This is a genomic window from uncultured Amphritea sp., from assembly GCF_937127095.1.
In the GTDB taxonomy this organism is placed as follows: domain Bacteria; phylum Pseudomonadota; class Gammaproteobacteria; order Pseudomonadales; family Balneatricaceae; genus Amphritea.
The window spans coordinates 57,672-149,376 of sequence record NZ_CAKZLP010000084.1 but is presented as its reverse complement, the minus strand read 5'-3'; the positions used below and the strand labels follow the sequence as shown (position 1 = coordinate 149,376).

The following is a 91,705-nucleotide window of genomic DNA, read 5'->3' as shown; positions in this document are numbered from 1 at the left end:
TTCCTCGATAGCTCAGTTGGTAGAGCAGTAGACTGTTAATCTATTGGTCGCTGGTTCGAGTCCAGCTCGAGGAGCCATCTTTCAGAACGGGGCATAGCGCAGTCTGGTAGCGCATCTGGTTTGGGACCAGAGGGTCGTAGGTTCGAATCCTGCTGCCCCGACCACTTTGAAGACGTTGTAAAAAGCGCATCTGGTTTGGGAACTCTCCAGGTTAGGGTCATAGATCCGAATCCTGCTGCCCCGACCACTTTCTGAAAGGCCCTACACCATTTTATGTGTTAATTGCTTATAGCAACTAATCGGACCTGTTTTTCAGCAAATCCCCTTCGCTGAACCTTAACGAAGTTCTTTCGTTATTCACCGGGGTATACACTAATTTCTGTTTTATCTTGTATACAGCTACCCCGGATTTTTCTTATCAATATACGATACATTTGCAATCAGCGCTGAATTAGCGAGACCGTCTGCAAAAAAATCTAATAGACATCTTCTTGGTTATCTCATCAATCCCATAGCCTGGTTTGATAAAAATGGGAGCTCTTCCTATTGCCAGACCACTTATTCAACAGTATTAACAGACCATTCATACCTGCCGGTAGCACTACATGTCCAGGCCCCTTGCGTTTCTTCATCAACATCAAATTGACTTACCCGACCACACACCCATTTGCCATTAGCTCGCTCCAGGCAATACTTCAGCTCAACAGTGATAGAGCATTGATTACGAAACACTATTTTAAGGGAATCAGGATTTCCGCAGTTTTCGCCCCATTTCGCCTCTCGGGTTATACAGTGTTTCATCTGCCAATCATCGGAACGATCACCTCTATTCTTGAATAGAGGACTCTCTTGGGAAGGAAAACCGGTATCAGAATCCCAATCAGAAAAAGACTGGTCCGCTCTGGGTTTAGCGGGATTGCCAAGGTTGCCCGGTGAGGGCTTGATACTCCCCCCTGGAGTAGGTGAGCCCGGACGACGGATTAACGGCCAGTGCTCAGGCGAAGTGGGATATTTCATGCAGACATTACCCCGCCAGGCACACTGCTTTCCAGCAGGACAAGGAGGGATAAAGTAGTAACCCTTAGGACAGCTCTTGGAACCACCAAAAGTGCCAGGCCGGGTTTCAGCCTGGGCACTATGGTGTATGAAGGTTATCCAGAACAGTAAAGCAAAAAGTACTTTAATCAGCCTAAACATTTAGTCATCAAAGCTATTCCAGTCATTTACTAATTCGCTACAAACCCAGTCCGAAGAACCTTTTCTCGCACCGATAGCACGCTCTTCATGATGAGTGGTAGCTTCGTACGCATCAAACCTACCCTGCCGGCCTCCAAGAATCCCAAAAGCACCACAGGAGTTTGATCCATCTTTTTTCTCGATACATGATTTAACGTAGAGACGATCCTGGCATGTGTTTTTATAAGTAACAAAAAACTGTCCGGACTTCTTCATCTCCGTATTGATAACGACAAGACAAGAGCGTTTGTTTTGTGTCAGACCGTCCCAACAACCGTGGGTTCTTTCCAGCTTTTGCAACTCAGACTCCTGCGCAACAGGCTTCGGAGCTGTCGATACAGTTACATCCGATGCTGGCTTTTCAGCAAAACTCAAACTCCCCCCGGCGGTTATATTAATACCGCTCTTCCCAGAATCAGGTTTACTGACCACCGTTGGCGTTTTTGTTTGCGTTTTAGCACTGGATACTGCTTTTGCAGCACGTTCACGGTAAGAATCGTTATTTGGACTGCCAGCAGTTTGCTTAGGTAATCTGGCAGAAGAAGCCGTATTGGTCGGCGCAGAATAACTTCGGTTGGCAGAAGTCGTGCCATCCGACGAGCTACTGCGTACAGGATCACGGCGATAACCATCAAGACGATTTACACCGGGTGCTGCGGTGGTCCGGATTTTGCCGGACTCATCCCAGAGAATCGCTGGATTATTTGTGCGGGCTGCTTCCCTTGCATTAGCGATCGTACCGGCCAGATCGAATTTTGGCATCTCATATAGATTGGTTGTGTAGCCTGATGAACTGGAAGCACCGCTGTTAGTACCTGCCCCCTGTGATCCCATCATCGCAGCGTTGTATCCGCTTATGCCTTTTTTAGCCAGAGTTTCACAGTAGCCATCGGAATACAGAGTCAAAGCGTTCCTGGCTGCAAGTCCCATCAGGCACTTCTTTTTCTCTTCTGCTATGCGACGCTTCTTAGCCGCTTCAGCTCGCCTTTCAGCCTCACGACGGGCAAACTCCTGCTCATCCCTGACCTGTCGTTTCCATTCCGATTCAAACTTGGCCTGATTACTTTCAAAACGTTTTTGCAGCTCACGCATATAGGCATCTTCACCATCAAGCATCGCTTCCAGTGTTACAATTTCAGCCCGCTTTTGCTGCCCCTTTTTGAAATTTGCCGCCTGCCAGAGTAACGGCTCATCAAGGGTGTCCTGTTCAACCTGCAAAGCATAACTTTCATAGTCAGCGTTCTGGAGGAAGTCTGAAACACACTGAACATGCTTACCGAAACTCTGTACGTTCTCATTGATCCTCTGCTCAAATTCAGATGACTTCGGGTACTGGCCGACCCGGCGATTTCTTGGCAGGCTTGGCGGAGATTTCAGGCTGAGTTTGCCACACGCCTGTCTTCTATCAGCAGTCATCGGAGGTGAAGAAATATAGCGTGAAGCTAACGCTTTGTACTGTCTACGGAACTCACCATAAAGACGCTCCTCACGCTCCCTCTCGGCAATCCTGGCTAGTTGTTCTTGCCTGGCCTGCTCAATACGCTTATCCAGCTCCCGTTGTGCTAAAACAGAAGCTTCAGTGTTTCGATATGTCGCCACGACCGATTCAAGCGCTTTCGTACCTTCCTGCTTTAAGGCACTTTCTAACGCCTTTTCCGCGGCAGCAACCTGCAGCCCAGTAAACGAGGAGAGCTGCTCAAGAAGAGGTTTAGCGATCTGTAATCCATGATTGCGACTTTCGTTCTGATAGGCAGTGGAATTGCCCCCTTCCATGCATGCACCGCTCTCCAGTAGTCTGGTGAATGCCTTCTGTTCACCAAAAGCGGTAACGGTACATTCATGCATCATCTCAGCGCAGTTTGTCCAGCCGTTTCTGACCCGTTTACACTGAAAAGTAACCAGCGCCTCCCCTGCATCAACGATTTTCCAGTTCTTCAGGTAACGCCGGGTGTAATCTCTGACACCAGAAACAAAGCTTTCCTGTTCCCCGTGATACTCGTACGCAGTTTCACCATCCAGATCCAGGGGTTGATATGAGACTTTTATCGAGCCCCCTTCAAAACTGACAGTCTGTGTTGGAGGAGGTATCTCACTAACATGTTTGACGGGAGCTGGACCGGCACAACCGACAAGAAAGATAATGGAAAACAGGAAGGGCGCTACTCTGTTAATAGGCATTCTTAATCACCGCTGAAGGCTAATCTCCTGAACAAGACTATATTCAAAATCAACCCTAGTAAATGTTGTAGCACATAAATATTCAAATCAGATATCACTCATATAAATGACTTAAAACACAATATCCGAAGGCGCATTGTCGGTTTGATACCATAAATTCAGTTCGAGGCGTCATTCATTCCATAGCATAGCCTGATAGCAGATCTGCTTTGAAAGCCCACCAGGCAAGGATCACAGAAATTAATTTTGTTAAACTGAGGACTTCCTGCAAGACCATAGTCATTAAACTCTGTTACTTGCTCACAGTAACTCATCAGGCCTGTTTTATCCTGTATTCAGCCACCCCGGTTTTTCCTCTCAGAATCAAACACTCCCCGGTAAAATAAACTCTGCAGCATAGCTTCAGGCTATAGAGCTTTATACGTTCCATGATAAAATAGTTTTCCTATTAAGGGTGTCTAAGGACTTGAAAGTCATAGATCTTTTAAGTTAATCACCAAGTTAGACGATATTCGAGAGCGAAACGGACCTTAAATGCTTGATTTAGACGTCCGCACTTTACTTATCCTAAGTGCACTTATTTCACTTGGCTCAACGGTTGCGCTGGTTTATCTATGGCGGTCACAAAGTCATGCAAATGGCTCAGGCTTCTGGCAAAAAGTAATGCTAGTGACAGAGGCATAAGCGTTCGGTCAGAGCTCTATTTAACGGGGTATAGATGACCGTCGGTTTTATCTGTATACAGGTACCCCGGATTTTTATCTTTACAACATCAAACAACACTACTGTCAATAAAACACTCTTGAACTAAACCCTTTTAGGCCTATTGCCTATACTTGTCGATGCATGACTCAGTTAAAATAACACCAGAGCAAACTACACCAGAATGGATTCGGTCGCTGATGAAACACCTCACTTACAACGATTTAGCTAAACTAAACCAGTCAACCGGATCGTTAAGCGCACATTACGATATCCCACCCCCCGTTTCCGGGCACCCAAAACTCCTGCCCTCTATGCTTCATCAACCTGTGGCCAGCGAAAGCGCTCTTTCAGAGAAGATATATGTCCACTGAGCAGGCGTACTTCTTTACCGCTGCATTAATCAACCTGGTATTAGCCTTTTCAGGCACCAGAATCAAAGACCCGGAAGGAAAGCAGAGATCCGTACTCTTTTTTATCATCGCCTTCTCAGCAAATTTCCTAAGCTGGTTTTTATATGTATTTGATATAGGCACCACTTTAAAAATTGCATCCGCAGTTTTATCGTCGGCATTCATCTGGGGCATGGTTGTGTTCAGTTACAAACGATGCGAATGCCCATTACCACGAACACTCTTATCAATTATTTTTCTGATTAATTGTTTTGCCTTAGGTTACTTTACCTATGCTGACCAGCTATATAACGCTTTGCATGTTAGCGCACTGTTTGTCCCTTTAGCCTTTTGCATCATGAGCTATCTGTTTCTAAACGTTAAAACACACAGAAACCCCTCTGATGTAATTCTGGCTTACACATGCCTCTTCATGGCCATAGTCGTTGCCAGTCGTTCTCTGCTATTAACATTTACACCCGAACTCTTTAGCGCCACCATCATTTCGTCACAAATTATATGGCCCGCCTTCAGTGTTGTTAGCGGGGTATTTGCTTTATTAAGCTTTACCGAAGAAGCCCAATCAAAGCTGCAACAAGAGTCCAATACTGATCAGCTCACGGGCCTGGCGAATCGAAGGAGCATGGACAACATTCTCGAAAAGGAATGGGCAAGAGCTAATCGTCATCAAAGACCTCTGGCAGTGGTAATGCTGGACGTCGATTTTTTCAAGGACTATAACGATCATTATGGCCATCAGGCAGGTGATAATTGCCTGCAAAGAGTGGCGGATGTTCTTCTAAAATCAGTCCAGCGCGCTGGAGAGGTTGCAGCACGATATGGTGGCGAAGAGTTCCTGCTTATTCTTCCCGACACCGACGAAAGTACTGCCCGGCAAACAGCCGAAAAGATATGCGCGTCTATTGCTGAGTTCCAAATACCACATCAGTACTCCCCCCTGGAAATAATTACTCTGAGTGCAGGTGTTGCTGCGCTATCAAACCAAAACTATAAGAATATCGAAGAATTACTCCTGGCCGCTGATTCAGCGCTTTATCAAGCCAAACGCAATGGCCGGAATCAGACTCAGGTAGCCTCAAACAATACAGAATAAAGTGAGGACATCGCCGTCACTACAAACCAAAATAATAGTGCACTCGCTCTTGAAGCAGCGCTTTAGCCTCATCTTCCTGTATGCAATCAAGCCTCTTATACACACCCAATGCGATTTTTTCGAAGGCTTTGATAATACGAGGGTCAAAATGGCTTCCGCTATCGTTGATAAGGATCGACATGCTTTGCTCAAAAGACATTGGCTCCTTGTACGGGCGCTTTGAGCAAAGAGCATCAAACACATCCGCTACCGCAAATATCCTCGCAGCCAGCGGAATACTCTCTGCTTTAAGCCCTCGGGGGTAACCTGTTCCGTTCCATTTTTCATGGTGACAGGCAACCACCGTGCTGGCGTCATCCAGCCAACCGATGCCCTTTAAAATAGATTCGCCCTGGTCAACATGGGTACGCATCAGCTCCATTTCATCATCCGTCAGCTTGCCAGGCTTCAGCAAAATAGAGTCTGGAATAGCTATTTTGCCTACATCGTGAAGAAAACTTCCGATGATCAGCGGTTGCATATTGTCTTTAGGTATATCAATGGCTTCTGCAATCTTAGTCGCAATCCATGCAACTCTGTAATTATGAACACCGGTATCAGAATCACGTTTAGCGATCGACCTGCCCAATGCTTCCATCATAGAAATATGAGAATCAAGCACCTCTTTTGCTCTGCGACGGTTTTCTTTAGATAGATAGACAACAATCGGATAGACAACTGCACCACAGATTAATGATGCTAACGCCACCATCAGGGCAGCCGTAAAAGCCGTCGTAGTTATCTGTCTACTCTGCCAATCAGGAACAATACGTACCCCTTCAAAATAACCTGCTAATGATTCAGAGCCAGACTTAACAAAATGCAGTGGCACAAACACTCTGAGAACCCAGTCACCGTTTGCCAACTTCATACTTTCGTAGGAACTTTTCATGTAGACAGGCATGACGTGTTTAGTTAACTGGTCTTCAACCTTAGCCCCCGATGGAGTCATTGCCTCAGCCAACTTTTCACCCGATGAGCCATACAGCTCCGCAATATCAAAGAAACCGCCCGCTAAAATATCTGCGGCCTGCTGAGCCCCCTCCCTGGATATCTCATTCGAAAAATCCAGCACATGGTAGTAAGCCAATAGGCGCTCCGTCTCCTCATTTGCAAGCGAGACTATCGCACTCTCAGCTTCCTCTGTTGCGACATACCAGGCAATCGGGCTGGTGATAGAAACAAGAATAAAGCTAACAAGACTGATGAGAACGGCTGTTCGTCGTTCGAAGTTGGTTGTCATTAAATTTTCCGTCTTTAGGCTTATACTTTAACAATCCCAGAGAGATTAGCGCATCCATATAAACCCCAGTCAACCAAAGAGACGGTAAAAACAACATTTCAGTACTCAAAATAACAGATCAACAATCGTGCTCCAGAATGAGGGATGTGTCACCTTGACAGCCGCTTAACAATTGAACGGTTCGCCCAGCCAAGCGCTAAGTTTTTCAACGAACCGAAGTACGCGCCTATGCTGTCCACCAGTAGTTGGAAGTATCGGCGGCCTGGAACGGGATCATTTAAACACTTGTCTGCCTGTCAAAACTGAACTCTGACCGCTGTTCATTTGACATGAGTTCGAAAAGAGCTGTTATATCGGCTAAATCAATTTCATAGCCTTCTTCATCATCAATAACGACTGTAATGATACCCACCGGAGTCTGATCCTGATAAACCGCTAACATTCTCAGAAGGTAGGACGATGCGTGATCACATTTTTCAATTTCAATACTACCTTTATGCCGATTGTCTTCACCACTCACGACCTTTGCTATGGTTCGTTGCAACCTCAAATTTTCGACAAGGTTACTGCAGCTTAAACGATTTCTCATATCGACTTTCAACCCGGCTCTTTTTAAAAGAATCTGAACAGCAGCGTTATTTGAGCAAATCACTTCACCATTTGTGGCCAACAAAAATACTCCTGGCCTGAGCAGGTCAAACTCATCCATCACCTCATTAAACCTCTCTTTCAGCCGCGTCAACGGGAGCTCATCATTCACCGCTTTATTCTTGAAAGAAGAGGCCACATAGCTATCAGCATGTTGAGCAAAGTGACCATTTTGAGCCTCTTTCGACACTCGATTAACTGGTTTCTTATTTGTATCAAATAGCACAGATCTTTTTTTCATTAGCCAGATACCTTTTCCATGCTCTGAGAATCGATCACTTAAACCGATATGCCAAGCTAGGGGGTTTCAGATACATAACCAAAAGCAAATATTAAGCCAACTTTTACTTGAAAAAACATAACTCAACATTAACAGATGGTTAGGAAGGATTTATCTGCGCATCACTCTCCCAAATAAATCTCACAATTGCGAGATTGCTCAACTCTGAACGCCCATTCTGGTTTTTTGCATGGTCTGAGGATTATATTCACCCGATTTAATCATCTGAACTTACCCTTATGGAGTTAATCCTCTAGAATTAACCCGCCCTCTAAACGTATACCACCTAAAACAATACCTTTGTTTTTCTTAGATCAGTTCAGATAAAAATGGAGAGTCATATGCCCGTTCAAAAAGGCCCAACAATCACATTAGCTAACGGTGTTGAGATGCCGCAGCTGGGACTTGGAACCTGGCCAATGAATGATGCTGAGGCCGCGGTGGCCGTGACAACAGCTATTGAGCTTGGCTATCGTCTGATCGATACAGCTGAAAACTACCAGAATGAACGCGGTGTCGGTGAGGGCATCCGCAATGCTTCCGTTAAGCGGGAAGATCTGTTTGTCACTACCAAGTTCAACCGCGAGTGGCACAGCTTCAACGGGGTAAAAGAAACATGCCACGCAAGTCTTAAACGGCTTGAACTCGACTATATCGATCTGCTGCTGATTCACTGGCCAAATCCGGATCAGAACCAGTTCGTGGATGCCTATCTTGGATTAGTGCGGCTGCTGGATGAGGGCGTGGTAAGGGCCATTGGCACCTCTAATTTCAAACCTGCACACCTGCAGCGCTTGATTAATCTGGGACTGAAGCCGCATCTGAACCAGATTCAGCTGGATCCTTACCACCGCAGAGATGAACTTATCGAACTCCAGCGTAGTCAGGGTATTGCGATTCAGAGTTGGCGCCCTCTCGGATGTGGCAATGAGATGCTGTCTGACCCGACAATACATGTTATTGCTGATCACCATGGCCGCACACCGGCACAGATAGTGCTTCGCTGGGCAGTACAACAAGGCTTTGCCACAGCGCCTAAATCGGCTAATCCTGAGCGGATGATACAGAACCTGAGTGTTTTTGATTTTACTCTATCCGATGGTGAAATGACTTTACTGGATAGCCTTGGGCGAAATGATCCACAGATGCTTGATGCTGACCAATTCGGCCATTAAGCCCAATTGAGACTCTGCCATATTTGCCGGGTAATGCAGACTCACCATTTTAGTTATACCTGAACATGGAAAATCCAACGACCTGTTGTAAAATAGAGACAGGCTATTGTGTTACCAGACTTCACTGATGACATTCAACTGTGATGGACAACGATATATGCAACAAACGGCAGATGGAGTCTCTGAAGTTATTCTCGGAATGAATATCGATGTCGGGCGCGCGGCATTTACGGTGACAAAAGCACTCGATTATGTCGGCATCGACGATAAAAGCCATGGCCGGCGTGTCGGGCTTATCTGCCATCGCATCGCCCACCTGCTTGGCTGGGAAAAAACCAAACGGCACTTTATTTTAATCGCCGGAATGCTTCACGATTGTGGCGTCTCCTCAACCACTATTCACCAAAAACTGGTAGATGAGATGGAGTGGGAAGGTGCAGAGGAACACTGTATCCGAGGTGATAATTTTTTACGCAGTTTCCCACCCTTTAGCGCGTTCGCACCGGCTATCAAATACCACCATACCCGCTGGCAGGACCTGCCTGAAAACCTTGATGATGAAACCCGGGAGTATGCGAACCTTATATTCTTTGCTGACCGTTTAGATGTGGCCTATTCCACCTTCATATTGAATAAAGCCCCCCATGAAGCACTGCTAAGCAGAGAACAAATTCTCGGCGAATTAGCCCCTTATGTTGGACTTTTATTTTCCCCGGAGATCTATAAAGCGGCTGAATCAACCATCCAGAGGGACAGCTTTTGGCTGGAACTCAGAGACGAGTACCTGGATGATGCCATTACGGAGACCCTGTCTTCCGAAGATTATGAGATAACGTTGTCATTTGATGAGATTGAATCACTCGGCGAGCTTATCTCTCAGATCGTTGACGCGAAGAGCCCCTATACTCACTACCACAGCCTGCGTGTTGCTGATCTTGCTTATACACTATCAGGCCTGGCAGGTCTTGATCAGTATCAGCGCCGCATTCTCAGGCTTTCAGGGTTACTCCACGATGTTGGTAAACTCAGAACCCCGGATGAGATTCTGGAAAAGCCCGGAGCCCTGTCTGAATATGAGGTAGCACAGATGCGCAGCCACCCTCTCGATAGTAAGCGGGTATTAAAATCGCTCTTCCCGAATACTCAGATCGCTAAATGGGCATCTGAGCACCATGAGAAATTAGATGGCTCCGGCTATCCTTTCGGCTGGAAAGGAGATCAGATCGACTTCCCTACCCGGATTTTATCAATTGCAGACATCTTTCAGGCGCTTTGCCAAAAACGTCCATACCGCCACCGACTGCAGATTGATGAAGTTATCGGGATCATGGATGAAATGGTCGCTGAGGGGAAAATCGATAGCGCAATCTATGGGTTGTTAAAAGCAAACAAAAATGAGTTATACGGTATAGCCATCAGACAATAGTCAATGGGAAACAATCTCAATACTCTACTGCTGTTCAGTCGCAACAACCTGCCTCACCTCGTGCAGGTTGATTTGCAAATACAAATGCAGTCAGACTTCCCCTGAAACACCTGTCAGCCCGTATAATCGGAAAGGATCCATTGACAAAGCACAGCAACTCTATATAGTGTTCATTAGCTTAGAAAAAGTCTATTTTTTAACCATTTGTTGTCGTTGTATTACTGTCGTTTTTTTACTTAAGTATTCTCGTCCCTCTGTATTAAATTCCAGTCTTATTTTTTCGCTATCAGGTAAAACTTTCTGTGTTTTGAACCTCGGTGCCTCATTGCTATTAGCCGTGCTGAGACTAGACTAAAAAGAGTCACTTCAAACAGCAGATCAGCGTTGCCGGTTTAAATACTCAGTCAGTGATTGTTACCACTCTTTCGATGAGTATTGTTTGTTCTTAGTTAAACGGCCCAAAGGGGCCTAAATTAAAGCGTTTAATCAGCTGTGTAAGAGTGCATGAGGCACTGACAGCGATAAATATTTTTGTCATATGCCTGAGTTAGAATATGAAGATCTCAGCATAAATTTATGGTCATCAGACCGGGTTAAACACCCGCCAAAAAGTGATTCTGATAACCAACCCAATTTGATTCACTCCATTAAGATGAGTGATGCCAGCGATACGCCTCCTCGTAGTATTTAAAGCCCATTAACAATGAGTTCTTCACACTACCAGGCCCCGCTCTGACGCTGGTTTATTTGAGAAAAGAATGAGTATAGATACGAAAACGGCTATCAATGCCGCAGATTTTGAAAAGTACAGCAACCCTATTCCCGGTCGGGAATACATCATGGGGCTATTCGATGAGCCCGGAAAATTTTTAAATCGCGAGCAACTGGGTAAAACCCTGAAACTGTTTGATGATGAAGAGAAAGAAGCGCTACGTCGCCGTCTGCGCGCAATGGAACGGGATGGGCAACTTAATTTTGACCCACGTAAGGGCTATAGCCTGCTAACCTCTCAGGATATGGTTGAAGGCAAGATTATCGGACATCCCGATGGCTTTGGCTTTCTGTCTATTGATCAGGGTGGTGATGACCTGTTCCTGCACGATAGTCAGATGCTTAAAGCATTTCCCGGAGACCGGGTACAGGCCCGTATAACCGGTACCGATCGTCGCGGTCGCCAGGAAGCTCAGATTGTTAATGTGCTAGAGAAAAACATGACGGAGCTCGTGGGTCGTCTGCGAGTCGAAGATGGCGAGTATTACCTGCAGCCGGAAAACAGCCGTATCTGTAATGAGATCGATATCCCGGATGACCAGTTAAAAGGCGCACAAGCGGGTCAGTATGTCACCGTTGAGATCACCGAATACCCCTGTAACCGGTTTAATGCTGAAGGACGGGTGGTTGAAATTCTGGGCGACTCGATGGCTCCTGGCATGGAGATCGATGTTGCGATCCGCAACCACGACATCCCCCATAAGTGGCCTAAAGACGCTCTTGCAGCGGCTGAAGCGCTGGGCGAAGAGGTTAAAGAAACCGATAAGCAGCACCGCGCCGATCTGAGAGCTCTGCCGTTTGTCACCATCGATGGTGAAGACGCCCGCGACTTTGATGATGCGGTCTACTGTGAAAAACGTAAATCCGGTGGCTGGCGTCTGTTTGTCGCTATCGCCGATGTATCTCACTACGTCGCACCCGGCAGCGCTCTTGATCAGGAAGCGGCTGAACGGGGCACCTCGGTATACTTCCCCGGTCATGTTGTACCCATGCTGCCGGAAGCGCTGTCAAACGGCCTTTGCTCACTGAACCCCCATGTCGATCGACTAGTGATGGTCTGTGAAATGGCTATCAACAGTGCAGGCAAGATGACCAGCTATAAGTTCTCCGAGGGCATTATTCATTCCCACGCCCGCCTGACCTACACCCAGGTAGGCGCGCTGGTATCAGCACCGGAAACCGAGCTGGGCCGAGCTGTTGCCCGCAACCATACCGATGTTGTGCCACACATCCACTCCCTGCACCACCTGTATGCAGTGCTGAGAAAAGCGCGCACTAAACGTGGTTCTATCGACTTTGAAAAGCAGGAAGTACAGTTTAAGTTTACCGAAGACCGGAAGATTGAAAGCATTGTGCCGGTTGTGCGTAATGATGCACACAAGATGATTGAAGAGTTTATGCTCTGTGCCAACGTTGCTACCGCACAGTTCCTGGAAAAGTTAGAGATCCCGGCACTGTATCGTGTCCATGAAGGCCCGGTGGAGAAGAAGCTGACCAATCTGCGCGCATTTCTTGGCGAGCGTGGCCTGAACCTGGCGGGTGGAGAAAAACCAACGCCTGCACATTATGACCGTCTACTGAAAGGGCTTGGCGAGCGTCCTGACGCTCAGATCATTCGTATGATGATGCTGCGCTCACTGAGTCAGGCTGAATATAGCTCTGATAACCAGGGCCACTTCGGTCTGGCCTATCCAGCCTACGCCCACTTTACCTCACCGATACGCCGCTATCCGGACCTGCTGGTTCACCGGGCGATCCGCTCTGTGATTCGCCGTAGCGAAAGCGGCAGCGTGATTCGTCGGGCATTGAAAAAGGTAACCGGTGTGGGCTCTGATCCGGTTCAGCGTATTAAAAACGCCACACCGCTTGCTCCGGGTAACAGTTATCCTTATGACCTTGCAGCGATGAAAAATCTGGCTGAGCACTGCTCCACAGTTTCCCGTCGCGCAGATAAAGCGGGCTGGGATGTTGAAGCCTGGCTCAAGTGCGAATATATGCAGGACCATGTGGGTGATGTTTTCAGCGGTGTAATCAGCACCGTCACCAACTTCGGTCTGTTTATTGAACTGGATGATACTCAGGTTGAAGGCCTGGTGCATGTCACCGCCCTTAACAATGACTATTATCAGTTTGACGCTGCTCAGCAACGCTTAGTCGGCGAACGCACCCACGCCAGCTTCGGCATTGGCGATAAGATCAATATCCGCGTTGTCAGAGTCGATATGGATCAGCGCAAGATTGAGTTTGAACTGGCCGTTAAAGACGAAGTCCAAAGCGCGCCAAAACCACGCAAGCGCAAAGGCGGTCGGGGTAAAAGCGTAAAAGGTGCGGGTAAAGCTCCCCGCTAATTTAGCTGGCTGGACTATTAAAACATCCAACCCTTAATCGTTTAAGGGTTGGATGCTAAGCATTTATAAATTGGCATTTATAAACAGGCTTTGATAAATAGCTATTGATACCTACCCGCGAATTCAACTCCGAAGAACCATCTGGCTTATGATCGGTTTGATAACCAGACACTCTGATAAGGCGCCACCTCAATAGACCCCAGCAGATCATCATAGTGCTCGCCACTGAGCAGATCAGACCAGTCCTGCGTGCTAATCAGATTGAGATCAGATAGCGACAGGACTGCCGTTTCAGAGCTGATGTTATTCAGGCAGAAGATGTTCTGAGTTCTATCGATACTCTGACGCCAGAAGCCAAAAATCTGCTCCCCCAGGTGCAACGTAAACTGAGTCGCATTCGGATGGAAGGCTTTCTGCCGGGATCGGATATAAATTAAGCGCTTAATCGCCTTAAACACTCGTTGATGATGGGTTGTCTCATCGGCTAACAACACTTCAAGCTCGCTATAATCCCACTTATGACGATTTATCGAGCGAGAATGCCCGGTGGTTTTTACCCGCTCATAATCATTCAGGGTACCGAGCAAGCTATGCAGATAGATCCCCGGAATACCCTCCAGCGCCAGCATGATGTTATGAGCACAGAGAAACCGCGCTTCGCCAAAGGCATCTTTACCTTCGACCGTGCCCTGCAGCGCTTCAAACAGTGCAATATTAATTTCATAGGGCTTTTTCTCGCCGTTATCCAGCGCCCGCCACGAAACATGCCCGCCAAAGTCCTGCATGGTCGCAATCATCAGATCAACTTCGCTATCCGGCAGGATGCCCTCAACCGGGCGCAGACCAATACCATCGTGTGAGGCGATAAAGTTAAAGAAAGCCGTGCCATCCTGCGCGGGTGGCATACTCATCATCCACTGCTTGAGATAAAAATTCTCTCCGGTGATCAGCGCATGCAGCAACAATGGCGGTAGCGAAAAGTTATAAACGCAGTGGGCTTCATTGGCGTTACCAAAATAGGAGAGATTTTCCCGGCTGGGGATATTGGTTTCGGTAATGATCATCGCGGTCGGGCAGGCGTATTCAATCAGGGTTCTGAATAGTCGAACCACTTCGTGGGTCTGCTCCAGATTGAGACAACTGGTGCCCGCCTCTTTCCACAAAAACGCAATCGCATCCAGACGGAAAATATTCACCCCCTGGTCGAGATAGAATCGAACAATTTTGACAAACTCTTTCAATACCTCGGTATTACGAAAATCAAAATCGACCTGATCATGACTGAAAGTGCACCAGACATACTTCAACCCTTCAGGCGTTTGCACCTCTCTTAACAGAGGGCTGGTGCGTGGCCGTACAACCTCTGACAGATCCTCATCAGGGCTGGCGGTGTAAAAAAAGTCATGCCCATACCCCTCGCCTTTAATGAAGTTTTGAAACCATTCACTTTCGCCGGAGCCATGGTTAATCACCAGGTCAGACATCAGCCGGTATTCCGCCGAGAGTCGCTGAATATCCTGCCACTCCCCGACCGATTCCCGCACCTGATAATAATCGCTCACGGCAAAACCATCATCGGAACTGTAAGGAAAGAAAGGCAGCACATGGACACCACTGATCACGCCATCACACTGCTCATTTAGAAAGGTGTGCAGCGTAGTCATCGCCCGCTCATCATCACGATACAGGCTATCCCCGTAGGTAATCATAATGACGTCCTGCTGGCTCCAGTGATTTTTATACGGCACCGGAAGCTGCTCAACACTGCCCAGCCGCATAATTGAGATCAGATCTGATACCAACTGTGCAATTACCTCAGGAGCAGCCGTCTGATAAATGGTCTGCAGGTGATTTTCAACCTGTCCGGCCAGTTGCGTACTCGCACTACTTAATACACTGTCCATACTATTCCGCCATAAACTCCTGATGGTCTAACTCAACCGCTTCGATCAGCCGCTCAAACACATCGGGCATCGCACTGGAAACACGACTCCAGCTGGGTATAAACGGAGTTTCCATCGGGTTACTGAGAAACTGCTCGCCAGCCGTAATAATGTTGCGGGAGAACATCTCAACCGCCATCTCTTCCTCATGAATATCCAGCTGTAAACCGTTCATCACCGCATCGTTATGATAGGTTTCGACAAAATCCAGAGCGATACGAAAATAGGTGGCTTTTACCGATCGGAATGTCTCGGTGTTGAAGGTATGCCCCTGAGTGGCCAACTTCCGGAACAGGGATTTAGTGATATCGATCGACATCTTCGACAGCCCGGCATTCTTATCATCCAGAGACAGATCCTGGTGCTTATGATCATACTGATCAGCAATATCGACCTGGCACAGCCGGTTATTGGCATAGTTACGATGCATTTCGGACAGCACACCGATCTCCAACCCCCAGTCACTGGGTATACGAATATCACTGAGCACATCCCGACGGAAAGAAAACTCGCCCGCTAAGGGATAACGAAAGCTGTCCAGAAACTGTAGGTATTCGATCTCACCAAACACCTTTTTCAGCGCTCTCAGTAACGGCGTCACCAGCAAACGACTGACTCGCCCATTGATCTTGCCATCCGCAACCCGGGCGTAAAATCCTTTACAAAACTCATAGTTGAACTGCGGATTAGCCACAGGATAGATTAACCTGGCTAACATCTGGCGACTGTAAGTGACCACATCGCAGTCATGCAGCGCAACAGACTCCGCACGACCAGACGCCAGAATATAGCCCATGCAGTACCAGACATTACGGCCTTTTCCTGCCTCCTTTGGCGCCAGTTTCAGCGTTTGTAGTTCAGCGTCCAGAGCCCTTAACCGCGGACCATCATTCCATAGAATCCGGTGATGCTGGGGTAGCTTCTTGAAGAATTTATGGGCAAAGCGAAACTGCTCTTCATTGGCGCGATCCAGGCCGATAACAATCTCCGACAGATAGGGAACCTTACTGATCTCGTCGATAATATGTCCCAGTGCAGGCCCTTCCAATTCAGAAAAAAGAGAGGGAAGAATCAGCGCCAGCGGCCTTTTTTTGCCAAAACGGGTCAACTCCTCTTCTACCTCTTCAATCGGCCTTTGCGACAGATTATGCAGGGTGGTGATAATGCCGTTCTGATGAAAATCACCCATAACATTGACTCCTTAACTTCTTGCGAAGGTATTCAATTGAATTCATATCTGCAGGCCTTCCGGCTGCGCCCAGAAACCAGCTGACGCCCTCGACCCAACCTGCGGGACCTGTTTGACTGGATAGATAGAGGTTAGAATGTTCTAGTGGTGGTGGTTCATGTACCGGCGAACGGATCACCAGGGCACAATCCGCAACCTGTAACATATCAATATCGTTGTAACTGTCACCGGCCGCTATGGCTAAAAACGAACTGTCAGGTGCTGAATCAGCATATTGCTGTTTTAGCCACTGCAACGCTTTACCCTTATTGCAGGCTCCGGTTACATGAAGAAAGCGTCCCCCCTGAAGCACAGTCGCCCCCTGCTGCCTCAGTGTTTCGACGAACAGTTGTTTGCGCTCATCCGTACCGAGCCACTTCACCGGCTCGCTGAATTCGCGCTGATTTGCAAGCTGCGCAGCAGACGCAGAAAGCCCGGTTGAAGCCTGAATCCCTGCCACACCCATGGAGGTAAACGTTTCAAATTCACCGCCAAACGCAGACAGCTGTTCGCCCAGTAGCTCAATCCAGTGATCACGGGGCTTTGAAAATTGACAGCAGAAATAGTCATCAACCCGGTCGCTGTCAGAGGGTGGCGTGGGAAAATAATTTTCGGGGATAAAAACAGCTGCACCGTTTTCAACAACGAAGGGGTGATGACTTTCTAACTCCACACGCAAAGCCGTTAATTCAGCCCTGGTTTTGCTGGTTACAGGAATAACCGGGACCTCAACCTCGTTTAAAAGCGACAATAAAGATTCAGCCTGACTAAAGCTGTAACTGAAGTGATCCAGTAGCGAACCATCAAGGTCTGTAAAAATCAGAACCTTTTGAGTCATCCTTCTCCCCTCTTGTTATTGTGCACTCACTCAACAAAAAGATTATATTGCACCAAAACGGAGCATATATTTGCTATATAACCAAATACTACTCTCACTATGAAAGATGTTGCAGGAAACATACCGGATAGAGAAATTCCACACAATTAAAGTGCAATTACACCATCATAACCTATCCTTTAAGAGTACCGGTTACAGATTGTGAGTGGATTTATCGATGACTCAGCAGAATAAACGGGGTGCGTGAATGAGTACAAATTTAATCTGTATCGTTACAAAGATTCCGAATTCTATGGCGTCAGCATAAAACAACCCATAAGCAGCGACTCTACGAATGGATGATAGAGCCCTCTTATTGGGCTCGGGTTGAAACAGGCTGCTCATCCGGTGAACCCAGAATGATGCAGCCCGACAAAAAACAGGTTATAAAAGACAAAAAACATTAAGTTTTCTTCACCATGTGCACCAAACAAGAGCAAATAGCAACAGTCGTTATTTTTCGAAAAAAACGCAAAGCCAAATAGTAAAATGTCGCGAATGGTCAATATTTGTAGTTAATTTAGTATTTTTTGAACACCAAAACAGAACATTTAGACTTAATTATAGGTTTTTAAAGGTTATGTTTGCACTTTAAGCTCGTAATATCGTAGTGTATTAACAGAACTGAAACAGTATCCGACTACAAATTTTAAAATTTGCGGGCAACAAAAAAATAAATTGTAGCGAGGCATAAGAACAAATGGAAAATTCAGCTTCCAGTGAGGCTTTTGTACGATTTGAGGGTGTTCAGAAAAGCTACGATGGCAAGGTTCTGGTGGTAAAAGACCTGAATATTGATGTCCCTCGTGGTGAATTTCTTACTATGCTTGGGCCATCCGGCTCCGGTAAAACCACGTCGCTGATGATGCTTGCCGGGTTTGAAACCGCAACCCACGGCAACATATATCTCGATGGCCGGTCGATCAACAACGTAGCGCCCCATAAACGCGGGATAGGGATGGTATTCCAGAACTATGCTCTGTTTCCCCATATGACCGTTGCAGAGAACCTCGCGTTTCCTCTAAAAGTCAGAAACATGGGTAAATCAGAGATAGAGACCCGGGTTAAACGCGCTCTTGATATGGTCGAACTGGGTAGCTTCGGTGACCGTCGTCCGGCACAACTGTCCGGCGGACAACAGCAGCGAGTCGCCGTAGCACGGGCTCTGGTGTTTGAACCTGACCTGATTCTGATGGATGAGCCACTGGGCGCCCTGGATAAAAACCTGCGTGAGCAGATGCAATATGAGATTAAACATATTCATGAGCGTCTCGGTGTTACCGTAGTGTATGTTACCCACGATCAATCAGAGGCACTGACAATGTCAAACCGCATAGCGGTATTCAATGATGGCATTATCCAGCAACTAGCCCCACCGACCGAACTCTACGAAAAACCGACAAACTCTTTCGTTGCCCAGTTTATTGGCGAAAACAACAAACTATCGGGCACACTGCAATCAACTCAGGATGGTATCTGCACAGTACGCCTGCCCACCGGAGAACTTGTCACCGCTCTGGATATTAATACCGACGATATTGGCAAAGAAAGTACCCTTTCTTTACGCCCTGAGCGGGTATTTCTCGACCCGGTTGAAGGACAGTGTGACAACGTTTTCACCGGTAAAGTTGAGGAAGTTATCTACCTGGGTGACCACAAACGGGTACGCATGAATGTCTGCGGCCACGATGAGTTCATTGTTAAGGTACCTAACTCAACCGATAACAAAGGACTGCAAGTTGGCGGAACGGCCCCAATAGGCTGGTCTTCCAAAGACTGCAGGGCTCTGGACCCAATCTGATCCAGCCCGGATTAGCATATGTTAGAAAAAGAATAACAACGTCCATCACAATGAGATGGACATATAAACAGCGTCTTCAAGAGGAAGTCGCCATGACATCAAGCCCGAGAGGAAAGATCAAATGAAGAAATTTTCCAAACTATCATCTGTCCTGGCACTGGGTGCTGCGGCCTGCATGAGCTCTGCAATAGCAGCAGAGTCGCTGACCGTTGTATCCTGGGGTGGAGCCTATACTAAATCTCAGCGCGAAGCTTACAGTAATCCGTTTACCGCTAAAACCGGTATCGAAATTGTTGACTCTGACAAGTCAGGTAATGGTCTGGCAGGTCTTCGGGCACAGGTTGAAGCAGGCAACGTAACCTGGGATGTTCTCGATATTCTGGAAGGCGACGCAATTCTGGCGTGTGATGAAGGTATTGCTCAGCAACTTGATTATGAAAAAGATCTGAACCCGGGTGCTGACGGCACACCAGTGATGGAAGACTTCGTTGAGGGTTCACTGTCCGGCTGCTATGTGCCAACCATTGTTTATGCCACCCTGTTCTCGTTCAACAACAACGCCTTCCCTGGCGAGAAGCCCAGCACCATTGCTGACGTATTCGATATCAAAAAATTCCCGGGCAAACGTGCTCTGGAGAAAAAGCCCGATGCTAACCTTGAATGGGCTCTCGCCGCTGACGGCGTACCATACGACAAAGTCTACGAAGTTCTGGCAACACCAGAAGGTGTAGAGCGTGCATTCGCTAAACTGAATACAATCAAAGACTCTATCATCTGGTGGGATGCCGGTGCTCAGCCTCCTCAGCTACTGGCTGATGGCGAAGTTGCCATTGCCTCTGCTTACAACGGCCGAATCTTTAACGCTCAGGTTGTCGAAAACCAGCCGTTTACCATCATCTGGGACGGTCAGGTTTATGAGCTTGATGGTTACATCATTCCTAAAGGCGCACCTAATAAGCAGGCAGCAATGGATTACCTGCGCTTTGCCACTGACACACAACGTCTGGCAGATCAAACCAAATATATCTCCTATGGCCCTGCACGTAAGTCTTCTGCACCGCTGGTATCCACTCACCTGGAGACAGGTGTAGAGATGGCGCCGCACATGCCTACTAACCCAGAAAACTTCAAAACTCCGATTAAGAAAAATGCGGAGTTCTGGGCTGATAACGGCGATGAGCTGCGTCAGCGTTTCAACGCATGGCTTGTACAATAAAAAAATGTGAAACGGGGGGCTAAACAGCCCTCCCTTTTATTATGATTGATGACTGGTTCTGTTCAGGGCTAGAGGGTTAACCCTGAACAGAGCCGGATTATGGTTTGAGTTTGGATGATGGCTCATACCACTGGCGGAGATAGTATCAGACCGCTATTTTATTCATCTTCAGAAAAGGGTTTGTATTCCTCATGATGGCAAATACTGTCGAGGCCAAAGGCCAATTAACCCCGGACGAGCAGAAACGCTTAACCGCCGATATGCACCGCTCACTGCGGCGCAAAAAAATCCGGGCATTACTTCTGGTAGCGCCACTCCTTATCTTTATTCTGGTCACCTTTGTTTCGCCAATTGCTACGATGCTGTTCCGTTCGATTGATAACCCGCAAGTATCCGAGTATATGCCGAATACTACGGCGGCCTTAGCCCGCTGGGATGCGGATAGTAACGAACTGCCAGACGAGGCAACCTATGCGGCACTGGTAACGGATCTGAAAGTAGGCCGTGAAAACCATACCATTGGTAAAGCCGCAACCCGGCTTAACTATGAAAAAAGCCAGATGCGCAGCCTGTTAACGGGTACCGCACGAAAGGCAGGCAGACTTGAGCCACCTTTTAAAGAACAACTGATTAAAATCAATGATGGCTGGGGCGACATTGATAACTGGCGAGTCATTAAACGGGAGTCCAGCCCCTATACTGCGTCCTACTACATCGCCGCATTTGATATGGAAACAACCCCTGCTGGTGAAATCAGAATGCTGCCGGAGCAGCAACGGGTTTATCTGCAGATGCTCTGGCGTACCGTATGGATGTCTTTGTTAATCACCGCACTGACACTGTTACTGGGTTACCCGGTTTCCTATCTGTTGGCTTCACTGCCGATGGGCATAGCCAACACCCTGATGATTCTGGTGTTACTGCCCTTCTGGACATCATTATTGGTACGAACTTCATCATGGATCGCCATGCTGCAGGGCCAGGGCGTTATCAACGACATACTCGTGTGGTTCGGTCTGGTCAGTGATGATAACCGCCTGAGCATGATTTATAACGCCACAGGTACGGTGATCACTATGACCCACATCCTGCTGCCATTTATGATTCTGCCACTCTATTCAGTAATGAAAACCATACCGCCAAGCTATATGCGCGCGGCACGTTCGCTGGGTGCAACCCCGTTCACCGCATTCGTTAAGGTTTATCTGCCACAGTCAGTACCCGGCATATCCGCCGGCGCAATTCTGGTCTTTATCCTGGCTATTGGCTATTACATCACCCCGGCACTGGTCGGTGGTCAAACCGGTCAATTTATCGGCAACATGATTGCTTATCATATGCAGAGTTCGCTTAACTGGGGTCTTGCCGCAGCGTTAGGCGTTGTACTTCTGGCACTTGTGTTAGGTATCTATGCTCTTTACAGCCGTCTTTTAGGCAGTAACAATCAGATGAGTTTGAGGTAATACTATGGCGCTTCCATCCTATGCAGGCCCTCTGGAAACATTCTGGTACTACGCTTTTCGTGTTTTTTGCGGCATGGTATTTATTTTCCTGATATCACCCCTGCTCATTATTATTCCATTATCGTTCAATGTTGAACCCTATTTCAGCTTTACCGAAGGTATGCTGGCATTAGACCCGGATGCCTATTCGCTACGCTGGTATCAGGAGTTCTTTGGCAGCGAACGCTGGATGAATGCAATCCAAAACACCTTTATTGTCGCTGTTTGCTCAACCATTTTATCGATGATTCTGGGTACCCTTGCGGCTCTCGGTCTGAGCCGTTCAGAGCTACCGTTCAAAGGTATGATCATGGGATTCCTGATCTCGCCGATGATTGTGCCACTGATCATATCGGCTGCCGGAATGTTCTTCTTCTATTCCTCGATGGGAATATCACAGAGCTATCTGGGGCTGATTCTGGCACACACCGCACTGGGTACACCGTTTGTGGTTATCACCGTTACCGCAACCCTCAGTGGATTTGACTACAACTTAGTCAGGGCCGCTGCCAGCCTCGGTGCCACTCCGACCTATGCTTTCTTCAAAATCACGGTGCCCTTGATTTTAACCGGCGTTATTTCCGGTGGTCTGTTCGCCCTGATGACATCGGTCGATGAGGTGGTCGTCGCTATCTTTATTGCTGGTGCAGAGCAACGCACAGTGCCAATGCAGATGTGGGCGGGTATTCGTGAGCAGATCAGCCCGACTATATTGGCGGTGGCGACACTGCTGGTGTGTATGTCGATACTGTTACTCAGTACAGTGGAATATCTGCGCCGCAGATCTGAAACCATTCGGGGTATCACCCCGCACTGAAGCCTAACGGCGTTAAACAAAACCGGGAGCAAACGCTCCCGGTTTTTTTATTTACAATGCTGTTAACTACCCGGTTAGCAGTTCTGCTATCTACTTGCTCAACCGGGCCAGCACAGCCTTCGCCACTAGCGATGAGGACGCGGGATTCTGTCCAGTAATCAACAGGCCATCCTCAACCAGATATGGCGCCCAGTCAGACCCCTGACTGTATAGACCACCCCGTTTTTTCAGTTCATCTTCCAACAGGAAGGGAACAACGTCCGTCAGGCCCACTGCCGCCTCTTCTGTATTAGTAAAACCGGTCACATTGCGGTTTTTAACCAGCGGCTCTCCCTGAGCATTTTTCGCATTTATTAATACACTGGGCGCATGACATACGGCCGATACCACTTTATCCTGACGGGAAAACGCTTCAATCAGATCAATGGATTTCTGATCATTGGTCAGATCCCACATCGGTCCGTGTCCACCCGGATAGAAGATCGCATCAAACTCATCGGCAGATACCTCATCCAGTTTAAGGGTACTGGCCAGTTTGTGTTGCAGCGCTGCATCCTGATCAAAACGACGGGTGTCATCGGTTTGAAAGTCTTCAAGCGCACTTTTCGGATCGATCGGCGGCTGTCCTCCGGCGGGCGATGCTAAAGTAATATTCGCTCCGGCATCGGCAAACACATAGTAAGGTGCTACAAACTCCTCAATCCAGAAGCCGGTTTTTTCACCAGTTTCACCCAGCGCATCGTGGGAGGTCAGTACAAACAAAATATTCATTTTAATTTCCTAATAATTTTCTTAATGGGTCTGGCGAAGGGAGGTCACCTGAACAGTTTATCAAGAACTGATCGCCCTCCTCCGGCTCTGAAAATGGGTGACTCATCAGGCAAGCTTAACCAGCATCTTGCCCAGGTTTTTTCCGTTAAACAGTCCGATAAACGCATCAGGGGTCTGCTCGATGCCGGTAAGAACAGTCTCTTTCCAGCTGATCTGCCCTGCGGCAATCCACTGCAGCATCTGCTCAACATAGGCGGGATAACCGTCCCAGTGGTCAAATACAATAAAACCCTGAATTTTCAGTTTCTTTCTAATAATCTGAGAGAGGTTCGCAGGCCCCGGCTGGGGTGATGTCGCATTGTATTGATCGATCATCCCGCATACAGCGACCCGGCCATGATCATTCATAAGGTTTAGTACAGCTTCCAGGTGATCACCACCGACGTTCTCAAAATAAACGTCGATCCCCTCGGGGCAGGCCTCGGCAATACTGCTTTGCAGATCCGTTGTGGTTTTATAATTGACCACCGCATCAACACCCAGCTCATCAAGCAGATAACGGGCTTTCTCATCTGAGCCTACGCTACCCGCCACATAGCAGCCCTTCAGTTTAGCAATCTGACACACCACCGCGCCGACAGCACCGGAAGCGGCTGACACAAATACCCGGTCGCCCTGTTTAAGTTCGGCAATTTTCAGGAGACCCGTATAAGCCGTCATACCAGTCATCCCCAACACACTCAGATATGCCTGATCGGCAATCTTAGTTTGCGGTAGCAGCTGCAGATCGTTACCCGCAGAGGTGAAATATTCACGCCAGCCATTCATGCTGGAAACCTTACTACCAACAGCAAATTGCGGATGACGGGATTCAACCACCTCCCCTACAGCTCCTCCACTGAGCGCCTCATTAAGGGCAAATGGCTCGATATAACTGGCACGTTCAACCATCCTTCCACGCATATAGGGATCAACGGAGAGCCACAAATTTTTAACTAAGACTTCACCCTCGTTCAATACCGCAACAGGTTTGCTCACCAGATTGAAGTCCGCATTGACCGGCATACCCTGCGGGCGATTCACCAGATGAATTTCGCGATTTGATTCAATATACATTAAGCACCTTACATTTTCGTTGTCTGAGAATGGTGAGTAGTCTATGCTTCAAGACAATATGCATCCAATGCATAGCTTGTATAATCAACATAATCAAAAATCATATTATGAATATCAGCAATCTCTCCAGTACCGATCTCAATCTGCTGCCCGTGTTTCAGGTGCTGCTTGAAGAACGCAATGTCACCCGGGCGGCGGGACGGTTAAACCTGACGCAACCGGCCATCAGTCGCAACCTGACACGCCTGAGAGAGCTTTTTAATGATCCCCTGTTCACCCGCACCCCAAAAGGATTAGCTCCCACCCCTCGCGCTGAAGCGCTGGCACTGCAGTTGCAGCAATCACTGCAGGACCTGAGTCAACTGATCTCCCCTGCCACCTTCATTCCGGCAGCGGCAACGCAAAATTTCAGACTGGCGACGACGGATTACGGTACCCAGGTATTACTGCCTCCGGTTCTGAAACGGATGCGCACTGAAGCGCCAGGCGTCAATCTGGAGATCGTCCCCTGGCATGAAAATTTGGTGCAACAACTGGATCATGAGGGTATCGACCTGGCAACCTGTACTGTTGCCGACGCACCAGCCGCCATCCATGGTCGCGGAGTGGGCAGTGACCGGTTTATCTGTGTCGTCAGAGATGGCCACCCGCTGACGGAACAGGGCTTAAGTCTGGAAAGTTATGCAACCTACCCTCACGCACTGATCACCATGGGTGGAGCCCGCAAAGGCGCTATCGATTATCTGTTGGAAGAACGGGGGCTGAGCCGACGGATCGCATTAAGGGTACCGCATTTTGTCGCTGCCCTGGCGATGATTTCGCAAACGGATCTGATACTGACAGTCCCCTACGGCTTAGCGGTCAGTTTTGCCGAACAATATAAATTGGCCATGCTGCCCTTCCCCATGGAACAGAAAGGCTTTACCTATTCCATCATCTGGCATGAACGGCATATGAAGGACCCTGGCCATATCTGGTTGCGACAACTGGTATTTGAAGAGCTGACCAAAACGCTCGAGGAGCTGAATGTGGGATTCAGGGTATAAGCCTCTCTAGGCTCCTGTAAAACCAGTAAAGATAAACGATATAAGCCAGGCTGCCAGGGAGTTGAGGTTCACGCATCATGGATGCCGCGATACGCATAAAGATATAAAACCACCTCTCTGAGCTGGTATAATAGCGGCCGGTTTGATAGACGGGAGATATTGAGCTACAAGCCAGATCAGGGTCGAAAATGCGGGTTAGTTGCCTCAATATAGATAGGACTACCTGCCAGATCTATATCAGTACCTTCAAAGACAATACGTATTAACTTTCCTTCTATCAGAGCCTTGTCTAGAGGAATTTTAAAGCCTGTATTAGAATGTTTTAATTTAAAATGTTCAGCAACATCAGGTCGAGAAAAGTTTGCAACTTCAGTTTTAATAACGGTTTTCCCATGCATAACACTTATCTTAACTGACTTATTTTTATTTTTATTAAAACCCCAGCCATTCAGACAATGACCATCCCATCGGTCAACATAACCAACATATGACTTTTCACTCTTCATCCTGAATAGGTATCTGGCAGAACTAATGTGCTGATAAAGGCTTAAATGTTTATAAGTTTTAAAGTAGGCCGCTAACATATAAAACAATGTTTTAAGTTTTCCACTCAAGCCTGCATGCATAACCCCCCAAAGAAAAAGTTCTTCTTTTGAAAGAGCACCATGTTTATTTCGAATAGAACTCAACAATTCCTTAGCCTCTTTAACAAAACCTCCATAGTATAAAGACTTAACTTTCAATACTTTATTTTTCCTATGAACAGCCGCAGTACTGTCTGTAAATTGCGCCATAACATGGCCGATAATGTAATCCACAAAACTGGCGTCAACATGTCGAAAGTCTTTCTCACTCCAAACTGGAGTGGGATTACTCAACGTAACGAACTCGTAACTTGGAAAATAATTAACGTTGACCTTCTCCTTAACAAGCTCTTCAACAACCACCCTCAGCACAGCTTTAGAATAGCTATTTGAAACAAAAACATCCTGTTTTCGAAATGTGTAAATAAGAGGAATTGGAGATACGGTTATCAATAGACGAAAGTCAGACTTTAAATAGCTCTCCAATAATTTATATATAGCTTTCACATAAAACGAGGTAGTTTCATAATCAAAAACATGGAGTTCAAATCGATCAGGATAAAGTTCAGTCAAACTCTTCGGTACAGCGACATTCAGATAGAGCTGTGACGCTTTATCATACCAGACTTCACTGACACCCAGTGTTAGCACAACAACATCAGCCTCCTTTATTTTAGAAAAAGAGGCATTAAAAGCATTACGAAACAACTCAGCAGATTCACGGCTATAACTTCGATCTTTGCCTGAAAGCTGATAATCCTGAACGCAATCCTCACTCAAATTCACCATAACTTTATCATGGTCATATTTTATTTCAGGATCTAAAGACCACGCCAGTTCATTGTATATTGAGGCAACATTATATTTATGAAAAACAGAATCGTCAGTTATTAAACTATCATCGGTTTCTGACAACTCATGAAAAATTGATAACACGTTGTAATCAAGACGGTGCAGCGCCTGACTTATTTCATTGGCAAAGCAAGAGCCGATACAAAAGATCTTTTCATCAGCCCCGATTTTAAAGCTCGGCTCAGCAACTGGAGTGGCAATCGGGTATAACCGCTCCGGGTTATGCCTGAGGGGCCAGCGCCGGGTCTTGTTTTTAAGATTTTCTTTTGCCCACGCCTCTTCACTGGAAATAATTTCGATTGCCATTGTTTACCCAAGCTTATAAAGACTGTACAAAAAGAATGATACATAAATGAATTAGTGTAGCCGCAGGGATACTATCAGGTCTAAAGTAACATTTCTTCTTAGATTCAATCGTTATCATTAAATTTTAGCTAGCTACTGTACAAACGTAAAAACGCCACCCTGCAGGACTGAGAGCTAAAGGACAGAGAAGCGATATTTCCGGAAAGCTCAGATTAGACAAAAAATCGAAAAACAAAGAATCAACCTCCCCATCACAGAAGGCAATGGGGAGAGTAGTACTTACTATCTAAACCGCCGCCAACACGCCAAAAGCAGCAACTGCAACGCCTGCGATACGGGAGACCATGCCCATGCTGTAGCTATCAGCCAGTTGGCCCAGACGGGTACCGGCTATCAGCAGTGCGGAGGTGGTGATGAGGAAACCGGCAATGTAGGCGAGCGGATGAACGGCCAGTGGCAGTTCAGCGCCATGAGCCAGACCGTGGAACAGGGCAAAACCTGAAGCTACTGCGATTCCGGCAAGCAGCGAAAAACGCACCGCCAGCGCCAAAAGCACGCCAGCAGCGATCACGGAAACCACAATACCTTGTTCGACAAACGGGACGCTCAGCCCGGTCATCGCCAGCAGAGTGCCAGCAACCATCGCCAGCAAAAATGCAGCGGGAACGGCAATACGGGTGCGGCTGGAGATGTCACGCGTCTGGCCGACAGCCATAAGACCCACGGCCAGCATCACCAGCAGATGATCGGCACCCGACAGTGGATGCAGAATACCCTGAACAAAACCGGCCACTTCATGACCGGTGTGCGCCATGGCTGACAACGGTGCCATTGCACCTGCCAGCGCCAGCAGACGTAACTGATTGCGTTTATTCATTGTGTGCTCCTTACTATCCTATTAAATTTCAGACAACGGCCTTAACGGGTGGCAGTTGCTTCGACTCAAGCATCCCTTCGGATACAATAAAATCAATAATCTGTTGCAAACCCTCCGCTTTCTTCAAATTTGAAAAGACAAAGGGGCGGTCACCGCGCATCCGTTTTGCATCCACATCCATCACTTCCAGGGATGCGCCTACTAAAGGTGCCAGATCGGTCTTATTGATGATCAGCAGATCGGAACGGGTAATACCCGGGCCACCTTTACGGGGAATCTTATCACCCGCTGAAACATCGATCACATAGAGGGTCAGATCTGACAACTCCGGGCTAAAGGTTGCACTGAGGTTATCACCACCGCTTTCGACAAACACCACATCCAGCGCACCATGACGGGCGATCAGCTGATCAATCGCCGCAAGATTCATCGACGCATCTTCACGAATCGCCGTATGCGGACAACCGCCGGTCTCGACACCGATAATACGGTCAGCATCCAGCGCTTCATGTTGCGTCAGAAACTTAGCGTCTTCCTGGGTATAGATATCGTTGGTGACGACGGCAATATCGTAATGTTCACGCATCGCTGAACAGAGTGAGCGTAGCAGCGCTGTTTTACCCGATCCGACCGGACCGCCTACGCCGATGCGCAGTGTTTGTTTTGGTTTACCTGGCTGTTGTGTGCTCAACCTAACTCTCCTGAAGGTTACCGTTCGTCCTGATCAGGTCAGGAACGGAATAATCTTGAATACTGTGTTTCATGGCCCGCACTGGCGATTGCCAGCCCCTGCAGACCATTACCAATCTCATCTTCTGCAACCTGTTTTGCCCGACTGATCGCCAAGGGTAACAACGGTTGCAGCTCGCCCAGCAACTGCTGAGCCTGGGTCTGGCCCAGAGGGACCAGTTTAGTCGCGGCAGCAACCTGATTTTCCAGCCATGACCAGAGAAACCCCAGCGCGGTGGTCGGATAATCGATCTGCCAGTTTTGCGCGGCGATACCAAACAGCACCACAAAGCTTAACTCAGCGGATGTTGGCAACGGCTGGGACAGATTAAGACTGACCAGCAAGCGGTTCATCGCCTCCCCCATCGCGCTGTCTGTGAGTCGCAGCTCACGGGTTTCACGGCAGGCCAGCGCCAGATCATTGCACTGTTGCAGCTGAATCTGATTTTGTTCAGCGGCAGCTGTCATTGCCAGTCGTAGCAATGGCAGATCGGTCTGGGCGACCGAATAGAGCAGCTGCTGCTCCAGCCACTCAGACACCTGCGGTGCGTTTCTGATCCAGCCACTCTCAATGGCAAACTCCAACCCCTGAGAGAAGGCATAGCCACCCACCGGCAGACTGACACTGCTCAGCTGCATCAGCCTTAACAGTGCGGTATCAGTGGTGGTGATGGCCGCCATTACTGTAGGCTCCTGATTCCGGTACAAATACGTCTTCCAAATGGGTGAGGCTCAGGCCTAACAGTTCCAGCATCTCCTCCAGTACATGATCCGGCTGCATCCTTAACCAGCGCTCCCCTACCTGCAGTTTCACGTGACGGTTGCCCAGGTGATAACAGGCCCGGGCAAAGGTCTGCCAGTCATCACACTCTGCGTGTGTGACCGCTTCCACCGCACCTTCAACCTTTATAAATTTACCACAACTGGTTTTCAGATATTCACCGACCAGCAACGGCTTGCCCCGCTCCAGAAACAGGCGAACCTCTTCGCCATTCTCCCCGGTCAGTTTCAACCGGCCTCGATCTCTCTGTTCCTGACTCAGCACCACGGTGGTATACACCGTTTCGTGGCAGTGATCGCCTAAGCGCTCATAAACTTCCAGCATCTCTTTTCCTTAAAAAACAGGCTTTAAAAAAGCACGCTTTAAAAACAGCTTCACTTAAAACAAGTTGTACAGTTGAGCCAGTGGCAATACGTCCGCCGGTTCACAGGTTAACAACTCACCATCGGCCCGCACCTCATAGGTCTGCGGATCTACAGTAATATTCGGCATCCAGTCGTTGTGCACCATATCCTTCTTACCGATAGTGCGGGTATTAGCACAGGCGACCAGACGACGGTTCAGCCCCAGTTGCCCACCGATATCTTTTTCCAGCGCCGCAGCCGACACAAAGGTTACTGAGGTCTTCGCGGGTGCCTGACCAAAGGAGCCAAACATCGGCCGGTAATGCACCGGCTGTGGGGTTGGAATGGAGGCATTCGGATCACCCATTGGCGCCGCTGCGATCATGCCGCCTTTAATAATCAGTAAAGGCTTAACACCGAAAAATGCCGGTTTCCACAATACCAGATCCGCCAGTTTACCCGGTTCAATCGAGCCTACCTCATGAGAGATCCCGTGGGCAATCGCCGGATTAATGGTGTACTTGGCAATATAACGACGGGCACGAAAGTTATCACAGCCCAGGGTTTCATCTTCCGGCAGCAAACCAAACTGCGTTTTCATCTTATGCGCAGTCTGCCAGGTACGGGTGACGACTTCACCGACACGCCCCATCGCCTGGGAGTCAGACGAGATCATGCTGAAGGCACCGCGGTCATGGAAGATATCTTCCGCGGCGATAGTCTCTTTACGGATTCGGGAATCAGCAAAGGCCACGTCCTCAGGGATATTGCTGTCCAGATGGTGACATACCATCAACATATCCAGATGCTCATCCACCGTATTACGGGTATAGGGGCGGGTCGGATTCGTCGACGATGGCAACACATTGGGATAGGCACAGGCACGGATAATATCCGGCGCGTGGCCGCCACCGGCACCCTCGGTGTGGTAGGTATGAATCACCCGGTCTTTAAACGCTGCCAGGGTATCATCGACAAAGCCAGACTCGTTCAGGGTGTCGGTATGAATCGCCACCTGCACATCATATTTATCGGCTACAGAGAGACAGTTGTCGATTGACGCCGGCGTAGTGCCCCAGTCCTCATGCAGTTTCAGACCACAGGCACCGGCCTCCAGCTGATCTTCCAGTGGCTTCGGCAAACTGCCGTTACCCTTACCCAGAAAGCCAAAGTTCATCGCCATCGCATCGGTCGACTGTAACATCTTACCGATATACCACGGCCCCGGTGTACAGGTGGTTGCGTTAGTTCCGGTTGCAGGTCCGGTACCGCCACCGATCATGGTGGTCACCCCGGACATCAGCGCTTCTTCAATTTGTTGTGGACAGATGAAATGGATATGGGCATCAATACCACCCGCTGTAAGAATACTGCCCTCTCCGGCGATCACTTCGGTACCCGGGCCAATAATGATATCGACGTTGTCCTGGGTGTCCGGGTTACCCGCTTTACCGACTTTAAAAATACGGCCTTCACGGATACCGACGTCACCTTTAACGATACCCCAGTGATCCAGCACCAGCGCATTGGTGATCACCAGATCAACACAGACGTCGTTACCGCACTGACTCTGGCCCTGACCGTCACGGATTACCTTGCCTCCACCAAACTTCACCTCGTCACCGTAGGTGGTGAAATCTTTCTCTACCTCAATCCACAATTCAGTATCACCCAGGCGCACCCGGTCACCGGTGGTCGGGCCAAACATCTGTGCATAGGCGGTACGATCCATCTTAGTCATACTGCATCCTCCCCACTATCCAAGCTGCCCATTACATCGCCCCGAAAACCATAGACGGTGCGGCTGCCGGCATATTCAACCAGTTCAACTTCACGCCCCTGGCCCGGCTCAAAACGCACCGCCGTGCCGGAAATAATATTCAGACGGAAGCCCCGCGCGAGTTCACGATCAAACTCAAGCGCCGGGTTCACCTCATAGAAATGGTAGTGAGAGCCGATTTGCACCGGTCGATCACCTCGATTTTCCACCCGCAGGGAGATCGTTTTGCGTCCCTCGTTCAACTCAATGGTGCCTTTTGCGGCCTGTATCTCTCCAGGAATCATCGTCTTCTCCTCTCAGCAGATCGGGTTATGTACGGTGACCAGTTTGGTCCCATCCGGGAAGGTCGCTTCCACCTGCACTTCATGGATCAGTTCTATCACCCCGTCCATCACCTGATCGGCACTCAGCAGGGTTTTACCATAGCCCATCAGCTCGGCAACCGTTTTACCATCCCGTGCACCCTCCATGATCTCCATGGTCAGGAAGGCCATCGCTTCCGGATAGTTCAGTTTCAAACCCCGGTTAAGGCGACGTTCGGCCAGCAGGGCCGCAGTAAACACCAGTAATTTATCTTTCTCTCTTGGCAGCAGTTCCATCATCTATTCCTTTAACTTATCTCGTTCGTGGCGCTCACAGGATGAACGCTGGCAGAATTCACAGTAATCAGGTCGCCCAAATACGCGGCTCGCATGCCTCACGCCCCAGTAGTTGCGGCCTAATCTCATGCCAGCAGCGAATAAACAGTTTCATTGCCTGATCGGTCCGGTTTCCCAGATAGCGAATCGTCATAAACTCACCGGTCAGGCTGACAGACGCCAGCGCGTCGCAGTCGGTTGTCAGCTGACGTAGTTGTTTTACCATCAGATCGATCGCCGGTTCAGTGGTTTGAGTATCCGCCATCGTAAACGGCCCGGCAACCATCAAACCGGTCACCGGAAGTCCGCGCAATCCGGCACTGCCCCTCAGCAACGCTCGGTTACGGTCATCGATCTGCAGCCGCTCGCGCAGCAGAATCCGCTCATCACGGTTGATCTGCAGGGTTTGTGACAGATTACCGCTGTCAAACGGCAGGTTTTGATTGGGCATTCCCAGGCTGGTGATCTCCCAGCCGATGAAGCGGGCGTCATCCGCCAGGTTCACATGGGTGTCCAGCCGGGTACAGGCGTCGGGATAGAGAATGGTTTCCATCGGTAACCACTCGACTGAGCTGCCAGCACTTAGATTGAGTGTATTGGTCTGGTGTTGCAGGCTGCGATCAGGGCGTGCCCGGTAGACACGGCCAGCGCCGGGAGTGGTTAACAACGCATGGCTGCCATCCTTACAGTCAACGGTGATTTGCAGACGGTCACCGGAAACCATGCCGCCCGGCGGATGCAGCAGATAGACCTGAGCCAGATCCGGCCCTTCGGGATAAAACGCTTTCTGCACATAGAGAGGCCCCTGGTGTTCAGCGCGTTGCAGTACAGTGCCCCGGGCTGTGCGGCCAAACTGCAGCGACAGTTCGGCGTTCCAGGCTGAGGCTTTTTTCTGCTGAAGGGATTCAGGGGCGCCTTCTTTCAGCTGAGACAACTCAGATTCAAACAACTCAGATTCAGACAGCTGAGGTTCAGACAAGGCCGGTTCAGACAAACTGATCATAGTTTACACCGCCAGATATTGGCGGATCAGATCCTCACTCAGGTTATCCATGCGGTCACTGGCAACCACCCGACCCCGTTCCATCAAACGAAACTCTTCGCCAACCCGGCGGGCAAAGCCCAACTTCTGCTCAATCAGAATCACTGTCAGTCCCTCTTCCTTATTGAGCTTCAGAATAACATCTCCAATCTGTTTGACAATATTTGGTTGGATGCCTTCGTTCGGTTCATCCAGAATCAGCACTTTTGGCTCCAGCACCAGTGCCCGGCCAATGGCCAGCTGTTGTTGCTGACCACCGGAAAGGTCGCCGCCCCGCCGTTGCAACATCTCTTTCAGCACCGGAAACAGCTCAAAAATCTTATCCGGAATCTCTTTTGCGCCATCCTTACGGATCGGCAGACCCACTTTGAGATTCTCTTCGACGGTCAGCAGCGGAAAGATATCCCGGCCCTGGGGGACATAACCGATGCCCGCAGGGGCGCGTAACTCGGCTTTTTTATTCTGCAGCGCTTCACCTTCCAGCAGAATCTCGCCGCTGCTGACCGGCAACAGCCCCATAATGCACTTTAACAGTGTGGTTTTACCCACCCCGTTGCGGCCCATAATACAGGTACAGGAGCCCGGCTTAATATCCAGGTTAAGATCCCAGAGAATCTGTGTGCCACCATAAAACTGGTTAACATTTTTAATACTGATCATGGCGCTTCTCCCAGATACACTTCAATCACATCCTGATTATTCTGGATCTCATCCATGGTGCCCTCTGCCAGCACGGAGCCCTGATGCAATACCGTCACCGTGCGGGCAATACTGCGAACAAACTCCATATCGTGCTCAACCACCACCACCGTGCGCTCGCCTGCCAGCGAGGTGAGCAGCTCGGCGGTGCGTTCGCCCTCCTGCACGGTCATCCCTGCGACCGGCTCATCCACCAACAACAGGCGGGGATTGGCCATCAGCAACATACCGATCTCCAGCCACTGTTTCTGACCATGGGACAGAGAGCCCGCCAGCATCATCCGTTCACCTTTCAGACCGATAGTCTCCAGTACATGATCGATCTGGTCATACTCAGCACTGTTAAGGGTGGCGAACAGGGTCGGCATCACCGATTTATTAGACTTCAGCGACAGTTCCAGGTTATCCATCACGGTATGGGCTTCAAACACCGTCGGTTTCTGAAACTTACGGCCAATACCCAACTGAGCGATCTCCGCCTCATCTTTCTCCAGCAGGTTCAGCGACTGACCAAAATAAACCGTACCACTATCGCACTTAGTTTTACCGGTAATCACATCCATCAACGTGGTCTTGCCAGCACCGTTAGCACCGATAAGACAGCGCAGTTCGCCATCATTGATATAGAGGTTCAGATCATTCAGTGCCTTAAAACCATCGAAGCTCAGATTCAGTCCCTCAACATAGAGCAACACCTGATGGGAGATATCCACCTTCTGATCATGGTCTTGCAGAAACGGCCAGACCTGATCCCGGCGCATTACTTCGCGGGTACTCTCGAGTATGCTCATGCGTGGCCCTCCTCTGCTTTTTCATTCGAACTGTTATTCGCACTCCGCTGCTTCGATTGAAGTTGCTGATCTTTGAGCTGAGCAACAAGCCCCATCAGACCTTTGGGCAGATACAGGGTCACCAGTACAAACATTGCACCCAGCGCAAACAGCCAGCCGTCCGGCATAATGGCGGTAAATTTAGTCTTGGCATAGTTCACCAGAATCGCGCCGATAATCGCGCCGATCAGAGTTCCGCGGCCACCCACCGCCACCCAGATGACGATCTCAATCGAGTTGATCGGTGAAAACTCGCCCGGATTGATAATACCTACCTGGGGTACATACAGCGCCCCCGCGATACCGGCAATCATGGCGGAGTAAACAAACAGCCAGACTTTATAGTTTTCCGTACGATAACCGATAAAGCGCGCCCGGCTTTCACCATCACGGATCGCCACAATCACTTTACCAAAGCGGGTTTGCATAATTTTCTTGCTCAATACCAGCAGCCCGCACAACAGTAGCGCAGTGATAATAAAGAGTGAAACCCGGGTGTTATCCGATTGCAGATCAAAGCCGATAATATCTTTAAAGTCGGTCAGACCGTTGTTGCCACCAAAACCCATCTCATTGCGGAAGAATGACAGTAGCAAAGCATAGGTCAGCGCCTGGGTCATAATCGACAGATACACCCCGGTTACCCGTGAGCGAAACGCCAGCCAGCCAAACACATAGGCCAGAATACCCGGCACCAGCAACACCATCAGCATCGCCACCCAGAACTGATCCATACCCTGCCAGAACCAGGGCAGTTCACTCCAGTTGAGGAACACCATAAAGTCGGGCAGCTCCGGGTTACCATAAACACCCCGGTCACCGATCTGACGCATCAGATACATGCCCATGGCATAGCCACCCAGGGCGAAGAATGCGCCGTGTCCCAGGCTGAGAATACCGCAGTAACCCCAGATCACATCCACCGCCAGTGCCAGCATGGCATAGCAAAGATACTTACCTAACAGGGTGATGGTATAGGTGGACACATAGAAAACAGAATCCTGTGGCATCAGCAGATTACTGGCTGAGGCCAGCGCAGTTACCGCCAGCAGCAGCACCACAAAAGGCGCAACCTTGCTCTCACCGTTAATTCTGGAAAAGCTCATAAAGTTAGTTAGAAAAGAACTCATTCTGCCGCCCTCCCTTTCTGAGGAAACAGCCCTTTAGGACGTTTCTGGATAAACAGAATGATAAACACCAACACCAGAATACTCGCCAGCACTGCACCGGTAACTGGTTCAATAAACTTGTTGGCGACACCCAGGGTAAAGGCAGCAACCAACGTACCCCAGAGGTTGCCGACGCCGCCGAACACCACCACCATAAAGGAATCAATAATGTATGCTTGGCCAAGGTTTGGCCCGACGTTGGTCAGCTGACTCAGGGCAACACCGGCGATACCGGCAATCCCCGACCCCAGGCCAAAGGTCATCGCATCCACACGGTCGGTACGGATACCCATCGCTTTCGCCATATCCCGGTTCTGCGATACCGCCCGTACATTCAGGCCCAGCGAGGTTTTCTTCAGCACGATCAACAGAATCATGAAGACCAACAACGCAAAGGCGACAATATAGAGACGGTTGAGGGTCAGACTGAGTAACGGATTAATCTCGATAGAACCACTCATCCATTCAGGCGTTGCCACCTGGCGGTTAAGGGGTGAAAACACGGTACGAACCAGTTGTTGCAAGATCAGACTGATACCAAAGGTCGCCAACAGGGTTTCCAGTGGCCGGCCATGCAGGTGACGAATCACCAGACGTTCAATCAGAATACCCGCCAAACCGGACACCATAAAGGCCAGCGGCACCGCAATCCACAGCGAGTACTCAATCATATTCGGCAGCATCAGCTGCACTACATAAGTGGTATAGGCACCCAGCATAATCATCTCGCCGTGGGCCATATTAATAACGCCCATCACCCCGAAGGTGATCGCCAGACCGATCGCCGCCAGCAGCAGCACCGAGCCTAAACTCAGGCCAAAAAACAGCTGATTGATAAAACCATACATCTCAGCCTGTTGATCAATTTTATCCAGCCCGATCTGCGCCGCTTTGCGGACACTGCGAGAAGGATCATTTTCTGCCAGCTTCGTTAGCTGGTTGCGCACTTCCGGTTCCAGACTGCCTTCAAGGTCCTTGACCGCTTGCAGCCGTTCAGTGGCATCGTCGGAATGTGCAGCGCGATAGAGTGCCAGGGCAACATCCATCACCTCCTGAACCGAGCGACTCTGCTCATTCAGGCGGGCAGTTCGAATCAGTTCAATGGTATTGGGTCCCAGATCGGAGAACAGTGAGCGAACCGCATCCGTTCTCACGGCGGAGTCAGGATGGTTCAGTTGCATCCGGGCAATTGCCTCACCCAGATAGCCCCGCAGGGTATTATTGACTTTTATTTTCTTAACCTGGTTACTGCTAAGCTCATTAAGAGCGGCACCCGTAAACAGGTCAGAATAGCGGGTGACACTTTGCTCTTTGAGAGCTGCGATAAGACGTTTGGTCTCTTTTTCGTAATAGAGATCGCCGTTCAGCATCGTCTTGAACAGAGCCATCATATCGGCCCCTTCACTTGCTTCCAGCTGCTGTAACACAGGCAGAGCCTTGCTGAGTTTCACCTCGGTCAGTTCCAGCAATAAAGGCTTCTGAGCCTCAGAGGGCGTCTCCGCCAAGACACTGGTACTGATCAGCAAACCCAGCAGGCAGGCGCAGATCGCGTTTAAATATCTCACAGGAATTCTCCGTCCGGGTCAGGCAACTGAGCGGTTGAAAGCAACACCGTATAGGAGCTGTTTAATCCAACTCTGGCAATCAATCCTCTGATCGCTCTGCCTATTTGTAATACAGGCTTCCGATGGAAGCCTGCTTTTCACAACCTGAAGGATTCAGGCAAATTCACTACTGAACTCCGTAATGGATTAGTAGTTTTGACCGGAACAGGTCTTAGTAACTGTGTTGTAGTTACCGCAAGAGATAGGCGCAGTCCAGTCAGAGATCAGGTCTTTAGACCCTGGCAGGAAGTCAGACCATGCATCACCGGCAACAAGACCTTCAGTTTCCCAGACAACTTCCAGCTGACCGTCATCCTGAATCTCACCGATCAGTACCGGCTTGCTCAGGTGGTGGTTTTTGTTCATATACGCCATACCACCGGTCAGGTTTTCAGTTTCCTGGCCAATCATCGCCTGCTCTACCGCATTAACGTCAGTAGTACCGGCTTTCTCAACCGCCTGAGTCCACATTTTGAAACCGATGTAAGTCGCTTCCATAGGGTCGTTAGTTACGCGGTCAGGGTTACCGGTAAACGCTTTCCACTTAGAGATGAATGCAGTGTTAGCATCGCTCTCAACACTCTGGAAGTAGTTCCATGCAGCCAGGTGACCTACCAGAGGCTTAGTGTCCAGACCAGACAGTTCTTCCTCACCGACAGAGAAGGCTACTACTGGGATATCTTCAGCAGAGATACCCTGGTTACCCAACTCTTTGTAGAATGGGATGTTAGCATCACCGTTGATGGTAGAGACTACCGCAGTCTTCTTACCTTCAGCACCGAAGCTCTTGATATCAGATACGATTGACTGCCAATCAGAGTGACCAAACGGCGTGTAGTTGATCATGATATCTTCTGCAGCCACACCTTTCGCTTTCAGGTAAGCTTCCAGAATCTTGTTAGTGGTACGTGGGTAAACATAGTCAGTACCCGCCAGTACCCAGCGCTTCACACCCAGATCATTCATCAGGTAATCAACCGCAGGAATCGCCTGCTGGTTTGGCGCAGCACCGGTGTAGAATACGTTTTTAGATGATTCCTCACCCTCATACTGAACCGGGTAGAACATCAGACCGTTCAGCTCTTCAAGCACCGGCAGTGCAGATTTACGGGAAACAGAGGTCCAGCAACCGAAGATCACATCAACCTGATCCTTAGTCAGCAACTCACGGGTTTTCTCAGCAAACAGCGGCCAGTTTGACGCCGGGTCAACCACAACAGCTTCAAGTTGTTTGCCCAGCAAACCACCTTTTTTATTCTGCTCTTCAACCATCATCAGAACGGTGTCTTTCAGGGTTGTCTCACTGATCGCCATAGTGCCGGACAGAGAGTGCAGTACGCCTACTTTTATCGTGTCAGCCGCCATAGCGCTGATGCTCAGCACACTGGCGCCCATAGTCAGAGCAATACCTGAAACCAGATGTTTGATCTTCATATCTATTTCCCTTCTCGAGGTTAAGTTGCGATTCTTATGTTCCGGGCAGGATCGGTATCCCGGGAATCTGTTATTGACCCTTCCATTATTAGAAATAGAACGAAGATGCGGTATGGGGTGATTGACGCACCCCTATACGTCAAATGACGTATAGGGACGCGAAGAAGTGGCTAGGGGTTAGACGCTTCGCTTGCTAGAAAAAACGTAGCTCGTGGCTCGAACGTCACAAAAAACGTGACTTGATTGTGGCTCGCAAGAGCGTGGGGGATTTTAGGAGAGGCTTATATCATCACTCTGGAAAAGAAATCTGCAGTCTTAATTTATGGGTAGACCAAGTCAATCTCGTAAAACAAACATGCCGAATGCAAGACCCCTAATGTTTCTACAAAAAAGCCTGCTTAGCGATTAAACTCAGCAGGCTACGTTTATCTTACTAAATTAAAACGCCATAGCGTACGAAACAGCTAACCAGGCATCACTATTCTCGCCTTTGTCCGTGCCATTTAGCATTGCGGACAGTTTGCCTTCACCCAGTTTACCTTCAACACCAACACCTGCTTTGAACCAGTTCCGCTCATAGTGATCACCCGCTATATCGAAACTAAAGCTTGTGCCAATAACCTCTCCAGTAGCGTTGCTGGCTTTATCATTGAAGCGATGAACGGCTTCCAGGTTTGCTACGAAGTTCATATCTCCTGATCCAAATGCAGTAGCAGAGTTTGCACCGATGCGCAGCTCAGTTATTTCATCATTACGTTTATCAAACTGAGCAGGGAAACCGCCACCAGTCTCTGTATAAGCATTCAGGCTTGTTTGACTGTAAGAGAGGTTAACATAAGGGCTTAGGTTTGTGCTTTGAATAGCCAGGGCATCCACCCAATCCACACGAGCACGAATGCCCCAGGATTTACTGTAAGGGCTAGCTGAAGATGAATCTAAAACGCCACCGTTTAGGTAACCTCGTTTGATATCTAACTCACCCCAGAGTCTATAAGTGCCTAGGGTTGCATAAACTCCCTTACCAGAATCAATAGGAATTATACCTTCCAGCATCAAGTACTTACCGTCAGTATCAACGCCTCCCGAGTCGATAAGCTTCTGATCTGCCCATGTCTGACCAATTGCCAAATTGAGCTGAAACGGACCATAGTTATATCCTGTCCCAAACTCACCTAAACCTATGTTGCCATGACGTGAACCATAGTTATCGGTACCGAAGTCACCGGCTACCCAGAAAGTTTTCTGTTTGGCGGCCACATAACGACTCATTGGACGGCTATGTGCTCCATTGACAATAAGATTGGTGGTAGCAAATGTTGAGGCTATACCTTGGTTTGTAGCTAATAAACTACTGAGTGCTTCTTCTGGATTGAACAGAATAAATGAGATGCTGCCAGGCCCACTCACCGTTGTAGTAAAGGTACCCTTGTCCCCTGCTGCGAAGCCTGTGTCGACAATAATATAACGAGTTCCGGCAACGAGGGGAACTGCGTCTATATCAGAGGTACCAATACCACCATTACCATCATCATCACCAGCAACAAAGTTAGTTGTTGGGTCGGTAGGGGAGAAGCTATCTGAGTAGATAAATAAATAACCATCATAACCATTCTGGATGGAGCTAATAGAATAACTACCATTCATGCCAACAAGCAGATCCTGCGCCAAAAAGCTCACAGGCCCCAAGCTTGAACAACAAGTTCCATCTGCAAAAGGCCGAGCCCATGAGCCTGCAGAGCCCGAGTTCAGGTCTCCACTGTAACTATCGGAATTGGCTGGCGCAGCAACGGCCTGCAATGAAGCAAGGGATAAAGCAAAAAGCGAACGCTTAGCAGAGGAATATATATAACTTTTTCGATTAATCATTCTCAAGCCTGTTGAAATTTCAAATTTGGAAAATCACAATCCAGCGTTAATAACGCCAGCACAAAGTCAAGATTGCGGCTACAACAAGGGAAGTTGCAATTACGCAGTCCCTCTTAAGACAATTTGCAATGCAAACTTTCTCAGCGAGAAGTGGTCAATCATCAGCTAGCTTTCGCCGAAAACCAGTCCAGTCAAAAGCGCATAAAAAAGCCATAAAGAACACATTTCACCACTCGGGTGATAACCTCATAGCCTAGAGGCTTATGGAGAAAAGCCTTATACCGTTGGGAAGCGGTCGTCCCCGTACTCACGCTCTACGATGCTACAAATTCAACCCGTGCAGAACGCGAATAATCTGTGTGAGCCGGCAATTGAAAAAATGTTATGCCCTCACACTTCTATACCAATGTAAGATCGCTCGTAATGCACTCTTCTTTGCCTCTCAAACAGCAATCAAGTAACACATATTTGACGGTATACATAATGTTGTTGAGAATACTACATGTATGCTAAAACAAACATAAATATCACACATAATGGGTACTTATAGCAGACAGTCTGAACAACAGAAGTACTGATATTTCTACATCACATCATTAGCATCTAGCTGTGACAATCAGGAGAGGCCTGATCATACGAGCATAACAAAACTCCGCCTCTTGACGGGAAAGCTGAGGCTGCAGCCCGGAAGCTTTAAAACGCGCAAATGAAAAAAATACCGAGAACAGGTGTACTAAGAGCAAGCTCACCTGACGAAGCCAACATAATCAAGCCCCCCTCTCCACTATAAAAAATGCAGATGAGCTAATAGCGAAAGACACCGACGAGATATAACTGATCTCTTTGCTGAATGATGCCCAAAACAAAAAATAGGGTTAGCATATACTCAGCAAACTCTGAAAAAAGGCCTAGGTCAGGCCTTGCATTATGCAAAGTAGTAAAAACAAGACCTACCCACAGACTTCTCTTTTTTAGCGGGTAGCCAGACCAGCTTAGCAGATATTAATCTTGCATCGTGACCTTGCTCCCGGCGATTTACAAGGTAGATGTAGTGCAAGTCTGTTAAGCCGCTTGCTTATCTTCAGGACTCCGCAAGTGCAGTGAGCTCATGACCGGTTAACTGATAACCCACCCACTCGTGCTTTGCTTTAGCACCAAGCGACTTATAGAATTTTATAGCGGGCTCATTCCAGTCCAGAACACTCCACTCAAACCTTCCGCAGCCTTCGTCTACTGCAATTTTAGCCAGGTGTTTTAAGAGAGCCTTACCTGCCCCGACACTTCGATATTCTTGTGAGATGAATAGGTCTTCAAGATAAAGGCCGTGCTTGCCGAGCCAGGTTGAGTAATTGAAAAAATACACAGCAAAGCCAACCGGCTCGTTATTTACACTGCAGATCACTGCATGAGTGGTTGAGTCCTGACCGAACAATGATTTTTCAATATCAGACTCAGTCGCAACGACTTCATGCTCTGCTTTTTCATAACGCGCAAGCTCTTTAACAAATCGCAGAATCAAAGCCGAATCGTCAATCGTTGCCTCTTCTATCTTTATAATTGGCACTTAACTTCCCCGTTTACAACGACAAATAAAATGTTAAAAACAGGCTAACGCTTATACCTGCATGGTCTTATAGATATACAGCATGGTAACTATCAGCTAGTAAAGAAGCCTCCCTTACCTCCTCATCATGAGTACTGATCCCAAGCAATTTTACTTGACTAAACTACTATGGTATTCAGTGGAGTGGGTTATTGCCGCTCGAGACTGTAAAGATCTTAGTTGAATGGAAATCAGCAGGGGTAAAAAATGATGCTTCGGACACATCAGACGCTTTTGGATCAAATGAAGATTAGTGATGCTGAGATTCAAAGCAGGCTGGAACTTGCTGCACTCTCCCTCAGACACTTTGAGCTGCTTAAAGACGTACTTCCGCTTATCAATTCAGAGGTGGATTCAATCGTTGAGCGCTTTTATATCTCTCAGCTCGCCATTGATGAAATCGCTGTACTGATCGGTGATGTAGACACTCTGAACCGGCTGAAAGGCGCACAGCATCAGTATATTCTTGACCTGTTTTCAGGCCAGTACGACAGTACTTATGTCAATAACCGTTTACGTATCGGTATGGTCCATAAGAGAATTGGAGTTGAACCAAAACTCTATCTGAGCGCGATTAGTTCACTGAAACTGATTCTCTTTGAAGTGCTCGATAAGTCTATAGAGACCACTGAAGTCCTCTCGCAGACCAAAGAGGCTTTAGACAAATTACTATATTTCGATACAACGCTGGTTTTTGACACCTATATCTCCAGCATGATTTCAGAGCTGGAGGTGGCTAAGAAGAAAACCGAGATGTATGCCAATAGCCTGGAGGTTAAAGTATCGCAACGCACCGCCCAGCTTGAGGATCTGGCTAAAAAAGATCCTCTGACGGGTATCAATAATCAGCGCGCGATGCGTGAACTTGCCAGAGTACTACTGGCTTCGATAGCCCGTCGCAAAGCCTCTTTTTCCCTGATTTACTTCGATATCGATAACTTTAAGCAGGTTAATGATCAACACGGCCACCTGAAGGGGGATGAGGTATTAAAAGTCATCTCAGAGTGCATCAGGCAGCATGTCCGGGAAGCGGATGTCCCGTGCCGCTATGGCGGCGATGAGTTCTGCATTATGTTGCCTGATGCTAATGCCCAGTCTGCGCAATCAGTCGCTGAACGAATTGTGGCGAGCTTTGCCGAAATTCATCCTGACTTTTCGCTGAGTGTAGGCATTGTGGAAACCGGACCCGGACAGCATATGAGTCTGGATGAGATGATAGCTATCGCAGATAAAAAAATGTATGAAGCTAAAACGCTGGAAGGGTCGCAGATTATAGCCTGACGGCGGGGAAAGAAGCCGCTAGTGGCTAGGAGTTAGACGCTTCGCTTGCTAGGAAGACAAAAGACGTCGTTCGTTGTGACGTTCGAGCGACGAGCAACGGCTGTTCAGCGAAGGGTTGCGGCGAAAAACAACTAGTCTTTCGAGGCCATAATTTCTTCTAACTCTAAACCCGTCAGGTCGCGAATAGTGCGCCACAAATAATAAAAGATGCCTAACATCATCACCATGGACGGCAAAGCAATCACAGGATAGCTATAGAGCGTCATCTGACCTAGCTCTTCGTTAAATGCCTCCGTTCCAGCGGGGCTGGTGACAATCAATTTGGCGAGAACATAGTTCATCGTTGCTGAAAAACCAAATGAACCGGCAACCAGATAAGTTGCCTTCATCAAGCGATTTTCAAATGCTGCTGTACTATTATGTGCCTCCAGCCTTTCCCTGATTTTATTGACATCCATAATTTCTGGATTGAACAGCAACGCCCTCATCAGAGGGTAGGGTGTAAACGTCGACACTAAAACAGAAATGCCTATGATTCCAGGAATAGCCGCTTCTTTTATCGCTAACCATTTCGTATCAAGTTCAAATAAGCCAATTCCTCCCGTCAACGAAACACTCACTAAGCCTAATAAAGCGATAAAATTAAACTTTCTATACTTTAATAACTCAAAAAGCCCCCACCCCAGAGGGAAAGCAAGAGCTGCAATAAGCCCTCCACTCACGCCTAACTCATCTTCACCGCTCAATTTCATCAGTATAAAAGAGGGCAAAATAATGCTGACTAAAAGATCAATCAGTGGGCGCGGCTTATGTGTCGAAGAACTATTCATGATGTATGTTTATCTTGATCCCAATTGTGTTCAAATGTTTATAGCCAATTATAGGGCATGACACAACAAATCATTCGATTGCGATTGCCCCTATAGCAGTAAGCCTGGGGGCCGGTCTTGTAGTGTGCAGTTTTGCGATACGCAAGATCTGCCCTTAAACTCTCAAACAACTGTCTTCCAAAACACTCAACTTAAACGCTTTCCATGAAGCCTATTAAGAAGGCTCTTGCGAGCAACGAAAAAGTCACGCTCTTTGTGACGTTCGAGCCACGAGCTACGGCTCTTCCTAGCCACTCTCCCATAAAAACCGATCACAAAACACACATCAGTATCCATTAATAACTATTCCCGTGAACAGATTTACCCTAACCGGAGAAGCCGGTAAACTGTTCGCCTCTTTATCTATCTGGACTTAACTGTCATGCCAATATTGGTTGCCGTCACTATTTTATGGGCGTTTTCGTTTAGCCTGATCGGGGTGTATCTCGCGGGACAGGTCGATGCCTGGTTTTCGGTATTGATGCGTGTCGCCCTTGCGACTTTGATTTTTTTACCTTTTCTCAAACCACGTCAAATCGAGGCTAAAGTCGCTTTACAGTTGATTGTGTGTGGGGCTTTTCAGCTTGGCATCATGTATGGCTTTTATTATCAGTCCTTTTTATACCTGTCTGTACCCGAAGTTTTACTCTTCACCGTCATGACGCCCATTTACATTACTTTGCTGAATGATTTACTCGATCATCGCCTTAATATTGGCTTTATTATCAGTGCTTTATTAGCCGTAGTTGGCGCGATTACCATTCGCTATCAGGGTGTAGATGATGGTTATCTGAAGGGTTTATTGATCGTGCAAGGCGCTAATTTATGCTTTGCGGCAGGGCAAGTGGGTTATAAACGCATCATTGCAAAAGAACGCCCAGACCTACCACAGCGCACCGTGTTTGGTTGGTTTTTTATCGGCGCTCTGGCGGTTGTGATTCCCTGTTATCTCATTCTTGGCAACCCGGATAAACTACCGACCACCCCCCTTCAATGGTCAATTTTGACTTATTTAGGGCTCGTTGCCTCCGGTCTGGGCTATTTCGCCTGGAACAAGGGTGCAACAATGGTTAGCGTCGGGACTCTGGCGGTCGCCAACAACCTGTTAATCCCTGCGGGTATATTGGTTAACGTCTTATTCTGGAACCGCGATGCAGATATTCTGCGCCTTTCCATCGGAGGGGCAATTATTCTGTTAGCACTCATGGTAAACGATAAATTCAACCAACGTATCCAACAAGCAAAAGCGACTTAAACCTATTCCAGAGCTCGATCAACAACACCAAGGGATACCGGCCTTATTAACGCATCAAATCATGCACAGGCCGGGTCTTAAAGAGTCTCAATTAAAGGGTTCAGCGCCTTTGTTGAAACCGATGATAATAAACTGTAAAAACAAAAAACCGTCTTACAACGTAGTTAACATAAACATTTGCGAGTAAGTCTATTTAGAAGGCTCTTCCTAGCCACTAACCACTAGCAAGTCACGCTGTTTATGACGTCTAGCTACGGCTGTTTCAGCCCTTTGTGACATCTAGCTACGATCCTCCTGTATGAGGAATTTTCTTAGATCACGTTCCTGGCGCATTATATGAAGTATATAAACATGGTCACCATCCACTTTATAAAAAATCCTGCATGGGTTTACTAAAATTTCTCGATAGTTTAGGCCTTTTAACTCGAGCGGAACTTTACCTGATTCAGGATGGCTCTCTAACCTTGTAATCTTATGAAAGACCGTCTGCGTTAATTTTTTAGCGGCAGGCATGTTGCTTACAGCAATATATTCAGCGATCTCATTTAAATCATGAAGAGCAGACGCTATCCAAATTACTTCAGCCACTTACTCATCTTCTCTTCTGCTTCCTGATTAGAGAATATGTCACCATTTTTAATAGCCTGCTCGCCCCGCGCTACCCCTTCAAGTATCGCCATTCGCTGCTGCATGAACTCATAGTCCTCGACATCAACTAAATACGCAGAGGGCTGTCCATGTTCAGTAATTAACACAGGCTCTTTTGACGCATGCAGATCAGCTAATATCTTGGTTGCCTGGCGTTTGAGCGTTGTAACTAACTCTACTCTCATGATGGACCCAACATTAAACCGTAAAATGTATCACTATAGTATCACAGGCAATCCAGCTTTCACTATGCGATGAAGCAGCGTAACTGAGCCAAGCCTTTTTTTGCCTACCTGTCATTAGAAAACATTGCTCTGTACCGCCACAGCATAACAACTTTCATACAAAGCACTTAAACTTAGATGCTTGCCATTCAACCCATTAAGAATGGCTCTTCCTAGCCACTAACCACTAGCAAGTCACGCTCTTTGTGACGTCTAGCTACGGCTCTTTTAAGTCTAGCTACGGCTCTTTTACTGTTAACCCACCTCAACCCGATTACGTCCTTTGTCCTTGGCGCGATACAGTGCTTTATCGACGCGGGCGATAACAGCATCGGCTTGTTCATCACGGTTGTGAGCAACAACACCCAAGCTTGCATTGAGAGACTTCTCTTCAGGAAAAGGATGCTCAGCAATCTTCTTTCTCAGCTGCTCGGCCAGCACACTGACGCCCTGCAGATCCGTGTCGGGACAGATGATAAGAAACTCTTCGCCACCCCACCGTCCGACAATATCAGTCTGACGAACAGCGCTGACTAACAGTGCTGCAAAGGCTTTAAGCACCTCATCTCCAAGCAGATGACCGAAGCTATCATTCACCAGTTTAAAGTTATCAATATCCAGCAAAATGACAGAGAACTCTCTTTTGGTACGTTCCGATCGTTTAACGGCGTAACAAAGGTCTTCATCCAGCTTTAGACGATTGTAGATTCCAGTGAGAGCATCGGTGATCGATTGCTGTTTAAACAACAGGTTCTGATCTTCAAGCTGAACCCTGACATCGTGCAAGTCTTTAAGCGTCTCGAGAATGGTCCTGTTCGCCCTGGCTAAATAGTGGTTCCAATACAGTGAGACAATCAGCACGGTTCCCAATACAAGCAGGGTCAGCCATAACAGGGTATAGTCAGTTACCTTCTCAATCGTTATCGCGATCCATTTATCACGAATACTCTGCCCCTCTTTCGGGTCGATATGCAGAACCGCCTTTTCAAACGCGCTACCCAGTAACGGCTCATCATTACGCGTGGCAACCGATAGCTCATAGCGAAGAGGCAGACTACCGGTTACCGCCAATTTATTCAGATCAAGGGACTGTATAGCGAAGGCTACCGCACCTTGTGCGCCTATATAACCAAATACCTCGCCATCATAAACAAGCTCCATCGCCTGAATATTATTTTTGACTTCAATCAGGTCAATACGGGGATAGCGCTTTCTGAGTTTATCAATCGCGATATCACCTTTGATCACCGCGAACTGAGTCCCCGCCCCTTCAAGACTCTCTTCTACAAAAATGCGGTCATAACGGGTGACAACGGCTAAGGGCAGGTAAAAATAGGGGGTCGTAAAATCCAGATAAGATCGGCGCTCTTCACTGGCGTTGATCTGAGAAACCACATCACATTCGCGGCTCTTAGCCTTGCTGATCAGGTCATTCCAGTCCTGAACTTCAGGCACAACCATCTCGACACCCAGCATGCGCGAAAAAATATCAAAGTAATCTTTCGATAGCCCGTCATGCTGCCTGTTCTTATCCACCCCATCAAAAGGTAAGCGGTCTGGGTCAACACAAACATGTAGTACTTTTTTAGCTTTTAAATAGGCGCTTTCGGCCTGAGTCAGGCCGATGTCATCCGTCGTCTGGCCGACAGCAGAGTTCATGACGAACAGGAACCAGCCTGCAAACAAGACAATCAACAGCCCTTTCGTAGATATTTTCTGGCTAACGTTTATGTACAAGGTTTTTCCTTTAACCTGACGTCCAAGTGCTGGATTACAAGATTAGATAGGGAGAAGTGTGCAATGCTGGTGTTTAAATATAGCGTCTGGCCTCGCGGCAAGGCAATCCCTCTTAGACCTTATGATGACTGAATCTGTTCTTCAGATCAGCCATTCCCGAAGCTAACGCTTTACGCGATAAAACGTGTATCCGGATAGGAATATTATCAAGCCCCTATAAGCTTGAGATCATGCTTCAGATAAACGGGACAGATCTTGCGTTTTGCATAACTAAAGAACAGTGACAGATTCACCCCACACCATCACAACTTTCTTACTACGTACATCCCTCCCAGGTTACCTTTACAGAAGTAAAAAAGGCTCTTCCTAGCCACTAACAACGAGCAAATCACGCTTTTTGTGACGTTCTAGCTACGGATGTTTATGAGATAAGACCTCGAACTGAATTTTTCTCAGATGCGCTTTTTTATAGTTGTGCTAAAGTGTACTGGTCGTACACTTTAGAGGTTTTACTATGTCAACAACCATAACAATTCACATGGAAGCCGAATTAAAACAAAGACTTGAAAAACTTTCTGATGTAACTAACCGATCCAAGTCATTATTAGCGACTGAAGCTCTACGCGATTTTATTGAGCTTAATGAGTGGCAGATTCAAGAGATCAAAGACGCCATTAAGGAAGCGGACAGCGGCGAATTTGCCACCGATCAGGACGTAACCAAGTCATTTGCCAAGTGGGGAGTAAATGCAGGTTAAATGGCTCAGCAAAGCTTTGCAAAACCTTAATGATGAAGCTGAATACATTGCTAAAGATGACCCCACCGCGGCTAAGTTGGTGGTTCAACGGATCTTCGATTCCGTTAGTTTATCTCCGATAACCGCACCATGGGCAACACTGGTCGCATACCGGGTACACGCGAACTCATTGTTCCCAATACCCGCTACATCATTCCTTACCGAGTCAGGCCTGGATTAGATCGTATTGAGATCCTTCGTATTTTTCATAGTTCCCGACGTCTTCCAAAGCGTTGGTAGCCCCTTCAAACATTTAACCCTTCATTTTTGAATCACCCGCTGTGCTGAGTAGATGCAACCCATTGCAACAAAACGCACTTACAACGCACATCCCTCCCAGGTTACCTTCGCAAAAGAAAAGAAGGCTCTTCCTAGCCACTAACAACTAGCAAGTCACGCTTTTTGTGACGTTCTAGCTACGGCTCTTACTCATGACTAGCAATCAGTCTAAGCGCAACCCCCGCCGCGGCGGTGCGGTTTTCAACTCCGAGTTTGGGGAAGATCTGCTCCAGATGTTTATTGATGGTACGGGGGCTGATTTCGAGAATTTCGGCGATCTCGCGATTGGTTTTGCCGTTGGCCAGCCAGAACAGCACCTCCGCTTCCCGTTCGGTCAGCTCCAGCTCCTGTTTCAGCAGTTCGGGACCGGTAGGCTTATTGCCATCGATCAGCTGCATCAGCACTTCACCATTACTCTGATAACCGATCAGTTTGAGGGTTAGCGGGTAGTCCAGGTGTTTAACCACCATCCGCTCCTGTTCTAACGGGCTATGGGTCAGCCAGTTTTGAATCTGCGGTAACAGGCTATCTTCCTGCAGCTGTTCGGTCACACCTGCCCGCCCCAGCAAGGCGTAAGCCCGGGGCGTTGCCCAGCGTAGCAGGCCATCACTGCCCACCGTCAGCAGATGCTGGCCGGTACTATCCAGCGCACTATGAACACTGCTGGTCTGGCGGGCATTCCCCAGATGTACCCGGATGCGCGCCAGCAACTCATTGGGACTGATCGGCTTAGTCAGATAATCCACTCCGCCGCTATCCAGCCCGCGGACAATATCATCGGTATCGGTCAGGCCGGTCATAAACACTACCGGGATGGTGGCCAGATCCGGGTCTGCCTTCAACTTGCGGCAGGTTTCAAAACCATCCATTACCGGCATCACCGCATCCATGAGGATGATATCGGGACGGATTCGCTTACAGATGGTCAACGCCTGACGCCCCTCCAGCGCCACCAGAATATCCAGCCCCGCACCTTCCAGTGCATCGTTGATCAGGCTTAGCGCATTGGGGGAGTCATCCACCACCAGCACTACGTCATTACGCGTTGATCCGTTTTCACTCATATTCATTGACTCTGGGTCTCCAGATACACGACCAGCTTATCAAACAGAAAACTTTCACTGAGCTGTCGCAGATGGGTTAATGCCCCCGGGGACAGAACCTCCAGCCCTTCAATCTCTTTCAGACACTGCACCACGCCTTTGTGATAACCCAGCTCGGCACAGTTTTTCAGTTCCAGCAGCAACGGATGATCCGGCTGCAGAATCGCAACACTCTCCGCGACAGGAGCTGACGCTTTCTCGGCAATAGTCGCTTCCGTCAGTTGAGTGTTAGCCGGTTCAGATTCGCCGCGATAGATCCATTTCAGCTCCAGATGACGCCCCAGGGTTTCCAACAGCTGGTGATTAGCAACCGGTTTAACCAGATAATCATCATAACTGCCGTGGCCCTCATCACGGGCGGAAAGCTCACGGGCATCGGCAGAGAGCATCACTATTTTGCCGGGCACTTTGCGCTGGCGCAGGATACTGGCCAGCTGTAAACCCGACATGCCCGGCATAGAGATATCCAGCAGAAACAGATCCGGCTCACACTGCTGTAGCAATGCAAGACAGGCCTCAGCGTCCTGCGCTTCGTTAATAGCAAACCCCAGTGGCATCAGAATATCGGCAAGCAAGCCTCGCAATACCGGATCATCATCCACCAGACAGAGGCTGCGCTGATAACCTTCATGGCCGATGATCCGCCTCTCCTGTAACACCGGGGTCAGCTCTTCACTACTGACCCAGGGCAACATCATGGAGATACGGAAACAACTGCCCTGCCCGGGACTGCTTTCCACCTGCAGATCGCCCCCCATAATCTCGGTGAGCAACTTGACGATGGTCAGCCCCAGGCCGGTGCCTGGCAGATGGGCAGTATCCCGATTACGAATCCGTTCAAATGGCGCAAAGATCCGCTTCATCTGATACTCATCGATCCCCGGCCCGGTATCCCTGATGGAGAATTCAGCCACCTGATTGCGGTAGCGAATATCAAAATCCACCCGCCCGGTCGGTGTGTATTTCACCGCATTAGACAGCACGTTGATGAGAATCTGCCGTAGCCGTTTCTCGTCGGTGACGATCCGCTGCGGCAGCGGGTTGGCAATATGACAGTTAAACTCAATTCCCTTCTGCAATGCCTGTAACCGAAACATCTCATCCAGCTGTTCGATCAGCTCGGGCAGATGAACCTGGTTGCGATGCAGATCTAAGCGCCCCGCTTCGATCTTGGAGATATCCAGCAGCCCTTCAATCAGGTCAGTCAGGTAGAGACCGCTACGATGGATAATATCCAGCCCCCGCCGCTGATCTTCCTGCAGCTCGGAACGTTCACGCAACAGCTGAGCATACCCCAGAATCGACTGCAGCGGCGTACGCAGTTCATGACTGATACCCGAAAGATAACGACTCTTGGCCGCATTAGCCCGCTCCGCCAGCTCTTTCGCCTGCTGCAGTTCAAGATCGGTCTGCTCGTGCGCCTCAACCTCACGGGTCAGCTTCATCGTCTGCCGGTTGGATTCCTGCTGGGCGACGACCCGGCTTTCATGGGTCAGCAGAAACAGCCAGGTAACCACACCCGAGGCGATAAACAGGGTAAAGAACAGGGTCCAGATGGTCTGCAGCACCAGTGCTGTTTCCTCCGCGGTTGCCGGTGCTAATTGTCGGTAGATAACCGCCAGCAACGCCCCCAGCACCAGATTGACCACCAGCAACAGCGCAATAAATTTACCCAGACGGGAGCTGACCAGCTTCACCGCCCGGCGCGGCAGAAACAGATGCAGCATCTCCATCACCTGACGGGAGAGCCGTGCCTTGGGCTTACAGTTATCCAGGCAGCGCACATCGAGCGAGCAACAGAGTGAACAGATCGGCAGATCATAGGCGGGACAGTAACTCATATCCTCGCGTTCAAAATCGTTCTCGCAGATACCGCAGGTGACAATGCTGGCGGTACCCGTGCTGCCATGCACAGGCACCAGACGGATATACTGATTCAGCTCTTCATTGGTGCGGGCAATATAGTAGCGACCGCCGGTCAGCCAGGCGATCAGCGGCACACAAACAAAACAGCTGGCAAGACTGACAAAGTGACACAGGTTACGCGCCACCTCACCAAACAGCCCCAGATAACTCAGCATCCCCAGTGCGGTAGAGATCACCATTGAGCCCATCCCCACCGGGTTGATATCGTACAGATGACCGCGTTTGAATTCGATCTCCGGCGGACTCAGCCCCAGCGGCTTATTGATCAGAAGATCCGCTGACAACGACGCCAGCCAGCTAATAGCAATAATCGCAAAGATCCCCAGAATCGCTTCCAGTGCCTGATAGATGCCCAGCTCCATCAGAATCAGCGCAATGGTGACGTTAAACACCAGCCAGACTACCCGTCCCGGGTGGCTGTGAGTAAGGCGGGAAAAGAAGTTCGACCAGGCGATAGACCCGGCGTAGGCGTTGGTCACATTGATCTTCATCTGACAGACCACCACCATCAGCGCCGCCAGCAGCAGTGCAATCTCCGGCGAGCCGGTCATCAGTTGGAACACCCGTTGATACATATAGGTGGGATCGGATGCCTCGACAACACTCATCCCCTGGGTAATCGCCAGATAGGCCAGAAAGGATCCCAGCAACATCTTGATCATGCCGGTGAAGACCCAGCCGGGACCGGCCAGAATCAGCCAGAACCACCACTGCTTTTTATTCGCTTCGGTCTTCTCCGGCATAAAACGCAGATAATCCACCTGCTCGCCGATCTGTGCAAACAGCGCGAAAAACACCGACACCGCCGCGCCAAACATGATGATGTCAAATTCACCGCTGGCGCTTGCCCCCATGCCCGGACTGAACTCAGTCCAGCCCTGCAAGCTGTCAAACTCATACCAGAGCGCCACCCCAATTGCCGCCAGCTGTAGTGCTACCCAGAGATTATGGGTCGCCACCTGAAACCGGCTGATCGCCGTAATACCGTGGGTCACAATGGGAATAACCGCCACCGCACAGAGCAGATAGCCCAGCGCCAGCGGAATGCCAAACAACGCTTTTAGTGCCGACGCCAGAATCGCGGCTTCAATAGCAAAGAAGATAAAGGTAAAGGAGGCGTAGATCAGCGACGTCAGGGTAGACCCCAGATAACCAAACCCGGCCCCCCGGGTGAGCAGATCGATATCCAGACCATGCTTGGCAGAGTAATAAGCGATCGGCAAACCGGTAATAAACAACACCAGACACACCGCCAGCATCGCAATCACGGTATTAGTGAAGCCATAACTCAGGGTTACCGCTGCAGCCAGCCCCTCAAGCGCCAGAAACGAAGCAGCCCCCAGCGCGGTTTTACCCACCTTAGAGATACTCATATGACGCCCTTTACGCGCAGTAAAACGTAGCGCGTAATCTTCCAGCGTCTGGTCAGCGACCCACTTGTTATAGTGACGCCGTACTTTGAGGATTTTCTGGAAAGCTGACATAAATTCCTGACTTAACCCTCTGAAACGACCCGAAAAACGCACAAATCTAGTGCACAATAATTCCTGTAGTGCACACCCGCGCACCACAAAAGAGCTAATAGAACTGTTTTTCCGTAAACCGGTCTTTATAGAGAGTTAGACTGCATGCTTTGTGCCAAGCGGGGGTAACAAAAAGAAGTAGCTAGTTGCTAGTGGTTAGACGCGACTGCGTCGCTTGCTAGAAAAAGCGTCAACAGCCGCCCCAGGACAGGGCATTAGAATTAATTGAGTATACGTGATCGATTTTCTCCGTGACCTCGGTGTTCTCTGTGGTTAACGTTTTTTAAGATATTTTCACCACTGCTCTTCCTAACTACTAGCAAGTGGCGAAGCCACGTTCTAGCTAGCTGCGCTAGCAACGGTCGAGATAAGCCACTTATCTACTCTGTGCTCTCGGTGGTGAAACGAATAGCAGCTTCCATACATCGAGGTTTAATGCTGTCTCCACAGCTATCCTTCAGGAGGTATAGAAATCACTTGATTAACCCTTTAACGTCGCCTTCAGAGTAGTTTGCTAATTATTAATGGGAAGAATGAAGATGGGCTTTACGCGTTTAGGTACTGAGATTCAGGCAGAAGAGTATTACGTCTCAGAAGAGAAAAGACTCGAAGGCAATCCACTACAAAAGCTGTGGATAGAGTACACCGACAGTTCAGAAAGGTTTTGTGCCGGTATCTGGCAGAGCGAAAAAGGCAAGTGGAGAGTCAGTTACAGCGAAGAGGAATACTGCCATATTCTTGAGGGCATAAGCATCGTAACCGAAGATGGCAAAGACCCCATTCAGGTAAACACCGGTGACCGCTTTGTTATCTCCGCAGGCTTTCAGGGTAGTTGGGAAGTCGTCGAACCAACCCGCAAGCATTTTGTGGTTTATGAAAAATAAAAAGCAATAGGGTTTTCTCTCTGTAAATATCAGAGCACTCAGTGTACTCCATGGAGATGTTTTTCAGGCAACATCCTTATCATAGAGAACACTGAGTACAGAGTATTGCTTAAAGGGCCAAATCAACGCATCCCTGCCCGGTCCATGATCTCGGTGATCTCTGCCAGAATGCTCTCGTCATCAATCGTCGAGGGCATTTTATACTCATCATTGGCCGCTATCTTACGGATAATGGCGCGCAGGATTTTACCCGAGCGGGTTTTCGGCAGACGCTGCACCACGACAGCCCGACGGAAGCAGGCCAGCGCACCAACCTGATCGCGCACCATCTGCACCAGTTCAGCTTCAAGCTGCGACTCATCCATTTCCACACCGGCTTTCAGCACAATCAATCCCGCAGGCACCTGACCTTTGAGGGCGTCATTAACACCGATCACGGCACACTCGGCTACCGCTGGGTGGGAAGAGACCACCTCCTCCATCTCACCGGTAGACAGACGGTGACCCGAGACATTGATCACATCATCGGTACGCCCGGTAATGTAAACGTAACCATCCTCATCTTTGAAGCCGCCATCGCCGGTGTGGTAATACCCCGGAAAAGCGGTGAGATAGGAATCGGTAAAGCGCTGCGGCTGATTCCAGATATCCCAGGCGACACCCGGCGGCATCGGCAGGGTGACCACAATATTACCGGTTTCATTCGGCTCAACCAGCTGCCCCTCGCCATCAACCACCTGAATATCATATCCAGGGATCGGTTTATTGGTTGATCCCAGCCGGGCCGCTGAGGGGTTATCCCAGCCCATCATTGGTGCGGTCATTGGCCAGCCGGTTTCAGTCTGCCACCAGTGATCGATGACCGGCACCTGCAACAGCCCGTCAAGCCACTGATAGGTGGAAGAATCGAGTTTTTCACCGGCAACAAACACCCAGTTAAGGCTGGAAAGGTCATATTTTTTTGCCAGTGCGCCTTCAGGGTCTTCCTTGCGAATCGCCCGGAATGCCGTCGGTGCACAGAACATGGAGTTGACCCGGTACTCATCGATCACCCGCCAGAAGGTGCCGGCATCCGGGGTTTTGATCGGTTTACCTTCAAAGAAGATCGCACTGCAACCGCCCATCAGCGGACCGTAGACGATAAAGGAGTGCCCAACCACCCAGCCAATATCCGAGGCGCCCCACCAGACATCGCCAGGGTTCATGCCATAGACATTGTGCAGCGCGTAGTTAAGTGCCACTGCATGACCACCATTATCCCGCACAATGCCTTTCGGCGCTCCGGTGGTGCCTGAGGTATAGAGAATATACAGCGGGTCGCTGCCTTTTACGGGGACGCAATCCGCGGGCTCAACGCCTTGCTGACACTCGTACCAATCCAGGTCACGCTCCGGATTCATCTCTGCCTGCAACATCAACCGTTGACAGACAATAGTATATGCCGGCTTGTAGGTTGCCAGATTAACCGCTTTGTCGACCAGAGGTTTATAGGCAATTTTCTTATCAAACTCGATACCACAGGACGCGGTCAGAATCAGTTTAGGTTTAGCATCGTCGATACGGATCGCCATCTCATTAGCGGCAAAACCACCGAACACTACCGAGTGTACCGCCCCTAACCGGGCACAGGCGAGCATCGCCACCGCAGCTTCAGGGATCATCGGCATATAGATGACCACGGTATCGCCTTTTTCAACACCCAGTTTTTTCAGGGTTCCGGCGAACAGCGCCACTTTCTGATGCAACTCGCGATAGGTAATCTGTTGCTTACTGCCAGTCGCGGGTGAATCGTAATAGAGGGCAACCTGGTCGCCCCGGGTTTGCAGATGCTGATCCAGTGCCAGATAACAGCTATTCAGCTCGCCATCGGGATACCAACAGAAGGTGCCGTTAGCGGTTTTTTCGAGGATAGTTTCAGGTTGTTTAAACCAGCTGATGCGCTTAGCCTGCTCAGCCCAGTATGCTTCGGGGTTCTGCTGTGCAGCCCGGTATTCGTCGTTGTAACCCATGACCTACTCCGGTTTTGTTTTTATAAAGGGAGCCTGCCGGCAGATATTACCGGCAGTAAGTGGTTGCAGATGTTAAATCACGAGAAAGCTCAGCTTTCCTGATAAAGCTTGAAGATGCTGGAGAAATCCAGACCACCGTTGCCTTTTGACTTATGCAGCGAGAACAGTGAACGAGCGGCTGAACCCATCGGCACTGGCGAATTGCTCTGTTGACTCAGCTCCATTGCCAGCCCCAGATCCTTAAACATCAGATCGACCTGGAAGCCGCCCTGGTAGTTATTCGAAGAAGGCACGCCAGCCATCACCCCTGGTACCGGGTTATACACCTGCAACGCCCAGTTGTTACCGGAACTCTGCTTCATGATTTCAGAGAGTACCGCCGGATCAAGGCCATTTTTCATCCCCATATTCAGGGCTTCACTGGTGCCGGCCATCAGAATCGACAGCATCATATTGTTGCAGGCTTTAGCGATCTGGCCTGCGCCGCTCTGACCGGCGTGGAAGATATTTTTACCCATGCATTCGAGCACCGGCTTTGCCTTAGTAAACTGTTCATCGGTTGCGCCAACCATAAACGCCAGTGTACCGGCGATTGCGCCACCAACACCACCGGATACCGGGGCATCGATAAAGCTGATGCCGCGCTCAGCAGCCGCAGCGGAGACACGCTGAGCAGTGGCCGCATCAATGGTCGATGAATCAATAATCAGTGCATTGTCAGACACAACATCCAGCAACGGAGCCTCCCCTGTCAGGTATAACCCCTGCACATGCACTCCCGCAGGCAGCATGGAGATAACAAAATCAGCACCGGTGGCTGCATCAACCGCCGATGCCGCGGCGCTGCCGCCCTCTGATACGACGTGCTCGACTGCTGCCTGAGACAGATCAAACGCTTTAACTTCATGTCCTGCTTTTAGCAGGTTGATCGCCATGGGTCCGCCCATGTTACCCAGACCGATAAATCCGATAGTTGCCATAACACTTTGCCTCTTTTAATTCTTATTAACGTTTTCGTTACACGGCTAAATTAGAGTGACGCCAGTGGGTTAACCTCCCACGGCGAAACGAAGAACTGATCAACCAATGCCGGATCAACCTCATCGACGGTCTTGTATGTCCATTGCGGTGCGCCATCTTTATCCACTAAGAGCGCGCGGACACCTTCGGGAAACTCCCGGTGCGTGCAGCACTGTACAGAGAGAATCATCTCACTTTCAAACACCTGTTTCAGTGACATCTGTTTAGTCACATCCATCTGTTGCTTAATGATATGAATCGCCAGCGGACTGCCATGACTGATCGCTTTCTGTGCCCGGTTGATCCACTTATCATCGCTATCGACCGCCAGCAACCCTTCAACCAGTTCCGACAGAGAGTCTTTATCGGTGATCTGCTGAATAAACGCGTAGTGATTCTGTACCGGCGAATCAGCATTAAACGCGGCCTCAGATTGTTCTTCCAGGTCCCGCAGCACCCTGTTAGTTGCAGCATAGGCACAACCGTCCCAGCTTTCAGCCTGCAGTCCTTCGAGCACCTGACTGCGCAGCTCAGAGGCGACAAACCGGTCAGCCAACCCCAGGAACAGCGCATCTGCGGCGTTCATCGGGTTGCCGGTGAGGCCCAGAAACAAACCGGTGCGTCCCGGCATATGATTAAGAAACCAGCTGCCACCGACATCGGGGTAAAGTCCGATAGTCACTTCCGGCATCGCCATATGGGTTTTCTCGGTGACGATACGATGACTACAGCCGTTCATCAGCCCCATACCACCACCCATCACAATGCCATGCCCCCAACAGATAATCGGTTTGGGGTAGGTGTGAATGGTGTAGTCGAGAATATATTCCCGGGTAAAGAAATCAGTTGGGAACTGCGGGTCACCATCACCGGTCATCGACTTATACAGGTTGACCACATCGCCGCCAGCGCAGAAAGCTTTCTCTCCGGCACTGTCGAGCAGCACAGCCACTACCGCATCATCGGTTTTCCATTGATCCAGTTTTGGCTGAATCAGATCGATCATCTCCAGCGTCAGCGCATTGAGACTACGCTCTGCATTCAGCAGGATCTCAACAACTTTTTTGCCATCGCGGGTCGGGTATTCATTAAACAGTACACAACTCATCAATTCTCTCCTGTCTACCGCTTAGCGGTTTTTCCACTCGGGGGCGCGCTTGCCGAGAAAGGCGTTAACCCCCTCTTTCTGATCTTCGGTAAAGAACAGATCGACAAACAGCTCACGCTCGAGAATATAACCGGCATCCCAGTGTTGCGTGCGGTTGTTCTGAATCAGTTGCTTGCAGGACGCTACCGAGGTTGGGCTTTGCAGAGCCACATTTGCCGCCAGTTCCAGCGCTTTCTCCAGTGCTTGCCCCTGAGGCACAACTTCCTCTACCAGACCGATCTCCAGTGCTTTGGCGGCTTTAAGACGCTCACCGCAGAGAATCATTCGCTTGGTCCAGCCCTCACCTACCAGCATAGTGAGATTCTGAGTCCCCCCGGCACAGGGAAGTAATCCCACTTTTGCTTCCGGCAGCGCCATCTGTGATTGCTCTTCGGCGATACGGATATCACAGGCCAGCGCCACTTCCAGGCCACCGCCCATGGCAAAACCATTGATAGCAGCGATAGAGACGCCGCGGAACTTGCTCAGGGTTTCAAACGCTTCACCAAAATAACGCGCCATATCACGGGCGACACTGCGATCGCCATCGGCAAACAGGTTCAGGTCTGCCCCGGCTGAGAAGAATTTTTCGCCCTGACCGGTAATCACCAGGCTATAGATATCACGATCGGCATTCAGCTCTTCCACCAGTGCTTTAAGCCCTTTAAGACTCTCTTCTGTCCAGGTATTGGCTGGCGGATTATTCATTGTCAGCAGGGCAATATTGCCGCGCTTTTCAACCATCAGCTTCTCGGTCATTCTGATCTTCCTTTTTAGTCTCATCGGGTGGTTAAGGCTCAATCCACCCTTTAAATTCGTATTAAACGTTTACCTTAACCCGTTATGGCGAGCGGTTGTAGCGGCTCGGGTTATAACAGTTCTGCAGCGTTCTCAAGCAGCAACCGACGGGCAATAATCACATTCATAATTTCATTGGTGCCTTCCAGAATCCGGTGCACCCGGTTGTCCCGCAGGAAGCGTTCCATCGGATACTCTTTGATATAACCGTTGCCACCAAAAATCTGTAGAGCTTCATCAGCCACGCTGAAACCCACATCGGTGGCAAAGCGTTTTGCCATCGCACAGTAGGTGGTTTTATCCGGATGGTTATTATCCAGGCGGGATGCCGCCATCCGCACCATCTGTCGGGCAGCCACGAGTTCCGTGGCGGCGGTGGCCAGTTTAAATTGTAGCGCCTGAAAGCTGGCCAGCGGCTGGCCGAACTGCTTACGCTCATGCATATACTCGGTGGCTTTATTCAACGCCTGCTGGGCGGTACCGACAGAACAGGTGGCGATATTGATGCGCCCACCATCCAAACCGCGCATCGCGATCCTGAAGCCATCACCTTCCGCACCAAGAATCGCAGCAGCCGGAATACGCACATCCTCAAAGGTGATCATCCGGGTTGGCTGACTGTTCCAGCCCATCTTCTCCTCTTTACGGCCATAAGTGATGCCGGGCAGTGTGGCATCAACCGCAAACGCGGAGATCCCTTTAGGCCCCTCCGCTCCGGTGCGCGCCATGACCACCAGGCAGTCGGTTGCACCGGCACCAGAGATAAAGATTTTGCTGCCATTAAGAATATAATCATCGCCATCACGGCGGGCGGAGGTTTTCAGCGATCCGGCATCGGAACCGGCATTGGGTTCAGTCAGGCAGTAAGAGGCCAACTGTTCACCGGCAGTCAGTTGCGGACACCACTGCTGACGCACATCGTCTGCGCCAAACTCAGAGATCATCCAGGTCGCCATATTATGAATCGTGATAAACGCTGTGGTTGAGGTACACCCCATCGCCAACTGTTCAAAGATGATGCTGGAATCTAACCGACTCAGGCCCAAGCCACCAACATCCTCATGGGAATAAAGGCCACAGAAACCAAGTTCGCCCGCCGCTTTCAGCACATCAACCGGAAAGGTCTGATGCAGATCCCACTCACCGGCATGGGGTGCCAGTTCATTCTGAGCGAACGCGCGTGCCATATCGGCAAACGCCACCTGTTCCTCATTCAGTTCAAAATCCATAGATGCTCCGTACTTAACACAGGTAGATTCTTATTATTACTCTAGTCAGAGTGTATTTAACGACAAATCCCATTTTTGTTGGCTGAGCGTAATGAGCGCCGGTGAATCAAGGCAAAAGCTGGCGCAAAGGCGGAGTTGACTGTTGTCAATGAGCACTTTAAGCCAGCTTTTAACGCAGAGTCACCAAGCGCAATAGCTCAGGCGACAAAAATTACTTCAGATGTATCGTGGTGTTAACACCCGTATCGATATCATCCTCAAACCAGCGTGCGGTGACGGTTTTAGTCTCGGTGTAGAACTTCACCGCCTGCTTGCCATAGGCATGCTGATCACCGTAGAACGATTTTCTCCAGCCGGTGAACGAGAACATTGGCAGTGGCACAGGTACCGGTACGTTGATACCCACCTGACCCACTTTGATCTCGTGCTGATATTTACGCGCAGCCGCACCGGATGAGGTAAAGATAGAGGTGCCGTTACCGTAGGGGTTTTCGTTGATCAGGGTGATCGCTTCTTCAATCGTATCCACTTCCAGAGCGATTAGCACCGGTCCGAAGATCTCTTCCTGATAGATCGACATATCGGTTGTTACATTACGGAACATGGTTGGACCGACCCAGTTACCATCCGGATAGCCCTCTACCACGACGTCTGAACCATCCAGAATGCAGTCAGCACCGGCATCTTTACCCTGCTGAATAAAATTAAGCACCTTGGCTTTAGACTGCGGGTTGATCTGTGGGCCATAACCCGCTTCAGGGTCATTCCAGGCACCGGGACGCACTTTAGCCAGCGCATCGCGTACTTCAGGAATCCACTCCCGTGAATTACCCACAAATACCGCTACCGAGATCGCCATACAACGTTGACCTGCGGCACCCACAGAGGCTCCGGCAATACTATTAACCACCTGATTTTTAGCCGCATCCGGCATAATCACCATGTGGTTCTTAGCACCGGCAAACGCCTGTACCCGTTTCATCTTATCGGTACCGGTACGGTAGATATGTTCACCCACCGCCACAGAACCCACGAAGGAGATCGCCGGCGTATCTTTATGCGTCAGCAGCTGATCTACAACCTCTTTAGTGCCGTGAACAACCTGCAACAGACCGTCCGGTGCACCGGCTTCTTTAAACAGCGCTGCCAGACGCATCGGCGTCAGCGGGTCTTGCTCCGACGGTTTCAGTACGAAGGTGTTACCGCAGGCAATCGCCATTGGGAACATCCACAGGGGGATCATCGCCGGGAAGTTAAACGGGGTAATACCCACACACACACCCAGTGGCTGAGTAATACTGTAACAGTCGATCTTACGGGCCACGTTCTCAACGGTTTCCCCCATGCTCAGGGAGGCGATGTTGCAGGCGTGTTCGACCACTTCTATACCGCGCCACACATCACCTTTCGCATCTTCAAAGGTTTTACCGGTTTCCTGTGACAGCAGCTCGGCAATCTGATCGTGATTCTCTTTCAGCAACGCCTGATAGCGCAGCATCAGACGAGCACGCTCACTAACAGGCGTCTCCTTCCAGGATTCAAACGCGGCTTTTGCGGCTTCAACAGCCTGATCCACTTCGGCAGGTGTTGCACAAGGCACCTGGGCAATTACTTCCTGAGTTGCAGGATTAGTCACCGGAATCCAGTTTTCACTGCGGCTCTGAACCAGTTCACCATTGATCAGTAGAGGGACTTGCTGAGTCATTTTTTACACCTTTGCTGCTATTAGCATCTCGTTATTATTGTCTTCAGTCACCACTCTCAACGAAAAGTGACTGCAATCATCTTGCATTGATTAAAGCACAGCTTCTGGCTGCAGATGATTCATAATGTTGTTATATTAATGGACTATATTGCTATTTAATACATGAATACCCTTATAAACCTGATACACCCTCTTATACATTAGTCGAGCAGCACCGATGAGCACACCTTCAAACTGGCCGCTTCCGCCCCAGAGCATCCGTTTTGTCATCCCGCACAAAATCATCGAAAAACTCTCTAACAACAGGCTTTCAAAGGATCTTTACCCGCTCGGGGCCGGCTATTATAAGCAGGCGGAAGGCCACCGTATGGAGCGTCGGGAACATGATGACCATCTGTTGATATATTGTCTCGATGGTAAAGGTAAAATTCGCGTTAACCAGAAGAATATTGCGGTGAATAGCGGTGATCTGATCCTGCTACCACGAGGCACCGTTCATCAGTATGCATCCAGTCTTAATGTGCCCTGGACTATCTACTGGTGTCATTTTGAAGGTGAGCTGGCGGATGACTTTATTGAACATCTGCAGATCTCAAAACAGAAGCCTGTGGTTCACTTAGGCCTGCACAGTAGCCTGGTGAGTGAGTTCGATGCACTGTTGGAAGCGCGTCACAGCAGCTATCATCTGAACGCCTTTATCAATGCCGCCAACCAGCTGCGGCAGATACTCACCCATATTGCGTTATTACAACCGCTGGTGCGCAGCCAGGATGCCGACAGCTTCAATCTGGAAATAATTCACAGCCTGATGCAGGCACGTATCCATGAACAACTGGATATCGACACTATGGCAGCCAGCGTCAACCTGTCAAAATTTCACTTTATCAAGAAGTACAAAGATGTCACCGGCACCACCCCAATCAACCATTTTATTCAACTGAAGATTGAACGGGCCTGTCACCTGCTGGATATCAGCAGCAGAACGATTGCAGAGGTCGCCTTTATGGTGGGCTATGAAGATGCCTATTATTTCTCACGCATCTTCAAAAAAGTGATGGGCATCTCGCCGACCCAATACCGAAAACTGCAGGTCGGCGCATGGTCGTATAAGAGCTTTAAAACCGAGACCATTTAAATTAACTTATAGCGACTAAACGATTACCTGACACAGTTTTAATAGAGGTGAATATGGCGCTTAACATTGCCGGAATTGATCATATCGTATTACGCACCACCCAGCTGGGGGAGATGCTGGCGTTTTATTGCGGTGTACTGGGCTGTATCGTTGAACGGGCGCTACCGCCGGAAACAGGACTGGTACAACTACGCGCAGGGGATGCGCTGATCGATCTGGTGATGGTCGACAGTGAACTGGGACGCGAAGGTGGCGGCCCTCCGACAGCAACAGAGAATAATATGGATCACTTCTGTCTGCTGCTTGATGCCATCTCTGAAGATGAGATCAGCCAACACCTCAGTGAGCATAATATAGCGTTCGAAGATTTCACCGAACGCTATGGCAGTGAAGGTTTTGGCCAATCGATCTATATTCAGGACCCTGAAGGCAATACCGTCGAGCTTAGAAGTAAGAAAAAGTAAGACGTTAAAACCGCTCATTCGCGTCAACCGGTTTATTGTTCCCAGGTTTGCAGCACCATATGGGTGACTATTTTGGCCCCCTGCGGCAACACAGCATCGATCTCTGCCAGTATATCGTGCAGCCGCTGCATCGTTGCAAACTCGATATACACCAGCAGGTCGACTTCGCCACTGATTCCGTGACAGTACTTTACTTCAGGATATTGCATCACCAACTGCACCAGTGGACGACACTTATAACCACCGTGCTTAATTTCAAAATAGGCTCTTAGCGGACCATTTTTATCGGTCTGAGTTGAGGTTAGCACCTGATAGCCCAGAATCTCGCCCTGCTCTTCCATCCGCTTTATTCGCTCAGAGACGGCCGGACGTGACAGGTTGACCTGTTCAGCGATAGCGGAAACACTCTGCCGGGCATTTTCCCGAAGTGCGGCGATTATTTTCTGATCAAAACTATCCATGCGTTAACCTGAGTATGCAAAACGTCGGCAAAATATTGAAAAACCTACAGATTGACAGTAAACCACGACGTAACGGTTTTAGCATCAATCGTACACTCTACTGACACTATATACGTGATCTGGGAAAAAGATGACTAGGCTAAATCAAACTATCACCCGCTGGCAAGGGATGGGACTTATTGCAACCACCCTTCTGGGAACCGGCGTCTTTATTCTGCCGCAACTGACCATTGCCGCGGCCGGTGATAACGCCATCTGGGCCTGGGTTATTCTGTTGTTAGGGATTTTGCCGCTGACCTGGGTGTTTGCTGAACTGGGACGACGTTTCACCCACGCCGCAGGCCCTGCTTATTTCGTTGACCGGGCGTTCGGACCGCTTGCCGGCAGGGTTATCGGGCTGCTGTTTCTGTTCTCCGTGCCTCCCGGCGCCGCCGCTGCCCTGGTGATGACATTCAAGTTTCTCGAACCCGTAATCACGCTTTCAGCAGAACAACAACTCTGTGGCGAACTGCTGGTTTTTTTACTGCTTTTTTTTATCAACCGCCGGGGCCTGCAACTATCGGGTCGTATTCAGATGGGGCTAACCCTGACGATTCTGTTTGTGGTTACCCTAATGCTGGTGATGACACTGATTCAGACACCGGTCACCGACGCCGTTCCTGTGATGCACCGGCCAGTGGTGGCAGGCGATTACAGTGGTCTTATGCAGGCAATCGGCTTGGGTATCTGGAGCTTTCTGGGCATAGAAGCGGTCACCCATCTGGCGAGTGAGTTCAAAGATGTCAAAAAAGATTACATTCCGGCAACCCTGATCGGCGTCTCCCTGGTGGGACTGATCTATATCGGCTGTACCTGGCTATCGATGCTGGCTCCCGAACATCCGCTGGCAATGGTCGGCCTGTTTGAGATGCAGTTCGGCAGCAGTGGCCGCTGGATTATCGGAGGTTTAGGTTTTATCAGCGGAGTCGTGATGATCAATATTTTCTTTGCCAGTCTCTCCCGTCTGGCCTGGAGCTTTAGTAACGATGGTATCCTGCCCCATCAGTTACGCGCACTCAACCAGCATAAGATACCCACTATCGCACTGATCACCTTCCTGCTGATCTCTGCGCTGGTGCTGCTGCTCAGCTATCTCGCCGGGATGAGTTTCACCTTGATGGCTCATTGGGTAAACGGCTCCTTTGTGGTGGTGTATAGCGCGTCAATGCTGGCCGCCTGGAAGTTACTGGAGCATCGTTGCAGGCCTGCAATAGCGGTCAGCCTGATAGCCTGCGGTGTGTTTATTTACTGCCTGGGAAGCGCAATGTTTTACGCACTATTGCTAGGTTTACTGATAACGCTGATCTTGCTGGGACAGCAGATCTGGAGACGCAACTCTGCCCATTGGGGGACTGATTTATAATCGGGTGACAGCACTTGTGGCTGGCACCCTTATCCCGGCATTTTAGCCTATGTTTTCAAGGCGGATTGAAAACATCCTAAACGGCAGAGAGTCTTGTCGCGCAGTTCTTGCAAATAACTACATGACAAACAGCAGATTGATCCATAACAGCACGACAGATAGAACCCCACCACCATAGAGATACATACGATACCTGACTTTATTAGTCGTCAAATGGACATAGGCCTGAGCTGATCTTAGGCCTACAAAAAGCCAGGCAAACAACAGTCCTGTCGAACTCTCTATCCCTAAAGCAACATACAGAGCACACACCACATAAAAGAGACAGGGAACCTCAAACATGTTGTTGTAGCACCGACCGGTTTTAATCATGTTTTCCGGCAGGTCCTCTCCCTGCATTAGCTTGAAATAACCGGCTCTCACCTGCCCGTTACGTACAGACTGAATTCTGGCTCTGACGGCGATCAAACCGATTAAAACCGTTAGCATAGATACCATAAATATTGGGTAGATCATGATTTAAAAGCCCTTCTGAAGAGTTCACAGATTGCAAAGTGTTGATGCTAACAACAATCTATATATGATAAAGATCATATTTAAATTGCCACAAGAGAAAACCTGCCATGCCATACTCAAGTGAACATAAACAAAAAAGCAGAGAGAGAATTCTGCAGAGCGCCTACCGGTTATTTTCAACCAAAGGCTTTGACGCAGTGACCGTGGATGCGGTGATGCAGGACTGCTCATTAACCCGTGGTGCCTTTTACGGACATTTCACCAGCAAGTCTGAACTGTATAAAGAAGCACTGACGTTTGCTGCATCAAACAGCAAACTCGCGGAGATAAAACCTGAAGGGCTATCTCCCCGGGAATGGCTAAGCGTGCTGTTGGATGGCTATCTGAGTGTTGAACACGTCTCCGGTGAAAGGCCTTGTCCTTTAGCGTTTCTGGCCACCGATGTTGTGTCCCGTGATAAAGAGACCAATAAAACCTACGCCCGTGTGTATCGCCGGATGAATCAGTTAATTCTCGACTATGCAGGCAGAGACAGCGTCAGAGATGAACAGGCTATTCTCTCGCTTACCTCGATGATCATCGGCGCCGTGGCCGTTTCCAGAACCCTTGAGGATAAGCAACTGGTGCAGCAGATATTATCATCCTGTCGCCAGCAGACACGTTTGCTGCTTGGCGGTATATAACAGAGATATAAACCACCTGCCGACAACTCAGCGTTATTCACTAAGCGTCAGTCTAACCTTTATGTCGCGCATAGAAACGTTCCAGTTCGCGGGGTTCCGGCGCCTGCCCGGTAAAGATCTCCACATAATCGGAGATCCGTTGCAGCCGGGTATGCAGATCTTCATCGGACTTCATCGAGATATAACCGATCTGGGTCAGGTAGATAGTGCGGGCGCGAACATCGGCTTTTTGCGCCTCAAAACCGAAACGGATAAACATCTGCCGCAACGCCTCCAGCCGCGCTTCATCTGCCTCAGCGATCTGCTCAGCGACCTCAGCAGACTGCAATGCCCAGCTGCGTACAGCGAACTCAAACTGGGAATCAAACAGATCCTGGCTCAGCCAGCAATCAAACAGATTGAGAATCGCCTCCGCGATACTTTCGGCATAAGCCCCCGCCTGAGTCACCAGGTTACCGCTGTTTTTATTGCGCCACTGGCTGAGCAAGCCATTCAATAGCTCATCACGGTCTTTGAAAAACCAGTAGAAACTGGTGCGTGACAGCTGAAGCTTTTTTGCCAGCGGCTGAATCCGCACCGCATCAATACCGGACTCAATCAGCGCGTCATAAGCCGCCTGTAACCAGACATCAGCAGACCCCCGCCAGCCACTCTCCGCTGACGTTTTAGTGGGTTTGGTTTCGTTATTGCTAATGTCCTGCTGATCACTGTCGTTATCAGTTTTCATCGTATCTGCTTGATCCCCCGGTGCGCTCACGCGACTTTTTTGCCTAAAAACCTGCTCTGGCTAAACCTACTCTTTCTAAACCTGCTTTAGCTAAACCTGCTCTGTCTAAAACCAGCTCGGCCAAAAATTGACACACACCCGGCATTGCCCTTAAAGATAGCCCTTAAAAATAGCTGCGACAGAATGTACATAACTGTTCAGTCAATGTAAACCGGGAGCTAATCTTGCAATGTACATCTATGAACTTTTAATTGACACCTATGTACATTAATCCTAAATTACCTGAAAACGTTGTTTCATTACTCACTCACATGGAGGCCCGACAATGTCCAATGATCCCCTGCTACAACCGTTCCAACTGAAGCATCTGCGTCTGCGCAACCGCATTATGGTCTCCTCCCATGAGCCGGCTTATTCAGAAAACGGTATGCCGACCGACCGCTATCGTGCCTATCACGTTGAACGGGCAAAAGCGGGCGTTGCACTGACGATGACAGCAGGTTCTGCGGCTGTCGCCAAAGACAGCCCGCCGGTATTTGACAACATCCTCGCGTATAAGGATGAGGTCGTACCCTATCTGAAAGCACTCACCGATGAGTGTCATGAACACGGCGCGGCGATGATGATTCAATTAACTCACCTGGGGCGACGCACCCGCTGGGATAAGGGTGACTGGTTACCCGCAGTATCCCCCTCACATCGCCGGGAAGCCGCCCACCGGGCCTTCCCTAAACGGGTTGAAGAATGGGATATCGAACGCATTATCAAAGACTACACCGATGCCGCCGAACGGATGTATGCGGCAGGCATGGATGGTATCGAACTACAGGCCTACGGTCATCTGATGGACCAGTTCTGGTCACCGCTGACCAATACGCTGGATGGCCCCTACGGCGGCGATCTCGACAACCGCTTACGCTTCACTTTTGATGTGCTCCGTTCAATTCGAAAACGGGTTGGCAATGAGTTTATCGTCGGTGTGCGCTATACCGGCGATGAGATGCTCGGCGGTGGTCTGACCGCAGAAGACGGTCTGTCTATCTCTCAGCGACTGAAACAGAGCGGCATGGTGGACTTCCTCAATGTAGTCCGGGGTCACATCGATACTGACGCGGGTCTGACCGACCTGATCCCCATCCAGGGGATGCGTAACTCACCCCATCTGGATTTCGCCGGTGAGATCCGCGCCGCAACCGAGTTCCCCACCTTTCATGCGGCAAAGATCCCCGATGTGGCTACCGCCCGCTACGCCATCGCCAGCGGCAAGGTCGATATGGTGGGCATGACACGGGCGCATATGACCGACCCGCATATCGTGCGCAAGATTATAGCAGGCCAAGAGGACAGTATCCGCCCCTGTGTCGGTGCCAACTACTGTCTCGACCGCATCTATCAGGGCGGCGCGGCCTACTGTATCCACAACCCGGCGACCGGCCGTGAACTGACCATGCCCCACGATATTGCCAAAGCGGAACAACGCAAGCGCGTCGTCGTTGTGGGTGCAGGCCCCGGCGGACTGGAAGCCGCCCGGGTTGCCGCAGAACGGGGCCATGAGGTAATCGTGTTTGAGGCCGCCAGCAATGCCGGCGGACAGATTCTGCTGACAGCTCAGAGCCCACGACGTCATGAGATGATCAGTATCATCGACTGGCGCATGCAGCAATGTGAGGCACTGGGGGTCAGCTTCCATTTCAACACCTATGCAGAAACGCAGACTATCCTAGCTGAACAACCCGATGTGGTGATCATCGCCACCGGCGGGCTGCCCGACACCGAGGTATTAGACAGCGGCAACCATCTGGTGGTGTCCACCTGGGATATCCTCTCACGAGATATAAAACCCGGTACTAATGTATTGTTGTTTGATGATGCGGGAGACCATGCAGCACTTCAGGCGGCGGAGATCATCGCCAACAGTGGTGCCACACTGGAGATTATGACGCCCGACAGAAGCTTCGCGCCCGAGGTGATGGCGATGAACCTGGTGCCCTATATGCGCACCCTGCAACAAAAGGATGTCACCTTTACCGTCACCTATCGTCTACAGTCCGTCACCCGGGATGGCGATCAGCTACTGGCGACGGTTGGCAGTGATTACGAAGATGGTAGCCGGGATTTCAGCCAGACCCGACGGGTCGATCAGGTGGTCGTGAATCATGGCACCCTGCCGCTGGATGATCTCTATTTTGACCTTCGTCCACTCTCATCGAATGAGGGTGAAGTGAACTACGACGATCTGATCGAAGGTGTGCCGCAGACACTGAACAAAAATAGTGAGGGGCAGTTCCAGCTGTTCCGTATCGGTGATGCGGTTTCTGCCCGTAACACCCATGCAGCGATCTATGATGCGTTACGACTGGTCAAAGATATCTGAATTAAATAATAGAGGATGGGCCGGGTTATTCAGGAATATGAGTAACCTGGCCCTGAACTAAAGAGTCGTTAAGATGGCTATCTTCGCTATTTATCTTAACTGGCTGTCTTTACTGCCGCGTCGATTGATACCGCCCGCGCTGGTCTGTTGTTTTTCCAGTTCTGCCTGGCATTTGATACAGAGGCGGATGCCGGGAACCGCCTGACGACGCTTCTCTGGAATAGCCTGATCACACTCTTCACAGTGGGTTAAACTTTCAACCACACTGGAGCCCGCATTTAAGCGACTGCGCGCCAGGGCGACGGCATCTTCGACACTGGCATCTATCTGATCCTGAACCGCGCCATCACGCGCCCAACCACCTGCCATATGAACTCCTTAGCCTGTTAAAATCTAATCTGCTGACAGATCAGTCGCGGTCATTATCTTTGATTTTTTGTACGCCGCATCCAGTCCTTCCGCGATAGCATCAGCAAGCGGTGAAGCCTGCATCGCAGTTAATCCCGCAGCGGTGGTCCCCGCATACTCAATCATAGCCTTAACATGTTCTGCTGGCGAAGCCTCCGAGGCCGCCAACATAACGCCACTGGCATGAAACAACTGACGTATCGCCCGCTCTGCTATGACCGGGTCAATCCCTGTTGTAACAGCATAGTCCACCATAGACGCAGCGTAATAGGCGACAAACCCGGGCACCGGCCCGATCAGCGCAGTGAACTGGTCGATCTGTTCCTCACTGGCAACCTCATCGGTCTGGCCAATCGCGTTAAACAGCGCCTGCGTCGCTTCGCGATCTTCAGCCGTCACCTCACGACTGGCACACCAGGGAGAGTAAGCCAGCCCTTTTTCCGCCGCAGGATTGGACATCGCCCGGATCACCCGCTCAGCGCCAGTGCGATGCTGAAGTTGCTCAATGGTAACCCCCGCTATCACGGAAATAAGCAACCCGTGGTGAGGCTTTACGTTAATATCCAACGCGGCAGACAACCCCGGCGGTACCGCAATAATCACGATGCCACAGTGGTCGATCAGATCCTGATTACAGGTGGTAAACTGTATCGCTGCTTTTGATTCCACTGATTCAAAGCCGGTACGATTATTTGAACGGCTGGAGATCCACAGTTTCTCAGGTGAAACAAGTCCGCTGCGAAGTAACCCATGAGCGATAGCCGCACCAAGCTGGCCAGTGCCGCCAATAATACCGATGCAAAGTTCTGAGATCATTACGCGTCACACTCCCTTAAATTGCAAAACCTGATGCAGCTACCACTGCAAAAAGAGCTAGCCACCATTCTAACCTATGCGCAGGGACGGTGGCCCCTGTTAACGACCGATAGTTTTCGTTGCACGACGACAAAATCACAGACGCGGCTTACTATAAAAGCTTAACTAAAAGGCATTCAAAAAGAGGATTGAAAAAGGGGATAAGCACAGCAGATCGCACCAGCGGTTGGAGCCAGCTGAATTTAAATATGCTTATTGAAACAAACAGGGCTAAGAAAGATGTGAGGGCCGTAAAGGTTTTTCAATAACGTAGAATGCATCCATCCCGATAGAAAAACCTAGCACCGCCCATCGCAGATAATTATCAGCGATGCGAAGACATTACATCCCGGACTTTACACACCAACCCGCCGATTGGACGCGGTTTAGGGGGTATAACCTGTTGGCGCAGATAGTCTGCCACCGCTTTAGCAGGATCTTTTTCGGCGGTCAGCACTACGTTAATTCCTCGACCGGCCATCTTGTTAATAAAGCTATCCCCGGCACTGGCACCGATCAGCACATCACAATCACCCAGCGGATGAGGCATCTCATCCTGATAGTAATGAAACACCATCTCCTTAGGGAGGTTAATTATCTCTAACAACCGGACTTGTTGTTCAGCTGCGGGAAAAATCCCTGCTTCATCAGACTGAAAAACAAGCCAACTCTTACACTTACCGATATGTCCGGCGACTGAAATACCATCTTTACTGGCAACGGCTATTTTCATCTGGATACCTCATCAGCACAGCTGAAATTATCTGAATAACTGTAATTTTCATTTATAAACTGCTGCCTTAGTGTACTGAACTTCTCCTCGCATACCCTGACTTACAGCAGTGTTTTGCAAAAATCAGATAAAAAAATGCAGCCCGATGGCTGCATTAGCGATTCAATTACGGCTATTCAGAACGAATATCTCAGATGAAAGCCCTGCTCAACTCAGCGTTAAGGGAGGCATCGCATCCACGGCATTTTCCATCGCCTTATTCCAGGCTTTACGCAGCCCCCGCATATACTCATCATCTTCACCGAATACACGATAGCGCCCTAATGCAAGGCTGCCATGCTGAAGAATGTAGAGTTCAATCGGCGGACCGACCGTCAGATTACTTTTCAACGTGGCATCCATCGATATCAGACCACATACAATCGCCCGATCAATCGACGTACTCTCCTGAATCACCCGGTCTAAAATCGGCTTACCATATTTAGTTTCGCCGATCTGCAGATAGGGCACCTGGGTTGAGCTGACGATAAAGTTGCCCTGAGCATAGATCATATACATGCCACTCACCGCTCCGAGAATCTCTCCGGATAACAGAAAAGTTGCCTCAAAAACCGACCCGCCGCCCGCTTTTTCCTGAACTTCAACACTCAGATTACCGATATACTCAGCGGCCTGATTCATATCCGTAACGGTCAGCAAACTGATCTCTGCCGTCAGTTTAATATCGCGTTCGATAGCAGCAATCACTGCCTGGGTTGTGGCGAGATTTCCTGCACTGCATAGCACAAACTGTCGATCACCCGGAACGCCATAACGCCACATTTTGCTATAGGTGCTGATGTTATCCACCCCGGCACTGGTGCGGGAGTCGGAAATCATTATGGTTGCCTGGCTTGTTCTGATACCCACGCAGTAGGTCACTTTTCTCTCCTGAAAACTCAAATATGTCTAAAGACGCTGTTATACGGCTTATCACGCTGTATCGCCATACAAATATTCCTGACCGTAATGCCCAGGTATTTAATAATGCTGCTCATTATATGAGTTTTACCGTACAGAAATATTATTTATTTACGGATGAAAGAAAATAAGGCCCTCTCGCTTTATAAAGCCTCAGATATAAACACCAGAAAGCAGTCTACCCGGATGCAAAAAAGCCACCGGCTGACACGCAGGTGGCTTTGTAAAACGGTCACTGAACCCTATAAAGGTTATTTACCTGACGTAAATTCTGGATAGGCTTCCATACCACACTCGTGTACATCCATCCCTTCCATCTCTTCCTCTTCGCTGGCGCGCAGGCCCATTACCGCTTTGATAATCAGCAGGACAACAAACGAGGCGATAAACATCCAGGCAAAGGTTGCCGCAGTACCAATTAACTGAGCCATGAAGGTCGCATCCGGGTTGCTGATCAGCACCGCAAAGATCCCCCAGATACCAGCAGCACCATGCACCGAAATAGCCCCGACAGGGTCGTCCAGTTTCAGTTTATCCAGCGCCAGCACTGAGATAACCACCACAAGACCACCCACCGCGCCGATCAGGGACGCGGTACCGGCATCCGGTAACAGTGGTTCAGCCGTAATCGCCACCAGACCGGCCAGCGCACCGTTAATGGTCATGGTCAGGTCGGTTTTACCAAACAGAGCACGGGCAAACAGTGCTGCCACCACCATACCCGCAGCGGCGGCTGCGTTGGTATTGACGAAGATTTTAGCAACCGCGTTGGCCTCTTCCACATTCGCAATCTTAAGCTCAGATCCACCATTAAAGCCGAACCAGCCCATCCACAGAATAAACATCCCCAGAGTAGCCATCGGCAGGTTTGCTCCGGGAATAGCCCGGACTTCACCGTTAGAGCCATACCTGCCTTTACGTGGCCCGACCAGAATAACCGCAGCCAGCGCCGCAGCGGCACCCGCCATATGCACGACAACCGATCCGGCAAAATCCTGGAAGCCCAGCTGATCGAGGAAACCACCGCCCCATTTCCAGTAACCTTCTACCGGATAGATTACCGCTACCATTACGACAGCGAAAATCAGGAATGGCCAGAGACGCATCCGTTCTGCCACGGCCCCCGACACAATCGACATGGTTGCGGCAGCGAAAACCGCCTGAAAGATGAAGTCGGCCATGCTCGAGTAATAGGGTGCATCATCACCACCGGCAACGACAGCGTCTGTGGTGTTGTCTGCACCCAGAAGGAAATCCAGTCCGGGGATGACCGAATTAATCGGATCAGCCGGATACATAATGTTATATCCCACCAGCAGGTAGACAATACAGGCGATACCGTAAAGCAGAGCATTCTTATTCAGAATCTCAACGGTATTTTTACTCCGGACCAGTCCGGCTTCCAACATGGCAAAGCCCGCCGCCATCCACATCACCAGCACGGTACACATTAGAAAATAAAATGTGTCGAGCGCATATGACAGTTCAATCGGTAGATTACTCATCTGTTTCTCCTATAATGCAAATACACCGGACTCACCGGTACGAAGTCTGAAAACCTGATCAAGCTGTTGAATAAACAACTTCCCATCACCAAAACAACCGGTTTTAGCCACGCCGGATATCACTTCAACCACCTGATCCAGCAGAGAATCATCAAGCGCGATCTCCAGCTTTATCTTGGGTACAAAACTGATACGGTATTCAGCGCCCCGATAAAGCTCAGTGTGACCCTGTTGCCGCCCATACCCTTTCACCTCAGTGACGGTGAGACCGCTCACACCAAGGGACTGTAATGCCCCCCTTACCTCGTCCAGCATGTGCGGCCTGATAATGGCCGTTATTAATTTCATTAGCTCACCATTAATTTTCCATAAGGAATATATTATTCTTATTGAGAATATGTAATATTCGTGCCAATAGTTATTTACACTTTAAAATCAAATAGTTATAACAATAAAAAGGACAGCGCACCAAAGATGACGCACTCTCTTAGTGCGTCGCACCAGCACGCATCACCTAGAGGTGCACCGATGACTCTGAGAGATGCGCAACAGAAAGCAAAAACAAGCGACACCTGAGGTGGGTGTCACTGGCTTCTGTAGAAAGATGAGGAGGCCAAACGTTAAACCATTAGCCTTAGAGAATTACTCTGGAAGTAAGAAGTTTTTATTCGCGTTGAGAGCCACTGATGATACCGATTGATCTTTCAGGCCCACGCCCGAGCACTGCAGACGCATCGACTCATCAATCAGCCAGACAAGTTTCTCAGTCGCCGCGTCAATACTCATACCCGCAGGACGCACATTGGAGATACAGTTACGCCGGGCATCTGTTAAACCGACCTGGGGCTGATAGGTATAGTAGATTCCCAGACTGTCGGGGGAGCTGAGTCCGGGACGCTCTCCCACCAGCAAAATCAGCAGCTCGGCCCCCAGTAGTTCACCCACTTCATCGCCGACCGCGACCCGTCCCTGTGAAACAATTGAGACCGGCGCGATACTCAAGCCCCGGTTTTCAAGTCGGGTTAATACTGCATCTGCCATCGCCGCAGCATGGCTCTGTACCGCCATTGATGAGAGACCATCCGCAATCACCAGTGCCACCGTGACGGTTTCCGGGTGTTTCTGCCGATATTCCTGCAACTGTTTAACTGAGCGCAGATCGAGTCGGCGTCCCAGATCCGGACGCTGCAGGTATTCGGTGCGGTCGGCGGCCCGGCTATGCAACTCGATTGTGCTATAGCCAGCCGCCTTCACCTGGTCAGCCAGAGCATCAATCTGCAACGCGACATGCACCGCATCCCGGGCACTGGCATGGTCCATCTGAAACGCTAACAGCGCTTTGGTTGGCAGACTGACCCCGGTGCGACCCTGCGCGATGCGGGCATCGGTATAACGACGCAATTCCTGCCATGGATTGTCGATCACAGGCTTGACTCGATCTGTTTGCTTTAGCTCACTCATTGCAGAACTCCTTCGCCGCTGACTAACACTGCTTCAACAGATTGCTGAAGGTTGCAGGCATGGTATTCGACAGCCGCCCGGAAGGTTGAGTAATGCCGATCTGTTGCAGCCAGTGATCAAACTCCGGCGCGGGTCTCAAGCCCAATACTTCGCGAATATAGAGCGCATCATGGAAGGAGGTGGTCTGGTAGTTGAGCATAATGTCATCCCCCCCCGGAATACCCATAATAAAGTTAATACCGGCGACGGCCATCTGGGTCAGCAGCATATCCATATCATCCTGATCCGCCTCTGCATGGTTGGTGTAACAGATATCACAGCCCATCGGCAGACCCAGCAACTTGCCACAAAAATGATCTTCCAGCCCCGCACGGATAATCTGCTTACCGTCATAGAGGTATTCCGGGCCGATAAAACCAACCACGGTATTCACCAGCAACGGATCAAAATGTCGGGCCACAGCATAAGCACGCACCTCACAGGTTTGCTGATCAACACCATGATGGGCATTCGCCGACAGCGCACTGCCCTGCCCGGTTTCAAAATACATCACGTTATTACCGACACTGCCACGCTTCAGCTCGCGGGCGGCTTGATTAGCTTCCCCCAGCATCGCCAGATTAATACCAAAACTCTCATTGGCCGCCTGGGTACCGGCAATCGACTGGAAAACCAGATCAACAGGCACTCCGCGGTTGATCGCTTCAATCTGATTGGTAACATGGGTGAGCACACAGGACTGCGTCGGAATGCCGTAATGGCCGATAATATCGTCCAGCATTTTCAGCAGTTCAGTGACGGCCGCGTAGTTATCGGTGGCCGGATTGATACCGATCACCGCATCGCCACTGCCGTACATCAGACCGTCCAGAATACTGGCTGCTACTCCGGCCTGATCATCAACCGGGTGGTTGGGCTGCAAGCGGGTAGACAATATCCCTTTACCCCCCAGGGAATTACGAAAAGCGGTTTCATTGCGGCACTTGGACGCCACCAGAATCAGATCCTGAATGCGCATCAGTTTAGAGACCGCAGCCACCATCTCAGGGGTTAAGCCCGGCGACAGTTGCTTCAGTATTTCACTGGTGGCCTGATCGGACAGCAACCAGTTACGAAAGTCGCCCACCGTCAGATGGGAGACTGGCGCAAAGGCGATCAGGTCGTGAGACTCGACAATCAACCGACTGACTTCGTCGGTCTCTGCAGGAATCACCTGTTCATTTAAAAATGTCTTCAGTGGCAGATCGGCCAGCGCCATCTGCGCAGCAGCACGCTGGCGTGCAGAGCTTGCAGCAAGTCCCGCCAGACAATCCCCCGAACGCAGGGGTGTTGCCTTTGCCAGCAGCTCTTTCAGATCGGTAAACTGCCAGCGTTGCTGGCCTGCAGTCGCGGAATAGCCCGTCATTAAACGATGATCTCCACCAAGACACTTTCAGATAAACAGAACAGAAAATTCCGGGGCAGCCTGAGCTGCCCCGGAGTGTGTTGTGTTACAACACTATCGCTTTTCAGCCTATAGCTTCAACTATTTATAGTCGATATAAGTATGATTTTCATGAAGCACACTGGCGACCACGGCTCCCACCGTTGCAGCTACCGCCAGCGCCAGAATAACCATCATCGCAGTAGGGCTGTCAGCAAACGTAAAATACGCTTCTGCACCTTCCCAGGTTGTAATAGGACTAGAGTTCATCGTCGTTCTCCTTAAGCAGTTGCTGTAACTTTAGTGGCCGGAAGCTCTCCAGGAGCAGAGTATGCAGGCACAGATTCAGGATAAGCTTGTAGAGGTACCTCTACGATATCCAGCCCCATCTCTTCAGCTTTAGGTGGCACCCGCAGGAAGTTCATCTTCGCCATCACATATGACAGACCAAACCCAGGTACGAAGCCAAGCAGAGCCATTACACCGGCACTCATCAGCTGACCGGTGAAAGAAACGTCTGGCGCACCTTCAACAACGTTCGGGAAGCCACTGGCAAAGATACCCAGACCGACAATACCGATCAGACCACCGACACCGTGAACCGCAAAAGCACCTACCGCATCATCAACCTTAAACTTATGAGTGATGAACTTATCGGCCAGCGGCGCAACAACACCACCGGTAATACCCAGCAGGAATGCCAGTGGCGGATAGTAAAGATCCAGACCAGGAGCCGCAGAGAAGATACCTGCCAGTGCACCAGACATCATCCAGAATGGCTGACGGGTAACAAAGTAAGCACCGATAATACCGCCGGAGAACGCCATCAGTGTATTGAAGCTCACTGCCGACAAGGTAACCGGAGTACCAAAGATAGTAGTCCACTGCGCGCTGCCTGCATAGATAATGCAGCCACCGAGGAAACCAAAGAAACCAACGATAATCAGCATCAGACCGATAATGGTCATCGGCATGCTGTGACCTTTGATATCAACCACGGTGCCATCCGCCAGGAAGCGACCGATACGAGGCCCAAGGTTGATGGTCACGCCCAGGGCGAAGAACCCGGCAACCATGTGTACACAGCCTGCCGCACCAAAGTCGTGGAAGCCCCACTCAACGGTGAGCCAGCCAGTTGGGTGCCAGCCCCATGCAGCGCCCAGAATCCAGACAACAGAACCCAGAATGATTGCCAGAATCAGGAAAGAGCTCATACGGATACGCTCAATCACTGCGCCTGAGAAGATCGAAGCAGTGGTTGCCGCAAACAATACAAATGCGCCCCAGAAGATACCGCTGGCATTATCAGTCAAATTTGGCCCCATATTTGATGACCAGGGCAGACCTGCGGCGGCGGCTTCATAATCGGGTGTGAAACCGTTATACATCGCCAGGTAGATCCACCAGCCGAAGAAAAAGAACGTGGGGATAATAAAGGCAAAAGCCAGAATGTTTTTCACACCGGAAGCCAGTGCGTTTTTCAGGCGGGATGCACCCATCTCATACGCCAGAAAGCCTGCATGGATAATTACCATCAGGCCGGTACACCACCAATAGAACACCTCCATATTGATGGTGCCCGTCATCTCAATCAGAGTTTGTAACTCTGCAAGTGTAGGGGCTGTTTGCTCCATTTTGGAAACCTCTCATCAGTTAAATTTTCTATTGTTAAGCTCTAGAACTGCGACTAAAACAGTCAAACTTTTATTTATCATTGGTAAACTTTATTTCCCTTAAGGAAATGCAGATATCATACCAAACTAATTATTTAATCTTTTAAATCAATACATTAGATTCTAATAACCATTAATCTTCACACTTTTATACGCTTTAAACCGACCCCTATTGGTGCGCCGCACCATTCAGAGTCAATTTATGCCTTTATCCTGATCATAAAACGCTATCATCAGGAAAAACGTCAGATGCCAGCCGCACCATGCTGGGCAGCGGTATTGTTGGTGCCTGTTTTACATAGATCATAGCCATAGGCTTACTCCTTCATTTGATTAAATCTGAATTAACTTCTGACCCGGGTTCTTTCCGGATCGTAAAACGGTAACGTGGTAGTACGAACCGGAATCCGCTTACGCTGGCCATCCAGCTGCCCCACTTCCAGAGTGGTGTCCGGCTCAGCAAACTGCGGCTCAACCCGACAGAGTGCGATCTGACTCTTCAGAATCGGCGAATAGGTTGCGCTGGTGACCACGCCCACCGGAAAGCGGCCGTTGAACACTGAATCCCCATGACTCACCCGTTCCTGGCTATCGATCAACAGGCCCACCAGTTTTTTCCGACTGGCAGGATTCTGCGCAGCGATCGCCTCGCGACCGACAAAATCATCGGTCTTGGTTTTCAGCGGCACTGTAAAACCGATACCCGCTTCATACGGATTGGTTTCGGCACAGAATTCATGTTCGGCGAAGATCAGTCCTGCTTCTATACGCAACATATCCAGGGCATCAAATCCCAGCGGAGCGATACCATACGGTTCACCCGTTACCCAGATTCGGTCCCACAGCTGTTCAGCCTGATCAGGATGACACCAGACCTCAAACCCAAGTTCTCCGGTATAGCCGGTGCGAGAGACCATCACCGGCATCCCCTCAGGCCCACCGAGGCGCCCGGTCATAAAGCGAAACCAACCCAACTCAGACACCGGGGTGCATGACTCAGCATTCCAGATTATCTGCTGCAACAGATTGCGGCTTTGCGGCCCCTGTACAGCGACGTTATGGATCTGATCGGTGGATTCTCTCACTTGCACCTGCAACCCTTGCTCGGTCGCTAACTGGCGCAGCCAGATACCGCAATAGGAATCACCACAGATCCAGCGGAACGCATGCTGCCCCAAACGAAACAGGGTGCCATCATCAATCATTCCTCCGGTGCTGTGACACACCGCCGAATACACCACCTCACCAACCGCCATACGTGCTACGTTGCGAGTCAGGGCATACTGCAGCAGGGTTTCTGCGTCAGGCCCCAGCACTTCAAACTTTCGCAGCGGGGTCAGATCGATCATCGCTACCCGTTCACGGCAGGCCAGATATTCCGCCCGGGCGCCATAGTTCTGATAGTCAGACGCCACCCAGTAGCCCCGATATTCTGTAAACTGTTTCGTCAGAGCGGATGTGCGGCCATGAAAACCGGTTGCTTTAGTCATACGGGGTTGCTCCTCTGGTGTTATCCGATATCCCACTGAGCGGGGGAATTCACAGGTTGCGGGATAGATGCGGACATGAATATCGGTTGGATTCCAGCCATTCGCCGGATCGATGTCGTCGGGGCAGGCAGACGAAACGCAGATCAGGTCCCGTGTAGCCCGCAACAGGACATAATCACCGGCACGGGACCAGGGCTCTTCGAAGCCGATGGTGCCGCAGTCTCCGGCGCTGGTATTAAAAAAGAAGTTGATCGCAGGCCAGCCAGCCCGGGGAGCGATGCCATAACGGCTCAGGCTGCGGTTAAAGTTTTCAGTACAGTTAATATGACCAAAATAACCGCTGTCTTCGTAATACTTGCTGTTGCAGGCAAACAGGAAGCTGTCGTGACGCCCGACCGTATCCTGCACCACTTCCAACATGGTTTTCTGCTGCGCATCGGTCAGTTTTGAGTGTAAACCCGGTTGTGGCAGGGTCAGACCATTGAGCGTTCGGGTGGCAACCGCATCCAGAGCGACCTCCCTGCCCTGCGCCTGCGCTACGGCATCAAAGGCGATAAAATCACTGCACTGTTTTCCCTCAACATCGATAATCTGTATCCACTCTCCGGCTTTAACTTCATAGCTGGTGGCGCTGCATCGGGGCACCCGAAACTCGCTACGGGGAGCGGCCAGAGGCATAGGCAACGCGGCATCGGCGGTGGTGAAATGAGCAACCTGCAGTTCAGTCACCGGCGCTTGCTCAGTCACCTGCATATCCTGTCCACAGCAAAGCACAATCATCGTGACCGCTTCAGTGACTGCAAACTCCGGCAGTGAGTCGGCAGCAAAGCAACATGCCTGATGCAATGCCTGCTCACCAATACCCCAGACCTGCAGTAACGCGTTTAAACGCTGTGCAGAATCACTCTGCTGTTCTAACTGCGCCAGTGCATTAACTGCTTTACTGAAGGCGTAAGATGGCAGCGATGCTTCAGGCACGCTTCCCTGTGCATCGATAAACAACAGTTCACAACCCTGATGGGTATCCGCAGAGGTAATACAGACACGGTCACCAACATGCAGATCAAGACGCAGTGCTCCCTGCCCCTCCACCCGATATAACCGGGGAGCGACTCCTTTATTTAATGCATCCTGAACTGGTTGTTGCTGAATTGTCATAGCGTTATCCCGTTAAACCGTTTGACTCAATCGTCAGATCACTGAAGCGTGGCACCCATCAGGTTCTGCCTGTTTCAGCTTTATCCATTCAGCCTCATCTAAGTGCATTTTTATGCAGCGAGGACTAACTTGGTGCATACAACAGAGTGTTTCAGTGTCGAAATTTTATTTCTTGATGGTTAAAAATATTTACTCATAGTGATTATCGGCACAATCATCAGGAAGGGGTATGCCATTGTGAGTACACACGCCGCTATGGCACAGATGCTGCTTTGTAATTCACTCTATAGACGTGCACTGACTGCATAACTCAACGTATTCCCCACCGGCAACCACGCTGTAAGGAGGTTAGAATGGCGGTATCAATTCCACTGTGGATGCACAACTTCCCACAGTTCTTGCGCGAGCAACCGGCAAAACAGAAAGAGATCGTCTGCGCGCCTGCCCTGACGCAACTGGTCGTGGATCTGGCCTGCAGTGAAGATATCCGGCTCAGTCTGGAACAGGCACTCAACCGACTCCAAAGCTATATCAGCTTCCACCTTGAAGCGGAGCTCTATCTGATGGGTGTACCCACTCCTCAGCGAGATCTTCTGCTACACGCTTCTACCGTCACCCCGCCCATTGGGCTGGCCGGTCAGCTGCGCTACCAACTGACGGAACACTACATCAGCGATGCCAATGAACTGCGCTATAAACTGCCAGGCACCGCGCTATCGGTTCACGCGCTGCAGTTACGCTTTGATGATGTGAATCCAGCAGGCTGGATGGTGCTTTGTTTTAAAGAGAGACTGCCGGATAGCAAACAGATCAACCAGATATCAGAGCCGATTGCCGAAGCTCTCACTGGTGGACTGAGTGGCTGGTACCGCCAGCAATCCCGTATCAGTGCGGCGATCACCTCAGAAAAAGCCGCCCATGCCGCCGAACTGCATGATTCGATGGCGCAGATTCTTGGCTATATGCGGATCAAGGCTTCCCGATTGGCCGATCAGTGCAAACGTCAATCAGAACCGGAACTGGCAGCGATCAGCGAGGATCTGTGTCATCAGGCTCAATGCGCCTATCGCCAGACCCGGGAGCTAATCGCCTGCTCACGGCTCTCAATAGAACAGGGGCAACTGGTCGATGCCATCAGTCAGGCGATCAGTGAATTTGAACAGCGCAGTTCGGTGGTCTTTGAACTGGATAACCGGGTGGGCGCACAGCTGATTACCGAGGATGACTCCCAGGCGATTTTTATTATCCGAGAAGCGCTCAACAATATTGTCCGCCACTCCCATGCAAGCCATGCGCGGGTGCAACTTCTGCGTCAGAATGACGACTCCATCCGCATCCGGGTTGAAGATAATGGTAAAGGGATCTGTGCTGATCAGGCCCGCCAGGACAGCTTTGGCATGAAGATCATGCAGGAGCGGGCCGAACGGATCCATGCCAGCCTGTTTATTCTGCCCCGCACACAGGGAGGTACCCGTATCGATCTTGTGATACCAGGGGCTTGTCATTCCCAGAACAATTCCATGACACAAACTCAAAGTGAATACTGAGCTTATGAATGAAGTTACGATTACCCGTGTCATTATCGTTGATGACCACCCATTGTTCAGACGTGGCGTGGTTGAACTGCTGAACGACAGTGGAGAGTTCAGAGTACTGGCAGATTTCGAAGGCGGCCAGCAGCTGCTCGAAGCCCTTCCCGGCCTCAGCCCTGACCTGCTGCTGCTGGACATGCATATGCCTGAACTCTCAGGACTGGAACTCCTACAGCAGCTGAAACAGATGGGTGCTGAACAGAAGATCGTGTTTCTAACCGCCTCTGATGACAGCAGTGAACTGTTCGAAGCCATCTCAGCAGGTGCCAATGGCTATCTGTTAAAAGATTCATCACCCGAACAGATTATCAGCGGCTTGCAAGGTGTTATGCAGGGCAATATCGCCATGGATAATACCGGCGTTACTATGCTGGCACACCACCTGAGCAAGGGTGACCAACACACCCGCGAGATGCCAACCAGTAATAGTAATCACTTCGATCTGACTGAGCGGGAACAACAAACCCTGAAACTCATTACCCGGGGCATGAGCAATAAACTGATCGCCCGTGAACTGGGCATCAGTGACGGCACCGTTAAGGTCTATGTTAAAAACCTGTTGCGCAAACTCAACGTCAACTCACGTCTGGAGCTGGCCGCTTGGGCACATGCAAACATGTCCACTATGAACACGTCTGGCTTAACAGAAACAGAGAACGGCCTATGACAGTACTCAATCTGTTCCGCCGCACCCCAAAAACAGAGTTGCCAGAGCTGACCGAAGTTCTCGATAGTCTGGGAGATGCTGTACTCGTCTTTAACAGCCGTCTGCAAATCAACTATGTTAACGCTTGCTGGAAAACGCTGACCGGATACACCCATAAGGAAGCAACCGATACCTGCTTCAGTGACTATATCCACCCGGAAGACCTGAAAAACTGGATCGATATCACCCGTCAGGTCAGTCGGGGAGGCGACAGCCAGTATCTCTGGTTCCGTTTAATCCGCAAGGATAGCGAGGTACGCTGGTGTGAAATACGTTTACAACCGCTTCGCGCGGGTCAACCTTTTCCGCTCACCGCCACCCTCTGTGATATTACCCCCCAGGTTCGCGACGATGAGATCAGCAAAGCCAGTCACCGTAGCCTTTCCGGTTTAGTTAACCGCATACCGGGCATGATCTATCGGGGACGCAACGATACCCGCTGGACCATGGAATATGTCAGTGAAGGCTGTAAAGAGCTGACCGGTTACGGTCGGGACCAGTTACTCAATCAGACCCAGTTGTCTATTGGCGGACTTATCCATCCCAACGATGCTAGCCGGGTGTGGGAAACAGTGCAGCGGGCACTGCAGCAACATCGCTGTTTTGAGTTGTATTATCAGTTACTCCATGCCGATGGTCAGTTCCGTCAGGTGTATGAGAAAGGACAGGGTATCTACTCCTCAACCGGCGCAGTGCTTGGCGTCGAGGGAATTATTCTGAATATAAGCCCCCCTTCCGACTAACCCCTGTTACCCCTTTTGACTTATCCACTCAGAGGAATTTATCGCGACCTGATATCTGAATAACCTGATGAAAAGAATGTACATTATCAGGAGATCACATATGACCAAGCGAGTTGCGATAATCGGCGCAGGGCCCAGCGGCCTGGCTCAACTTCGGGCCTTCCAGTCCGCACAGGCAAAGGGCGCTGAGATACCGGAGATAGTCTGCTTTGAAAAACAGAGCGACTGGGGCGGTTTATGGAACTATTCCTGGAGAACAGGTTTAGATGAGCATGGCGAACCGGTTCACGGCAGTATGTATCGCTATCTCTGGTCCAACGGACCTAAAGAGTGTCTGGAGTTCGCTGATTACAGTTTTGATGAACATTTTGGCAAGCCAATCGCCTCCTACCCACCCCGTGAAGTGTTATGGGACTACATCAAGGGCCGGGTAGAAAAGGCCGGCGTACGCGACTATATCCGCTTTAACACCCCGGTTCGCAACATCACCTTCGATGACAGCAGCAAACTGTTCACCGTCACCGTACACGACCACAACAGCGATACCGTCTATTCAGAAGCGTTCGATTATGTGGTTTGTGCATCAGGGCACTTCTCTACCCCACGGGTTCCCGAATTTGAAGGCTTCAGCACCTTTGGCGGGCGCATTCTGCATGCTCACGACTTCCGTGATGCCCTGGAATTTAAAGACAAAGACATTCTGCTGGTTGGCAGCAGTTATTCTGCCGAAGACATTGGCTCACAGTGCTATAAATATGGCGCACGCAGCCTGATCAGTTGTTACCGCACCGCACCTATGGGTTACAAGTGGCCCAAAAACTGGGAGGAGAAACCCCTGTTACAACGGGTTGATACCGATACCGCCTACTTTGCCGATGGCACCAGCCGCAAAATAGACGCCATCATCCTCTGCACCGGTTACCTGCACCACTTCCCATTCATTGATGAATCTCTACGCCTGAAAACCGATAACCGCCTCTGGGCGATGGATCTCTATAAAGGGGTAGTCTGGGAGCACAACACCCAGATGTTCTATCTAGGTATGCAGGATCAGTGGTACACCTTCAACATGTTTGATGCGCAAGCCTGGTATGTGCGGGATGTCATTATGGGCACCATCACCCTGCCTGCCACTAAAGAGGAGATGGTAGCGAACAGTATGGAGTGGCGCGAGCGGGAACTGACTTTGGAAACCGCCGAAGAGATGTTTACCTATCAGGGCGATTATATCCTCGAACTGATCGAAGCCACCGATTACCCGACCTTCGACATCGAAGGTGTACGTCAGACCTTCCTGGAATGGAAACATCACAAGAAGGAAAACATCATGACCTTCCGTGACTTCTCCTTCCGCTCCCTGATGACCGGCACCATGTCACCACCGCACCATACCCCATGGATCGATGCTTTGGATGATTCTCTGGAAGCCTACTTGTCTGATAAAAGCGAAGTTAAGCAGGCGGGTTAAACACTATCCGGGCCGGTCACTCACCGGCCTTTTATCTGTCAATTAAAAACGCAATAGGAAATAGATCATGAATCTGGTCACAAAAATTATCGACAAAACCGTTGCACCGATCACCGATGATCTGGAAGGCTGGGAAAAGATCGACGGCAACCCCACCATGACCACCTGGATCGAGTACACCAGCCCGGATGAGTCTATGATCACCGGTTGTTGGGCAGCCACACCCGGCACCTACCGCGCCACCTACGCCAGCTGGGAGTTTATCCACCTGATCGAAGGCGAAGTGATCATCACCCAGGATGGTGAAGAGCCAGTTACCCTGAATCCAGGTGATGCGTTTATGGTTGAAGCAGGTTTTACCGGCACCTGGGAGATTATTAAGCCAGTGTTTAAGCACTTTGCGATTAAGTTGAAGTAACACTCGCGTTATTTTTAATCTTTTTTAAAGCAGCGTTAATACGCTGCTTTGTAGTGTGTGAGTCTCAGCCCCCCTTCAATCTCAGCCCCTTTCAATCTGTTTACTCTCTGCGCATAACGATTCCAGCTTCAATGATTGCAACTTCAATAATTGCAACTTCACTTGTCCCGGGTAGCGAACCCACTCATCGCAATGAATGCAGTCACTCTGAATGCAGTTCCTTTGATTCATCTCATCGTCAGGGTAATCCTGACACCTGCACAGAAGTCACTATTCATATCACGCCTTATAAACCAGAAAAGCCCGGATGGGCTCTTTTGGTTTAGCAAATTATAAATTCATCATTGAAAGTTCAATCGCTCGCAAACTCCATTTGCAGAACATGACGCCTGGCCTGCTTCGACACACATCAGAGCGCTTCTGTTCTGCAGATTTGCGCACGAGACCGATTAACCGTCTCCCTTAAACAAAGAGACACGGAGGTATTACCCTTTAGCGGTGCGCTTTTTCTTTTCAGGATCATCAAAAGGTAATGAGTGAGCAAGCGCTGCTACATTAAGACTGCCTTTCACTTCAAGCGGCGTACCCTGCACTGCGTAGTCGGTATCAAAGCGCACCAGCGCCATTGATTTTTCAGTTAAGCGCGAATACATGGCACAGGTAATCACGCCAACCTGTTTGCCGTCAGCCCATACGGTATCACCTTCTTGAGCGGCTTCATCACCTTCCAGCAGAGCGCCGAAGATTTTGAATCGTGGCTGATCTTTCAACCTGAAATGCTCAGTTGCACCGCGGAAGTCTGTCTTATCTTTAGAAACCGTAAAGTCCAGACCCAATTCCCACAGCGTATCGCCCGCCGCTTCATCTGCAAACGGATACATCTCGGAATTGTCGTAAGGGTAAAACAGCAGATAGCTTTCAACCCGCAGCATATCCAGTGCCGTAAAGGCGCATGGAATAATGCCGTAAGCGGTTCCCTTTTCGAGAATGGTGTCCCAGATGGCCATAGCATCAGCAGCCTTACAGAAGATTTCATAGCCTCTTTCACCGGTATAACCGGTTCGGGAGATCATCACCGGACGGTCAAACAGACGCGTCTGCATATGGTGAAAATAAGGCAGATCACGAATCCCCGGAACATGTTCTGAAAGAAAATCAACAGCGTTGGGCCCCTGTAGAGAGAGGTCGTGCAGATCGTCATCAAAGAGCACAGACACCTGACGCCCCTGAGAAGAGCGGACCAGCATTTCGTAACCGATACCCGCGCCAAATACCACCATAAACGCGTTCGGGCCGGTACGATAGATGACACAGTCATCAACAAACTTACCGGACTCATTCAGGATGGTCGCGTACACCGACTTACCCGGATAAAGCTTGGATATATCACGGGTACAGGCGTATTCCAGTAAGCTTTCTGCGTGTGGACCAACAAAATGTACCTTCTTTAATCCTGATACATCCATCAGACCGGCTTTGGTTCGAATCGCCTCATGAGCCAACGATAAATCGCTATCGTAGCTCCAGGGGGTTCCCATACCGTTCCAGTCTTCTAACTTTGAACCCAGTGCCCGATGCCTCTCTGCCAATGCAGAATAACGCCATGAATTAGCCATATTGCGCTCCCGTAATCTATTTATAAAAAAACAACCAATAGGAAATAATATTTCCCCTCAGGAAAAGCAATTGTTATGCCACCCCTCTCTATAAATGGAAAATAGTTGTGCAAAATGGAACCAGAGTGTGGGAACTACAGAGATCAGACGTTCATTGTTCGTGGGGTAGTCTGGCTGACAGGTCAGTATGGTGTAAGCTGCCGGCTGGCAGACCTAAGAACGCTCGCGTCACATAGATGCAACATCAAGAGTAAACTATTGATAGTTAATAGCTTTTTATATTTATTAACTAAATAAAAGCTGCATTAAAGCCTAGTATAGAGTGCTATCACAAAAACAGTTCTTCATCGAATCGGGAGCATCGCTGATAAATTTGTATAGAAAGAATTAAGGCTGAACGGGACACGTCGATAGCCATTTTAAAACCCCGCCTTAAAGAGTTCCGAAAACCCTGTAAAAACGAACCAAAACACAGCAGGATAACGATCATATTTGCCCCTATGTCCCAGATCAGTGCAGCTGAAAAACGGTGCATTTTTAACGCTAAATAGAACAGACAGAAAACTCAGGGTCGCGGCGAAATACAGGCGAAGGCTAAGCGATGAATCGTCGCATCGCCAGCATCGGGGAGTGGGTAAAACCCTGTCGCTGATAGAAGCGCTGGGCCGCTTCATTATCCTGGTCGGTCAGCAGAGTAATACGCATCACGCCCTGTTCACGGGCATAGGTGATCGCACCTTCCAGCAGCTCTGTGCCGCGGTTAGAACCTCGCTGATCAGGTGCGATCACCATATCTTCAAGCATGCAGACTCGCCCCCCCAGCGCAGTGGATACGCTGTAGAGCAGACTGACCATACCAACGATATGATCTCCGTTACGACTCACCAGAATGGCGCCTGTTTGGGGGGATTCAATAATGGTTTTAAGGCCACGCTGCTGGGCCGCAATATCGGGCTGAAACTCAGCCTCCTGCGCAAACAGATAGCCCAACAGACGACAGAGCTCAGGAATATCTTTTTCGGTGGCCAGGGTTATATTCATCGACATCTCGGGTAACGATTGATCCCTTATCTAACTACAGATACGACAGAAATTCACCCATGATGACGCATATAGCGCTATTAGTTGCTTAAACCATCTGCAAATCAAACCTTCAGCAGATTAAACCATCAGCTGATCAAGCAGACGATGCATCGCGACCTGGCTCTGCGACAGAAATCCTGCATCATCCCGCAACTGCGCTTCACTCTGAACATATTCACCGTCAGGTAAACCTTCAGTTTCACATGCCAGAAACGCATCAACAGTTCCCGACTTAACCTCCAGATGAAACTGCAACGCCCAGACTCTATCCCCAAGACTAAAGCCCTGAAACGGAGTGATCGCGCTAGTCGCAAACGAACGTGCACCTTCCGGGAGCTTAAAGCAGTCACCGTGCCAGCTTAGCAGTTCAGCCTTTTCAGGTAGCCAGTTCACCTCTGGGTCGGTGCGGATAATCGGAAACCAACCGATCTCTGATGTAGTGTTGCGGTAAATTTCAGCACCGCAAGCCGCCGCAATCAACTGGCCGCCCAGACAGATTCCCAGAACGGTTTTTCCACTGTTAATCACCTGGCGAATCAGCTGTTTCTCTTCTATTAACCAGGGATAGACAGACTCATCATTCACGCTCATAGGCCCACCCATGACCAGCAGCCAATCGAATGAGTCCGCTACGGGCAGCGCCTCTCCATGATCCAGACGCACCGTACTCAGGTTGAAATGGCGATGTCGGGAAGCATCGGTAAACCAGTCATACATCGAGCCGATCCACTCACCCTCGGCATGTTGCAGTATCTTGACACGTGTCATTCCTGGTCCTCAGACAGAAAACGTTATATGAACGCACTCAGGCAAACACTTTAAGCCCGATGCCACCAGCGATAATCATAAAGATGCAGCTAATCCTGATCAGGCTGCCTGATTCATCGAGAAACATAATCCCGTAGGTAGCCAGCATAGCGGCGCCTATACCACTCCAGACGGCATAGGCAGTGCCTACCGGAATGGTACGCATAGCCAGTGACAACAACCCCAAACTGATGACAATCAGGGTAATACTAATGACCGTGGGCCATAAGCGGGTAAAGCCATCACTGTACTTCAGCCCAATCGCCCAGACGCATTCCAGCACACCGGCGATACAAAGGTAGACCCAGCCCATTTTTTACACCCCAATAACAATATTTGCCGTACTAACAAACGCCGGACAACGCGGCCCGGCGCAGTAAGAGATCAGCTCACCGGATCAAATT

Annotated in this window: 81 protein-coding genes and 2 tRNA genes (1 of these 83 running past the window's edge); 27 read left to right on the top strand and 56 right to left on the bottom strand. The window is 49.7% G+C overall.

All coding sequences use genetic code 11. The features are described 5' to 3' along the window. The first annotated feature begins 1 nt into the window (after window position 1). Window positions 2-77, top strand: a tRNA-Asn gene (locus tag Q0499_RS22235). A gap of 10 nt (window positions 78-87) precedes the next feature. Next, window positions 88-164: transfer RNA gene (locus Q0499_RS22230), tRNA-Pro, on the top strand. A 394-nt stretch (window positions 165-558) separates the two neighbouring features. On the opposite strand, the gene Q0499_RS22225 is transcribed toward Q0499_RS22230, so the two are convergent. After that, window positions 559-1,017: a hypothetical protein gene (locus Q0499_RS22225; protein ID WP_299204731.1), complete on the bottom strand. Its 459-nt coding sequence runs from the start codon at window positions 1,015-1,017 to the stop codon at window positions 559-561. A 180-nt stretch (window positions 1,018-1,197) separates the two neighbouring features. Continuing rightward, on the bottom strand, window positions 1,198-3,414 hold the full coding sequence (locus Q0499_RS22220; RefSeq protein WP_299204728.1) for a hypothetical protein: 2,217 nt from the start codon (window positions 3,412-3,414) through the stop codon (window positions 1,198-1,200). Between the two features lie 1,065 nt (window positions 3,415-4,479). On the opposite strand from Q0499_RS22220, the gene Q0499_RS22215 reads away from it, so the two are divergent. After that, window positions 4,480-5,622, top strand: a complete 1,143-nt coding sequence (locus Q0499_RS22215; protein ID WP_299204724.1) for a diguanylate cyclase — start codon at window positions 4,480-4,482, stop codon at window positions 5,620-5,622. 19 nt (window positions 5,623-5,641) lie between these two features. Here Q0499_RS22215 and Q0499_RS22210 read toward each other — a convergent pair whose 3' ends face one another. Continuing rightward, window positions 5,642-6,904, bottom strand: coding sequence for an HD-GYP domain-containing protein (locus Q0499_RS22210; protein ID WP_299204721.1), 1,263 nt, complete (start codon window positions 6,902-6,904; stop codon window positions 5,642-5,644). Between the two features lie 277 nt (window positions 6,905-7,181). Next, window positions 7,182-7,793: a hypothetical protein gene (locus Q0499_RS22205; RefSeq protein ID WP_299204718.1), complete on the bottom strand. Its 612-nt coding sequence runs from the start codon at window positions 7,791-7,793 to the stop codon at window positions 7,182-7,184. 380 nt (window positions 7,794-8,173) lie between these two features. Between Q0499_RS22205 and Q0499_RS22200 the strand changes: the two genes are divergently transcribed. The 3 genes from Q0499_RS22200 to rnr all read left to right on the top strand — a co-directional run bounded on the left by Q0499_RS22200 (window position 8,174) and on the right by rnr (window position 13,552). Further along, window positions 8,174-9,007, top strand: a complete 834-nt coding sequence (locus tag Q0499_RS22200) for an aldo/keto reductase (RefSeq protein ID WP_299204715.1) — start codon at window positions 8,174-8,176, stop codon at window positions 9,005-9,007. 127 nt (window positions 9,008-9,134) lie between these two features. Further along, the gene (locus Q0499_RS22195; protein ID WP_299204712.1) at window positions 9,135-10,433 is read left to right on the top strand and encodes an HD domain-containing phosphohydrolase; all 1,299 of its coding nucleotides are present in this window, start codon (window positions 9,135-9,137) and stop codon (window positions 10,431-10,433) included. A gap of 758 nt (window positions 10,434-11,191) precedes the next feature. Further along, entirely contained in the window at window positions 11,192-13,552 is a 2,361-nt protein-coding gene (gene rnr / locus Q0499_RS22190; protein ID WP_299204709.1) for a ribonuclease R, read from the top strand. A gap of 146 nt (window positions 13,553-13,698) precedes the next feature. Here the strand turns inward: rnr and Q0499_RS22185 are convergent, their stop codons facing one another. Genes Q0499_RS22185 through Q0499_RS22175 form a run of 3 tightly spaced genes read right to left on the bottom strand, consistent with a single transcriptional unit; the run spans window position 13,699 to window position 17,561 of the window. Beyond that, entirely contained in the window at window positions 13,699-15,456 is a 1,758-nt protein-coding gene (locus Q0499_RS22185; protein ID WP_299204706.1) for a sugar phosphorylase, read from the bottom strand. A gap of 1 nt (window position 15,457) precedes the next feature. Then, on the bottom strand, window positions 15,458-16,684 hold the full coding sequence (locus Q0499_RS22180) for a glycosyl transferase (protein ID WP_299204703.1): 1,227 nt from the start codon (window positions 16,682-16,684) through the stop codon (window positions 15,458-15,460). After that, window positions 16,677-17,561: an HAD-IIB family hydrolase gene (locus tag Q0499_RS22175; RefSeq protein ID WP_299204700.1), complete on the bottom strand. Its 885-nt coding sequence runs from the start codon at window positions 17,559-17,561 to the stop codon at window positions 16,677-16,679. The genes Q0499_RS22180 and Q0499_RS22175 overlap by 8 nt, the downstream gene beginning before the upstream one ends. A 739-nt stretch (window positions 17,562-18,300) precedes the next feature. Between Q0499_RS22175 and Q0499_RS22170 the strand changes: the two genes are divergently transcribed. The 4 genes from Q0499_RS22170 (at window position 18,301) to Q0499_RS22155 (ending at window position 22,936) form a co-directional block, all read left to right on the top strand. Continuing rightward, window positions 18,301-19,401: an ABC transporter ATP-binding protein gene (locus Q0499_RS22170; protein ID WP_299204697.1), complete on the top strand. Its 1,101-nt coding sequence runs from the start codon at window positions 18,301-18,303 to the stop codon at window positions 19,399-19,401. Between the two features lie 121 nt (window positions 19,402-19,522). After that, window positions 19,523-20,617, top strand: coding sequence for an ABC transporter substrate-binding protein (locus Q0499_RS22165; protein ID WP_299204694.1), 1,095 nt, complete (start codon window positions 19,523-19,525; stop codon window positions 20,615-20,617). A 191-nt stretch (window positions 20,618-20,808) separates the two neighbouring features. Further along, the gene (locus Q0499_RS22160; RefSeq protein WP_299204691.1) at window positions 20,809-22,080 is read left to right on the top strand and encodes an ABC transporter permease; all 1,272 of its coding nucleotides are present in this window, start codon (window positions 20,809-20,811) and stop codon (window positions 22,078-22,080) included. 4 nt (window positions 22,081-22,084) lie between these two features. Further along, a complete protein-coding gene (locus Q0499_RS22155; protein WP_299204688.1) occupies window positions 22,085-22,936 on the top strand; it encodes an ABC transporter permease in 852 nt (283 codons plus the stop codon). 90 nt (window positions 22,937-23,026) lie between these two features. On the opposite strand, the gene Q0499_RS22150 is transcribed toward Q0499_RS22155, so the two are convergent. Both Q0499_RS22150 and Q0499_RS22145 read right to left on the bottom strand, forming a co-directional pair. Next, window positions 23,027-23,707 (bottom strand): type 1 glutamine amidotransferase domain-containing protein, encoded by a 681-nt coding sequence (locus Q0499_RS22150; protein WP_299204685.1) that lies wholly within the window; start codon window positions 23,705-23,707, stop codon window positions 23,027-23,029. A 105-nt stretch (window positions 23,708-23,812) separates the two neighbouring features. Further along, on the bottom strand, window positions 23,813-24,823 hold the full coding sequence (locus Q0499_RS22145) for an NADP-dependent oxidoreductase (RefSeq protein ID WP_299204683.1): 1,011 nt from the start codon (window positions 24,821-24,823) through the stop codon (window positions 23,813-23,815). A gap of 107 nt (window positions 24,824-24,930) precedes the next feature. Here Q0499_RS22145 and Q0499_RS22140 point away from each other — a divergent pair, with 107 nt between their 5' ends. Next, window positions 24,931-25,869: a LysR family transcriptional regulator gene (locus Q0499_RS22140; RefSeq protein WP_299204680.1), complete on the top strand. Its 939-nt coding sequence runs from the start codon at window positions 24,931-24,933 to the stop codon at window positions 25,867-25,869. A gap of 176 nt (window positions 25,870-26,045) precedes the next feature. On the opposite strand, the gene Q0499_RS22135 is transcribed toward Q0499_RS22140, so the two are convergent. The 16 genes from Q0499_RS22135 to Q0499_RS22060 all read right to left on the bottom strand — a co-directional run bounded on the left by Q0499_RS22135 (window position 26,046) and on the right by Q0499_RS22060 (window position 42,968). Continuing rightward, window positions 26,046-27,611, bottom strand: a complete 1,566-nt coding sequence (locus Q0499_RS22135) for a GSCFA domain-containing protein (protein ID WP_299204677.1) — start codon at window positions 27,609-27,611, stop codon at window positions 26,046-26,048. Window positions 27,612-27,897: 286 nt separating this feature from the next. Continuing rightward, the gene (locus tag Q0499_RS22130; protein WP_299204674.1) at window positions 27,898-28,488 is read right to left on the bottom strand and encodes a HupE/UreJ family protein; all 591 of its coding nucleotides are present in this window, start codon (window positions 28,486-28,488) and stop codon (window positions 27,898-27,900) included. 28 nt (window positions 28,489-28,516) lie between these two features. Beyond that, entirely contained in the window at window positions 28,517-29,179 is a 663-nt protein-coding gene (gene ureG / locus Q0499_RS22125) for an urease accessory protein UreG (protein ID WP_299204671.1), read from the bottom strand. Window positions 29,180-29,217: 38 nt separating this feature from the next. Beyond that, window positions 29,218-29,898: an urease accessory UreF family protein gene (locus tag Q0499_RS22120; protein ID WP_299204668.1), complete on the bottom strand. Its 681-nt coding sequence runs from the start codon at window positions 29,896-29,898 to the stop codon at window positions 29,218-29,220. Next, window positions 29,876-30,322, bottom strand: a complete 447-nt coding sequence (gene ureE, locus Q0499_RS22115) for an urease accessory protein UreE (protein ID WP_299204665.1) — start codon at window positions 30,320-30,322, stop codon at window positions 29,876-29,878. Before ureE ends, Q0499_RS22120 begins: the two co-directional genes overlap by 23 nt. A 54-nt stretch (window positions 30,323-30,376) precedes the next feature. Further along, the gene (ureC, locus tag Q0499_RS22110; RefSeq protein WP_299204662.1) at window positions 30,377-32,083 is read right to left on the bottom strand and encodes an urease subunit alpha; all 1,707 of its coding nucleotides are present in this window, start codon (window positions 32,081-32,083) and stop codon (window positions 30,377-30,379) included. Next, on the bottom strand, window positions 32,080-32,406 hold the full coding sequence (locus Q0499_RS22105; RefSeq protein WP_299204659.1) for an urease subunit beta: 327 nt from the start codon (window positions 32,404-32,406) through the stop codon (window positions 32,080-32,082). The genes ureC and Q0499_RS22105 overlap by 4 nt, the downstream gene beginning before the upstream one ends. Before the next feature lie 12 nt (window positions 32,407-32,418). Continuing rightward, complete coding sequence (locus Q0499_RS22100) at window positions 32,419-32,721, bottom strand: urease subunit gamma (protein WP_299204656.1); 303 nt, start codon at window positions 32,719-32,721, stop codon at window positions 32,419-32,421. A 67-nt stretch (window positions 32,722-32,788) separates the two neighbouring features. Continuing rightward, window positions 32,789-33,763, bottom strand: a complete 975-nt coding sequence (locus Q0499_RS22095; RefSeq protein WP_299204653.1) for an urease accessory protein UreD — start codon at window positions 33,761-33,763, stop codon at window positions 32,789-32,791. A gap of 3 nt (window positions 33,764-33,766) precedes the next feature. After that, the gene (urtE, locus tag Q0499_RS22090; protein ID WP_299204650.1) at window positions 33,767-34,462 is read right to left on the bottom strand and encodes an urea ABC transporter ATP-binding subunit UrtE; all 696 of its coding nucleotides are present in this window, start codon (window positions 34,460-34,462) and stop codon (window positions 33,767-33,769) included. Further along, window positions 34,459-35,292 carry an urea ABC transporter ATP-binding protein UrtD gene (urtD, locus tag Q0499_RS22085; protein ID WP_299204647.1) on the bottom strand — a complete coding sequence of 278 codons (834 nt, stop codon included), beginning with the start codon at window positions 35,290-35,292 and terminating at the stop codon, window positions 34,459-34,461. Before urtD ends, urtE begins: the two co-directional genes overlap by 4 nt. Then, window positions 35,289-36,461 (bottom strand): urea ABC transporter permease subunit UrtC, encoded by a 1,173-nt coding sequence (gene urtC, locus Q0499_RS22080; protein WP_299204644.1) that lies wholly within the window; start codon window positions 36,459-36,461, stop codon window positions 35,289-35,291. Before urtC ends, urtD begins: the two co-directional genes overlap by 4 nt. Further along, window positions 36,458-38,065, bottom strand: a complete 1,608-nt coding sequence (gene urtB, locus Q0499_RS22075; protein WP_299204641.1) for an urea ABC transporter permease subunit UrtB — start codon at window positions 38,063-38,065, stop codon at window positions 36,458-36,460. The genes urtC and urtB overlap by 4 nt, the downstream gene beginning before the upstream one ends. 186 nt (window positions 38,066-38,251) lie before the next feature. Next, window positions 38,252-39,538, bottom strand: a complete 1,287-nt coding sequence (gene urtA, locus Q0499_RS22070; protein WP_299204638.1) for an urea ABC transporter substrate-binding protein — start codon at window positions 39,536-39,538, stop codon at window positions 38,252-38,254. 438 nt (window positions 39,539-39,976) lie between these two features. Beyond that, window positions 39,977-41,404, bottom strand: coding sequence for an autotransporter outer membrane beta-barrel domain-containing protein (locus Q0499_RS22065; protein ID WP_299204635.1), 1,428 nt, complete (start codon window positions 41,402-41,404; stop codon window positions 39,977-39,979). A gap of 1,081 nt (window positions 41,405-42,485) precedes the next feature. Then, window positions 42,486-42,968 carry a GNAT family N-acetyltransferase gene (locus Q0499_RS22060; RefSeq protein ID WP_299204632.1) on the bottom strand — a complete coding sequence of 161 codons (483 nt, stop codon included), beginning with the start codon at window positions 42,966-42,968 and terminating at the stop codon, window positions 42,486-42,488. Window positions 42,969-43,214: 246 nt separating this feature from the next. Between Q0499_RS22060 and Q0499_RS22055 the strand changes: the two genes are divergently transcribed. Beyond that, on the top strand, window positions 43,215-44,288 hold the full coding sequence (locus tag Q0499_RS22055) for a GGDEF domain-containing protein (protein WP_299204629.1): 1,074 nt from the start codon (window positions 43,215-43,217) through the stop codon (window positions 44,286-44,288). Window positions 44,289-44,419: 131 nt separating this feature from the next. Here Q0499_RS22055 and Q0499_RS22050 read toward each other — a convergent pair whose 3' ends face one another. Then, window positions 44,420-45,118, bottom strand: coding sequence for a VC0807 family protein (locus Q0499_RS22050; RefSeq protein ID WP_299204626.1), 699 nt, complete (start codon window positions 45,116-45,118; stop codon window positions 44,420-44,422). Between the two features lie 421 nt (window positions 45,119-45,539). Here Q0499_RS22050 and Q0499_RS22045 point away from each other — a divergent pair, with 421 nt between their 5' ends. Beyond that, window positions 45,540-46,412, top strand: coding sequence for a carboxylate/amino acid/amine transporter (locus Q0499_RS22045; RefSeq protein ID WP_299204623.1), 873 nt, complete (start codon window positions 45,540-45,542; stop codon window positions 46,410-46,412). Window positions 46,413-46,691: 279 nt separating this feature from the next. Here Q0499_RS22045 and Q0499_RS22040 read toward each other — a convergent pair whose 3' ends face one another. The 3 genes from Q0499_RS22040 to Q0499_RS22030 form a co-directional block, all read right to left on the bottom strand. Continuing rightward, on the bottom strand, window positions 46,692-47,000 hold the full coding sequence (locus Q0499_RS22040) for a type II toxin-antitoxin system RelE/ParE family toxin (RefSeq protein WP_299204619.1): 309 nt from the start codon (window positions 46,998-47,000) through the stop codon (window positions 46,692-46,694). Then, window positions 46,988-47,245 (bottom strand): type II toxin-antitoxin system Phd/YefM family antitoxin, encoded by a 258-nt coding sequence (locus Q0499_RS22035; protein WP_299204616.1) that lies wholly within the window; start codon window positions 47,243-47,245, stop codon window positions 46,988-46,990. Before Q0499_RS22035 ends, Q0499_RS22040 begins: the two co-directional genes overlap by 13 nt. Before the next feature lie 294 nt (window positions 47,246-47,539). Continuing rightward, window positions 47,540-49,021, bottom strand: coding sequence for a GGDEF domain-containing protein (locus Q0499_RS22030; protein ID WP_299204614.1), 1,482 nt, complete (start codon window positions 49,019-49,021; stop codon window positions 47,540-47,542). Between the two features lie 514 nt (window positions 49,022-49,535). Here Q0499_RS22030 and Q0499_RS22025 point away from each other — a divergent pair. Genes Q0499_RS22025 through Q0499_RS23720 form a run of 3 tightly spaced genes read left to right on the top strand, consistent with a single transcriptional unit; the run spans window position 49,536 to window position 50,057 of the window. Next, window positions 49,536-49,778 carry a CopG family ribbon-helix-helix protein gene (locus Q0499_RS22025; RefSeq protein WP_299204611.1) on the top strand — a complete coding sequence of 81 codons (243 nt, stop codon included), beginning with the start codon at window positions 49,536-49,538 and terminating at the stop codon, window positions 49,776-49,778. Next, window positions 49,768-49,998 (top strand): type II toxin-antitoxin system RelE/ParE family toxin, encoded by a 231-nt coding sequence (locus Q0499_RS22020; RefSeq protein ID WP_299204608.1) that lies wholly within the window; start codon window positions 49,768-49,770, stop codon window positions 49,996-49,998. Before Q0499_RS22025 ends, Q0499_RS22020 begins: the two co-directional genes overlap by 11 nt. After that, a complete protein-coding gene (locus Q0499_RS23720; protein ID WP_363317849.1) occupies window positions 49,947-50,057 on the top strand; it encodes a hypothetical protein in 111 nt (36 codons plus the stop codon). The genes Q0499_RS22020 and Q0499_RS23720 overlap by 52 nt, the downstream gene beginning before the upstream one ends. Window positions 50,058-50,242: 185 nt before the next feature. Here Q0499_RS23720 and Q0499_RS22015 read toward each other — a convergent pair whose 3' ends face one another. After that, entirely contained in the window at window positions 50,243-51,166 is a 924-nt protein-coding gene (locus Q0499_RS22015; RefSeq protein ID WP_299204605.1) for a response regulator, read from the bottom strand. Next, window positions 51,163-54,609 carry an ATP-binding protein gene (locus tag Q0499_RS22010; RefSeq protein WP_299204602.1) on the bottom strand — a complete coding sequence of 1,149 codons (3,447 nt, stop codon included), beginning with the start codon at window positions 54,607-54,609 and terminating at the stop codon, window positions 51,163-51,165. Before Q0499_RS22010 ends, Q0499_RS22015 begins: the two co-directional genes overlap by 4 nt. 578 nt (window positions 54,610-55,187) lie before the next feature. On the opposite strand from Q0499_RS22010, the gene Q0499_RS22005 reads away from it, so the two are divergent. After that, a complete protein-coding gene (locus Q0499_RS22005) occupies window positions 55,188-55,532 on the top strand; it encodes a cupin domain-containing protein (protein ID WP_299204599.1) in 345 nt (114 codons plus the stop codon). Between the two features lie 122 nt (window positions 55,533-55,654). Here the strand turns inward: Q0499_RS22005 and Q0499_RS22000 are convergent, their stop codons facing one another. The 6 genes from Q0499_RS22000 to Q0499_RS21975 form a co-directional block, all read right to left on the bottom strand. Next, entirely contained in the window at window positions 55,655-57,541 is a 1,887-nt protein-coding gene (locus Q0499_RS22000) for a propionyl-CoA synthetase (RefSeq protein ID WP_299204596.1), read from the bottom strand. A gap of 89 nt (window positions 57,542-57,630) precedes the next feature. Then, window positions 57,631-58,521: a 3-hydroxyisobutyrate dehydrogenase gene (gene mmsB, locus Q0499_RS21995; RefSeq protein ID WP_299204593.1), complete on the bottom strand. Its 891-nt coding sequence runs from the start codon at window positions 58,519-58,521 to the stop codon at window positions 57,631-57,633. Window positions 58,522-58,571: 50 nt separating this feature from the next. Next, window positions 58,572-59,669 (bottom strand): enoyl-CoA hydratase/isomerase family protein, encoded by a 1,098-nt coding sequence (locus Q0499_RS21990; RefSeq protein WP_299204590.1) that lies wholly within the window; start codon window positions 59,667-59,669, stop codon window positions 58,572-58,574. A gap of 21 nt (window positions 59,670-59,690) precedes the next feature. Continuing rightward, a complete protein-coding gene (locus Q0499_RS21985) occupies window positions 59,691-60,467 on the bottom strand; it encodes an enoyl-CoA hydratase (protein ID WP_299204587.1) in 777 nt (258 codons plus the stop codon). Between the two features lie 110 nt (window positions 60,468-60,577). Next, window positions 60,578-61,735, bottom strand: coding sequence for an acyl-CoA dehydrogenase family protein (locus Q0499_RS21980; protein ID WP_299204584.1), 1,158 nt, complete (start codon window positions 61,733-61,735; stop codon window positions 60,578-60,580). Between the two features lie 211 nt (window positions 61,736-61,946). Beyond that, window positions 61,947-63,440, bottom strand: coding sequence for a CoA-acylating methylmalonate-semialdehyde dehydrogenase (locus tag Q0499_RS21975; protein ID WP_299204581.1), 1,494 nt, complete (start codon window positions 63,438-63,440; stop codon window positions 61,947-61,949). Window positions 63,441-63,657: 217 nt separating this feature from the next. Between Q0499_RS21975 and Q0499_RS21970 the strand changes: the two genes are divergently transcribed. After that, complete coding sequence (locus Q0499_RS21970; RefSeq protein WP_299204578.1) at window positions 63,658-64,575, top strand: AraC family transcriptional regulator; 918 nt, start codon at window positions 63,658-63,660, stop codon at window positions 64,573-64,575. A 53-nt stretch (window positions 64,576-64,628) separates the two neighbouring features. Next, window positions 64,629-65,039, top strand: coding sequence for a VOC family protein (locus Q0499_RS21965; RefSeq protein WP_299204573.1), 411 nt, complete (start codon window positions 64,629-64,631; stop codon window positions 65,037-65,039). Window positions 65,040-65,071: 32 nt separating this feature from the next. Here Q0499_RS21965 and Q0499_RS21960 read toward each other — a convergent pair whose 3' ends face one another. After that, window positions 65,072-65,500: an Lrp/AsnC family transcriptional regulator gene (locus Q0499_RS21960; protein ID WP_299204570.1), complete on the bottom strand. Its 429-nt coding sequence runs from the start codon at window positions 65,498-65,500 to the stop codon at window positions 65,072-65,074. A gap of 130 nt (window positions 65,501-65,630) precedes the next feature. Between Q0499_RS21960 and yjeH the strand changes: the two genes are divergently transcribed. Further along, window positions 65,631-66,902, top strand: coding sequence for an L-methionine/branched-chain amino acid transporter (gene yjeH, locus Q0499_RS21955; protein ID WP_299204567.1), 1,272 nt, complete (start codon window positions 65,631-65,633; stop codon window positions 66,900-66,902). Window positions 66,903-67,019: 117 nt separating this feature from the next. Here yjeH and Q0499_RS21950 read toward each other — a convergent pair whose 3' ends face one another. Further along, the gene (locus Q0499_RS21950; RefSeq protein WP_299204564.1) at window positions 67,020-67,418 is read right to left on the bottom strand and encodes an MAPEG family protein; all 399 of its coding nucleotides are present in this window, start codon (window positions 67,416-67,418) and stop codon (window positions 67,020-67,022) included. A 107-nt stretch (window positions 67,419-67,525) separates the two neighbouring features. On the opposite strand from Q0499_RS21950, the gene Q0499_RS21945 reads away from it, so the two are divergent. Next, window positions 67,526-68,101, top strand: a complete 576-nt coding sequence (locus tag Q0499_RS21945) for a TetR/AcrR family transcriptional regulator (RefSeq protein WP_299204561.1) — start codon at window positions 67,526-67,528, stop codon at window positions 68,099-68,101. 52 nt (window positions 68,102-68,153) lie between these two features. Here the strand turns inward: Q0499_RS21945 and Q0499_RS21940 are convergent, their stop codons facing one another. Then, the gene (locus tag Q0499_RS21940; RefSeq protein ID WP_299204558.1) at window positions 68,154-68,828 is read right to left on the bottom strand and encodes a TetR/AcrR family transcriptional regulator; all 675 of its coding nucleotides are present in this window, start codon (window positions 68,826-68,828) and stop codon (window positions 68,154-68,156) included. A gap of 325 nt (window positions 68,829-69,153) precedes the next feature. Between Q0499_RS21940 and Q0499_RS21935 the strand changes: the two genes are divergently transcribed. Further along, complete coding sequence (locus Q0499_RS21935) at window positions 69,154-71,202, top strand: NADH:flavin oxidoreductase (protein ID WP_299204555.1); 2,049 nt, start codon at window positions 69,154-69,156, stop codon at window positions 71,200-71,202. A gap of 90 nt (window positions 71,203-71,292) precedes the next feature. Here the strand turns inward: Q0499_RS21935 and Q0499_RS21930 are convergent, their stop codons facing one another. From Q0499_RS21930 to Q0499_RS21880, 11 genes are all read right to left on the bottom strand, one after another. After that, entirely contained in the window at window positions 71,293-71,571 is a 279-nt protein-coding gene (locus Q0499_RS21930; RefSeq protein ID WP_299204552.1) for a DksA/TraR family C4-type zinc finger protein, read from the bottom strand. A 24-nt stretch (window positions 71,572-71,595) separates the two neighbouring features. Then, complete coding sequence (locus tag Q0499_RS21925) at window positions 71,596-72,426, bottom strand: pyrroline-5-carboxylate reductase dimerization domain-containing protein (protein WP_299204549.1); 831 nt, start codon at window positions 72,424-72,426, stop codon at window positions 71,596-71,598. A gap of 364 nt (window positions 72,427-72,790) precedes the next feature. After that, window positions 72,791-73,198: a NifB/NifX family molybdenum-iron cluster-binding protein gene (locus tag Q0499_RS21920; RefSeq protein ID WP_299204546.1), complete on the bottom strand. Its 408-nt coding sequence runs from the start codon at window positions 73,196-73,198 to the stop codon at window positions 72,791-72,793. Between the two features lie 207 nt (window positions 73,199-73,405). Further along, window positions 73,406-74,077 (bottom strand): peptidase, encoded by a 672-nt coding sequence (locus Q0499_RS21915; protein ID WP_299204543.1) that lies wholly within the window; start codon window positions 74,075-74,077, stop codon window positions 73,406-73,408. Window positions 74,078-74,409: 332 nt separating this feature from the next. Continuing rightward, window positions 74,410-75,663, bottom strand: a complete 1,254-nt coding sequence (locus Q0499_RS21910; protein WP_299204541.1) for an ammonium transporter — start codon at window positions 75,661-75,663, stop codon at window positions 74,410-74,412. A gap of 9 nt (window positions 75,664-75,672) precedes the next feature. Then, window positions 75,673-76,011: a P-II family nitrogen regulator gene (locus Q0499_RS21905; RefSeq protein ID WP_299204538.1), complete on the bottom strand. Its 339-nt coding sequence runs from the start codon at window positions 76,009-76,011 to the stop codon at window positions 75,673-75,675. Window positions 76,012-76,305: 294 nt separating this feature from the next. Beyond that, window positions 76,306-77,124 (bottom strand): ethanolamine ammonia-lyase subunit EutC, encoded by an 819-nt coding sequence (eutC, locus tag Q0499_RS21900; protein WP_299204535.1) that lies wholly within the window; start codon window positions 77,122-77,124, stop codon window positions 76,306-76,308. A gap of 22 nt (window positions 77,125-77,146) precedes the next feature. Continuing rightward, window positions 77,147-78,529 carry an ethanolamine ammonia-lyase subunit EutB gene (locus Q0499_RS21895; RefSeq protein ID WP_299204532.1) on the bottom strand — a complete coding sequence of 461 codons (1,383 nt, stop codon included), beginning with the start codon at window positions 78,527-78,529 and terminating at the stop codon, window positions 77,147-77,149. A gap of 120 nt (window positions 78,530-78,649) precedes the next feature. Next, entirely contained in the window at window positions 78,650-78,817 is a 168-nt protein-coding gene (locus tag Q0499_RS21890) for a hypothetical protein (protein ID WP_299204529.1), read from the bottom strand. 11 nt (window positions 78,818-78,828) lie between these two features. Continuing rightward, on the bottom strand, window positions 78,829-80,181 hold the full coding sequence (locus Q0499_RS21885; protein WP_299204526.1) for an ammonium transporter: 1,353 nt from the start codon (window positions 80,179-80,181) through the stop codon (window positions 78,829-78,831). A 383-nt stretch (window positions 80,182-80,564) separates the two neighbouring features. Further along, the gene (locus tag Q0499_RS21880; protein ID WP_299204523.1) at window positions 80,565-82,868 is read right to left on the bottom strand and encodes an aminomethyltransferase family protein; all 2,304 of its coding nucleotides are present in this window, start codon (window positions 82,866-82,868) and stop codon (window positions 80,565-80,567) included. A gap of 353 nt (window positions 82,869-83,221) precedes the next feature. Here Q0499_RS21880 and Q0499_RS21875 point away from each other — a divergent pair, with 353 nt between their 5' ends. The 5 genes from Q0499_RS21875 (at window position 83,222) to Q0499_RS21855 (ending at window position 87,795) form a co-directional block, all read left to right on the top strand. Next, the gene (locus Q0499_RS21875) at window positions 83,222-84,415 is read left to right on the top strand and encodes an ATP-binding protein (protein WP_299204520.1); all 1,194 of its coding nucleotides are present in this window, start codon (window positions 83,222-83,224) and stop codon (window positions 84,413-84,415) included. A 4-nt stretch (window positions 84,416-84,419) separates the two neighbouring features. Continuing rightward, the gene (locus Q0499_RS21870) at window positions 84,420-85,127 is read left to right on the top strand and encodes a response regulator transcription factor (protein ID WP_299204517.1); all 708 of its coding nucleotides are present in this window, start codon (window positions 84,420-84,422) and stop codon (window positions 85,125-85,127) included. Then, window positions 85,124-85,909, top strand: coding sequence for a PAS domain-containing protein (locus Q0499_RS21865; protein WP_299204514.1), 786 nt, complete (start codon window positions 85,124-85,126; stop codon window positions 85,907-85,909). The genes Q0499_RS21870 and Q0499_RS21865 overlap by 4 nt, the downstream gene beginning before the upstream one ends. Window positions 85,910-86,009: 100 nt before the next feature. After that, window positions 86,010-87,377 (top strand): NAD(P)/FAD-dependent oxidoreductase, encoded by a 1,368-nt coding sequence (locus Q0499_RS21860; RefSeq protein WP_299204511.1) that lies wholly within the window; start codon window positions 86,010-86,012, stop codon window positions 87,375-87,377. 67 nt (window positions 87,378-87,444) lie between these two features. Continuing rightward, window positions 87,445-87,795, top strand: a complete 351-nt coding sequence (locus tag Q0499_RS21855; RefSeq protein WP_299204508.1) for a cupin domain-containing protein — start codon at window positions 87,445-87,447, stop codon at window positions 87,793-87,795. Window positions 87,796-88,280: 485 nt separating this feature from the next. Here Q0499_RS21855 and Q0499_RS21850 read toward each other — a convergent pair whose 3' ends face one another. The 5 genes from Q0499_RS21850 to Q0499_RS21830 all read right to left on the bottom strand — a co-directional run. After that, window positions 88,281-89,411, bottom strand: a complete 1,131-nt coding sequence (locus tag Q0499_RS21850; RefSeq protein ID WP_299204505.1) for an aminomethyltransferase family protein — start codon at window positions 89,409-89,411, stop codon at window positions 88,281-88,283. Window positions 89,412-90,005: 594 nt separating this feature from the next. Beyond that, window positions 90,006-90,452: a GNAT family N-acetyltransferase gene (locus tag Q0499_RS21845; RefSeq protein WP_299204502.1), complete on the bottom strand. Its 447-nt coding sequence runs from the start codon at window positions 90,450-90,452 to the stop codon at window positions 90,006-90,008. A 120-nt stretch (window positions 90,453-90,572) separates the two neighbouring features. Further along, a complete protein-coding gene (locus Q0499_RS21840; RefSeq protein WP_299204499.1) occupies window positions 90,573-91,262 on the bottom strand; it encodes a type 1 glutamine amidotransferase in 690 nt (229 codons plus the stop codon). 37 nt (window positions 91,263-91,299) lie between these two features. After that, window positions 91,300-91,614 (bottom strand): multidrug efflux SMR transporter, encoded by a 315-nt coding sequence (locus Q0499_RS21835; RefSeq protein WP_299204496.1) that lies wholly within the window; start codon window positions 91,612-91,614, stop codon window positions 91,300-91,302. Window positions 91,615-91,685: 71 nt separating this feature from the next. Then, window positions 91,686-91,705: the end of a DUF3445 domain-containing protein gene (locus tag Q0499_RS21830; protein WP_299204492.1), read on the bottom strand. The gene runs 1,000 nt beyond the window's last position; the window shows 20 of its 1,020 coding nt (coding positions 1,001-1,020); its start codon lies beyond the right edge, outside the window — the gene reads right to left on this strand; its stop codon occupies window positions 91,686-91,688.

What these genes read in the sequence shown, in the direction of transcription:
- Q0499_RS22225 (WP_299204731.1), bottom strand. Translation starts at nt 1,017, where the DNA reads ATGAAATATCCCACTTCGCCTGAGCACTGGCCGTTAATCCGTCGTCCG.
- Q0499_RS22220 (WP_299204728.1), bottom strand. Translation starts at nt 3,414, where the DNA reads ATGCCTATTAACAGAGTAGCGCCCTTCCTGTTTTCCATTATCTTTCTT.
- Q0499_RS22215 (WP_299204724.1), top strand. Translation starts at nt 4,480, where the DNA reads ATGTCCACTGAGCAGGCGTACTTCTTTACCGCTGCATTAATCAACCTG.
- Q0499_RS22210 (WP_299204721.1), bottom strand. Translation starts at nt 6,904, where the DNA reads ATGACAACCAACTTCGAACGACGAACAGCCGTTCTCATCAGTCTTGTT.
- Q0499_RS22205 (WP_299204718.1), bottom strand. Translation starts at nt 7,793, where the DNA reads ATGAAAAAAAGATCTGTGCTATTTGATACAAATAAGAAACCAGTTAAT.
- Q0499_RS22200 (WP_299204715.1), top strand. Translation starts at nt 8,174, where the DNA reads ATGCCCGTTCAAAAAGGCCCAACAATCACATTAGCTAACGGTGTTGAG.
- Q0499_RS22195 (WP_299204712.1), top strand. Translation starts at nt 9,135, where the DNA reads ATGACATTCAACTGTGATGGACAACGATATATGCAACAAACGGCAGAT.
- rnr (WP_299204709.1), top strand. Translation starts at nt 11,192, where the DNA reads ATGAGTATAGATACGAAAACGGCTATCAATGCCGCAGATTTTGAAAAG.
- Q0499_RS22185 (WP_299204706.1), bottom strand. Translation starts at nt 15,456, where the DNA reads ATGGACAGTGTATTAAGTAGTGCGAGTACGCAACTGGCCGGACAGGTT.
- Q0499_RS22180 (WP_299204703.1), bottom strand. Translation starts at nt 16,684, where the DNA reads ATGGGTGATTTTCATCAGAACGGCATTATCACCACCCTGCATAATCTG.
- Q0499_RS22175 (WP_299204700.1), bottom strand. Translation starts at nt 17,561, where the DNA reads ATGACTCAAAAGGTTCTGATTTTTACAGACCTTGATGGTTCGCTACTG.
- Q0499_RS22170 (WP_299204697.1), top strand. Translation starts at nt 18,301, where the DNA reads ATGGAAAATTCAGCTTCCAGTGAGGCTTTTGTACGATTTGAGGGTGTT.
- Q0499_RS22165 (WP_299204694.1), top strand. Translation starts at nt 19,523, where the DNA reads ATGAAGAAATTTTCCAAACTATCATCTGTCCTGGCACTGGGTGCTGCG.
- Q0499_RS22160 (WP_299204691.1), top strand. Translation starts at nt 20,809, where the DNA reads ATGATGGCAAATACTGTCGAGGCCAAAGGCCAATTAACCCCGGACGAG.
- Q0499_RS22155 (WP_299204688.1), top strand. Translation starts at nt 22,085, where the DNA reads ATGGCGCTTCCATCCTATGCAGGCCCTCTGGAAACATTCTGGTACTAC.
- Q0499_RS22150 (WP_299204685.1), bottom strand. Translation starts at nt 23,707, where the DNA reads ATGAATATTTTGTTTGTACTGACCTCCCACGATGCGCTGGGTGAAACT.
- Q0499_RS22145 (WP_299204683.1), bottom strand. Translation starts at nt 24,823, where the DNA reads ATGTATATTGAATCAAATCGCGAAATTCATCTGGTGAATCGCCCGCAG.
- Q0499_RS22140 (WP_299204680.1), top strand. Translation starts at nt 24,931, where the DNA reads ATGAATATCAGCAATCTCTCCAGTACCGATCTCAATCTGCTGCCCGTG.
- Q0499_RS22135 (WP_299204677.1), bottom strand. Translation starts at nt 27,611, where the DNA reads ATGGCAATCGAAATTATTTCCAGTGAAGAGGCGTGGGCAAAAGAAAAT.
- Q0499_RS22130 (WP_299204674.1), bottom strand. Translation starts at nt 28,488, where the DNA reads ATGAATAAACGCAATCAGTTACGTCTGCTGGCGCTGGCAGGTGCAATG.
- Q0499_RS22120 (WP_299204668.1), bottom strand. Translation starts at nt 29,898, where the DNA reads ATGGCGGCCATCACCACCACTGATACCGCACTGTTAAGGCTGATGCAG.
- ureE (WP_299204665.1), bottom strand. Translation starts at nt 30,322, where the DNA reads ATGCTGGAAGTTTATGAGCGCTTAGGCGATCACTGCCACGAAACGGTG.
- ureC (WP_299204662.1), bottom strand. Translation starts at nt 32,083, where the DNA reads ATGACTAAGATGGATCGTACCGCCTATGCACAGATGTTTGGCCCGACC.
- Q0499_RS22105 (WP_299204659.1), bottom strand. Translation starts at nt 32,406, where the DNA reads ATGATTCCTGGAGAGATACAGGCCGCAAAAGGCACCATTGAGTTGAAC.
- Q0499_RS22100 (WP_299204656.1), bottom strand. Translation starts at nt 32,721, where the DNA reads ATGGAACTGCTGCCAAGAGAGAAAGATAAATTACTGGTGTTTACTGCG.
- Q0499_RS22095 (WP_299204653.1), bottom strand. Translation starts at nt 33,763, where the DNA reads ATGATCAGTTTGTCTGAACCGGCCTTGTCTGAACCTCAGCTGTCTGAA.
- urtE (WP_299204650.1), bottom strand. Translation starts at nt 34,462, where the DNA reads ATGATCAGTATTAAAAATGTTAACCAGTTTTATGGTGGCACACAGATT.
- urtD (WP_299204647.1), bottom strand. Translation starts at nt 35,292, where the DNA reads ATGAGCATACTCGAGAGTACCCGCGAAGTAATGCGCCGGGATCAGGTC.
- urtC (WP_299204644.1), bottom strand. Translation starts at nt 36,461, where the DNA reads ATGAGTTCTTTTCTAACTAACTTTATGAGCTTTTCCAGAATTAACGGT.
- urtA (WP_299204638.1), bottom strand. Translation starts at nt 39,538, where the DNA reads ATGAAGATCAAACATCTGGTTTCAGGTATTGCTCTGACTATGGGCGCC.
- Q0499_RS22065 (WP_299204635.1), bottom strand. Translation starts at nt 41,404, where the DNA reads ATGATTAATCGAAAAAGTTATATATATTCCTCTGCTAAGCGTTCGCTT.
- Q0499_RS22055 (WP_299204629.1), top strand. Translation starts at nt 43,215, where the DNA reads ATGATGCTTCGGACACATCAGACGCTTTTGGATCAAATGAAGATTAGT.
- Q0499_RS22050 (WP_299204626.1), bottom strand. Translation starts at nt 45,118, where the DNA reads ATGAATAGTTCTTCGACACATAAGCCGCGCCCACTGATTGATCTTTTA.
- Q0499_RS22045 (WP_299204623.1), top strand. Translation starts at nt 45,540, where the DNA reads ATGCCAATATTGGTTGCCGTCACTATTTTATGGGCGTTTTCGTTTAGC.
- Q0499_RS22035 (WP_299204616.1), bottom strand. Translation starts at nt 47,245, where the DNA reads ATGAGAGTAGAGTTAGTTACAACGCTCAAACGCCAGGCAACCAAGATA.
- Q0499_RS22025 (WP_299204611.1), top strand. Translation starts at nt 49,536, where the DNA reads ATGTCAACAACCATAACAATTCACATGGAAGCCGAATTAAAACAAAGA.
- Q0499_RS22020 (WP_299204608.1), top strand. Translation starts at nt 49,768, where the DNA reads ATGCAGGTTAAATGGCTCAGCAAAGCTTTGCAAAACCTTAATGATGAA.
- Q0499_RS22015 (WP_299204605.1), bottom strand. Translation starts at nt 51,166, where the DNA reads ATGAATATGAGTGAAAACGGATCAACGCGTAATGACGTAGTGCTGGTG.
- Q0499_RS22010 (WP_299204602.1), bottom strand. Translation starts at nt 54,609, where the DNA reads ATGTCAGCTTTCCAGAAAATCCTCAAAGTACGGCGTCACTATAACAAG.
- Q0499_RS22005 (WP_299204599.1), top strand. Translation starts at nt 55,188, where the DNA reads ATGGGCTTTACGCGTTTAGGTACTGAGATTCAGGCAGAAGAGTATTAC.
- Q0499_RS22000 (WP_299204596.1), bottom strand. Translation starts at nt 57,541, where the DNA reads ATGGGTTACAACGACGAATACCGGGCTGCACAGCAGAACCCCGAAGCA.
- mmsB (WP_299204593.1), bottom strand. Translation starts at nt 58,521, where the DNA reads ATGGCAACTATCGGATTTATCGGTCTGGGTAACATGGGCGGACCCATG.
- Q0499_RS21990 (WP_299204590.1), bottom strand. Translation starts at nt 59,669, where the DNA reads ATGAGTTGTGTACTGTTTAATGAATACCCGACCCGCGATGGCAAAAAA.
- Q0499_RS21985 (WP_299204587.1), bottom strand. Translation starts at nt 60,467, where the DNA reads ATGACCGAGAAGCTGATGGTTGAAAAGCGCGGCAATATTGCCCTGCTG.
- Q0499_RS21980 (WP_299204584.1), bottom strand. Translation starts at nt 61,735, where the DNA reads ATGGATTTTGAACTGAATGAGGAACAGGTGGCGTTTGCCGATATGGCA.
- Q0499_RS21975 (WP_299204581.1), bottom strand. Translation starts at nt 63,440, where the DNA reads ATGACTCAGCAAGTCCCTCTACTGATCAATGGTGAACTGGTTCAGAGC.
- Q0499_RS21970 (WP_299204578.1), top strand. Translation starts at nt 63,658, where the DNA reads ATGAGCACACCTTCAAACTGGCCGCTTCCGCCCCAGAGCATCCGTTTT.
- Q0499_RS21965 (WP_299204573.1), top strand. Translation starts at nt 64,629, where the DNA reads ATGGCGCTTAACATTGCCGGAATTGATCATATCGTATTACGCACCACC.
- Q0499_RS21960 (WP_299204570.1), bottom strand. Translation starts at nt 65,500, where the DNA reads ATGGATAGTTTTGATCAGAAAATAATCGCCGCACTTCGGGAAAATGCC.
- yjeH (WP_299204567.1), top strand. Translation starts at nt 65,631, where the DNA reads ATGACTAGGCTAAATCAAACTATCACCCGCTGGCAAGGGATGGGACTT.
- Q0499_RS21950 (WP_299204564.1), bottom strand. Translation starts at nt 67,418, where the DNA reads ATGATCTACCCAATATTTATGGTATCTATGCTAACGGTTTTAATCGGT.
- Q0499_RS21945 (WP_299204561.1), top strand. Translation starts at nt 67,526, where the DNA reads ATGCCATACTCAAGTGAACATAAACAAAAAAGCAGAGAGAGAATTCTG.
- Q0499_RS21940 (WP_299204558.1), bottom strand. Translation starts at nt 68,828, where the DNA reads ATGAAAACTGATAACGACAGTGATCAGCAGGACATTAGCAATAACGAA.
- Q0499_RS21935 (WP_299204555.1), top strand. Translation starts at nt 69,154, where the DNA reads ATGTCCAATGATCCCCTGCTACAACCGTTCCAACTGAAGCATCTGCGT.
- Q0499_RS21930 (WP_299204552.1), bottom strand. Translation starts at nt 71,571, where the DNA reads ATGGCAGGTGGTTGGGCGCGTGATGGCGCGGTTCAGGATCAGATAGAT.
- Q0499_RS21925 (WP_299204549.1), bottom strand. Translation starts at nt 72,426, where the DNA reads ATGATCTCAGAACTTTGCATCGGTATTATTGGCGGCACTGGCCAGCTT.
- Q0499_RS21920 (WP_299204546.1), bottom strand. Translation starts at nt 73,198, where the DNA reads ATGAAAATAGCCGTTGCCAGTAAAGATGGTATTTCAGTCGCCGGACAT.
- Q0499_RS21915 (WP_299204543.1), bottom strand. Translation starts at nt 74,077, where the DNA reads ATGATTTCCGACTCCCGCACCAGTGCCGGGGTGGATAACATCAGCACC.
- Q0499_RS21910 (WP_299204541.1), bottom strand. Translation starts at nt 75,663, where the DNA reads ATGAGTAATCTACCGATTGAACTGTCATATGCGCTCGACACATTTTAT.
- Q0499_RS21905 (WP_299204538.1), bottom strand. Translation starts at nt 76,011, where the DNA reads ATGAAATTAATAACGGCCATTATCAGGCCGCACATGCTGGACGAGGTA.
- eutC (WP_299204535.1), bottom strand. Translation starts at nt 77,124, where the DNA reads ATGAGTGAGCTAAAGCAAACAGATCGAGTCAAGCCTGTGATCGACAAT.
- Q0499_RS21895 (WP_299204532.1), bottom strand. Translation starts at nt 78,529, where the DNA reads ATGACGGGCTATTCCGCGACTGCAGGCCAGCAACGCTGGCAGTTTACC.
- Q0499_RS21890 (WP_299204529.1), bottom strand. Translation starts at nt 78,817, where the DNA reads ATGAACTCTAGTCCTATTACAACCTGGGAAGGTGCAGAAGCGTATTTT.
- Q0499_RS21885 (WP_299204526.1), bottom strand. Translation starts at nt 80,181, where the DNA reads ATGGAGCAAACAGCCCCTACACTTGCAGAGTTACAAACTCTGATTGAG.
- Q0499_RS21880 (WP_299204523.1), bottom strand. Translation starts at nt 82,868, where the DNA reads ATGACAATTCAGCAACAACCAGTTCAGGATGCATTAAATAAAGGAGTC.
- Q0499_RS21875 (WP_299204520.1), top strand. Translation starts at nt 83,222, where the DNA reads ATGGCGGTATCAATTCCACTGTGGATGCACAACTTCCCACAGTTCTTG.
- Q0499_RS21870 (WP_299204517.1), top strand. Translation starts at nt 84,420, where the DNA reads ATGAATGAAGTTACGATTACCCGTGTCATTATCGTTGATGACCACCCA.
- Q0499_RS21865 (WP_299204514.1), top strand. Translation starts at nt 85,124, where the DNA reads ATGACAGTACTCAATCTGTTCCGCCGCACCCCAAAAACAGAGTTGCCA.
- Q0499_RS21860 (WP_299204511.1), top strand. Translation starts at nt 86,010, where the DNA reads ATGACCAAGCGAGTTGCGATAATCGGCGCAGGGCCCAGCGGCCTGGCT.
- Q0499_RS21855 (WP_299204508.1), top strand. Translation starts at nt 87,445, where the DNA reads ATGAATCTGGTCACAAAAATTATCGACAAAACCGTTGCACCGATCACC.
- Q0499_RS21850 (WP_299204505.1), bottom strand. Translation starts at nt 89,411, where the DNA reads ATGGCTAATTCATGGCGTTATTCTGCATTGGCAGAGAGGCATCGGGCA.
- Q0499_RS21845 (WP_299204502.1), bottom strand. Translation starts at nt 90,452, where the DNA reads ATGAATATAACCCTGGCCACCGAAAAAGATATTCCTGAGCTCTGTCGT.
- Q0499_RS21840 (WP_299204499.1), bottom strand. Translation starts at nt 91,262, where the DNA reads ATGACACGTGTCAAGATACTGCAACATGCCGAGGGTGAGTGGATCGGC.
- Q0499_RS21835 (WP_299204496.1), bottom strand. Translation starts at nt 91,614, where the DNA reads ATGGGCTGGGTCTACCTTTGTATCGCCGGTGTGCTGGAATGCGTCTGG.